Annotated in this window: 102 protein-coding genes and 3 pseudogenes (2 of these 105 only partly in view); 51 read left to right on the top strand and 54 right to left on the bottom strand. The window is 74.4% G+C overall.

The window, feature by feature from the left end:
* On the bottom strand, positions 1–413 hold the 5' portion of the coding sequence (ruvA, locus tag O7606_RS08650; protein ID WP_281598537.1) for a Holliday junction branch migration protein RuvA. It extends 190 nt beyond the left edge of the window; 413 of the gene's 603 nt are visible here — the first part of the coding sequence; its start codon is at positions 411–413; its stop codon lies beyond the left edge, outside the window.
* A complete protein-coding gene (gene ruvC / locus O7606_RS08655; RefSeq protein WP_281598538.1) occupies positions 410–937 on the bottom strand; it encodes a crossover junction endodeoxyribonuclease RuvC in 528 nt (175 codons plus the stop codon). The genes ruvA and ruvC overlap by 4 nt, the downstream gene beginning before the upstream one ends.
* Positions 938–1,188: 251 nt before the next feature.
* Here ruvC and O7606_RS08660 point away from each other — a divergent pair, with 251 nt between their 5' ends.
* Together O7606_RS08660 and O7606_RS08665 are read left to right on the top strand one after the other, a co-directional pair.
* Positions 1,189–1,971, top strand: a complete 783-nt coding sequence (locus O7606_RS08660) for a 3-hydroxybutyrate dehydrogenase (protein ID WP_281598539.1) — start codon at positions 1,189–1,191, stop codon at positions 1,969–1,971.
* 14 nt (positions 1,972–1,985) lie between these two features.
* Positions 1,986–3,905 (top strand): helix-turn-helix domain-containing protein, encoded by a 1,920-nt coding sequence (locus tag O7606_RS08665; protein WP_281598540.1) that lies wholly within the window; start codon positions 1,986–1,988, stop codon positions 3,903–3,905.
* Positions 3,906–3,939: 34 nt separating this feature from the next.
* Here the strand turns inward: O7606_RS08665 and O7606_RS08670 are convergent, their stop codons facing one another.
* The 3 genes from O7606_RS08670 to dnaE form a co-directional block, all read right to left on the bottom strand.
* Complete coding sequence (locus tag O7606_RS08670; protein ID WP_281598541.1) at positions 3,940–4,599, bottom strand: transcriptional regulator; 660 nt, start codon at positions 4,597–4,599, stop codon at positions 3,940–3,942.
* Positions 4,600–4,701: 102 nt separating this feature from the next.
* Positions 4,702–5,739 (bottom strand): aminotransferase class V-fold PLP-dependent enzyme, encoded by a 1,038-nt coding sequence (locus O7606_RS08675; RefSeq protein ID WP_281598542.1) that lies wholly within the window; start codon positions 5,737–5,739, stop codon positions 4,702–4,704.
* Positions 5,740–5,827: 88 nt separating this feature from the next.
* Positions 5,828–9,364: a DNA polymerase III subunit alpha gene (dnaE, locus tag O7606_RS08680; RefSeq protein WP_281598543.1), complete on the bottom strand. Its 3,537-nt coding sequence runs from the start codon at positions 9,362–9,364 to the stop codon at positions 5,828–5,830.
* Between the two features lie 195 nt (positions 9,365–9,559).
* Here dnaE and O7606_RS08685 point away from each other — a divergent pair, with 195 nt between their 5' ends.
* Positions 9,560–10,123, top strand: a complete 564-nt coding sequence (locus O7606_RS08685; RefSeq protein WP_281598544.1) for an RNA polymerase sigma factor — start codon at positions 9,560–9,562, stop codon at positions 10,121–10,123.
* Positions 10,120–10,689: a hypothetical protein gene (locus O7606_RS08690; protein WP_281598545.1), complete on the top strand. Its 570-nt coding sequence runs from the start codon at positions 10,120–10,122 to the stop codon at positions 10,687–10,689. Before O7606_RS08685 ends, O7606_RS08690 begins: the two co-directional genes overlap by 4 nt.
* Before the next feature lie 30 nt (positions 10,690–10,719).
* On the opposite strand, the gene O7606_RS08695 is transcribed toward O7606_RS08690, so the two are convergent.
* Entirely contained in the window at positions 10,720–12,462 is a 1,743-nt protein-coding gene (locus O7606_RS08695) for a serine/threonine-protein kinase (protein ID WP_281598546.1), read from the bottom strand.
* A gap of 287 nt (positions 12,463–12,749) precedes the next feature.
* Here O7606_RS08695 and O7606_RS08700 point away from each other — a divergent pair, with 287 nt between their 5' ends.
* Complete coding sequence (locus tag O7606_RS08700; RefSeq protein ID WP_281598547.1) at positions 12,750–13,373, top strand: hypothetical protein; 624 nt, start codon at positions 12,750–12,752, stop codon at positions 13,371–13,373.
* A 300-nt stretch (positions 13,374–13,673) separates the two neighbouring features.
* Positions 13,674–14,510, top strand: coding sequence for a nitroreductase/quinone reductase family protein (locus O7606_RS08705; protein WP_281598548.1), 837 nt, complete (start codon positions 13,674–13,676; stop codon positions 14,508–14,510).
* A 48-nt stretch (positions 14,511–14,558) separates the two neighbouring features.
* On the opposite strand, the gene O7606_RS08710 is transcribed toward O7606_RS08705, so the two are convergent.
* The 8 genes from O7606_RS08710 to pgsA form a co-directional block, all read right to left on the bottom strand.
* Positions 14,559–15,131, bottom strand: a complete 573-nt coding sequence (locus O7606_RS08710; RefSeq protein WP_281598549.1) for a GNAT family protein — start codon at positions 15,129–15,131, stop codon at positions 14,559–14,561.
* A gap of 62 nt (positions 15,132–15,193) precedes the next feature.
* On the bottom strand, positions 15,194–15,943 hold the full coding sequence (locus O7606_RS08715; RefSeq protein ID WP_281598550.1) for a YebC/PmpR family DNA-binding transcriptional regulator: 750 nt from the start codon (positions 15,941–15,943) through the stop codon (positions 15,194–15,196).
* Positions 15,944–16,104: 161 nt separating this feature from the next.
* Positions 16,105–16,713, bottom strand: coding sequence for a pyridoxal 5'-phosphate synthase glutaminase subunit PdxT (gene pdxT / locus O7606_RS08720; protein WP_281598551.1), 609 nt, complete (start codon positions 16,711–16,713; stop codon positions 16,105–16,107).
* 4 nt (positions 16,714–16,717) lie between these two features.
* Positions 16,718–17,629 carry a pyridoxal 5'-phosphate synthase lyase subunit PdxS gene (pdxS, locus tag O7606_RS08725; RefSeq protein ID WP_281598552.1) on the bottom strand — a complete coding sequence of 304 codons (912 nt, stop codon included), beginning with the start codon at positions 17,627–17,629 and terminating at the stop codon, positions 16,718–16,720.
* A 167-nt stretch (positions 17,630–17,796) separates the two neighbouring features.
* The gene (locus O7606_RS08730) at positions 17,797–18,288 is read right to left on the bottom strand and encodes a hypothetical protein (RefSeq protein WP_281598553.1); all 492 of its coding nucleotides are present in this window, start codon (positions 18,286–18,288) and stop codon (positions 17,797–17,799) included.
* A 31-nt stretch (positions 18,289–18,319) separates the two neighbouring features.
* Entirely contained in the window at positions 18,320–19,480 is a 1,161-nt protein-coding gene (locus O7606_RS08735) for a glycosyltransferase family 4 protein (RefSeq protein ID WP_281598554.1), read from the bottom strand.
* Between the two features lie 107 nt (positions 19,481–19,587).
* Positions 19,588–20,520: a phosphatidylinositol mannoside acyltransferase gene (locus O7606_RS08740; protein WP_281598555.1), complete on the bottom strand. Its 933-nt coding sequence runs from the start codon at positions 20,518–20,520 to the stop codon at positions 19,588–19,590.
* Between the two features lie 73 nt (positions 20,521–20,593).
* Positions 20,594–21,223 (bottom strand): phosphatidylinositol phosphate synthase, encoded by a 630-nt coding sequence (gene pgsA, locus O7606_RS08745; protein WP_281598556.1) that lies wholly within the window; start codon positions 21,221–21,223, stop codon positions 20,594–20,596.
* 246 nt (positions 21,224–21,469) lie between these two features.
* Here pgsA and O7606_RS08750 point away from each other — a divergent pair.
* Positions 21,470–22,732, top strand: a pseudogene (locus O7606_RS08750) (GTP-binding protein); the annotation flags it as partial.
* A 102-nt stretch (positions 22,733–22,834) separates the two neighbouring features.
* Here O7606_RS08750 and O7606_RS08755 read toward each other — a convergent pair.
* Both O7606_RS08755 and O7606_RS08760 read right to left on the bottom strand, forming a co-directional pair.
* Entirely contained in the window at positions 22,835–23,893 is a 1,059-nt protein-coding gene (locus tag O7606_RS08755; RefSeq protein ID WP_281598557.1) for an aldo/keto reductase, read from the bottom strand.
* Positions 23,894–23,987: 94 nt separating this feature from the next.
* Complete coding sequence (locus O7606_RS08760) at positions 23,988–24,503, bottom strand: HIT domain-containing protein (protein WP_281599564.1); 516 nt, start codon at positions 24,501–24,503, stop codon at positions 23,988–23,990.
* 242 nt (positions 24,504–24,745) lie between these two features.
* Here O7606_RS08760 and O7606_RS08765 point away from each other — a divergent pair, with 242 nt between their 5' ends.
* Positions 24,746–25,498, top strand: a complete 753-nt coding sequence (locus O7606_RS08765) for a D-Ala-D-Ala carboxypeptidase family metallohydrolase (protein WP_281598558.1) — start codon at positions 24,746–24,748, stop codon at positions 25,496–25,498.
* 54 nt (positions 25,499–25,552) lie between these two features.
* Here the strand turns inward: O7606_RS08765 and thrS are convergent, their stop codons facing one another.
* On the bottom strand, positions 25,553–27,553 hold the full coding sequence (gene thrS, locus O7606_RS08770; protein ID WP_281598559.1) for a threonine--tRNA ligase: 2,001 nt from the start codon (positions 27,551–27,553) through the stop codon (positions 25,553–25,555).
* Positions 27,554–28,054: 501 nt separating this feature from the next.
* Here thrS and O7606_RS08775 point away from each other — a divergent pair.
* The 4 genes from O7606_RS08775 to O7606_RS08790 all read left to right on the top strand — a co-directional run bounded on the left by O7606_RS08775 (position 28,055) and on the right by O7606_RS08790 (position 32,951).
* Entirely contained in the window at positions 28,055–28,924 is an 870-nt protein-coding gene (locus tag O7606_RS08775) for a DUF1775 domain-containing protein (protein WP_281598560.1), read from the top strand.
* Between the two features lie 327 nt (positions 28,925–29,251).
* Positions 29,252–30,658 carry an RICIN domain-containing protein gene (locus O7606_RS08780; protein ID WP_281598561.1) on the top strand — a complete coding sequence of 469 codons (1,407 nt, stop codon included), beginning with the start codon at positions 29,252–29,254 and terminating at the stop codon, positions 30,656–30,658.
* Between the two features lie 182 nt (positions 30,659–30,840).
* Positions 30,841–31,530 (top strand): response regulator transcription factor, encoded by a 690-nt coding sequence (locus tag O7606_RS08785; protein ID WP_275028450.1) that lies wholly within the window; start codon positions 30,841–30,843, stop codon positions 31,528–31,530.
* 29 nt (positions 31,531–31,559) lie between these two features.
* Positions 31,560–32,951, top strand: coding sequence for a HAMP domain-containing sensor histidine kinase (locus O7606_RS08790; protein WP_281598562.1), 1,392 nt, complete (start codon positions 31,560–31,562; stop codon positions 32,949–32,951).
* A gap of 255 nt (positions 32,952–33,206) precedes the next feature.
* Here O7606_RS08790 and O7606_RS08795 read toward each other — a convergent pair whose 3' ends face one another.
* Both O7606_RS08795 and O7606_RS08800 read right to left on the bottom strand, forming a co-directional pair.
* Entirely contained in the window at positions 33,207–34,232 is a 1,026-nt protein-coding gene (locus O7606_RS08795; RefSeq protein WP_281598563.1) for an adenosine deaminase, read from the bottom strand.
* Positions 34,229–35,023, bottom strand: coding sequence for a trans-aconitate 2-methyltransferase (locus O7606_RS08800; protein ID WP_281598564.1), 795 nt, complete (start codon positions 35,021–35,023; stop codon positions 34,229–34,231). Before O7606_RS08800 ends, O7606_RS08795 begins: the two co-directional genes overlap by 4 nt.
* An 85-nt stretch (positions 35,024–35,108) precedes the next feature.
* Between O7606_RS08800 and O7606_RS08805 the strand changes: the two genes are divergently transcribed.
* Positions 35,109–36,092 (top strand): aldo/keto reductase, encoded by a 984-nt coding sequence (locus tag O7606_RS08805; protein ID WP_281598565.1) that lies wholly within the window; start codon positions 35,109–35,111, stop codon positions 36,090–36,092.
* A gap of 70 nt (positions 36,093–36,162) precedes the next feature.
* Positions 36,163–36,360: a hypothetical protein gene (locus O7606_RS08810; protein ID WP_281598566.1), complete on the top strand. Its 198-nt coding sequence runs from the start codon at positions 36,163–36,165 to the stop codon at positions 36,358–36,360.
* A gap of 206 nt (positions 36,361–36,566) precedes the next feature.
* On the opposite strand, the gene O7606_RS08815 is transcribed toward O7606_RS08810, so the two are convergent.
* From O7606_RS08815 to O7606_RS08845, 7 genes and pseudogenes are all read right to left on the bottom strand, one after another.
* The gene (locus O7606_RS08815) at positions 36,567–36,770 is read right to left on the bottom strand and encodes a cold-shock protein (RefSeq protein ID WP_091424054.1); all 204 of its coding nucleotides are present in this window, start codon (positions 36,768–36,770) and stop codon (positions 36,567–36,569) included.
* A gap of 288 nt (positions 36,771–37,058) precedes the next feature.
* A complete protein-coding gene (locus O7606_RS08820) occupies positions 37,059–37,331 on the bottom strand; it encodes a DUF4235 domain-containing protein (protein ID WP_281598567.1) in 273 nt (90 codons plus the stop codon).
* Positions 37,328–37,702 carry a DUF3618 domain-containing protein gene (locus tag O7606_RS08825; protein ID WP_281598568.1) on the bottom strand — a complete coding sequence of 125 codons (375 nt, stop codon included), beginning with the start codon at positions 37,700–37,702 and terminating at the stop codon, positions 37,328–37,330. The genes O7606_RS08820 and O7606_RS08825 overlap by 4 nt, the downstream gene beginning before the upstream one ends.
* A complete protein-coding gene (locus O7606_RS08830) occupies positions 37,699–38,139 on the bottom strand; it encodes a phage holin family protein (protein ID WP_281598569.1) in 441 nt (146 codons plus the stop codon). Before O7606_RS08830 ends, O7606_RS08825 begins: the two co-directional genes overlap by 4 nt.
* 338 nt (positions 38,140–38,477) lie before the next feature.
* Positions 38,478–39,653: pseudogene (locus tag O7606_RS08835) on the bottom strand (mechanosensitive ion channel domain-containing protein); the annotation flags it as partial.
* Positions 39,654–39,735: 82 nt separating this feature from the next.
* A complete protein-coding gene (locus O7606_RS08840) occupies positions 39,736–40,557 on the bottom strand; it encodes a DUF1206 domain-containing protein (RefSeq protein ID WP_281598570.1) in 822 nt (273 codons plus the stop codon).
* Between the two features lie 94 nt (positions 40,558–40,651).
* Positions 40,652–40,996, bottom strand: a complete 345-nt coding sequence (locus O7606_RS08845; RefSeq protein ID WP_281599566.1) for a hypothetical protein — start codon at positions 40,994–40,996, stop codon at positions 40,652–40,654.
* 173 nt (positions 40,997–41,169) lie between these two features.
* Between O7606_RS08845 and O7606_RS08850 the strand changes: the two genes are divergently transcribed.
* Together O7606_RS08850 and O7606_RS08855 are read left to right on the top strand one after the other, a co-directional pair.
* Positions 41,170–42,378 (top strand): cysteine desulfurase-like protein, encoded by a 1,209-nt coding sequence (locus O7606_RS08850; protein ID WP_281598571.1) that lies wholly within the window; start codon positions 41,170–41,172, stop codon positions 42,376–42,378.
* 15 nt (positions 42,379–42,393) lie between these two features.
* On the top strand, positions 42,394–42,678 hold the full coding sequence (locus tag O7606_RS08855) for a GNAT family N-acetyltransferase (RefSeq protein WP_281598572.1): 285 nt from the start codon (positions 42,394–42,396) through the stop codon (positions 42,676–42,678).
* Positions 42,679–42,738: 60 nt separating this feature from the next.
* Here O7606_RS08855 and O7606_RS08860 read toward each other — a convergent pair whose 3' ends face one another.
* Positions 42,739–43,149 carry a VOC family protein gene (locus O7606_RS08860; protein WP_281598573.1) on the bottom strand — a complete coding sequence of 137 codons (411 nt, stop codon included), beginning with the start codon at positions 43,147–43,149 and terminating at the stop codon, positions 42,739–42,741.
* 468 nt (positions 43,150–43,617) lie between these two features.
* Between O7606_RS08860 and O7606_RS08865 the strand changes: the two genes are divergently transcribed.
* Positions 43,618–45,432, top strand: coding sequence for a hypothetical protein (locus O7606_RS08865; RefSeq protein ID WP_281598574.1), 1,815 nt, complete (start codon positions 43,618–43,620; stop codon positions 45,430–45,432).
* Between the two features lie 64 nt (positions 45,433–45,496).
* Here the strand turns inward: O7606_RS08865 and O7606_RS08870 are convergent, their stop codons facing one another.
* On the bottom strand, positions 45,497–47,014 hold the full coding sequence (locus O7606_RS08870) for a glycoside hydrolase family 3 protein (RefSeq protein ID WP_281598575.1): 1,518 nt from the start codon (positions 47,012–47,014) through the stop codon (positions 45,497–45,499).
* A gap of 165 nt (positions 47,015–47,179) precedes the next feature.
* On the opposite strand from O7606_RS08870, the gene O7606_RS08875 reads away from it, so the two are divergent.
* The 5 genes from O7606_RS08875 (at position 47,180) to O7606_RS08895 (ending at position 51,859) form a co-directional block, all read left to right on the top strand.
* The gene (locus O7606_RS08875) at positions 47,180–47,308 is read left to right on the top strand and encodes a hypothetical protein (RefSeq protein ID WP_281599920.1); all 129 of its coding nucleotides are present in this window, start codon (positions 47,180–47,182) and stop codon (positions 47,306–47,308) included.
* Positions 47,309–47,440: 132 nt separating this feature from the next.
* Positions 47,441–48,391: a TIGR03557 family F420-dependent LLM class oxidoreductase gene (locus tag O7606_RS08880; protein WP_281598576.1), complete on the top strand. Its 951-nt coding sequence runs from the start codon at positions 47,441–47,443 to the stop codon at positions 48,389–48,391.
* 72 nt (positions 48,392–48,463) lie between these two features.
* The gene (locus tag O7606_RS08885) at positions 48,464–50,101 is read left to right on the top strand and encodes a RecQ family ATP-dependent DNA helicase (RefSeq protein ID WP_281598577.1); all 1,638 of its coding nucleotides are present in this window, start codon (positions 48,464–48,466) and stop codon (positions 50,099–50,101) included.
* A gap of 88 nt (positions 50,102–50,189) precedes the next feature.
* On the top strand, positions 50,190–50,693 hold the full coding sequence (locus O7606_RS08890; RefSeq protein WP_281598578.1) for a hypothetical protein: 504 nt from the start codon (positions 50,190–50,192) through the stop codon (positions 50,691–50,693).
* Positions 50,694–50,812: 119 nt separating this feature from the next.
* Complete coding sequence (locus O7606_RS08895) at positions 50,813–51,859, top strand: helix-turn-helix domain-containing protein (RefSeq protein ID WP_281598579.1); 1,047 nt, start codon at positions 50,813–50,815, stop codon at positions 51,857–51,859.
* 183 nt (positions 51,860–52,042) lie between these two features.
* Here the strand turns inward: O7606_RS08895 and O7606_RS08900 are convergent, their stop codons facing one another.
* From O7606_RS08900 to O7606_RS08935, 8 genes are read right to left on the bottom strand one after another with little or no spacing between them, the layout of a single operon-like run.
* On the bottom strand, positions 52,043–53,026 hold the full coding sequence (locus tag O7606_RS08900) for a DNA topoisomerase IB (RefSeq protein WP_281598580.1): 984 nt from the start codon (positions 53,024–53,026) through the stop codon (positions 52,043–52,045).
* Positions 53,010–53,975, bottom strand: a complete 966-nt coding sequence (locus O7606_RS08905) for a glycosyltransferase family 9 protein (protein WP_281598581.1) — start codon at positions 53,973–53,975, stop codon at positions 53,010–53,012. The genes O7606_RS08900 and O7606_RS08905 overlap by 17 nt, the downstream gene beginning before the upstream one ends.
* Complete coding sequence (locus O7606_RS08910; protein ID WP_281598582.1) at positions 53,972–54,673, bottom strand: SDR family oxidoreductase; 702 nt, start codon at positions 54,671–54,673, stop codon at positions 53,972–53,974. The genes O7606_RS08905 and O7606_RS08910 overlap by 4 nt, the downstream gene beginning before the upstream one ends.
* Positions 54,670–56,163, bottom strand: a complete 1,494-nt coding sequence (locus O7606_RS08915; protein ID WP_281598583.1) for a PfkB family carbohydrate kinase — start codon at positions 56,161–56,163, stop codon at positions 54,670–54,672. Before O7606_RS08915 ends, O7606_RS08910 begins: the two co-directional genes overlap by 4 nt.
* Positions 56,160–56,813, bottom strand: a complete 654-nt coding sequence (locus O7606_RS08920; RefSeq protein ID WP_281599567.1) for an SIS domain-containing protein — start codon at positions 56,811–56,813, stop codon at positions 56,160–56,162. Before O7606_RS08920 ends, O7606_RS08915 begins: the two co-directional genes overlap by 4 nt.
* A complete protein-coding gene (locus tag O7606_RS08925; RefSeq protein WP_281598584.1) occupies positions 56,810–58,015 on the bottom strand; it encodes a glycosyltransferase in 1,206 nt (401 codons plus the stop codon). Before O7606_RS08925 ends, O7606_RS08920 begins: the two co-directional genes overlap by 4 nt.
* Positions 58,000–58,974, bottom strand: coding sequence for a glycosyltransferase (locus O7606_RS08930; RefSeq protein ID WP_281598585.1), 975 nt, complete (start codon positions 58,972–58,974; stop codon positions 58,000–58,002). Before O7606_RS08930 ends, O7606_RS08925 begins: the two co-directional genes overlap by 16 nt.
* A complete protein-coding gene (locus tag O7606_RS08935; protein ID WP_281599569.1) occupies positions 58,971–60,569 on the bottom strand; it encodes an HAD-IIIA family hydrolase in 1,599 nt (532 codons plus the stop codon). Before O7606_RS08935 ends, O7606_RS08930 begins: the two co-directional genes overlap by 4 nt.
* A 269-nt stretch (positions 60,570–60,838) precedes the next feature.
* Here O7606_RS08935 and O7606_RS08940 point away from each other — a divergent pair, with 269 nt between their 5' ends.
* From O7606_RS08940 to O7606_RS08950, 3 genes and pseudogenes are all read left to right on the top strand, one after another.
* Positions 60,839–61,264, top strand: a complete 426-nt coding sequence (locus O7606_RS08940; RefSeq protein WP_348651141.1) for an SRPBCC family protein — start codon at positions 60,839–60,841, stop codon at positions 61,262–61,264.
* A complete protein-coding gene (locus O7606_RS08945; protein ID WP_281598587.1) occupies positions 61,264–62,265 on the top strand; it encodes an SDR family oxidoreductase in 1,002 nt (333 codons plus the stop codon). The genes O7606_RS08940 and O7606_RS08945 overlap by 1 nt, the downstream gene beginning before the upstream one ends.
* 187 nt (positions 62,266–62,452) lie before the next feature.
* A pseudogene (locus O7606_RS08950) lies at positions 62,453–63,211 on the top strand (polyprenol monophosphomannose synthase); the annotation flags it as partial.
* Between the two features lie 695 nt (positions 63,212–63,906).
* Here O7606_RS08950 and O7606_RS08955 read toward each other — a convergent pair.
* Entirely contained in the window at positions 63,907–65,547 is a 1,641-nt protein-coding gene (locus tag O7606_RS08955; RefSeq protein WP_281598588.1) for an NAD(P)/FAD-dependent oxidoreductase, read from the bottom strand.
* Between the two features lie 82 nt (positions 65,548–65,629).
* Here O7606_RS08955 and O7606_RS08960 point away from each other — a divergent pair, with 82 nt between their 5' ends.
* Positions 65,630–67,063: an aldehyde dehydrogenase family protein gene (locus tag O7606_RS08960; RefSeq protein ID WP_281599571.1), complete on the top strand. Its 1,434-nt coding sequence runs from the start codon at positions 65,630–65,632 to the stop codon at positions 67,061–67,063.
* A gap of 58 nt (positions 67,064–67,121) precedes the next feature.
* On the opposite strand, the gene O7606_RS08965 is transcribed toward O7606_RS08960, so the two are convergent.
* Positions 67,122–67,523, bottom strand: a complete 402-nt coding sequence (locus O7606_RS08965; RefSeq protein ID WP_281598589.1) for a ChaB family protein — start codon at positions 67,521–67,523, stop codon at positions 67,122–67,124.
* 156 nt (positions 67,524–67,679) lie between these two features.
* On the opposite strand from O7606_RS08965, the gene O7606_RS08970 reads away from it, so the two are divergent.
* From O7606_RS08970 to O7606_RS08985, 4 genes are all read left to right on the top strand, one after another.
* Positions 67,680–68,663 carry a YihY/virulence factor BrkB family protein gene (locus O7606_RS08970; protein WP_281598590.1) on the top strand — a complete coding sequence of 328 codons (984 nt, stop codon included), beginning with the start codon at positions 67,680–67,682 and terminating at the stop codon, positions 68,661–68,663.
* A gap of 113 nt (positions 68,664–68,776) precedes the next feature.
* Positions 68,777–69,193 carry a DUF2795 domain-containing protein gene (locus O7606_RS08975; protein WP_281598591.1) on the top strand — a complete coding sequence of 139 codons (417 nt, stop codon included), beginning with the start codon at positions 68,777–68,779 and terminating at the stop codon, positions 69,191–69,193.
* Positions 69,194–69,266: 73 nt separating this feature from the next.
* Complete coding sequence (locus O7606_RS08980; protein WP_281598592.1) at positions 69,267–69,728, top strand: SRPBCC family protein; 462 nt, start codon at positions 69,267–69,269, stop codon at positions 69,726–69,728.
* 202 nt (positions 69,729–69,930) lie between these two features.
* A complete protein-coding gene (locus O7606_RS08985; RefSeq protein WP_281598593.1) occupies positions 69,931–70,194 on the top strand; it encodes a hypothetical protein in 264 nt (87 codons plus the stop codon).
* Positions 70,195–70,286: 92 nt separating this feature from the next.
* Here the strand turns inward: O7606_RS08985 and O7606_RS08990 are convergent, their stop codons facing one another.
* Positions 70,287–71,339 (bottom strand): MFS transporter, encoded by a 1,053-nt coding sequence (locus tag O7606_RS08990; RefSeq protein ID WP_281598594.1) that lies wholly within the window; start codon positions 71,337–71,339, stop codon positions 70,287–70,289.
* A gap of 290 nt (positions 71,340–71,629) precedes the next feature.
* Between O7606_RS08990 and O7606_RS08995 the strand changes: the two genes are divergently transcribed.
* Complete coding sequence (locus tag O7606_RS08995; RefSeq protein WP_281598595.1) at positions 71,630–71,842, top strand: hypothetical protein; 213 nt, start codon at positions 71,630–71,632, stop codon at positions 71,840–71,842.
* 6 nt (positions 71,843–71,848) lie between these two features.
* On the opposite strand, the gene O7606_RS09000 is transcribed toward O7606_RS08995, so the two are convergent.
* Positions 71,849–72,298, bottom strand: coding sequence for a hypothetical protein (locus O7606_RS09000; RefSeq protein WP_281598596.1), 450 nt, complete (start codon positions 72,296–72,298; stop codon positions 71,849–71,851).
* Between the two features lie 171 nt (positions 72,299–72,469).
* Between O7606_RS09000 and O7606_RS09005 the strand changes: the two genes are divergently transcribed.
* Positions 72,470–72,826, top strand: a complete 357-nt coding sequence (locus tag O7606_RS09005; protein WP_281598597.1) for a DUF6401 family natural product biosynthesis protein — start codon at positions 72,470–72,472, stop codon at positions 72,824–72,826.
* Between the two features lie 64 nt (positions 72,827–72,890).
* Here the strand turns inward: O7606_RS09005 and O7606_RS09010 are convergent, their stop codons facing one another.
* Positions 72,891–73,739 (bottom strand): hypothetical protein, encoded by an 849-nt coding sequence (locus tag O7606_RS09010; RefSeq protein ID WP_281598598.1) that lies wholly within the window; start codon positions 73,737–73,739, stop codon positions 72,891–72,893.
* Between the two features lie 195 nt (positions 73,740–73,934).
* On the opposite strand from O7606_RS09010, the gene O7606_RS09015 reads away from it, so the two are divergent.
* Positions 73,935–76,061 carry a SpoIIE family protein phosphatase gene (locus tag O7606_RS09015; RefSeq protein WP_281598599.1) on the top strand — a complete coding sequence of 709 codons (2,127 nt, stop codon included), beginning with the start codon at positions 73,935–73,937 and terminating at the stop codon, positions 76,059–76,061.
* Positions 76,062–76,218: 157 nt separating this feature from the next.
* Positions 76,219–77,484, top strand: a complete 1,266-nt coding sequence (locus tag O7606_RS09020; protein ID WP_281598600.1) for a cation:proton antiporter — start codon at positions 76,219–76,221, stop codon at positions 77,482–77,484.
* Positions 77,485–77,522: 38 nt separating this feature from the next.
* Here the strand turns inward: O7606_RS09020 and O7606_RS09025 are convergent, their stop codons facing one another.
* Positions 77,523–78,461: an FAD-dependent oxidoreductase gene (locus O7606_RS09025; protein ID WP_281599572.1), complete on the bottom strand. Its 939-nt coding sequence runs from the start codon at positions 78,459–78,461 to the stop codon at positions 77,523–77,525.
* Positions 78,462–78,589: 128 nt separating this feature from the next.
* Here O7606_RS09025 and O7606_RS09030 point away from each other — a divergent pair, with 128 nt between their 5' ends.
* Entirely contained in the window at positions 78,590–78,805 is a 216-nt protein-coding gene (locus O7606_RS09030; RefSeq protein WP_281598601.1) for a DUF3072 domain-containing protein, read from the top strand.
* On the opposite strand, the gene O7606_RS09035 is transcribed toward O7606_RS09030, so the two are convergent.
* The gene (locus O7606_RS09035; protein WP_281598602.1) at positions 78,799–79,308 is read right to left on the bottom strand and encodes a metallophosphoesterase; all 510 of its coding nucleotides are present in this window, start codon (positions 79,306–79,308) and stop codon (positions 78,799–78,801) included. The two genes, O7606_RS09030 and O7606_RS09035, sit on opposite strands and share 7 nt — an antisense overlap.
* A 341-nt stretch (positions 79,309–79,649) precedes the next feature.
* Here O7606_RS09035 and O7606_RS09040 point away from each other — a divergent pair, with 341 nt between their 5' ends.
* Positions 79,650–81,029 carry a glycoside hydrolase family 6 protein gene (locus O7606_RS09040; protein WP_281598603.1) on the top strand — a complete coding sequence of 460 codons (1,380 nt, stop codon included), beginning with the start codon at positions 79,650–79,652 and terminating at the stop codon, positions 81,027–81,029.
* Positions 81,030–81,079: 50 nt separating this feature from the next.
* On the opposite strand, the gene O7606_RS09045 is transcribed toward O7606_RS09040, so the two are convergent.
* Together O7606_RS09045 and O7606_RS09050 are read right to left on the bottom strand one after the other, a co-directional pair.
* Positions 81,080–81,859: a glucose 1-dehydrogenase gene (locus O7606_RS09045; RefSeq protein WP_281598604.1), complete on the bottom strand. Its 780-nt coding sequence runs from the start codon at positions 81,857–81,859 to the stop codon at positions 81,080–81,082.
* Positions 81,856–83,718: a glycoside hydrolase family 15 protein gene (locus O7606_RS09050; RefSeq protein ID WP_281598605.1), complete on the bottom strand. Its 1,863-nt coding sequence runs from the start codon at positions 83,716–83,718 to the stop codon at positions 81,856–81,858. The genes O7606_RS09045 and O7606_RS09050 overlap by 4 nt, the downstream gene beginning before the upstream one ends.
* 108 nt (positions 83,719–83,826) lie before the next feature.
* Here O7606_RS09050 and O7606_RS09055 point away from each other — a divergent pair, with 108 nt between their 5' ends.
* Positions 83,827–84,435 carry a general stress protein gene (locus O7606_RS09055; protein ID WP_281598606.1) on the top strand — a complete coding sequence of 203 codons (609 nt, stop codon included), beginning with the start codon at positions 83,827–83,829 and terminating at the stop codon, positions 84,433–84,435.
* Positions 84,436–84,568: 133 nt separating this feature from the next.
* On the opposite strand, the gene O7606_RS09060 is transcribed toward O7606_RS09055, so the two are convergent.
* A complete protein-coding gene (locus O7606_RS09060) occupies positions 84,569–85,096 on the bottom strand; it encodes a GNAT family N-acetyltransferase (protein ID WP_281598607.1) in 528 nt (175 codons plus the stop codon).
* A 212-nt stretch (positions 85,097–85,308) separates the two neighbouring features.
* On the opposite strand from O7606_RS09060, the gene O7606_RS09065 reads away from it, so the two are divergent.
* The gene (locus tag O7606_RS09065; RefSeq protein ID WP_281598608.1) at positions 85,309–85,989 is read left to right on the top strand and encodes a permease prefix domain 1-containing protein; all 681 of its coding nucleotides are present in this window, start codon (positions 85,309–85,311) and stop codon (positions 85,987–85,989) included.
* A gap of 22 nt (positions 85,990–86,011) precedes the next feature.
* Here the strand turns inward: O7606_RS09065 and O7606_RS09070 are convergent, their stop codons facing one another.
* Positions 86,012–86,350, bottom strand: a complete 339-nt coding sequence (locus O7606_RS09070; RefSeq protein WP_281598609.1) for a PadR family transcriptional regulator — start codon at positions 86,348–86,350, stop codon at positions 86,012–86,014.
* Between the two features lie 225 nt (positions 86,351–86,575).
* Here O7606_RS09070 and O7606_RS09075 point away from each other — a divergent pair, with 225 nt between their 5' ends.
* Positions 86,576–86,899, top strand: coding sequence for a DUF6059 family protein (locus O7606_RS09075; protein WP_281598610.1), 324 nt, complete (start codon positions 86,576–86,578; stop codon positions 86,897–86,899).
* 65 nt (positions 86,900–86,964) lie between these two features.
* Here O7606_RS09075 and O7606_RS09080 read toward each other — a convergent pair whose 3' ends face one another.
* Positions 86,965–88,077, bottom strand: coding sequence for a pyridoxal-phosphate dependent enzyme (locus tag O7606_RS09080; protein ID WP_281598611.1), 1,113 nt, complete (start codon positions 88,075–88,077; stop codon positions 86,965–86,967).
* 112 nt (positions 88,078–88,189) lie between these two features.
* A complete protein-coding gene (locus O7606_RS09085) occupies positions 88,190–88,924 on the bottom strand; it encodes an aspartate/glutamate racemase family protein (RefSeq protein WP_281598612.1) in 735 nt (244 codons plus the stop codon).
* Between the two features lie 154 nt (positions 88,925–89,078).
* Between O7606_RS09085 and O7606_RS09090 the strand changes: the two genes are divergently transcribed.
* The 5 genes from O7606_RS09090 to O7606_RS09110 all read left to right on the top strand — a co-directional run bounded on the left by O7606_RS09090 (position 89,079) and on the right by O7606_RS09110 (position 95,595).
* Positions 89,079–90,659 carry a multicopper oxidase family protein gene (locus O7606_RS09090; protein WP_281598613.1) on the top strand — a complete coding sequence of 527 codons (1,581 nt, stop codon included), beginning with the start codon at positions 89,079–89,081 and terminating at the stop codon, positions 90,657–90,659.
* 197 nt (positions 90,660–90,856) lie between these two features.
* Positions 90,857–91,255 (top strand): SchA/CurD-like domain-containing protein, encoded by a 399-nt coding sequence (locus O7606_RS09095; RefSeq protein WP_281598614.1) that lies wholly within the window; start codon positions 90,857–90,859, stop codon positions 91,253–91,255.
* A 141-nt stretch (positions 91,256–91,396) separates the two neighbouring features.
* The gene (gene asnB / locus O7606_RS09100) at positions 91,397–93,244 is read left to right on the top strand and encodes an asparagine synthase (glutamine-hydrolyzing) (protein ID WP_281598615.1); all 1,848 of its coding nucleotides are present in this window, start codon (positions 91,397–91,399) and stop codon (positions 93,242–93,244) included.
* 94 nt (positions 93,245–93,338) lie between these two features.
* Positions 93,339–94,388, top strand: a complete 1,050-nt coding sequence (locus tag O7606_RS09105; protein ID WP_281598616.1) for a cysteine synthase family protein — start codon at positions 93,339–93,341, stop codon at positions 94,386–94,388.
* Between the two features lie 10 nt (positions 94,389–94,398).
* On the top strand, positions 94,399–95,595 hold the full coding sequence (locus tag O7606_RS09110; protein ID WP_281598617.1) for a Xaa-Pro peptidase family protein: 1,197 nt from the start codon (positions 94,399–94,401) through the stop codon (positions 95,593–95,595).
* 192 nt (positions 95,596–95,787) lie between these two features.
* On the opposite strand, the gene O7606_RS09115 is transcribed toward O7606_RS09110, so the two are convergent.
* A complete protein-coding gene (locus O7606_RS09115; RefSeq protein ID WP_281598618.1) occupies positions 95,788–98,295 on the bottom strand; it encodes a S8 family serine peptidase in 2,508 nt (835 codons plus the stop codon).
* A gap of 131 nt (positions 98,296–98,426) precedes the next feature.
* Between O7606_RS09115 and O7606_RS09120 the strand changes: the two genes are divergently transcribed.
* On the top strand, positions 98,427–100,289 hold the full coding sequence (locus O7606_RS09120) for a sigma-70 family RNA polymerase sigma factor (RefSeq protein ID WP_281598619.1): 1,863 nt from the start codon (positions 98,427–98,429) through the stop codon (positions 100,287–100,289).
* 20 nt (positions 100,290–100,309) lie between these two features.
* Here the strand turns inward: O7606_RS09120 and O7606_RS09125 are convergent, their stop codons facing one another.
* Together O7606_RS09125 and O7606_RS09130 are read right to left on the bottom strand one after the other, a co-directional pair.
* Positions 100,310–102,391 carry a multicopper oxidase family protein gene (locus O7606_RS09125; protein ID WP_281598620.1) on the bottom strand — a complete coding sequence of 694 codons (2,082 nt, stop codon included), beginning with the start codon at positions 102,389–102,391 and terminating at the stop codon, positions 100,310–100,312.
* 30 nt (positions 102,392–102,421) lie between these two features.
* Positions 102,422–104,443 carry an acyltransferase domain-containing protein gene (locus O7606_RS09130; RefSeq protein ID WP_281598621.1) on the bottom strand — a complete coding sequence of 674 codons (2,022 nt, stop codon included), beginning with the start codon at positions 104,441–104,443 and terminating at the stop codon, positions 102,422–102,424.
* Between the two features lie 348 nt (positions 104,444–104,791).
* Here O7606_RS09130 and O7606_RS09135 point away from each other — a divergent pair, with 348 nt between their 5' ends.
* Both O7606_RS09135 and O7606_RS09140 read left to right on the top strand, forming a co-directional pair.
* Positions 104,792–105,259, top strand: coding sequence for a DUF1772 domain-containing protein (locus O7606_RS09135; protein ID WP_281598622.1), 468 nt, complete (start codon positions 104,792–104,794; stop codon positions 105,257–105,259).
* A 70-nt stretch (positions 105,260–105,329) separates the two neighbouring features.
* Positions 105,330–106,265 carry a DUF6410 domain-containing protein gene (locus O7606_RS09140; RefSeq protein ID WP_281598623.1) on the top strand — a complete coding sequence of 312 codons (936 nt, stop codon included), beginning with the start codon at positions 105,330–105,332 and terminating at the stop codon, positions 106,263–106,265.
* A 734-nt stretch (positions 106,266–106,999) separates the two neighbouring features.
* Here the strand turns inward: O7606_RS09140 and O7606_RS09145 are convergent.
* Together O7606_RS09145 and O7606_RS09150 are read right to left on the bottom strand one after the other, a co-directional pair.
* The gene (locus O7606_RS09145; RefSeq protein WP_281598624.1) at positions 107,000–108,529 is read right to left on the bottom strand and encodes an MFS transporter; all 1,530 of its coding nucleotides are present in this window, start codon (positions 108,527–108,529) and stop codon (positions 107,000–107,002) included.
* Positions 108,526–108,993, bottom strand: coding sequence for a DUF1772 domain-containing protein (locus O7606_RS09150; protein ID WP_281598625.1), 468 nt, complete (start codon positions 108,991–108,993; stop codon positions 108,526–108,528). Before O7606_RS09150 ends, O7606_RS09145 begins: the two co-directional genes overlap by 4 nt.
* Before the next feature lie 255 nt (positions 108,994–109,248).
* Here O7606_RS09150 and asnB (O7606_RS09155) point away from each other — a divergent pair, with 255 nt between their 5' ends.
* The 4 genes from asnB (O7606_RS09155) to O7606_RS09170 all read left to right on the top strand — a co-directional run.
* Positions 109,249–111,111: an asparagine synthase (glutamine-hydrolyzing) gene (gene asnB / locus O7606_RS09155; RefSeq protein ID WP_281598626.1), complete on the top strand. Its 1,863-nt coding sequence runs from the start codon at positions 109,249–109,251 to the stop codon at positions 111,109–111,111.
* Positions 111,112–111,213: 102 nt separating this feature from the next.
* Positions 111,214–112,218, top strand: coding sequence for a methyltransferase (locus O7606_RS09160; protein ID WP_281598627.1), 1,005 nt, complete (start codon positions 111,214–111,216; stop codon positions 112,216–112,218).
* A 43-nt stretch (positions 112,219–112,261) separates the two neighbouring features.
* Positions 112,262–113,179, top strand: a complete 918-nt coding sequence (locus O7606_RS09165) for a hypothetical protein (RefSeq protein WP_281598628.1) — start codon at positions 112,262–112,264, stop codon at positions 113,177–113,179.
* 71 nt (positions 113,180–113,250) lie between these two features.
* Positions 113,251–113,673 carry the 5' portion of an SDR family oxidoreductase gene (locus O7606_RS09170; RefSeq protein WP_281598629.1) on the top strand. The gene runs 315 nt beyond the window's last position, so only the first 423 of its 738 coding nucleotides appear in the window; it begins with the start codon at positions 113,251–113,253; the stop codon falls past the right edge of the window.

The raw sequence follows: 113,673 nt of genomic DNA on the forward strand, positions 1-113,673 counted from the left end.
GGCCCGACCGCGACCGGACCGATCCGGTCCCGCAGCTCCAGGACGAGGCGCTCGGCGCCCTTCCTGCCGATGCCCGGCACCCGGGTCAGCGCGGCGGTGTCGGCGTTGGCGATGGCCTTGCGGACCGCGTCCGGGGTGTGCACCGCGAGCACCGCCTGGGCCAGCCGGGGACCGACCCCGCTGGCCGTCTGGAGCAGCTCGAACAGCGCCTTCGCGTCGTCGTCGGCGAACCCGTAGAGGGTGAGCGAGTCCTCCCGGACCACCAGGCTGGTGGCGAGCCGGGCCGGTTGGCCCACCCGCAACTCGGCGAGCGTGCCGGGGGCGCACTGCACCGCCAGGCCCACCCCGCCGACCTCCACCACCGCGTGGTCCGGGCCGGTCGCGGTCACCGTGCCGCGCACACTGGCGATCATCGTGCTCCTCCTCGTCGGACCCGGTCCGCGGCGGCGGCCAGCTTGGACCGGGTGCCACCGCGCCACACGTGACAGATGGCCAGGGCGAGCGCGTCGGCGGCGTCGGCGGGCTTCGGCGGCTCGGCCAGCCGCAGCAGCCGGGTCACCATCGCGGTCATCTGGGCCTTGTCCGCCTGCCCGGACCCGGTGATCGCCGCCTTCACCTCGCTCGGGGTGTACGTCTGCACGGGCAGCCCGGCCCGCGCGCCGGCCAGCACGGCGATCCCGCTGGCCTGGGCGGTGCCCATCACCGTACGCACGTTGTGCTGGCTGAACACCCGCTCCACGGCGACGCTCTCCGGCCGGTGCTCGGCGACCAGCTCGGTCAGCGCCCGGTCCAGCAGCAGCAGCCGGCGGGGCAGCTCGTCGTCGGGGTCGGTGCGGACCACGGTGTACGCGACGAGCGTGCAGGGTCGCCCCGGGACGCCCTCGACCACGCCGACCCCGCACCGGGTCAGGCCCGGGTCGACGCCGAGCACCCGCACGCCGCCTCCTCCCCGAGCCACCGGCCAGTACGTGTGTTCGACACCCTACTTGCCGCCGCCGACCGCCGGCCGGGGGGACACGCCGGCCGCCCCCGCGTTCGCCGCCCCGCTCACGGGACGGCCGGCGCGGGTCGCCGGACGGTCCGGCGCAGGTGACCGGGCCCGGTCACGGACGGTCCACATAGCCGGGGCGAGGAGTGTGTGCGGGGAACCCATGTGCCGTCGGCCACCCACCTCGTAACTTCTGCGCCATGACGGCTGAACCAGTGGCGTTCCCCCACGTCGTACAGGTCGACCTCACCGGTCGTGCCGCGCTGGTCACCGGCGGTGGCGGCGGCATCGGCCGGGCGTGCGCGCGACGGCTGGCCGCGGCCGGCGCGGCGGTGCTGGTGGTGGACCGCAACGTCGAGGCGGCCAAGGCGGTCGCCGCCGAGATCGGCGGTCGGGCCGAGGGGATCGACCTGGCCGACCCGGACGCGGTGGACCGGCTCGACGCCGACGTGGACATCGTGGTCAACAACGCCGGGCTGCAACACGTCGCGCCGGTGCCCGAGTTCCCGGTGGAACGTTTCTCCCACCTGCACCGGGTGATGGTGGAGGCGCCGTTCCGGATCGTGCGCCGCGCGCTGCCGCACATGTACGCGCGCGGCTGGGGACGCGTGGTCAACATCTCGTCGGTGCACGGGCTGCGCGCCTCGGCGTACAAGGCGGCGTACGTGTCGGCCAAGCACGCCCTGGAGGGGTTCTCCAAGGTGGTGGCCCTGGAGGGGGCGGCGCACGGGGTGACCGCCAACTGCGTCAACCCGGCGTACGTGCGTACCGCGCTGGTGGAGGACCAGATCGCCGACCAGGCGGCCCGGCACGGCATCGGCCCCGACGAGGTGGTCGAGAAGATCATGCTGGCCCGGGCCGCGATCAAGCGGCTGATCGAGCCGGAGGAGGTCGCCGAGCTGGTCGCGTACCTCTGCTCCCCGCCCGCGTCGTTCATCACCGGCTCGTCCATCGCCCTCGACGGGGGCTGGACGGCGAACTAGTGTCCACCCGCACAATGTCGGTCATGTCGTCGCCGATCGAGTTCCTGGAGCTGCTCGCCCGGGAGGCCGCGGCCGTCGAGTTCGAGGGGCCGCTGGTGGCCGCGCGCTCCGCCGGCCTGCCGCCCGAGCGCCTCGCCGAGCTGGAGCAGGCCAAGGTGGTGGCGCTGCGGGTGCGGGCGCTGCTGGAGCGCCGCCGTCGCCGCGAGATCGAGCTGTCCGGCCTGTACGACACGGCCAGCGACCTGGCCGGGCTGCGCGACTCCGACGACGTGCTGCGGGCCATCGTGCACCGGGCGCGGACCCTGCTCGGCGCGGACGTGGCGTACATGACGCTCAACGACGACGACCGGGGCGACACGTACATGCGGGTCACCGACGGGTCGGTGTCCGCCCGGTTCCAGCGGTTGCGGCTGCCGCTGGGCGCCGGCCTCGGCGGGCTGGTGGCCCAGTCCGGCACCCCGTACGTGACCGCGAACTACGACGAGGACGAGCGGTTCCACCACACCGGGGAGATCGACGCCGGCGTACGCGAGGAGGGCCTGGTGGCGATCCTCGGCGTGCCGCTGCGGCTCGGGCCCACCTCGATCGGGGTGCTGTACGCGGCGAACCGTTCCGCCCGGCCGTTCGCCCGGGAGGAGGTGGCGCTGCTGGTGTCGCTGGCCGCGCACGCGGCGGTGGCGATCGACACCGCCCGGCTGCTGGCCGAGACCCGGGCCGCGCTGGCCGAGCTGTCCGCCGCGAACACCACCATCCGGGCGCACAGCGCCTCGGTGGAGCGGGCGGCGGCGGCGCACGACCGGATGACCGCGCTGGTGCTGCGCGGCGGCGGGGTGGAGGACGTGGCGGCGGCGGTCACCGACGTGCTCGGCGGCGCGGTGCTGGCGCTGGACGCCGAGGGGCGGCTGCTGGCCCGGGTCGGCGAGATCGACGAGCCGGACCGGGCCGACCTGGTGGAGGCGGTGGCCGCGTCCCGGACGGAGGGACGCAGCGTGCGCCGGGGCCGGCTCTGGTACGCCGCGGTGGTGGCCGGCGCGGAGAATCTCGGCGCGCTGGTGCTGCGGCCGGAGGGTGAGCTGGTCGACGCCGACCAGCGGATCCTGGAGCGGGCCGCGCTGGTGACCGCGTTGCTGCTGCTGTTCCGGCGGACGGTCGCCGAGGCGGAGGGCCGGGTCCGGGGCGAGCTGCTCGACGACCTGATCGCCCGCCCGCTTGCCGACCCGGAGGCGCTGCGCAGCCGGGGCCGCCGCCTCGGGGTGGACCTGGACGCCCCGCACGTGCTGGTGGCGGTGGGCGACGACGCGATCGCGCCGACCGGCTCGGCCCGGCAGCGGGTGGTCTCGTGGGCCACCACGTACGCCTCGACCCGGGGTGGGCTGGCCGCCGCCCGGGACGGCCGGGTGGTGCTGATGCTGCCCGGGGTCGAGGCGGGGGCGGCGGCCCGCGCGGTGGCCCGGGACCTGGCCCGGGTGACCGGCCGGCCGGTCACCGCCGGGGCGAGCGGCCCGGCCGGTGGGCCGGCGGCGCTGGCCGCGACGTTCCGTGAGGCGGACCGCTGCCTCACCGCGCTCGGCGCGCTGGGCCGCACCGGTCAGGGCGCGAGCACCGCCGAGCTGGGTTTCGTCGGGTTGCTGCTCGGCGCGGTGGGCGACCGGGGCGACCGGGACGTCGCCCGGTTCCTCGCCGACACGGTCGGCCCGGTGGTGGACTACGACGCCCGGCGGGGCACCGCGCTGGTGAAGACGCTGGAGGCGTACTTCGGGGTGGGCGGCAGCCTGGCCCGGGCCGCCGAGCAACTGCACGTGCACGTCAACACGGTCACCCAGCGGCTGGAACGGGTGGGGCACCTGCTCGGCGCGGACTGGCAGCGCCCGGAACGGGCGTTGGAGGTGCAGCTCGCGTTGCGCCTGCACCGCCTCCGCGGGCCCGACGCCTGACCAATCCCCCGCCCTCCGGGCGCGGCGCCCGGGCTCAGCCGGCCTGGCAGGCGGCGGTGGCGGCGGAGAGCGAGGTGAGCCGGGCCACCGGGACCGGCAGCTCCTCGATCCATCCGGGGCCGGCCCCGAACACCCGGACGGCGGGGAAGTCCCGACCGAGCCGGACCAGCCGGTACGCCCGGCCGGTGACCGGCGTCTGGGACCACACCACCACGGTGTGCGGGAGGGCCCGGCGCACCGCGTCGGCCAGCGCCGGCCAGGGCAGCGCCGGACCGAGCAGCAGGGCCGGCCGACGACGTTGCCGCAGCGCGGCGGCGAGCGCGTGCAGCCCGAGACAGTGGTGTTCCTGGTCGGCGCCGACGAGCAGCACGCCCCCGCCGGATCGGCCGGGCCGCCGACCGGTCGGGCCGGACGACCCGGGTGCCGCCGTCCGGTCCGGACCGGGCGGCACGTCCCGGTGCAGCACGTCCAACCCGACCCGGATGCCCTCGGAGAGGGCGTGCTCGACGGCGATCTCCGGCGCGGTCTGCCCCGGCTGCGCCCGCAGCAGCGGCACGCAGACCTGCTCCCACACCGCCACCACGTCCGCCGGCCCGGCCAGCTCGGCGACCAGGCCGGCGACCCGGTTGCTGTCCAGCTCCTCGGCGGCGGTGACGAGACGCTTGCGTGCCGTCTCGACCGCCTCGACCGACATCCGCTCTCCCGGCACCCGACGCACCTCCCCGGTAGACAACCACTACCAGGGGCTTCGCCGGAACGGGTCGATTCGGATGCGCGTGGCGGCGTCGGCCCGCGGTCAGCCGGCGAGGGCGTCCAGCGCGAGGTCCACGTCCTCCTCGGTGGAGTAGAGGTGGAAGGAGGCGCGGACCCGGCCGGCGCGGACCGCCGCGCGGACGCCGGCCCGGTCCAGCTTCTCCTGCGCGCCGGGCACGTCCACGGTGACGATCGCGCTGTCCCCGGGCGGCTGCCCCAACCCGGTCAGGAACCGGTTGGCCAGCGCCACGTCGTGCGCCCGGATCGCCGGCGTCCCGATCTCGGCCAGCAATTCCAGGGCGGGCGCCGCGCCGACGTAGCAGAACCAGGCCGGGGAGATGTCGAACCGGCGGGCGTCGGCGGCCAGTCGCAGCGGCGGCCCGTAGTAGGAGGAGTGCGGGTCCTCGGCCGCGTACCAGCCGGCGGCGTCCGGGCGCATCCGGTCCCGCAGCGCCGGGGCCAGGTAGGCGAAGGCCGCGCCGCGGGGCGCGGTCAGCCACTTGTACGCGCCGACCACCACCGCGTCGGCCCGGCTCGCGTCGAACGGCAGCCAGCCGCACGCCTGGGTGGCGTCCACCGACACCAGCGCGTCGTGCGCGCGGGCGGCGGCCACGATGTCGTCGTACGGGGCGACCCGGCCGTCGGCGGACTGCACCAGGCTGAACGCGACCAGGTCGGTGTCGGCGTCGACCGCGTCGACCAGCCGCTCCAGCGGCACCGTGCGGACGGTCACCCCGCGCTGCTCCTGCGCCAGCCAGGGGAACAGGTTGCTGGTGAACTCGACCTCGGGCACCAGCACGGTCGCGCCGGCCGGCAGCGACGCGGCGACCGGGGCCAGCAGTTGCGACACCACGCTGCCGATCGCCACGTCCGCCACCGGCACGCCGAGCAGCCGGGCGAACGCGGTACGGGACCGGTCGGCCGTGTCGCCCCACCGCTCCCAGGCGTTCTCGCCGTCCCGCCACTCGGTCAGCGCGTTCTGGACCGCCGTCAGGGTCGGTTCGGCCGGCAGCCCGAAGCTGGCGGTGTTGAGCCAGCCGGGCTTGGGCTGCCACAGTTTCCGTGCCTCGTCCAGATCCATGCCCTCGACGCTACGCACGCCGGGCCCGGGCGCTCACGGCCAATTCCCGCTCCGTGGCTCCGGGGCTCGGTGCCGCCGGGGCCGGCTCTCAGCTCACGTTCGCCGGGCCGAGCACGCTCTTCAGGTCGCCCATCAGGGCCGTCGTCGGCGCGACCCGGAACAGCCCGAACCGCCACGTCTCGACGGTGCTGCTCTTGAGCAGCTTGACGTGCACCTCGGTGTCGCCGGGGTGCAGCACCAGGGTCTCCTTGAGCCGCTCCGCCAGGGGCGGGGTGAGCCGGTGCACCGGGATGGTCAGGGTCACCGGCTTGCTCGCCGGGTTGCTGCTGACGTCCGGCATCTGCATGTCCATCGCCATGATGCGCGGGGTGTCGTCGCGCCGGTCCACCCGGCCCTTGACCACCACGATCGCGTCCTCGGCGATGTACTGGCCGATCACTTCGTAGGTGTTCGGGAAGAACAGCGTCTCCACCCCGCCGGCCAGGTCCTCCAGGGTGGCCGACGCCCAGGCCCGGCCCTGCTTGGTGACCCGCCGCTGCACCCCGGAGAGGATGCCGGCGAGGGTGACCACGGCGCCGTCGGGCACCGAGCCCTCCTCGGAGAGCGCGGCGATGGTGCAGTCGGCCGCCGCGCCGAGCACGTGCTCCAGCCCGAACAGCGGGTGGTCGGAGACGTACAGGCCGAGCATTTCCCGTTCGAAGGCGAGTTTGTCGCGCTTGTCCCACTCGCTGTCGCCGATGACCGGCATGACGGTGGTGCTGCTGGTGGCGCTGTCGGCGTCGCCGAAGCCGGCGCCGAAGAGGTCGTACTGGCCGACGGCCTCCTTGCGCTTGACGTCGGCGTACGCGTCGATCGCCTCGGCGTGCACGGCGAGCAGCCCCCGGCGCGGGTGGCCCAGCGCGTCGAACGCCCCGGCCTTGATCAGGGATTCGATGGTCTTCTTGTTGCAGACCACCGCGTCGACCTTGGCGAGGAAGTCGTAGAAGTCGGCGTACTCGCCCTTCTCGTCCCGGCACCGCATGATCGAGGCGACCACGTTCGCGCCGACGTTGCGGACCGCGCCGAGACCGAAGCGGATCTCCTTGCCGACCGGGGTGAACGGCCCGGCGGAGGTGTTCACGTCCGGCGGCAGCACCTGGATCCGCATCCGGCGACACTCGGACAGGTAGAGCGCCATCTTGTCCTTGTCGTCGCCGACCGAGGTGAGCAGCGCCGCCATGTACTCGGCCGGGTAGTGCGCCTTCAGGTACGCCGTCCAGTACGAGACCAGACCGTACGCGGCGGAGTGCGCCTTGTTGAACGCGTACCCGGCGAACGGGACCAGCACGTCCCACACCGCCTGGACGGCCTCGTCGGAGTAGCCGTGCGCCCGGCAGCCGTCCCGGAACGGGATGAACTCCTTGTCGAGGATCTCCTTCTTCTTCTTGCCCATCGCCCGGCGCAGCAGGTCGGCCTGGCCGAGGCTGTAGCCGGCGAGGATCTGCGCGGCGCGCTGCACCTGCTCCTGGTAGACGATCAGGCCGTGGGTGGGGGCGAGGATCTCCCGCAGCGGCTCCTCCAGCTCCGGGTGGATCGGGGTGATCTCCTGGAGGCCGTTCTTGCGCAGCGCGTAGTTGGTGTGCGAGTCCACGCCCATCGGGCCGGGCCGGTAGAGCGCCAGCACGGCGGAGATGTCCTCGAAGTTGTCCGGCTTCATCAGCCGCAGCAGCGACCGCATCGGCCCGCCGTCGAGTTGGAACACGCCCAGGGTGTCGCCCCGGGCCAGCAGCTCGTAGGCGGGTTTGTCGTCCAGCTCCAGGGCCAGCAGGTCGAGGTCCTTGCCGTGGTTGAGCTGGATGTTCTTGACCGCGTCGTCGATGATCGTCAGGTTCCGCAGGCCGAGGAAGTCCATCTTCAGCAGCCCGAGCGACTCGCACGTCGGGTAGTCGAACTGGGTGATGATCACCCCGTCGGAGTCCCGGCGCATGAGCGGGATGTGCTCGATGATCGGCTCGGCGGACATGATCACGCCGGCGGCGTGCACGCCGGTCTGCCGGATCAGCCCCTCGATGCCCTTGGCGGTCTCGATGACCTTCTTGACGTCCGGGTCCGACTCGTACAGGCCGCGGATCTCGCCGGCCTCGGCGTACCGGGGGTGCTTAGGGTCGAAGATGCCGGAGAGCGGGATGTCCTTGCCCATCACCGCCGGCGGCATCGCCTTGGTGATCCGGTCACCGACCGCGTAGGGGTAGCCGAGCACCCGGGCCGAGTCCTTGATCGCGGCCTTCGCCTTGATGGTGCCGAAGGTGGCGATCTGCGCGACCTTGTCCTCGCCCCACTTGTCGGTCACGTACTTGATCACCTCGCCGCGCCGACGCTCGTCGAAGTCGATGTCGACGTCCGGCATGGAGACCCGCTCGGGGTTCAGGAACCGCTCGAAGATCAGCCCGTGCGGGATCGGGTCCAGGTCGGTGATGCCCAACGCGTACGCGACGAGCGAGCCGGCCGCCGAGCCCCGGCCCGGACCGACCGCGATGCCCTGGCTCTTCGCCCACTGGATGAAGTCGGCGACCACGAGGAAGTACGACGGGAACCCCATCTGGATGATGACGCCCAGCTCGTACTCGGCCTGCACGACGTGCCCCTCCGGGACGCCGTTCGGGAAGCGGCGGGCCAGCCCCTTGAACGTCTCCTTACGGAACCAGGACTCCTCGGTCTCCCCGTCGGGGATCGGGAACCGGGGCATCAGGTTGTGGAACTCGAACATGCCGGCCGGGTCGACCTTCTCGGCGACCAGCAGGGTGTTACGGCAGCCTTCCAACCAGACGTCGGAGCCGTCGACGGCGCGCATCTCCTCGGCGGACTTGATGAAGTAGCCGCTGCCGCCGAACTTGAACCGGTTCGGGTCGGCGATGTTGCTGCCGGTCTGCACGCAGAGCAGCACGTCGTGCGACTCGGCCTGGGCCTCGTGGGTGTAGTGCGAGTCGTTGGTCACCACCGGCGGGATGTCGAGTTTCCGGCCGATCTCCAGCAGCCCGTCGCGGACCCGCTTCTCGATGTCCAGACCGTGGTCCATCAGCTCCAGGAAGTAGTTCTCCCGACCGAAGATGTCCTGGTACCTCGCCGCCGCCGCCAGCGCCTGCTCCTCCTGACCCAGCCGCAGCCGGGTCTGCACCTCGCCGGACGGGCAGCCGGTGGTCGCCATCAACCCCTCGGCGTGCTCGGCGAGCAGCTCGGCGTCCATCCGGGGCCACTTCACGAAGAACCCCTCGGTGTACGCCTTGGAGGTGAGCGTGAAGAGGTTGTGCAGGCCGGTCCGGTTGCGGGCCCAGATGGTCTTGTGGGTGTAACCGCCGCTGCCGGAGACGTCGTCGCTCTTCTGCTCCGGCCGCCCCCACTTGACCCGCTGCTTGTGGAAGCGTGACTCCGGCGCGACGTACGCCTCGATGCCCAGCACGGGGGTGATCCCGGCGGCCATGGCCTGCTTGTAGAAGTCGTGCGCGCCGTGCATGTTGCCGTGGTCGGTCATCGCCACCGCCGGCATGCCCAGCCGGCTCGCCTCGGCGAAGAGATCCTTGAGCCGGGCCGCGCCGTCGAGCATCGAGTACTCCGTGTGCACGTGCAGATGCACGAACGAGTCGGCCATCGAAGCGCTCCCCCAGGTGGTGAATCTTGCGGCCGGCCCAGCCTAGCCCCGGCCGGGCCCGGCCCCGCCGACCGCCACGCCCCGCCGTCGGCCACGCCGCCGGCCGCCGGCAGTCGGGTGCCGGACGCGGGCCACCGGGCCGGGTCGGGGGCCGCGTAACCTGAGCCGACACCCCCGGCGAACCTGGACGGCCTGATGCCCCTACCCGACGGCACCGAGGACCTGGCCGCGGCGGCGTCGCGGGGCGACCCGGCGGCGTTGGACGCGCTGCTGGCCGCGGTACGCCCCGAGGCGCTGCGGCTCTGCGCCCGGCTGCTGCCGCACCGGGAGGACGCCGAGGAGGCGTGCCAGGACACGCTGCTCGCGGTGGCCCAGGGCATCAGCCGGTTCGAGGGCCGGTCGTCGTTCCACACCTGGCTGCACCGGCTGGCCGCGAACCGGGCCCGCTCGACGTACCGGGGGCTGCGCCGACGGTGGCTGCTGGAGGCCGGCGGCCTGCCGGTGCCGGAGCGGCCCGACCCGCGCCGGACCAGCGTCGTCGCCGGCACCCGGCTCGACCTGCTCGACGCGCTCGACGCGATCCGCCCCGAGCTCGCCGAGGTGGTGGTGCTGCGGGACGTGCTCACCCTCGGCTACCGGGAGATCGCCGACCTGCTCGACCTGCCCGAGGGCACCGTCAAGTCCCGGCTGCACGAGGCGCGGCGGCAGGTGCGCGCCCGCCTCACCGGCCAGCCCCGACCAGACCGGGAGCGCCGGTGACCGGGCGCGGAACGGCCCACCAGCTCGGCCTGACGGGCGCGGTCGTGCTGACCCTGACCATGGTCGGGACGGTGCCGGCCTGCGGCGGTGACGTGCCCGTCGCGCCGTTGCCGGTCCATCCGCCGACGACGGCCGCCACGTCCGGGCCGCCCGTCCGCCCGACGCAGGCCACGCCGTCGGCCACCACCGCGCCGCCCACGGCCCGCCCGTCGGTCGCCGCCCCGCCGACCCGGCCGCCCGCGCCGACCACCCCCGCCGTCCCGCCCGCCCCGACGGCGACCCCGTCCCCGACCGCGCTGCCCGACGCCTGCCTCGGCGCGGTGCGCTACGACCTGGTGCTGGCCGAGACCGAGCTGGCCCTGCTCACCTCGCTCTGCTTCGCCACCGGCGGCGTGCTGCGGATCATCGGCATCGGTCCGGGCGAGGTGACCGTGGAGCCGGCGGAGCTGGTCTCCCACGACTACGAGGCCGGGGTGGTGGACCTGCGGTTCGTCCGGCCCGGGACGGTGGCCGTGCGGATCCCGCAGGGCGGCGTCACGCACACGGTGACGGTGGTCGCGCGCTGACCGTCACGCCGACCACCGGTCGGCCGGCGGTCAGCGTGCCCGTACCCCGGCGAGCAGCCGGTCCACGAAGCCGGGGTCACTGCCCGACGGGGGCGTCACCTGCACGTAGAGCAGACCGGAACGGTCCGGGCCGAGCCCAGCGGCCTCCACGATCACCGGTCGGCCCCGGGCGCACGCGTACCGGGCCACCACCCAGTCCACGCCCGCCTGCCGGGTGCGCCGCACCGGCTCGGCGGCGCAGTCCGCGTGCGGACGTTCCGCGACGAAGCCGTCGGGCGTGGTCCGGGCGGCGATGGCGGCGGAGACGCCCACGAACGCCCCCGGCACCGTCGGGTCCACCGGCCACCGGTCCGGGTCGGGCGACACCACCAGGGCGGGCTCCAGGCCGCCGTCCGGTCCGTACTGGCCGGCCCAGCCGCTGCCGGCGGCCCGCCAGCCGGGCGGCAACGCGACGGTGAGCGGCCCGCTGCTCCCGACCGGGACGTCCGGCCGGAGAGCGGACGCGTCCCCGGTCAGGACGCCGGCCACCGCCAGCACCGCGACCCCGGCTCCGGCGGCCGAGAGCCAGCGCCGCCCACGCCGACGCGGCCCGGCCGACGACGGCCCGCCGGAAGACGCCGACGGCGGGCCGCCGATTTTCCACTCCGGCTCCCACCCGGCGTCGACCCAGCCACCATCGGCCCAGCCACCGTCGGCCAGGCCACCGTCGACCCGGCCGCCGCCACCCGGGCCGCTGGCATCCCGGCCGTCGGCGATCCGGCCGTCGGCGGCGGGGCGGCCCGGGGCGTCTGACCGGCCGGCGGTGGGGGCGGCGTCCCGCAGGGCCGCGCGGAAGGCGGCGGCGTCCGGGTAGCGGTCGGCCGGCCGGTACGCGGTGGCCCGCCGCAGCACCTCCGCCACCGCAGACGGGACACCCTCCCGAAGCCGTGGCGGGCCGTCCCCACCCCGGTCCCACCCACCGACGTCCGTACCGGACCAGTCGCGCCCCCCGTCGACGTCCGGGCCGGACCGACCGCGCTCGCCGACGTCCGTACCGACCCGGCCCGGCTGGTCGGCGTCCGTACCGGACCGACCGGGCTGGTCGGCGTCCGGGTCGGGCCGGACCGGCTGGTCGGCGTCCGAAGGGCCGGCGTCGGTCATCGGGGCACAGGGGGCGCCGAGCAGCCGGAGACCGAGCCGCCCCAGCCCGTACACGTCGGCGCGGGTGTCCACCACCGCCAGCGGATCGTCCTGCTCGGGGGCCATGTAGCCGGGGGTGCCGGCCCGCGCGGTCAGACCGGAGGCGGCGGCGAGGGCCTTGGCCAACCCGAGGTCGGCGACCAGCACCCGCTCGCCGTCCGGGTGGGACCGGAAAAGGACGTTGCCCGGGGTCAGGTCACGGTGCACCACACCGTGCCGGTGCAGCACGGCCACCCCGGCGGCGATCTCGGCCAGCAGGTCCAGGGCGGCCGGCACGGGCAGCGGGCCGGCCGCCAACCGGTCGCGCAGGCTGCCGCCGTCGGCGAGGGACAGCACCACGTACGGCCGGCCGTCGGGCAGCTCACCCACCCCGTGCGCCCGGACCAGCCGGTCGTCGTCGATCCGACGCAGCAACCGGGCCTCGTCCAGGAAACGTTCCCGAACCCGCAGGTCGTGGTGCCAGTTCTCGGCCAGCACCTTGATCGCCACCGGCGCGTCGAGCAGCGGATCGTGCCCCAGCCAGACCGTCGCGAACGACCCCGTGCCGAGCAGCCGCTCGATCCGGTACGGCCCGATCCGCTCCGGGCTGGTCACCGCGCCACCATCCACTCCCCGCCACGTCCGCCCGGCGGTGGCTCGACAGTAGACGGCGCGCCGCTGCCGGCGTCGCCCCGGCCGCCCCGGCGCGGCGCGCCCCGCCACCCCGGCGCGGCGCGCCCCGCCACCCCGGCGCGGCGCGCCCCGGCCGCCCCACGGTCGCCGACGAGCCGGGCGAACGGACCCGCAGACGGGGGCGGAAACGGTCGGAGATCCGACGAACCGGCCCCGCGTCCGGGGAGACGAACAGAGCAAGGACACCCGCACCGCGAGGAGGAACTCCCGTGAACCGTCTCCGCTACCCCGCCGGCCGCGCCCGGTCGGCAACCGCCGTGCTCACCGCGCTGCTGGTCACGGCCGCTCTGACGCCCCTCACCGGGGCGGCCCCGGCGACCGCCGCTGCCCGCCCGACGACCGCCGGGCCGTCGACCGACCGGGCCACCCCACCCCAGGCCCGCCCCGCGGCCACCCGGACGCTGAGCGTGCGGGGCGCCGGACCGTACCGGATCGGTCGGAGCCTCGACGGTCTGACGGCGGCCGGTCTGATCGACTCGGTCGCGCCGGGCTGCGGCGACGTGCTCGTCGCCGGCGCCACCGGGCAGTGGGCCGGCGTGATCCTGCTGACCTTCCGGGCCGGTCGGCTGGTGGCCGTGGGCACCGCCACCCGGCCGCCGTCCTCGCCCGCCGGGGCCGGCGTCGGCATGACCTTCGACGACCTGGAGCGGATCTACGGCCCGCGCGGCGCGTTGGTCCACGACGAGGTGACCGGCCGGTCGGCGTACCTGGTCCGGATCGGCGACCGGGTCGAACTGTTCAGCGACCACCCGATCCGCGACGGCGTCGGATACTTCGAGGCCGGTCTGGGCTCGCACCTCGCCCCCTCGTCGCGGGCCGGACGGGCCTGCTGAGTCCACACCCGACGGTCGGCCCGGCGGCGCCGCCGATGAGCTAGAGTGCTCGACGTGACTGCCGGGTCGGCCGAGAGCCGTTCACGAGTGAGGTTCATCCCGGCCCTGGCGTGACCGCCGGGTCCGCGAGAGGCCCGCCTCTCCCCTTCTCCTTCGCTGCCGCCACCACCGACGGCCCGCCCCGGGCGCCCGCCGCCGGTGGTCGCCACTGGTCGCCGCGCTCGTCGGGACACCGACGCCCCCGGCGACTCCTGCCGCCGTACCAGGGCGGACCCTGACGCGAACGAGAAGGAACAGGACGTGCCGAACCACTTCAACGACGCCATCATCGAGGAGTTCCGAGCCAACGACGGACGGGTCGGTGGCCCGTTCGAGGGCGGCCGGCTGCTGCTGCTCACCACCACCGGCGTCCACACCGGACGCCCGCACACCACCCCGCTGGGCTACCTGCCGGACTCCGACGACCGGCTGCTCGTGGTCGCGTCGGCCGGCGGGGCGGACCGGCACCCGCACTGGTACCGCAACCTGGTGGCGCAGCCCCGGGTCACCGTCGAGGACGGGGTGTTCACGTACCAGGCCGAGGCGACCGTGCTGACCGGGGCCGACCGGGACCGGATCTTCGCCCGGATCGCCGAGGCCCAACCCGGGTACGCCGCCTACCAGGCGAAGACCAGTCGGATCCTGCCGGTTGTCGCGCTGCGGCAGGTCGCGGGCGGCCCACCGAACGCCACGTCGTTCGGAGCGGCGCTGCGCCTGGTGCACAACGCGTTCCGCCGGGAGCTGGCCACCGTACGGCGGGAGATCGCCGAGGCCGGCCCACGGGTCGGCGCGCAGTTGCGGATCAACTGTCTCACCGTGTGCCAGGGGTTGGGCTTCCACCACCGGGCGGAGGACACCGGCATGTTCCCGGCGCTGGCCGCCCGGCCGGAGCTCGCTCCGACCCTGGCCCGGCTGAACGCCGAGCACGAGGCGATCGCGGCCCTGCTCGACACGCTCCAGCGCGCCGTGGCCGACACCGGGACCACCCCGGCCGCCCTGCTCGCCGAGGTGGACCGGCTGATCGCCGAACTGGAAAACCATCTCACGTACGAGGAGGAGCAGCTCATCCCGGCGCTGGACGCCCCGCGCCCCGGCTGACCGGACGGCTCCCGGGCGGACGGGCCACCGTCGCCCGGGAGCACCCGGTCACGACCAGGCCGGCCGGAGCGCCTGCCACTCCCGGTCGAGCATCGCGTAGAGCAGCTCGTCGCACCACTCGCCCTTGACGAACTCGCTCTCGATCAGGTGCGCCTCGCGCCGCATGCCCAGACGTTCCAGCACCCGCGCCGAGGCGGTGTTGCGGGCGTCCAACCGGCCGACGACGCGGTGCAGCCCGAGCACGTCGAAACCGATCTCCAGCATCATCCGGGCCGCCTCGGTGGCGTAGCCGCGCCCGCCGTGGTCCGGGTGGAAGACGTACCCGACCTCGCCCTGGCGGTGCTCGGCGCTGACCCAGAACAGCAGGACGTCCCCGACGACCTGGCCGGTCTCGCGGACCACCACGGCCAGGTCGAGCGCGTCCCCGGTGGCCCGCAGGACCGTCCGCCGCTGCTTGCGGGCCAACGCCTCCCGGCTGGCCCGCTCGTCGTGCGGCTCCCAGTACAGGTAGCGGGCCACGTCGGCGCGGGACTGGTACGCGTGCAGGGCCGCGAGGTCGTCGTCCGTGAACGGCCGCAGGTCGAGCCGCTCGGTACGGATCGGGTAGTCGGGGTTGAGCACCCCGGCAGGGTACGCCCCGCGCCCGGGGACCCGGCCCAGCACCGCCCCCGAGCGGGACCGGATCAGCCGACGGCGGCCATGACCTCGTCGGAGACGTCGAAGTTCGCGAAGACGTTCTGCACGTCGTCGCAGTCCTCCAGGACGTCGATCAGCTTGAAGATCTTGCGCGCGCCCTCCTCGTCCAGCGCCACGTGCACGCTGGGGATCAGGGCGGACTCGGCCGACTCGTACTCGACGCCGGCGTCCTGCAGGGCGGTGCGGACGGCGATCAGGTCGCCCGGCTCGGAGACCACCTCGAACGCCTCACCGAGGTCGTTGACCTCCTCGGCCCCGGCGTCGAGGACCGCCATCATCACGTCGTCCTCGGTGGTCCCGGCCTTGGGGACGATCACCACGCCCTTGCGGGAGAACATGTACGACACCGAGCCGGCGTCGGCGAAGGAGCCGCCGTTGCGGGTCAGCGCGGTGCGGACCTCGGTCGCGGCGCGGTTGCGGTTGTCGGTCAGGCACTCGATGAGCAGCGCGACGCCGTTCGGGCCGTACCCCTCGTACATGATCGTCTGGTAGTCGGCGCCGCCGGCCTCCAGGCCGGAGCCACGCTTGACGGCCCGGTCGATGTTGTCGTTGGGGACGGAGTTCTTCTTCGCCTTCTGGATGGCGTCGTAGAGGGTCGGGTTACCGGCCGGGTCGCCGCCACCGGTGCGGGCCGCCACCTCGACGTTCTTGATCAGCTTGGCGAACATCTTGCCGCGCTTGGCGTCGATCACGGCCTTCTTGTGCTTGGTGGTCGCCCACTTTGAGTGGCCGGACATCTCGTACCTCCGTCTGTTGACCCACGCCTCGCGTCGGCAATCCTACCGAGCCTGCCCAGGTCGGTGTCACACCGCCACCGACGCTGCGGGCCCCCGCCGGGTCAGCGGTGGCGCGGCGTCCCGCCCCCGGGGAGCGCCGCCACGCCACCGCCGGCGACGGGTCAGCCGGTCGCCGAGCGGACCAGGTCGACGAAGTACGCGTGCAGCCGCAGGTCACCGGTCAGCTCCGGGTGGAACGAGGTGGCCAGCAGGTTGCCCTGCCGGACCGCGACGACCCGGCCGGCGCCCGGACCCTCGGTGACCTCGCCCAGCACCGCCACGTCGGGGCCGACCCGCTCGACCCACGGCGCGCGGATGAACACCGCGTGGAACGGCGCGCCGGCGACCCCGGCCAGCGTCACCGGCGCCTCGAAGGAGTCGACCTGCCGACCGAACGCGTTGCGGCGTACCGTCATCTCGATCCCGTCGAAGCCCCGCTGGTCGGGGCGGCCGTCGAGCACCTCCCGGGCCAGCATGATCATGCCGGCGCAGGAGCCGTAGACGGGCATCCCGGCGGCGATCCGCTTGTCGATCGGCTCCCGCACCTCGAAGATGTCCACCAGCTTGCTGATGGTGGTGGACTCGCCGCCGGGGACGACCAGCGCGTCGACCGCGTCCAGCTCCGCCGGCCGACGCACCGCGACGGCCCGCGCGCCGCAGCCGGCGAGGGCGTGCAGGTGCTCCCGCACGTCCCCCTGCAACGCCAGCACGCCGATGGTGGGCGCGGTCATCGCCTCACCAGCCCCGCTCGGCCAGCCGGTGCGGCTGCGGGATCTCGTCGACGTTGATGCCGACCATCGCCTCGCCCAGGCCCCGGGAGACCTTGGCCAGCACGTCCGGGTCGTCGTGGAAGGTGGTGGCCTTGACGATCGCCGCCGCCCGCTGGGCCGGGTTGCCGGACTTGAAGATGCCGGAGCCGACGAAGACGCCCTCCGCGCCGAGCTGCATCATCATCGCGGCGTCGGCCGGGGTGGCGATGCCGCCGGCGGTGAACAGCACCACCGGCAGCCTGCCGTTCTCGGCGACCTCCTTGACCAGCTCGTACGGGGCCTGCAGCTCCTTGGCCGCGACGAACAGCTCGTCGGTGGGCAGCGTCTGGAGCCGGCGGATCTCCTGCCGGATCCTCCGCATGTGGGTGGTGGCGTTGGAGACGTCCCCGGTGCCGGCCTCACCCTTGGAGCGGATCATGGCGGCGCCCTCGGTGATCCGCCGCAGCGCCTCGCCGAGGTTGGTCGCGCCGCAGACGAACGGGACGGTGAACGCCCACTTGTCGATGTGGTTGGCGTAGTCGGCCGGGGTCAGCACCTCGGACTCGTCGACGTAGTCCACGCCGAGCGACTGGAGGATCCGCGCCTCGACGAAGTGCCCGATCCGGGCCTTGGCCATCACCGGGATGGAGACGGCGTTGATGATCCCGTCGATCATGTCGGGGTCGCTCATCCGGGAGACCCCGCCCTGGGCCCGGATGTCGGCCGGCACCCGCTCCAGGGCCATCACCGCGACCGCGCCGGCGTCCTCGGCGATCCTGGCCTGCTCGGCGGTGACCACGTCCATGATCACACCGCCCTTGAGCATCTCGGCCATGCCGCGCTTGACGCGGGCGGTGCCGACGACGGACGTGGTGGGTTGGGTGGTGGTTTCGGACACGGCTGATCGCTCCTCGGCGGGTCGGGGACGCTGCTGGTCAGAAAAATGCTACGTCCGGCTCAACACCCGACCGACAGCCAATCGAGTCCCGGGTGGCCTGCTCTGTGTCCGTCGTCACCACCCGGCCGGCCCCGGGAACTTCCCGCTCCGGTCAGCGTCGCCGCAGGTCAGTCGGGGGGCGGGGGCAGGGTGGGGTCGTCCACGTCGAAGTAGCGCGGGCGCTCGTGCCGGCGACTCATCCGCAACATCCGCACCAGTGGCCGGCGGCGGGCGGTGAGCGCGTCCCGGACCAGGTCGGTGTGCACCTGCCGGGCCAACGCCAGCCGCCGGCTCGCGGCGACCACCGCCTCGCCCGCCGGGTCGGTCGGGTCGATCCGAGCCGCGCGCAACTGCCGGGTCAGGTCGTTCTCCGCGGCCTCCCGCTCCTGCGGGCCCGCGTCCAGGGCGATCCGCGCGGCGGCGTACAGCTCCACGCCGTCCCGCTCCTCGGCCAGGACCGCGGCGGCCGCCGCGCGCCGCAGCAGGTGGGCGTCGAGGGCCCGGGCGGCCGACTCCGCCCGCAGGTGCAGCCGCTCGACCCGGGAGGCCGTCCAGAACAGGTACGCCGACACCAGCGCGACCACCGCGACCGCGACCGTCACCCACCACATGCCCGGCATCGTATGGCCTCCCCCTCCCCCGCCGCGCCGGTCAGCCCAGCCCCGCCCACTCCTGGTCGATGACCCGGCCGTCGGTGGCCTCGATCGCCGCCGCGTACACCTCCAGGACCCGGCGGGCCACCACCGGCCAGTCGTAACCCGCCACCACCTGGTCGCCGCAGGCGGTCAGCGCGGCCCGGCGCGCCGGATCGTCGAGCAGGTCGACCAGGGCGGTCCGCAGCGCCCCGGCGTCGCTCGTGGGGAACAGCCGGCCGGCCCGCCCGCCGTCGAGCACCCGACGGAACGCGTCCAGGTCGCTGGCCACCACGGTGGCGCCGGCGGCCAGCGCCTCGGTGAGGATCATCCCGAACGACTCCCCGCCGGTGTTCGGCGCCACGTAGAGGTGCACGCTGCGCAGCATGCGCGCCTTGTCCTCCTCGGAGACCAGGCCGAGGAAGGTGACCCGGTCCCGCAGGTCGGCCGGGAAACGGCCGTAGAGGTCGTCGGCCTCGCCCGGCCCGGCGACCAGCAGCCGCAGACCGGGACGCTGCCGGGCCAGCTCGACGAAGGCGTCCCGGAGCACCGGGAAGCCCTTGCGCGGCTCGGTGAACCGGCCGAGGAAACCGAGGGCGCCGCCGTCGCCCGGGCCGCACGCGCCCGGCCAGCCCGGCAGCGGCGGCACGCCGGCGAACTTCGCCACGGTCACCCCGTTGGGGATCTCCACCGCGCCGCCGTCCATGTGTTCGACCTGCACCTTGCGGGCCAGCGCGCTGACCGCGATCCGGGCGGTGATGCGTTCCAGCACGATCTGCAGCACGCCCTGGGCGGCGGCGAGCGCCCGGGACCGGGTCATCGCGGTGTGGAAGGTGGCGACCACCGGCCCCCGGGCGGAGAGCACCGCCAGCAGCGACAGGCTCAACGTCAGCGGCTCGTGCACGTGCAGCACGTCGAAGTCGCCCCGGGTGATCCAGCGCCGGACCCGGGCCGTGGAGACCGGCCCGAACGCGATCCGGGCGACCGAGCCGTTGTACGGCAGGGGCACCGCCCGCCCGGCCGGCACCACGTACGGCGGCAGCGGCGAGTCCTCGTCGGCGGGCGCGAGCACGCTCACCTCGTGCCCGAGGCCGATCAGCGCCTCGGCGAGGTCGATCACGTGGTTCTGCACGCCTCCCGGCACGTCGAAGGAGTACGGGCACACGATGCCGATCCGCACAGCGTTGGCCTTTCGTTCACTGCCGCGGGGCTCTGCTCCGCCGCTTGTCGCCTTCCGGCCCGGTCACCGGCCGTCCGTCCCGCCCCCCGCCCGTGCCGGACCGGCCCTCACACCGGCCCGGAGGGGACCGACGGCCGGCGCGTCGCCGGGGCGGCGGCCTGGTCCAGCCACATCCGCTGCAACATGTGCCAGTCTTCCGGATGCCGGGCGATGCCCGCCGCCAGACCGTCGGCAATCCGCTGGGTCAGCAGTCGGGTCCGCTGGTCGAGCGGGCCGCTGGCCGGATCCGGCAGCTCCAGGGGACCTTCGATGGACGCGCACGGGGCGTCCGGTTCGTACCACATGCTGGCGACGTAGAGGGGCGCCCCGGTGCGCAGGGCGAGCAGGGCCGGGCCGGGCGGCATCCGGGTCCGGCCGCCGAAGAAGGTGACCTCCACGCCGCGGGCGGAGAGGTCCCGGTCGGCCAGCAACGGCACCACGTGCCCGGCGCGCACCCGGTCGACCAGGACGTCGAAGGCGGGACGCGGGCCGCCGTGGGTGGGCAGGATCTCCATGCCGAGGCCCTGCCGGAAGGCGAGGAAACGCTCGTAGACCGCCTCGGGCCGGAGGCGCTCGGCGACCGTGGTGATCGGCCAGCCCTGCGCGGCGACCCAGGCCCCGGCGGCGTCCCAGTTGCCGGCGTGCGGCAGGGCCACCACCGCGCCCCGGCCGGTCGCCACGTCGGCGGCGAGCTGGTCCTGCCCATGGGTCAGCCGGAACCCGGCCAGGATCTGCGCGCGGCTGCGCGACGGCAGCCGGAACGCCTCCAGCCAGTAGCGGGCGTACGAGCGCAGGCCCTGGCGCACCAGCTCGTCCAGCTCCGCCTCGGGCAGGTCGGGGCCGACCACCCGACGCAGGTTGCCGGCGAGGCGGGCGGTACCCGCGCCGCGCCGACGGTGGGCCCGGTCGGCGCCGACGCGGAAGGCCGCCGCGGCGACCGGCCCGGGCAACGCCCGGATCAGTCGCCAGCCGGCGACATAGCCGAGTTCGGTGAGGTTCACCCGGTTCGCCCTCCGTTGTCCGACAGGTGGGCCGGCTCGTCGAGGTCTTCCGGCGGCGCGCCGCTCGGCCCGGTCACCCCGACACGCCCGCCCGGGTCTCCTGGGCCTGCCGGTACACGTGCGCCATCCGCTGCCCGACCGTGAAGATCGAGACGGCGGCGAGCAGCCAGAGCGCCACCACCAGGGCCGGCTCCAGCCCGAGCCCGGTGAGCAGACCGCCCACCCCGACGATCAGCAACCGCTCGGTCCGCTCGGCGATACCCACGTTGCAGGTCAGACCGAGCCCCTCGGCGCGGGCCTTCACGTAGGAGACCAGGCCGCCGGTGGCCAGGCAGACCAGCGCCGCCGCCACCCCGACCCGGTCCCCCTCGGTGGCCAGGTAGTAGGCGACCGCGCCGAAGACCGCGCTGTCGGCCACCCGGTCCATGCTGGAGTCGAGGAACGCGCCGAACCGGGTCGACCCGCCGCTCATCCGGGCCATGGTGCCGTCGAGCAGGTCGGTCAACGCGAAGACCGTCACGACGAGGGCGCCGGTGACCAGGTGGCCACGGGCGCCGAAACCGAGGGCGCCGACGAGCACCCCGACGGTGCCCGCGACGGTAACCGCGTTGGGGGTGACGCCGGCACGGAGCAGGGCACGGGCGATCGGCTCCACGACACGGGTCATGCCCGCTCGGGCCGTCACTTGGAAGATCTTCGCCATGGCGGTCCCACGATAACGGTCGGCCGGTACGGGCGGTACGTCCGGTGGCCCGACCCGCCCGCCGGGGTCGCGTCGAATCGGTAACGGCCCCGGAATCGGGGCGGGAACGTGAGCCAGCTCACCCGTCCGCCCGTCCCGTGCCCGGCACGGCGGGGACCACCGGAGGATAGCGGCGCGGACACGCCCGGGCCGTCGTCCCGTCGCGCGGCGGTCGCCACCACACCACCGTCGAGGGAGGTGCGCCCGATGGCGCAGCAGAACGACCACCAGGCCGCCGGCGACCCGCCGGCGGCGACCGGGCCCGGCGGCATCCGCAACGTGGCGCTGGTCGGCCGGTCCGGGGTCGGCAAGACCGCGCTGGTCGAGGCGTTGCTGGCGGCCAGCGGCACGGCCGCCCGGACCGGCACGGCCGGCGACGGCACGGCCGGCGACGGCGCTCTCGGCGATCCCGGCCCCGCCCCGGTGAGCCTGACCTGCGCGTCGCTGTTCCACCGCGGGGTCAAGGTCAACCTCCTCGACACCCCCGGGCACGCCGATCTCGTCGGCGAGCTGCGGGCCGGCCTGCGCGCCGCCGACGCGGCCCTGTTCGTGGTCTCCGCCGTCGACGGGTTGGACGCGGCCACCGCCGCGCTCTGGGAGGAGTGCGCCGCCGTCGACATGCCGAGGGCGGTCGTCGTCTCCCGGCTGGACCACCCCCGGGCCGACTTCGACGAGGCGGTGGCGCTCTGCCAGCGCGTCTTCGGGGACAACGTGCTCCCGCTGCACCTGCCGATGCTCGGCGACGACGGGGTCTCGGTGGCCGGGCTGATGGAACTGATCGGCCGTCGGGTGTTCGACTACTCCGCCGGCTCGCCGGCCACCGTCCGGTCGCCCGACCCGCAGCACCTGCCGGCCATCGGCGAGGCCCGCGACGAGCTGGTCGAGGGGATCCTCGCCGAGAGCGAGGACGAGACCCTGATGGACCGCTACCTCGACGGTACGGAGATCGACCCGGCGACCCTCGTGCAGGAGCTGGAGAAGGCCGTCGCCCGGGGGCACCTCCACCCGGTGACGCCGGTCTGCGCCCCGACCGGGGTCGGGCTCGACGTGCTGCTGGAGGTGCTCACCACCGCGTTCCCGGCGTCGCCGGAGCACGCCCTGCCGGCGGTGACCGGCGTGGACGGCTCGCCCCGGCCGCCGCTGACCGGCGACCCGGACGGTCCGCTGGTCGCCGAGGTGGTCGGGACGACCGTCGACCGGCACGCCGGCCGGGTCCGGCTGGTCCGGGTCTTCTCCGGCACGCTGCGGGCGGGCCAGGCCGTCCAGGCGGACGGCCGCCGCCCGGCCGAGGGCGGGCCCGCCGACGCCCGGATCGGGCACGTCTACGGGCTGCTCGGGACGACCCTGCGGGAGACGCCGTGCTGCGTGGCCGGTGACCTCTGCGGGATCACCGGGCCGGGCGACGCGCGGACCGGCGACACGATCTCCGCCCCCGCCGACCCGCTGCTGCTCGCCCCCTGGGAGCTGCCCTGACCGCTGCCCGTGGTCGGTGTCCGCCGACGCGCGGGCGCGGGAGCTCAAGATCCGCAGGCCGTTCGGCCGCTCCGGGCCGTGACGCCGCCGGGCGGGCGGTCAGGGGCGGGCCGCGGGGAGGGTGGGGGCCGGCCAGTGCGGGCGGTCGGCGTCCCGGAGGGCTGCGGTACGCAGCGCGGCGAGCTGCCGCTCCACCTCGGCGAACTGCTCCGGCGGCAGCGGCCCCCGGCGTAGCGCCGCGGCGTTCTCCTCCACCTGGGCGACGGTGCGGCAGCCGGGGATGGGGATCGTCCGGTCGCTGCGGGCCCAGAGCCAGCCCAGCGCGCCCTGGGCGAGGGTGCGCCCGTCGGCGGTGAGGGCGGCCCGGACCGCGCCGACCCGACGTAGCCACTCGGGGGCGGGACGGCCGCCCCGGAACCAGTCCAGCCAGCCGGACGTCACCCCCCGGACGTCGTCGCGGGGCAGGGTGGAGCCGGCGGTGTACTTGCCGGTCAGCAGCCCCATCCCCAGCGGACCCCGGTCGACGCTGGCCAGGTCGTGCTTGTCGCAGACGGCCAGCATGGTCGGGGCGTCCCGCAGCACCGACAGGTTGTGCTGGACGGCGGTGTGCCCGGGGCCGTGCTGCGCGTAGGCGGCGGCCCGGTCGGGGTGATCGGTGCTCCAGCCGTACGACCGGATCAGGCCCTCGGCGACCAGCTCCTCCAGGGTGCCGAGCAGCGCCTGCGCACGGGGGATCGGCAGGTCGGCGAGGTGGAGCTGGTAGAGGTCGATCCGGTCGGTGCGCAGCCGGCGCAGCGAGTCGACCACCGCCCGCCGCAGGTACGCCGGTGAGGCGTCCTGGCCGGTGGCCTGGCGGGTCGCCTCGTCGAAGGTGTACCCCCACTTGGTGGCGAGCACCGCCTCGTCGCGCCGCCCGGCCAGCGCCCGGCCGAGGATCCGCTCGCTGTGCCCGGCGCCGTAGGTGTCGGCGGTGTCGAAGAGGGTGACGCCGAGATCCAGCGCGCGGCGGACCGCCCGGACGGACTCCTCGTCGTCGACCGGGCCCCAGCCCAGTGGCTGGCTGCCCTCCGCCCACGGGCCGCCGATCGCCCAGCACCCCATGCCGAGGGCGCTGACCTCGATGCCGCTGCGGCCGAGCCGCCGTGTCGTCACTGCCACCGCTCGATCCTGTCATCCGTCGGCGCTTCGCGGGCGGCGCTCGCGTGCGCTCCGCGGGACGGGCGCCGGCGGCAGCGCCCGGCGGGCTACCGGCTCAGGGCGTGGGCCAGGCCTTGGTGAGCAGGTCACGGGTGTCGGTGAGCAACTGCGGCAGGACCTTCGTCCGCCCGATCACCGGCATGAAGTTGGCGTCGCCGCCCCACCGGGGAACCACGTGCTGGTGCAGGTGGGCGGCGATCCCGGCCCCGGCGGCCCCGCCCTGGTTCATGCCGAGGTTGAACCCGTGGGCGTTGCTGACCGCCCGTACCACCCGCATCGCGGTCTGGGTGAAGGCGGCCAGCTCGGTGGTCTCCGGCAGGTCGAGGTCGGTGTAGTCGGCGACGTGCCGGTACGGGCAGACCAGCAGGTGACCGGGGTTGTACGGGTAGAGGTTGAGCACCGCGAAGACGTGCTCGCCGCGGGCCACCACCAGGCTGTCCGCCCCGGGCAGGCCGGGCGCCCGGCAGAACGGGCAGCCGGCCGGCCGTTCGTAGCCGCCCTCGGGGCGGTCCTCGCCGGAGATGTAGGTCATCCGGTGCGGTGTCCAGAGCCGCTCCAGGCTGTCGGCCATGCCGTCGTCCGCGTGCCGCTGCGCCCCTGTCACGCGACCGATCCTACGGTCTCGACCGGATCTCGACCCAGCGTGTGGCGGCCCGGCCCATCCTGCGACCAGTGGGCGGAGGCGACGACGGCGGGCCGGCGGCGACCGTCGGACGTCGGGCGGAACGGATTTAACACGAAGGATATTGACGCATCTAAGGTGATCGATGAAACTCCTTCCCAAAGAACGATGAGTTTCGATGGGAGTGGACCGTGAACCGACGTACCGCCGTGCTCCGCCGTCTCGGCCGGGCACTGACCGCCTGCGCCCTGGCCGCCGTCGCCACCCTGGTCGGGGTGACCGCGACCGGCAGCGCCGCGCACGCCGACGGCTGCTACACCTGGGGCCGCGCCCTCTCCTCCGGGATGACCGGTGAGGACGTCCGCCAGCTCCAGATCCGGATCTCCGGCTACCCCGGCTACGGCGCGGTCATCGCCCTCGACGGGGCGTTCGGCCCGGCCACCCGGTCCGCGCTGATCCGCTTCCAGCAGGCGTACGGGCTCTCCGCCGACGGCATCGCCGGCCCGCAGACGTTCAACCAGCTCTACGCCCTCCAGGACAATGACTGCACCCCGGTCAACTTCAGCTACGCCGAATGGAACCGGTGCAACGGCGACTGGTCCGGCGGGGCGGTCTCGGCGAGCAGCGCCCGGTTCAACGCGCTGGTGTCCATGTGGAAACTCCAGGCGATGCGGCGCGCCATGGGCAGCAAGTCGATCAACATCAGCAGCGGCTTCCGCAGCTACTCCTGCAACAGCGCGGTCGGCGGGGCGTCCAACAGCCGGCACCTCTACGGCGACGGCGTCGACCTGGTCGGCGTGCACTCGTTCTGCGCGTTCGCCCAGCAGGCGCGCAACCACGGCTTCACCAACATCCTCGGCCCCGGCTACCCGGGCCACGACGACCACGTCCACCTGGGCAACACCCCGAGCCGCTCCTGGTCCGCCCCGAGCTGCGGGATCTGACCGCGACCACGACAGCGGGCCCCCGCCGTGACGGGGGCCCGCTATCGTGGTCGGTCAGGCGGCCGACGGGCCGGCGTTGGTCCGGGCGCGGACCACCTCGGTGACGTGGGCGACCGCCTCGGCCAGCGGCACCCCGTTGCGCTGCGACCCGTCCCGGTAGCGGAAGGAGACCGTGCCGGCGGCGACGTCGTCGTCCCCGGCGATCACCATGAACGGAATCTTCTGCTGCTGCGCGGTACGGATCTTCTTCTGCATCCGGTCGTCACCGGCGTCCACCTGGGCGCGGATCCCCTCGGCGCGCAGCGTGCCGACGAAACCGCGCAGGTAGTCGGTGTGGTCCTCGCGGATCGGGATGCCGACCACCTGCACCGGCGACAGCCACGCCGGGAACGCGCCCGCGTAGTGCTCGGTGAGCACGCCGAAGAACCGCTCGATCGAGCCGAACAACGCCCGGTGGATCATCACCGGCCGTTGCCGGGTGCCGTCAGCGGCCTGGTACTCCAGCCCGAACCGCTCCGGCAGGTTGAAGTCGACCTGGATGGTGGACATCTGCCAGGTCCGGCCGATGGCGTCCTTGGCCTGCACGGAGATCTTCGGCCCGTAGAAGGCCGCGCCACCCGGGTCGGGCACCAGGTGCAGCCCGGACTCCCCGGCGGCCGACCGAAGCGCCTCGGTGGCCCGCTCCCAGTTCTCGTCGGTGCCCACCGACTTCTCCGGGTTGCGGGTGGACAGCTCCAGGTAGAAGTCGTCCAGCCCGTAGTCGCGCAGCAGCTCCAGCACGAAGGCGAGCAGCGACTTCAGCTCGCCGGCCATCTGCTCCTCGGTGCAGAAGATGTGCGCGTCGTCCTGGGTCATGCCACGCACCCGGGTCAGCCCGTGCACCACACCGGACTTCTCGTACCGGTAGACCGTGCCGAACTCGAACATCCGCAGCGGCAGCTCCCGGTAGGAGCGGCCACGCGACCGGAAGATCAGATCGTGCATCGGGCAGTTCATCGGCTTGAGGTAGTAGTTCGCGCCCTCGACCTCCATGGGCGGGAACATCCCGTCGGCGTACCAGTCCAGGTGCCCGGACACCTCGTACAGGTGACCCTTGGTGATGTGCGGGGTGTTGACGAACGCGTACCCGGCCTGCTCGTGCTTGATCCGCGAGTAGTTCTCCATCTCCCGGCGGATGATCCCGCCCTTGGGGTGGAAGACCGCCAGACCGGAGCCCAACTCGTCGGGGAAGCTGAACAGGTCCAGGTCGACGCCGAGCTTGCGGTGGTCGCGGCGGGCGGCCTCCTCCAGCAGCTTCAGGTACGCCTTCAGCTCGTCCCGGGTCGGCCACGCGGTGCCGTACACCCGCTGGAGCTGGGGGTTCTTCTCGCTGCCCCGCCAGTACGCGGCGGCCGAGCGCATCAGCTTGAACGCCCCGATCAGCCGGGTGTTCGGCAGGTGCGGGCCCCGGCACAGGTCCGACCAGCAGACGGTGTCCTCGTTCGCGGCCAGGTTGTCGTAGATGGTCAGCTCGCCGCCGCCGACCTCCATCACCTCGGAGGAGTCCAGCCCCTCGCCCTTGACGTCGATCAACTCCAGCTTGTACGGCTCGTCGGCCAGCTCCGCCTTCGCCTGCTCCAGGCTGTCGAAGCGTCGCCGCCGGAACCGCTGCCCCGACTTGACGATCTCCTGCATCCGCTTCTCCAGCCGGGCCAGATCGTCCGGCTGGAACGGCTTGTCCACGTCGAAGTCGTAGTAGAAACCGTTCTCGATCGGCGGGCCGATGCCGAGCTTGGCGTCCGCGAAGACGTCCTGCGCCGCCTGGGCGAGCACGTGCGCGGTCGAGTGCCGCAGCACGTTCAGCCCGTCCGGCGAGTCGAGGCTCACCGGCTCGACCTCGGTGTCCTCGACGGGGGTCCAGTCCAGGTCGCGGAGCTGCCCCTGCGGGTCACGGACCACCACGATCGCCTTCGGCCCGTTCGCGGGCAGCCCGGCCGCCGCCACCGCGTCGGCCGCCGTCGTCCCGGCGGCGACGACGACGGGGTCGGCCACTGCGGGGGTACGGGGTGCGGACACGATGACTCCTCCAGAAACTCACGGTGACGGCCGAGGTACGGCCCCTCCGATGCTATCGGTCTGCGCAACGAGGAAAGGGAGGGCACCCTTGGGCCCGGTCGACGTTCCGCCCCGGTCGCCCTTCGGCCGCGTCGAACCCCTTCGCCGTGTGGAACCTGCGGCCGCCGTTCAACCTGGGGCCGCCGTTCAACCTTCGGCCGCGTTGAACCTTCGGCCGCGTTGACCCGAACTACTCCGTGCGGGCGACGGGCCAAAGCCGCCGTCCCACGGACGCGAGAGGGGACGTGAATGCCCGTCAGGGACGACCTGCGACCGTCGGCGACCGGCGGCGACCCGGCCACCGGGGACGACGGACGACGGTCCGGCAGCGTCGCCGGGGAGTCGGGACCGGGGCGGTCGCCGCGCACGCGGTGGTGGACGACCGGACGACGGCGACGCCGGTGCGCGACGGGACGACCCGGCCCGCGCCGCCGGGCGGTGGCGGCGAGGTGGGCGGGGCTGGTGACCGCGGGACTGGTCGGCGCGCTCTGGTTGCCGGGAGTCGCCGCGGCCGAGGTACGGACCGTGCCCACCGAGGCACGGCAGGGCGACGCGGTCAGGTTGGAGTTCGTGGTGACCGGGGAGCGCCCCGGCGTGCCCACCCGCGAGGTCGAGATCCGGTTGCCGACGGACGTGCCCATCGCCGAGGTGCACCCGATGTCCGTGCCCGACTGGGCGCCCCGGATCAGCTACCGCACGCTGGACCGCCCGGTCGCCGGCGCGCACGGCGTCCGGGTCGGCACGGTCACCTCGGCGGTCACCTGGACCCGGGCGGCGGGCGGCAGCGCCGGGCCGGTCCGGCTGGCGTTGTCCATGGGGCCGCTGCCGGCCGCCGACCGGCTCGTCTTCGAGGTGCGCCAGACCTACGCCGACGGCACGGTGGCCCGCTGGGGCGGCTCGGCCGACGGCGCGCCGACCGGGCCCGCCCCCACCCTGGCGCTGCGTCCCGCCGCCGACGCCGGCCGGTCACCGGGCGCCGCCGGAACAGCCGGCGGTCACGGATCGGCCGGCCGTCACGGAACAGCCGGAACGGCCGGACCCGTCGGCGCGGCCGGGCCCGGCGGAACGGCCGGCACGCCGACGGGACGGGACGAAGCCACGACGGCGACGCCGGCCGGGACCGGCTCGAACGGGCTGCTCGCCGCCGGGCTGCTGGCCGGAGTGGGCTTCGGCGTGCTGGGTGGCTGGCTGGGCGCCCGCTGGCGTCGCCTGCTGCCGGAAGGACCGGCCGACCCCGACCCGACGGTCACCACGTCCGTTCCGGCCCCGACAGTCCCGGCGACCGCCCCTGACCCGACAGTCACCGCGACCGGGCCGGTCGGGCTCATGTGAACGTGCCCGCCCGGCCGTCTCCGGTCGTCGGGCCGCCGTCACCAGCCGAGAGGGATCGACTCATGTCATTTGACGTATGACGTTTGTGAGCGTTAACCTCGCCTCGCGGGCGCGGTTTCCGGGAGCCAGACGACGCGCCGCAGTCTGTGCGAGCCGACCCTGATCCGCCTGGGCACGCGGAGGGGGCGTTCACGCGCGCCCCCGACCCGGGGCCGCGGCCGACAGACACCTCCCGTGCTGACGCCACCACCGGCCGCCGGCACACCCACGGCCGGGCCGCGCGCCTCGTCACCGACCGCGCGTGACCCCCCATCGAAGGAGCGGATCATGAATGCCATCGGTGCGGCTCGTCCCGCCTCACCAGCACGACGCCGCTGGCGGGCGGGGGTGGCCGCCGGGGCGGCGGCGCTCGTCACGGCCGGCACGCTCGTCGCGGTGGCCGCGGCGCCCGCCGCGGCGGCGACGGTGGACACCAACGCCTGGTACGTCCTGGTCAACCGCAACAGCGGCAAGGCCCTCGACGTCTACGGCCAGTCGACCAGCGACGGCGGCCGGATCAGCCAGTGGACCCGCAACAACGGGGCCAACCAGCAGTGGCAGTTCGTGGACTCCGGCGGCGGCTACTACCGGGTCAAGTCCCGGCACTCCGGCAAGGTCCTCGACGTGTTCAACGCGTCGACCGCCGACGGGACCGCGATCATCCAGTGGGCCGACCACAACGGCGCCAACCAGCAGTTCCGGCTGGCCGACTCCGACGGCGGGCACGTCCGCCTGGTCAACCGCAACAGCAACAAGGTGGTGGAGGTGCAGGGCGCCTCCACCGCGGACGGCGGCAACGTCGTGCAGTACTCCGACGCCAACGGCGCGAACCAGCAGTGGCAGCTCGTCCGGGTCAACGGCGGCACCCCGCCGCCCACCACTGCGCCGCCGACCACCCCGCCGCCGGGGTCGGGGACCGCCGGCTGCGGCAAGGTCCCCACGCTGTCCAACGGCACCCACACGGTCACCAGCAACGGCAAGACCCGCAGCTTCAACCTGCGGATCCCGGCCAACTACAGCAACGCCACCCCGTACCGGCTGATGTTCGCGTTCCACTGGCTGGGCGGCTCCGCCAACGACGTCTCCTCCGGTGGGGCCGACGGCGCGGCCTGGTCCTACTACGGGATGCAGGAGCAGTCGAACAACACCGCGATCCTGGTCGCGCCGCAGGGCCTCAACGCCGGCTGGGGCAACTCCGGCGGCGAGGACGTCACCTTCGTCGACGCGATGCTCAGCCGGATCGAGAACGACCTCTGCGTGAACCCGGCGCAGCGCTTCGCCCTCGGCTTCAGCTACGGCGGCTCCATGAGCTACGCACTGGCCTGCGCCCGTCCCACGGTCTTCCGGGGCGTCGCCGTCTACGGCGCGCCCGGGGCGATCAGCGGGTGCAGCGGCGGCACCCAGCCGGTCGCGTACTTCGGCATCCACGGCATCTCGGACAACATCTCCACCGGTCGGTCGCTGCGGGACCGGTTCGTCGCCAACAACGGCTGCACCCCGCAGAGCCCCCGCGAGCCGGCCGCCGGCAGCCGGACCCACATCACCACCGCCTACTCTGGCTGCCGGGCCGGCTACCCGGTGCAGTGGGCCGCCTTCGACGGCGGTCACACCCCCGGCCACGTGGACGGCGGCGGGGACAGCGGCGCCCGCACCTGGACCAAGGGCGAGGTGTGGCGGTTCTTCGCGCAGTTCTGAGCCACCCGGCCCGGTGACCCCGGCCCGGTGACCTGAGGCTCGTCGACGGCGGGCCTCCGGCCGGCGCAGGTTTCCCACCTCGCGTCGGCCGGAGGCCCGCCGTGCCGCGGACGACGACCCGGCGGAGCCGCCGGGGCGAGGACGACGCGCGACCCGCTTGCCAGGGGCAGTACGGTCTCAGGGTGGCCACCGTGCTCCTGGTCGAAGACGACCACGTCGTCCGCGGCGCGATGCTGCGCTCCCTGACCGACCGGGGGCACGCCGTGCACGCGGTCGGCACGGCCCTGGAGGCGTTGCGGCGGGTCGCCGCGGAGACCCCCGACCTGGTCGTGCTCGACCTCGGCCTGCCCGACCTGGACGGCTCGGACGCGCTGCGCATGCTGCGCGGCATCACCGACGTCCCGATCATCATCGCCACCGCCCGCGACGACGAGCAGTCCGTGGTCAAGCTGCTACGGGCCGGCGCGGACGACTACATGGTCAAGCCGTTCACCGGCGCGCACCTCGACGCGCGGATCACCACGGTGCTGCGCCGCGCCGGCCGGGCCAGCCGCAGCGTCCAGCCGGTCGTGCACACCGTGGGCGGACTGCGGGTGGACGTGGGTGAGCGCAGCGCCCACCTCGACGGCGAGCCGCTGGCGTTGACCCGCAAGGAGTTCGACCTGCTGGCCTATCTGGCGGCCCGGCCCGGGCGGGTAGTGTCCCGGCGGGAGCTCCTGGAGGAAGTATGGCGTCAGCCGTCGGTCGGCGAGGATCAGACCATCGACGTGCACCTGTACTGGCTACGCCGCAAAATGGGCGAGTCCGCGGCGAAGCCGCGCTACCTGCGCACCGTGCGGGGGGTGGGGTTCCGGCTGGTGGCCCCGGACTGAGGGCGCGGCTGGCGCTGCTGGTCGCCGGCATGACCGCCCTGGTGGCGGCGGCGTTCCTGGTGCCCCTCGGGTCGACCCTGAACGACCAGGCCCGGGACGAGGCGCTGGCCGACGCGGCCCGGCGGGCCGCCCTGGTCACCGGCACCCTCGCGGTGAGCACCGACGTGGCGGTGGTCGGCCGGGCGGTGGAGGCCACCGGCGGCGACCCGGCGACCCGTCCGGTCGTACACGGGCTCGGGGGTGATCCGGGCGGGCGGGCCGCGCAGGCGGACGTGGCCCGGGCCGGCGCCGAACGCCGGTCGCTGGTGGTCGAGGTGCCCGACGGGCTGGCCCGGCTCGACCCGGTGGTCCTGGGTGACCAGGTCGCGGTGGTCGAGGTGTTCGTGCCGACGGCCGGCACCGGCGGTGGCCCGCGTACCTGGCTGCTGCTCGGCGGGGTGGCCGTGGCGCTGGTGGCCGCCTCGGTGATCGTGGTCGACCGGGTCGCGGCCCGCGCGGCCGACGCGGCCCGCGGGCTGGTCCGGGCGGCGCTCGCGGTCGGCGACGGCGACCTGGAGGTACGCGTCGAGCCCACCGGCCCACGGGAGCTGGCCGAGGTCGGGTACGCCTTCAACCGGATGGCGGACCGGCTGGTCGTCTCCCGTACCGACGAACGGGAGCTGGTCGCCGACCTGTCGCACCGGTTGCGCACCCCGCTGACCGTGCTGCGGCTGGACGCCGAGTCCCTGGACTCCGACGACACCAGCGTCGGCTCGTTCAGCGAGGACGAGCTGGACCGGCGCCGGAGCATCCGGCGGATCAGGCAGGCCATCGCCACCCTGGAGGGCGAGGTCGACGTGCTGATCAAGACCACCCGCAAGGCGGTCGCCCAGGACACCGGCCCGGCGATGTGCGACGTGAGCGAGGTGGTGCGGGACCGGATGGTGTTCTGGGCGGCGCTCGCCGGCGACCAGCACCGGCCGCACCGGGTGCTCGGGGCGCACGTACGGATTCCGGTGCCGGTCCCCCGGGCCGAGTTGGCGGCGGCGCTGGACGCGGTGATCGGCAACGTGTTCCGCTACACCCCGCAGGGCACCGCGTTCGAGGTGGCGGTCTCCCGGCGCGACGGGTACGTGGCGGTCCGGATCGACGACGCCGGGCCGGGCATCGCCAACCCGGACCGGGCGTTGCGTCGGGGCGCCAGCGACCAGGGCTCCACCGGCCTCGGGCTGGACATCGCCCGCCGGGTCGCGCTCCAGGCCAACGGCTCGGTGAGCATCGACCGGGCCGGGCTGGGCGGGGCCAGCGTGGTGATGCTGCTGGCCGACCCGGAGGCGACACCCCGCCAGGTCAACCGGTTCGGGCTGGTCGGCCGGCTGGCCCGGGAACGGGACGCCGGGAGCCGTCGCCCGTGGTACCGCCCCCGCCCGGAGGGGGACTGAACCCCGTTCGCTTTCCGGCGGCGCAGGTCTTTCTTAGATCCACCTTAACGATCTACGCGGGACGCCGCCGCGCTGGCAGGATCAGAGACGCGAACCCATCATGTTCCACCGGCCCACGCCCCGGGACCCTTCCCACGGCCGGTGGAGCCGTACGCGCGGCGGGGGTCCGGTCCCCCCACACCTGCCCCCCGTCGCGCGTCTCTCTTCCCCTCCGCGTCCCGCCGACCGGCGAGCCCACGGCCGCGGCGGTCAGGCTCAGCGCGTCGCGGCGGTCAGGTAGGCGTCGATCTCGGCCACGAGTCGCCGCTTCTCCGGCTCGGCCAGGAAGGCGGCGCGCACTCCCGCCCGGGCCAGGTCGGCGACCCCGGCCGCGTCCAGGTCGAGCAGGCCGGCGGCGACGGCGTACTCGCCGTCCAGCGTGGTGCCGAACATCGGCGGGTCGTCGGAGTTGATGGTGACCGGCACCCCCGCGTCGACGAACTGCCGCAGCGGGTGCTCCGCGAGGCTGGTCACCGCCCGGGTCCGCAGGTTGGAGGTGGGGCAGACCTCCAGCGGGATGCGCCGCTCGGCGAGATGGGCGAGCAGCTCCGGGTCCTGCGCGGCGGAGGTGCCGTGCCCGATCCGTTCGGCGCCCAGGTCACGCAGCGCGTCCCAGATGGTCTGCGGGCCGGTGGTCTCGCCGGCGTGCGGCACGGAGCGCAGCCCGGCCGCCCGGGCCCGGTCGAAGTACGGCTTGAACTGCGGCCGGGGCACCCCGATCTCGGGGCCACCGAGACCGAAGCTGACCAGCCCGTCCGGCCGTTCCCCCAGGGCGATCCGCAGGGTCTCCTCGGCGGCGGGCAGCCCGGCCTCCCCGGGGATGTCGAAGCACCAGGCCAGCTCGACGCCGAAGTCCGCCCGGGCCCGCTTGCGGGCGTCCTCGATCGCCTCGCAGAACGCCGGGGCCGGGATGCCCCGCCGCACGTGCGAGTACGGGGTGATGGTCAGCTCGGCGTACCGGACCTGCTGGCGGGCGAGCTCCCGGGCCACCTCGTGGGTGAGGAGCCAGACGTCGGTGTCGTCCCGGATCAGGTCCACGACGCTGAGGTAGACCTCGATGAAGTGGGCGAAGTCGCGGAACTCGAAGTACGCCGCGAGCGCCGCCGGGTCGGTCGGCACCGGGCTGCGGCCCTCGTGCCGGGCGGCCAGCTCGGCGACGATCCGGGGGGAGGCGGAGCCCACGTGGTGCACGTGCAGCTCCACCTTGGGCAGACCGGCGATGAAGGCGGACAGGTCGGTCACTGGTTCTCCTCTGCGCGGGCGGCGGTGCGGGCGACGAAGAAGACGCGCCGGAACGGGAAGCTCACCCGGGCCCGCCGGACCGGGTACGCCTCGGCGAGCCGGTCGCCCAGGGCGGCCCGGAACACCGCCCAGGTCGGGTCGTCGAGCACCGCCCGGATCGGGCGCAACGCCGTGCCCTCCAGCCAGGTGAGCACGGGGTGGTCGGCGTCGGCCGGCGCCGGCAGCAGGTGCACGTAGACAGTCTCCCAGGCGTCCACCGCGCAGCCGGCGTCGGCCAGCAGCTCGGCGTAACCGGCCGCGTCCCGTACCGGGGCCTGCCGCAGCAGCGGCAGCAGCTCGGCCCGCCACGGTCCCGCGCCGGCGACCTCCCGCAGCGCCCGGTGGGAGGGCGCGGTGAAGTTCCCGGGCACCTGGACGGCCAGCCAGGCGCCGGCCGGCAGCTCCCGCGCCCATCGGGTGAGCAGCCGCTCGTGGCCGGGCGCCCACTGGAGCACGGCGCTGGTGACGACGACGTCGACGTCCGGCCCGGGTCGCCAGTCGTGCAGGTCGCCGACGGTGAAGGTGACGGGCGCGGCAAGCGTCGCGGCCCGGGCGACCATCTCGGGGGACGAGTCGAGGCCGGTGATCCGGCTGTCGGGCCAGCGCAGCGCGAGGCCGGCGGTCAGGTGACCGGGCCCGCAGCCCAGGTCGACCACGGTCCGTGGGGCCCGGGCCGGCACCCGGGCCACCAGGTCGTGGAACGGTCGGGACCGCTCGTCGGAGTAGCGCAGGTAACTGGCCGGGTCCCACATGGACGCACCCCCGAAACGTACGTACGGTTTGCGGGAATCTACACCCACCGAGCGGCCCGCCGGCCGGGTCACTAGGCTGGGCCGGATGGAACAGCGCATCTTCGGCCGGATCGGCCGCCGGGTCGGCGTGGTCGGTCTCGGCACCTGGCAGCTCGGCGCGGACTGGGGTCGGGTCGACGAGTCCGACGCCCTCGCCGTGCTGGCCGCCGCCGTCGACTCCGGGGTCACCTTCCTGGACACCGCCGACGTCTACGGCGACGGCCGCAGCGAGCAGCTCATCGGGCGGTTCCTGAAGTCCCGGCCCGACGCCGGGCTGACGGTCGCCACCAAGATGGGTCGGCGGGTGCCGCAGACCCCCGAGGCGTACACGGCGGAGAACTTCCGCGCCTGGACCGACCGGTCCCGCGCCAACCTCGGCGTGGACACCCTCGACCTGGTGCAGTTGCACTGCCCGCCGACGCCGGTCTTCCACGCCGACGCGGTCTACGACGCTCTCGACGGGCTGGTCGACGCCGGCCGGGTCGCCGCCTACGGGGTGAGCGTCGAGACCTGTGACCAGGCGCTGGCCGCGATCGCCCGGCCCGGGGTGGCCAGCGTCCAGATCATCCTCAACGCGCTGCGACTCAAGCCTCTCGACCGGGTGCTCCCCGCCGCCGCCGAGGCCGGTGTCGGGATCATCGCCCGGGTGCCGTTGGCCAGCGGCCTGCTCTCCGGCCGGTACGACGAGTCGACCGTCTTCGCCCCCGACGACCACCGCGCCTACAACCGGCACGGCGAGGCGTTCGACGTCGGCGAGACGTTCTCCGGGGTCGACTTCGACCTCGGGCTGGCCGCGGTCCGCCGGCTCGCGCCGCTGGTCGGCCCGGACCGCGCCATGGCCCAGTTCGCGCTGCGCTGGGTGATCGACCAGCCGGGCGTGACCGTGGTCATCCCCGGCGCCCGTGACGTCACGCAGGCCACCGGCAACGCCACCGCGGCCGGTCAGCCGCCGCTGGACGACGCCGCGCTGACCGGGGTCCGGACGGTCTACGACGAGCTGGTCCGCCCCCGGGTGCACGACCGGTGGTGAGCCGGTCCGCCCCGGCGACGGACGGGACGCGGCCCGGCGCGGCCGTCGTCCGCTGGAAGGGAGAGACCCCGTGAAGGGATGGCTGCCACTCACCCTCGGCCTGCTGGCCGTGGTGGTCGGCGCGGTCTGGACGGTGCAGGGGCTGGGGTACGTCACCGGCAGCGTGATGACCGACCAACGGATCTGGGCGGTGCTCGGTCCGCTGCTCGTGCTGGCCGGCGTCGGGGCGTTCTGGCTCGGGATGCGGGCCCGCCGCCCGGGCCGCTGACCGCGCGACGGCGAACGGGTCGGCCGCAGGCCACGCGGGTCGGGCTCCGCGTCCGCCCGTACGCGGCCGCCCTTCCCACCGGACGGGCTCCCGGGTGTCCCCTGGGGACGCGAAAAGCCCCGCGTCCCGAGGGACACGGGGCTTGACGTCGAAGGACCCGGCAGCCCGGGTCGGCCGACTGGCCGGCGTGCGCCGACCGGTGCTGCTCAGATGGGTCGGACCTGCTCCGCCTGCGGGCCCTTCTGGCCCTGAGCGATCTCGAACTCCACCCGCTGGTTCTCCTCCAGCGTGCGGTAGCCGCTGGACTGGATCGCCGAGAAGTGGACGAACACGTCAGCACCCCCGCCGTCGACGGTGATGAAGCCGAAGCCCTTGTCTGCGTTGAACCACTTCACGGTTCCCTGCGCCATGTGTATCTCCTTCTAAAACTGGCGGCCGAGCACGCCGTGCGGCCGGTTGGCCGTTTTCGAGCAGCGGCGCCTGAGGCGGCCCCCTGGAAGGAGACTTCTCTCAACCCACGCCGTCTCTCAACAGCGGGGAACAGCAAACCACGTACGCAAAAACTCTGCACAGCCTACCCGACGAAATTCTCCTACATGTGACCTGAGGTACGCCGAAAACCGGGCGGGCGGACGTGGCGTGACCCCCGTCCGGCCATGGACGGGGGTCACGCTGTGATCATGGAGAGTTACCGCTGGTCAGTCCGGCCAGTGGCCGGTCAGCCGACGCACCCCCACCGCGCCGCCCCGGTCGACCGCCGCCCGGACCAGCGAGAAGATCGCGCCCTGCAGGGCCGCCGCGGCCAGCACCTCGCCCCAGCCACGGTCCTCGTCCGTCGCGTTCGGCGCTTCCCCGTCCCCCGCGGTCATCTTCCAGACCTGCCGGAACACCGCCCCGGCGACCGCGCCGGCGGCCAACCCGAGCAGCACCCCGACGGGCTTGTACGCGGCCTTGTTGATACCCCTGCTCACCTGCGCCTCCCCCGGACGATCAGCAACACCACCACGGTCGCCAGCGCGCCGGCCGCGACCACCGCCCACGGCACCGGATCCCGCCGGACCGCCGCCCGGGTCTCGTTCGCGTGCACCCGCGCCGCCCCGGCCTGGTACACCGCCTGGCCCCGGACCCGCGCCACGGTCTGCGCGGTCTGCTCCCGGACCCGCTCCCGGGCCTGCCCGGCCTGCTCGCGGACCCGCTCCCGGGCCTGCTCGGCGGAGTCCCGCAACCGGGCCTTCACGTCGGCCTTGGCGGCCAACGCCTCCATCGTCTCGCCCAACTCCATCCGGGTACGGCGGATCTCCTCCCGGAGGGCCTCCGCGTCACCGGTCCCGTTGCTCGTCATGCCCGCCCCCTGTCCCTGACCGCGGCGGTCACGGTGTCGACGTCCGCCCGGACGCTGCGCACGGCCGCCTCGGGCATCGGTGGGACCGCCTGGCTGACCTGCTTCTTGCCGACCAGCGCGAGGACCCCGGCGACCGCGAAGAGCGCCACGGCCACGATCAGGGCGGCCAGCCACGCCGGCATCACCAGCGCCAGCAGCAGCACCACGGCGGTCAGCAGCGCGCCGAGCCCGTAGAGGGCGAGCACCCCACCACCACCGAAGAGACCGACCCCGATGCCGGCGTGCTTGCCCTTCTCGGTCAGCTCCGCACGGGCCAGCGCCAGCTCGTCCCGGACGAGGCGGGACACCTGCTCGGTCGCGCGCTGCACCAGCTCGGCGGTGGACGGCTCGTTGCGGGCCCGGGACGTACTGGGACTGGGGTTCGCGACGTCAGCCATGCTGTCCTCCTTTCTTCATCACCGCGCTGTATGCCCTGAGTCGTGGAAACTCAATCCTGCGCGGAGCGACCAGTCGAACCGGCCCACGCCGTGCGGCGTCCCCACAAACCACCCGTTCAAACCCAACGTCGCCCCACCCCCGCAGGACACGTGGGACGCCGGAGTCAGCGACGACCGTCGGCGCGCGACGGCGCCGCGTCGCCGCGGGCCGGAACGGGGACGGGCGGACCTGCCTCATCGGCCGGGTCGGCGCGGCCTGCCGCCGGGGCCGACGGGACCGGCTTCCGGCCGCCGGCGTCCGGTGCCGGCGCGCCCGGCTCCCGGCCGGTGGCGTCCGACTCGTCCGGCCCGACGAAGGCCTCGCTGCGGGCGTCGCCGTCGTCGCTGCCGCCGAAGAGGCGGGCGTCGTCGGGCAGGGCCCCGTCGGCCGCCCGGCGGGCCGGACGGCGGGGCTGGACCCACTGCCAGGGCAGGTTGCTGCTGGCGTCGCCCAGCTCCGTACGGACCCGGGGCATGGCCGTCGGCCGCTGTTCGCGGACCCAGCCGACCAGGTGCTCCCGGACCAGGCAGCGCAGGTCCCACAGGTTTCCCGCGTTGGCCGCGCTGACCAGGGCCCGGATCCGGACGTTCCCGCCGGTCGCGTCGGTCACCTGGAGCACGCAGACCCGTCCGTCCCACAGCTCCGTGCCCTCGACCAGCCGGCGCAGCTCCTCCCGCATGGCCTGGACCGGCACCGCCCAGTCCACGTCGAACTCGGCGGTGCCGAGCACCGCCGCCTGGGTCCGGGTCCAGTTCTGGAACGGCGTGCTGGTGAAGTACGAGGTCGGCAGGATCAGCCGACGATCGTCCCAGATCTGGACCACCACGTAGCTGAGGGTCAGCTCCTCGATCCGGCCCCACTCCCCCTCCACGACCACCACGTCGTCGAGGCGCACCGCGTCGCTGAACGCGAGCTGGAGGCCGGCGAAGACGTTGCCGAGCAGGCTCTGCGCGGCCAGGGCGGCGACCACGCCGACCACGCCGGCGCTGGTCAGCACGCCGGCGCCGATGCCCCGCACGCTGGGGAAGGTCATCAGCATCACGCCGAGGGCGAGTACCACGATCACCGCGATGGTGAGCCGGCGCAGCATCACCACCTGGGTGCGTACCCGTCGGGCGTGCCGGTTGTCCGGCACGTCCACCCGGAACCGGGCCAGGGCGACGTCCTCGCTGACCACCAGCAGCGCGGCCACCATCCAGGCGGCGCTGGCGACCACGCAGAGGACCAGCAGGTGGAGCACCACCTGCCGCCACTGCTCGCCCACCGCGTAGCCGGTGCTGAACCGGATGCCGAACTGGACGGCGAGCACGGTCGCCGCGACCTGGAACGGCCGGTGCGCGTGCTCGGTCAGCTCGCACATCAGCAACGAGCGGCGACCGAGCCGACGGGTGGACCGGTGGATCACCTCGACCAGCAACAGGGCGATCACCGCCGCGCCGAGCGCGGCGGCGATCGTCCAGAGGTAGCTCTGCACTGCTTCTTCTCCCCCTCACCGGGCAACGGACCATCTGTCACAAAGGCCCAATAGTGCCCGGCGACCGGCCAACCGACCAGGGTCAGACCTTGCGGTAGCGGGACTGGAGGAAGCAGTACAGGCCGAAGGCGGCGAAGCCGAGCGCCATCAGCGCCAGCAGGTACGGCCCGTACGGCTGGTCACGCAGGGTACGCAGGGCGGCGTCCAGACCGCGCGCCTTCTCCGGGTCGTAGTTGACCGCGGCGACGATGATCAGCAGGCCCGCGATGGCGTACACCGAGCCCTTGGCGGCGTAGCCGGCGACGCCGAGCCGACGGGTCAGCTTGCGGGTCCTCGCGTCCATCTCGTTGGTCTTGAGGTGCTTCTCGAAGCGCTTGATCACCCCGTAGACCACCAGCCCGACGCCGATGGCGGCGAGCCCGAGGCCGGCCAGCCCGACCAGCCAGCGACCGCCGGTGGAGGTCATCAACTCACCGGTGAGCGCCTCCTGCTGGTTGGCGCTGTTGGAGCCGGCGTCGGAGAAGACCTTCCAGGCCGTCCAGGCGAAGTAAAGGTAGACGACGGCACGGCCGGCGGAGGCGACCCGCTCCATGACCCGTTCCTTGCCGCGCTCGGCCTGGTGCCCGACGGCGGCCTCCAGGGCCTGCCAGATCGCCATGGCGAGCAGACCGACGGCGGTGGCCACCAGGACGAACCTACCCATCGGCTGGTCGGCCAGGGTACGCATGGCGCCGGCCTGGTCACCCTCCGTCGAGGAGCCGCCGAAGGCGATCTGCAGGGCCAGCCAGGCGAAGAGCAGGTGGACGATGCCGTAACCGATGAAGCCGATCCGGGCGAGCTTCTCCAGCCATTTGCTGTTGGCGGTGCGCGACGCGGTGGCCTGGGCGCTGTGGGTGAGAGACATGCCGGCACATTCACCGATCGGCTTGCTTCTCAAACGTCGGTCCACCGGCCACCGCACGTCGGACGAGCTGCCCGGATGCGCCGGGCCGGTGGGGTCAGCCGCCCGCGTTGCGCGCCACCCGGACCTTGATCTCGTTGTCGGTGACGCTGTCCAACGTGACCGCGAACCCGCCGACCTCGGCGGCCTGCTGGCCGGTGGTGAGGGTGAGCTGCTCGCCGGCCACCTCGATGGTGGCCTGGTCACCCTGGGCGCCGATCAGCCTGGCCTCGACGCCGAGGATGTTGGCGCTGGCCTCCACGCCCCGGTCGAAGGTGACCGTGCAGGCGTCCAGGCCGCAGTCGGTGGAGGCGCCCTCCGAGCTGCACCCGGCGAGCACGGCCACGCCGAGGGCGAGGGCGGCGAGCAGGCCCGCGGCGCGACGGGCAGGGGCGGGGGGCAGGCCGGCGGCGCGACGGGCAGGGGCGGGGGCGGTGGCGCGTCGGTTCGTCACGGGTCCAAGGGTACGAGACGCGGGCGACCCGGACACGGGACGATCATGCCCCGAGCGACGGTCCGTCGGAACGGAGACCTGCGCCACGGCGCTGCCGGGGGTGACCGCGCTAGGGTCCGGGCATGCCGTTCGACATCACCCGGATCCGGGCCGGCTACCCGGCGCTCGCCGAGGGTCACCTGCACTTCGACGGTGCCGCCGGCACCCAGACCGCCGCCACGGTGGTCGACGCCGTCGCCGACGCGATGCGGGCCGGCATCGGCAACCGCAGTCCGGCGTCCGGTCCCGGCCGGCGCTCCCTGGAGATCGTCGCCGCAGCCCGTTCGGCGGTGGCCGACCTGCTGGGCGTCGAGCCCGCCGGGGTGGTGCTCGGGCCGAGCGCCACCGCGCTGACGTACACCCTGGCCCGGACGCTGGGCGCGGCCTGGCGGCCCGGCGACGAGGTGGTGGTGTCCCGGTTGGACCACGACGCGAACGTCCGGCCGTGGGTGCAGGCGGCCGAACGGGCCGGCGCCACCGTGCGCTGGGCCGAGTTCGACCCGGCGACCGGGGAGCTGCCCGTCGGGCAGTACGCCGACCTGCTGACCGAGCGGACCCGGCTGGTCGCGGTGACCGCCGCCAGCAACGCCGTCGGCACCGAGCCGGACGTGCCCGCGATCGTCAAGCTGGCGCACGGGGTCGGGGCGCTGGTCTGCGTGGACGGGGTGCACGCCGTCCCGCACGGGCCGACCGACGTGCCGGCGCTCGGCGCGGACTTCTTCGTCACCAGCGCCTACAAGTGGTCGGGCCCGCACCTGGCGGCGCTGGTCGCCGCCCCGCAGCGCTGGGCCGGGCTGCGTCCGGACAAGCTGCGGCCGGCGGCCGACACGGTGCCGGAACGGTTCGAGCACGGCACGCCGAGCTTCCCGCTGCTGGCCGGGGTGACCGCCGCCGTGGACCACCTGGCCGGCCTGGACCCGGACGCCCGGGGCGACCGGCGGCAGCGGTTGCGGGCCGGGCTGACCGCCGCGCGGGCGCACGAGGAGAAGGTCTTCGACCGACTGCTCGGCGGGCTGGCCACGCTGCCCGGGGTGACCGTGCTGCCGGCGCCGGCCCGGCGCAGCCCGACGGTGTCGTTCCGGCTGGACGGGCTCGACCCGGCGGAGGTCGCCACGGCGCTCGGCGCGGCCGGGATCTGCCTGTCCCACGGCGACTACTACGCCTACGAGTACTTCACCGCCGTCGGGCTGCGTGCGCGCGGCGGCGCCGTCCGGGCGAGCGTCTACCACTACAACACCGACGACGAGGTGGACCGGTTGCTTGCCGAACTGGGCCGGCTGGCCCGGCGGTGAGCGGAGAATGAGCCGGTGAGCTACCTGATCGACGACAACCCCGCCCGGCGTCGCTTCGAGATCCTGGTCGACGACGCGCTGGCCGGGTTCACCGCGTACCGGCAGCAGGGGCCGGACGTGCTGGTCTTCACGCACACCGAGGTCGACCCGGGGTTCCAGGGTCGCGGGGTCGGCGGGGCGCTGATCCGCGGCGTCCTGGACGAGGTGCGCCGGCGCGGGGCCCGGGTGGTGCCGCAGTGCCCGTTCATGGCCGCGTTCGTCGACCAGCACCCCGAGTACGCCGACCTGGTCGCCGCCTGACCGCCGGGACCCCGGCCCGGCCCCGGGGCGGGGCGGCCCGCCTTCCCGCCCCGTCGTCGGTCAGCTCGGCTGGGTGACGTTGACCATCCACGGGACGCCGAACCGGTCCACGCACGCGCCGTACAGGTCGCCCCACATCTGCTTCTCGAACGGCATGACGACGGCGCCACCGGCGGACAGCTCCGCCCAGACCTCTTCGAGCCCTTCGCCCTCACCGCCGCTGAGGCTGCAGGTGATGGTGTCGCCCGGCCGGTACGACATGCCCGGCGCGGTGTCGGAGGCCATCAGGACGTAGCCCCGGTCGGTGGTGAGCATCGCGTGCATGACCTTCTCCGCCAGGTCGGGCTCGGTGGTGCCGTACTCGCCGAACGTGCTGATCTGGAGCTGGCCGCCGAACACGGACCGGTAGAACTCCATGGCCTCGCGGGCGTTGCCGTCGAACGTGAGGTACGGGTTGAGTCGGGAGGTCATCGCCGGGCTCCTTCGCCGAGTGGTCGCGTCCTCCCGGACGTTAGACCCACCCCCTGACATCGCAGGGGCGTTTCCCGCCGCCGAACGGGTCGCCGTCCCGGTCCGGCCGTCAGGGCGGGCGCGACGGCGGGCCCGTCCCGCGCTTCGATGGCCGGGACGAATCAGGCGTCACCCGCCGGAAACAATTACCGGGGCAGGGCTGCCGCCGGTTTAGGACGGCGGCTGACAGAAACAGTTTCCGCCGGTACGCTGTGGGTGCCGGAAATCGGTTCAGCCATCCACTGGAATCGTCCTGTCGGATTTCTGTCACCTATGCGGTCTGACAACGCGGCAGACCTTTGCCACAAACCCCGACGCAGCGGTTTCGCCATTACTCACGGTGCCGCTCCAAGTGGTCTGGGTAATCGTCGACGCATTGTCTGTGAACGTATCACCTTGATTGAAGGGACATTGATGCATCGGCCCAGAATGTCCAGATGGCGGCTCTTCTCTGCCGTCGCCCTCGGCGTCCTGCCGGTTCTTGCCGCCCTGCCGTCCCCGGCCACGGCGGGGCTCCTGCCCGGTCCGACGACCTTCAAGCACGAGTTGCTCGCGAAGGCCGTGCCGGACGAGTGTTTCGCCGGCGTCGGGCAGCCCTACCCGGCCGGCCCTCCCTGTGAGCAGGGGCAGGCCAAGGTCAACCAGGCCTACGTGTGGTCGCTGGCCAAGGCGGAGAACCGTCTGTGGTTCGGCACCGGGGCGAACGTGAACTGCATTGTCACCGGCTCGACGCTCTCCCGGCCCGTGCCCCGCCAGAACGACGACTACGTGTGCGAGTTCGCGGACAGTCAGATCGTCAAACAAAATCCGACCATGCCCACCAATGTGGGTGATCACCGGCAACCCCGGGTGTACCTCTACGACCTGGCCTCCGGGGTGCAGACCGAAAAGACGAGCGTCATAACGAGCGCTTCCGCCGACGACGCCTCCCGCCTGAAGAGGACGCTGGGGCTGCGGGCCGGCGGCACACACCAGGGCGTCGTCCTGCTCGCCGGACCGGCGCTCGGGCAGACGGTTAACATGTTCGCGTTCGACACCGTCACCGGTGATTACCTCGGCTCGGCGAACTTCGCCAAGTACGGCAACATCCGCCATTTCCTGGTGGCGGACGACGCCCTCTACGCGGGCGTGGGGGTCGGCGCGAACGGCCGCGACGGCGGCTACATGCTGCGGTGGGCCGGGGACCGCACGGACCCGTTCAAGTTCATCGAGGTCGGCCAACTGCCGGCCCAGGTCGCCGACCTGACGGTGCACGACGGGCGGATCTTCGTCAGCACCTGGTCGGCCGTCGGCGCCGGGTCGCTCGCCGCCGGATCGTCGGGCCGCGCCGGCGTCCGCTCGCTGCTCGGCCGGATCGGCGTCCTGCCGGCCGCCGAGGTCAACCCGGCCATCGCGGGCGTCTGGATGAGCCCACGGCTGAGCGACGGCGACCCCGGCCTGACGCCCGCCGACCTCGGGTCGTGGCAGCAGGTCTGGAGCGCCCAGACCTACGAGCCGGACCCGATCATCGCCAGCTCGTACGGCCTCGGCGCGCTCTACTCCTTCGAGGGCTACCTCTACTGGGGGACAATGCACGTCCCGATGAAGTCGACGAGCATGGTGGCCGAGGCGTACCCGCCGGCCGACGAGGTCACGGCGCGGGCCACGCTGGAGAACTCCCAGCGCGCGGTGAGCATCTTCCGGGGCAAGCGGTTCGGCACCGCCCTGGAGAACATCGAGCTGCTGTACGGGGAGGCGAGGCTGCCGGCGTACGACGCGGCGGCGAACGACGGCGCGGGCGCCTGGAAGTGGACCTCCACCGGGTACCGCCCCCGCTACGGGCACATCGGGTTCGGCAACATCTACACCAACTACACCTGGACCATGGAGGTGTCCGGCGGGCGGCTGTTCGTCGGCACGATGGACTGGAGCTACCTGGCGAAGGACCTGCTGCCCCAGGCCGCGCAGGCGATGGGCTTCGCCAACGCGGCCCGGGGGCTGAGCGACGACCTGGACCCGATCACCATCGACCCGGCGCTGTACGGCGGTGACCTGTACATGTTCGAGTCGAGCCTGCGCCCGGCCACCGCGGTCGACACGAAGGGGATGGGCAACTATCTCAACTACGGTTTCCGCACCATGGTGTCGGACGGCTCGACCCTGTACCTCGGGATGGCCAACCCGATGAACCTGCGCACCGACCCGAACGACGGCGTGCCGGAGGGCGGCTGGGAGCTGATCAGGCTGACGCCCACCAGGCGGTGAGCGTTCCCGTGGGGCTGCCGCCGGGCAGCCCCACGGGGCCCCGCTGCCGCCGCTGCGGGGCGGCTCAACAACGCACCCGGGCGTCGTGCACGCCGATCGACGTGCCGGTGAGGAGCTCGGCGGCGGCCCGCGCGCCGGCCATGCTCGCGCCGTGGGTGGCCACGTGCACCCGGCCGGTGACCAGCACGGGCAGGCCCAGCTCCACCACCACCGCGTCCGGGCGGGCGGCCAGCGCCCGCGCCACCGCCGTCCGCATCCACCGGTGGCGGTGCAGGTCCCGGACCACCAGCACGAGCCGGCGGTCGGCCGCCCCGGCGACCGGGTCGGCGGGCAGGTCCGTCTCGGCGTACCGGACGGTGGTGGTGCCGGGGAGCAGGTCGGCCAGCGGCTCGCCGAGCCCCCAGGGGGTCTCCGCGCCGATGGCGATGTTGCGCGGCGGGGCGAACTCGACCACGTGGACCGGGCCGGTCAGCGGCAGCGGCGACGCGTCGGCGTCCGCGGCGGTGACCCGCAGGGCCCGCCGGGCGGCGGTCAGCCCGACCCCGTTGCCGCCGGTGTGCCGGGGGCGGCCCGCCCGGGCGGTGACCGTCCAGGCGGCGAGCTGACCGACCCGCTTGGCGGCCTCGGCGAGGCGTTCCTCGGGCAGCTCGCCGGCGACCACCGCGGCCACGATGGCGTCCCGCAGCCGGCGGGTGGTCGCCTCGTCGGCGTGCTCCCCGCCGACGCAGATGGCGTCCGCCCCGGCGGCCAGCGCGCGCACCGCCGCGCCGGTCAGGCCGTACGGGCCGGCGACCGCGCGCATCTCCACCGCGTCGGTGACCACCACCCCCTGGAATCCCAGCTCACCCCGGAGCAGGTCGGTCAGCACCGCCCGGCTCAGGGTGGCCGGCAGCGCCGGGTCGAGGGCGGGGACCAGCAGGTGCCCGGTCATCACCGCCTGCGCCCCGGCGGCGATGGCCGCCCGGAACGGCACCAGCTCGCCCGCGTCCAGCCGGGCCCGGTCGGCGGTGATCCGGGGCAGGTCGTGGTGCGAGTCGACCCGGGTGTCGCCGTGGCCGGGGAAGTGTTTCGCGCAGGCGGCCACCCCGCCGGCCTGTAGCCCGCGCACCCAGGCGGCGGTGTGCCGGGCGACCAGCCCGGGGTCCGCGCCGAACGACCGTACGCCGATCACCGGGTTGTCGGGGTTGGAGTTGACGTCGGCGTCCGGAGCGTAGTCGAGGGTGACGCCGACGGCCGCCAGCTCCGCGCCCAGGTCGCGGGCGACCTCCTCGGTGAGGTACGGGTCGTCGACCGCGCCGAGGGCCAGGTTGCCGGGGCGGGAGCTGCCGGGACCGGACTCGATCCGGGTGACGTCGCCGCCCTCCTCGTCGATGGCGACGACGATGTCGGGACGCTCGGCGCGCAGCGCGGCGGTGAGCGCGGTCACCTGGCCGGGGTCGACGACGTTGCGGGCGAACAGCACGACGCCGCCCAGCCCTTCGCCGAGCCACCGGCAGACCCACTCGGGCGGGGTGGTGCCGACGAAACCGGGTTGCAGGACGGCGGCGGCCAGACCGGTCAGATTCCCCATCGGTGCGCTCATGCCTGCCCGTACTCCTCGGTGTCCCGGCGACGGACTCCCCTGCCGTCTGCGGTGCCGACCAATGGTCACATCGTCCCGGGTAATAGTCAATAAACCTTTCTATTACTGAGAGTGGCGGAACGGTCGACCGTGGCGGCGGCGCGAACGGCGTGCGACAGTGCCAGGGTGCATGCCTGGACCCTCCTGCTCGCCGCTGACGAGGTCAGTTGGCACGAGATCCCCGCCGTCCGCGTCATCGGTCTCGTCGTCGGCGCGGTGTTCCTGGTCGCCGCCATCCGCGCCATGTTCCGCTGACCCCGCCCGACTCCGACCACCCCGTCGGCCCGCGGGCCGCGACGGGATCGGTGTGCGGCGGCGTCCGCGGGGTACCGCGGAGGGATCCGGTCGCAGACGGTCGGCCGGTGACGCGCCGCGAGGAGGAGAGACGTGAAGATCGGTTACTTCCTGTCCAGTGAGGAGTTCACCCCGGCCGAGCTGGTGGCGCAGGCCCGTGGCGCGGAACAGGCCGGGTTCGAGGCGCTGTGGATCTCCGACCACTACCACCCGTGGGTGGACGCCCAGGGGCAGAGCCCGTTCGTCTGGTCGGTGATCGGCGCGCTGAGCCAGGTCTGCCAACTGCCGGTGACCACCGCCGTCACCTGCCCCACCGTCCGGATCCACCCGGCGGTGCTCGCCCAGGCGGTGGCGACCAGCGCGGTGCTGCACTCCGGCCGGTTCGTGCTCGGCGTCGGCTCCGGGGAGGCCCTCAACGAGCACATCTTCGGCGACGCCTGGCCGGGCGCGGACGTCCGGCTGGAGATGCTGGAGGAGGCCGTCGACGTGATGCGGAAGCTCTGGGCGGGTGGTTTCGTCAACCACCGGGGCCGGCACTACACGGTGGAGCAGGCCCGGATCTACACGCTGCCGCAGACGCCGCCGGCGGTCTACGTCTCCGGGTTCGGCCCGAAGGCCGTCGACCTGGCCGCCCGGATCGGCGACGGGTACGTCAACATCTCGCCCGACGCGGACCTGGTGCGCCGGTTCCGCGACGGCGGGGGCGGCGACAAGCCGTGCCAGGCCGGCTTCAAGGCCGCGTACGCCGACACTGAGGAGGAGGCCGCGCGGATCGCGTACGAGCGGTGGCCGAACGCCGGGGTGCCGGGCGAGCTGTCCCAGGTGCTCCCCTCACCACGACACTTCGAGCAGGCCGCCCAGCTCGTCGCGCCGGAGACGGTACGGCAGGCGTTCGTCTGCGGCCGGGACGCCGACGCGCACCTGGCGAAGATCGAGGAGTACGCCAGGGCCGGCTTCGACGAGGTGTACGTGGCCAACACCGGCCCGCACTGGCAGGGGCTGTTCGACCTGTACCAGCGCGAGGTCCTGCCCCGGCTGCGCTGACGCCCCGCGCCGACGCGACCGCCGCCGACGTCCGGTTTGGGGCGCGGACCGGCCGGGTAACCACGGCCACCGATGACACGATCCTCGGACACCACGATCCTGCGGCGCGCGGCGCGCGACCTCTTCGGCTGGGACGAGCTGCGGCCCAACCAGCTCGCCGCGATGCGGGCGGTGATGAAGCGACGCGACGCGCTGGTGGTCCTGCCCACCGGCGCGGGCAAGTCCGCCATCTACCAGATCCCGGCGAGCCTCATCCCGGGTTGCACCGTGGTGATCTCCCCGCTGCTCGCCCTCCAGCACGACCAGATCGAGTCCCTGCACGAGCGGCGACGCCCGGAGCTGCGCGCGGTGCGGATCAGCTCCGACGAGAGCCCCGCCCAGCAGGCCGAGGCACTGGCGGAGGTGCGGGCCGGTCGGGCGGAGTTCCTCTTCATCACCCCGGAGCAGTTGACCAACCCGGACCGGCTGGCCGAGGTCCGCGCGCTGGAGCCGGCCCTGGTGGCGATCGACGAGGCGCACTGCATCTCCGCCTGGGGGCACGACTTCCGCCCCGACTACCTGGCCCTGGGCCACCTGATCGAGGGCATCGGCCGTCCCCCGGTGGTGGCGTTGACCGCGACCGCGTCGCCGCCGGTGCGGGACGACATCGTCGCCCGGCTGCGGCTGCGTGACCCGGAGCTGGTGCTCTCCGGGCTGGACCGGCCCAACCTGTTCCTCGAGGTCGCGCACTGCCCCACCGAGGACTACCGCTGGCGGCGGCTGGTCGGGCTGCTGCGGGACGAGACCCGGCCGGGCATCATCTACGTGCCCACCCGCCGGTCGGCGGAGGAGCTGGCCGAGCGGCTCACCGGGGCGGGTTTCCCGGCGCAGTTCTACCACGGTGGCATGCCCTCCGGCGCCCGGGGCGAGCTGCACCGGGCGTTCCTCGCCGACCAGGTGCCGATCATGGTGGCGACCTCGGCGTTCGGGATGGGCATCGACAAGCCCAACATCGCCTGGGTGGCGCACATGGCCCTGCCGGACTCGCCGGACAGCTACTTCCAGGAGATCGGCCGCGCCGGCCGCGACGGCGAGCCGGCCCGGGTGCTGCTGCTCTGGCGGGCCGAGGACGTCGGCCTGCAACGCTACTTCAGCGGCGGCCTCCCCGACGAGCGGCAGTTGCACGAGCTGGCCGCGCTGCTGCGCGCCAAACCGGCCAGCCGGCGGCAGCTCCGGGAGCTGACCGGGCTGGGGCCGCGCAAACTCGGCCAGTACCTCGCCCTGCTGGAACAGGTGGGCGCCGCCGAGCCCCGGGGCCGCCAGCGGATCGGCGTCCCCCGGTACGCTCCGCAGCCGCGCGACGCCGCCCGGGCGGCCCACACCGAGGCGGAACGGCAGCAGACGGTGACCCGGTCCCGTACCGACATGATGCGTGCCTTCGCCGAGACCACCGGCTGCCGGGGGCAGGCGCTGCTGGCGTACTTCGGGGAGCAGATGACCGAGGTCTGCGGGCACTGCGACAACTGCCACGCCGGCACCAGCGTCACCGCCGACCCGACCGACGGCGACGCGCCCTTCCCGGTGCACAGCCAGGTCCAGCATCCCGAGTGGGGAGCCGGCATGGTGCTGGGCTACGAGGAGGACCGGATGACGGTTCTGTTCGACGACGTCGGGTACAAGACGTTGTCCGTGCCGGTGGTGAGTGGACAGGCGTTGCTGACGCTGGTCTAGCCTGAACCCCGGCCGGTCCGCCCGACGGCGCGCCGGACAACGGCGCGGCGTCGTCGTACCTGTTGGACCACACGAGAGGGGCGTTGTCGTGATCGAGCAGCCGGCGTACACCGGGTTCGGGTTCTCCGACGAGGAGTGGGGGCTGCTGGTCGGCCTGCCCCAGTCGGTCCTGACCGCGGCGAGCGCGGCCGAGTCCGACGGCGCCCGACGCACCCGGGCGGAGAACGCGGCCGGGCTGGAGACCATCGCGGCCGGCCGGGAGTCGGCCAGCCCGCTGGTCGCCGCCGTGGCCGGGGAGATCGTCTCCCGGGTGGGCGACCCGGAGGCCGGCGAGGAGCTGCCGGTGATCGCCCCGGCGGATCCGCAGGCCCTCATCGACGACGTCCTCGCCCGGGCCGGGCAGGCCGCCGCGCTGCTCGCCGGCCGGGTGGACGAGGGGCAGGCCGGGGCGTACCGGCACTGGCTGGTGGAGATCGCCGACCAGGTGGTGGGGGCGGCCTCGACCGGCGGCATCCTCGGCATCGGCGGGGACGTGGTCAGCGACTCCGAGCGCCGGTTCCGGGACCGCCTCTCCCAGGTGCTCGACGACTGACCCGCCGGGTGGGCCCGGCCGGCCGGCCTCGGCGTCGCGCGCACCGCGTCACGTCCGGGGTGTCGGTGCCGTCGTCGACAATGGGACGAGTCGAGGGCGATCAGGAAGCGGGTGGTGACATGCTGCCGACCGAGAGCGTGGACACCGGGCACCTGCCGCCCGCCGACCGGTTCCCGTTCTGGCTCGACATCACCGCCCGGGCCACCGCGCCGGTGGCGATGAGCAGCGAGCACGCCGCCGACTTCCAGGCCTTCGCCCGCTTCGTCGACCTGGCCGGGCTGCGGCTGACCTACTTCCGCTACCAGTCGCTGACCGGCCGGCGCACCTCCCGGATGATCCGGCGGGACGATCCGGACGTCTTCCAGCTCGCCCTGCCGCTGTCCGGGACGAGCTGGATCAGCGCGCTGCGCCGGGACACCTCGTTGCGCAACGCCAACTTCACGCTGCTCGACTACCGGCGTCCGCACCAGTTGATGCACACCGGGCCGGACGACGGCCGGACACCGGCGGCCTCGCTGACCGTCGTGCTGCCCCGGGAGCTGCTGCCGATCCCGTCGAACAAGCTGGACAGACTCACCGCGTCGCAGCTCCCGGGCGCGGAGGGGATGGGCGCGCTGCTCGCCCAGCACATGCGGCACATCACCACGTATCCGGAGCAGTACGACGCGTCCGAGGCGCCCCGGCTGAGCCGGATCACCCTCGACCTGGTCTCGTCCCTGCTGGCCCGGCACCTCGACACCGAGGCCGCCCTGCCGGTCGACGTGCGGCAGCAGACGCTGCTCGTGCAGGTGCGGGCCTTCGTCGAGCGGCACCTCGGGGACGCCTCGTTGACCCCGCAGACGGTCGCCGACGCCCACCACATCTCGCTGCGCTCGCTGCACCGACTGTTCGCCGGCGAGGAGGAGACCGTCGCCCGGATGATCAGACGCCACCGGCTGGAACGCTGCCGCCGGGACCTGGCCGACCCGCGGCTGCGCGACCGGGCCGTGCAGGCGATCGGCTGGCGCTGGGGCTTCACCGACAAGACGCACTTCAGCCGGGCCTTCCGGGCCGCGTACGGAATGAGCCCGCAGTCGTACCGCCGGGCGGAGGAGTTGGCACGCAACGTCAACCCGGTGGCACCGACGGGCAACGACCCGCCGGCATACTGGCCTCTGACCGGCTGACCAGCCGGGCGACGACCGGTGGCGGGGAGGGGCTCCGCGGGCAACGGGGGTTGCGGCAGCGTCACGCGGGCGCGTGACGTGCGCCCAAGCCGTGGCGCGTGCTCCGCCGTCCGGTCCGGCCCGCGACGCCGGGCCGAACCCCGGCCCCGCCCCCGTCCGTCCGGACGCCGGTGGCGGGGCCGGTCAGGCGTCCGTCAGCAGGTCCAGCACCGCCCGCTCGGCTTCCGACCGGGTCGTGTCCGGGCCCACCGCCACGCGTACCCCGTCGTGGTAGAGGTCCACCACCCGGGGGTCCACGTAGGACGTCCGGGCCACCGTGGGGGTGTTGCCGAGCAGCTCGGCGACCTCCCGCATGACCGCCGCGACCGCCCTGCGCCGCGCGGTGACGCCACGCTGCTCCCCCGCGGCGGCCAGCTCGACGGCGGCCAGCACCGTGGCGTGCCAGGTACGGAAGTCCTTGGCGGTCATCTCCCCGCCGCTGGCCTCCCGCAGGTAGTCGTTGACCTCGTCGCTGCGCACCTCCCGCCAGGCCCGCCCGTCCCAGTAGCCGAAGAGGCGGTCCGCGGCGCGCCGCCGCTGGCGCAGGTTGCGCAGCACCTGGCACAGCTCCGGGTCCTCGATCCGGCGGACCTGCTCGACGCCGCCCTTGGCCGGAAACTCCAGCACCACGCATCCGCCCCGCGCGCGGGCGTGCTCGGGGCGCAGGGTGGCCACCCCGAAGGTCGGGTCGTCGCCGGCCGCGTACTGGTCGCTGCCGACCCGGAACATGCCCATGTCCAGCAGCCGGGCGACGGTGGCGAGCACCCGCTCCCGGCACAGCCCCCGGTCGGTCAGGTCCCGCTCCACCCGGTCACGCAGCGTGGGCAGGCGGCGGGCCACCTCCAGCATGTGGTCGAACTTCGCCTCGTCCCGCTTCTCCCGCCACACCGGGTGGTAGAGGTACTGCTTGCGGCCGGCCGCGTCGACGCCGGTCGCCTGGATGTGCCCGTTCGGGTACGGCGAGATCCACACGTCCCGCCAGGCCGGCGGGATCACCAGCTCCCGCAGCCGGGTCACCTGGTCCGGGTCGCGTACCGTCGCGCCGGAGGGGTCGAGGAACTCCCAGCCCCGCCCCCGTCGGCGACGCCCGTACCCGGGCCGGCCCGGGTCGCTACGCCGTAACCGCACCGCTGCTCCGCACCGCCCGTTCCGCCTCCTCCACCGCCGCCAGCACCCGGTCGACGGGGAGCGCCGCCATGCTCGGATGCGCTCCCACCCCGTCCCAGGCGGGGTGACCCGGCCCGGCGTCGGTGGCCGGGCCGGCCCACAGCGCCCGATGCCGGGGGCGGTCGGCGGGCGGCCCCCAGCGGGCCGGCGGCACCGGCCCGAACAGCACCACCGACGGGGTGCCGTAGCCGGTGGCCAGGTGGGCGACGCCGGTGTCCCCGCTGATCACCAGCCGGGCGTGCGCGACCAGCGCGGCCAGCTCGGCCAGCCCGGTCCGGCCGGCGAGCACCGCCGCCGGCGGCAGACCGGCCCGGCGGGCCACCTGCTCGGCGACCGCCCGCTCCACCGGCGAGCCGGTCACCACCATCCGGTGTCCCCGCCGGGCCAGACGGCCGGCGACGGCCGCGAACCGGCTCGGCGACCAGCGCTTCGCCGGGACCTTCGTGCCGGGATGCACGACGGTGACGCCGACCGGGATCCGTTGCGGCGCGGGTCGGGCCAGGGCCAGGTCGCCCGGGTCGGCCGGCAGGTCGTGCCAGCTCAGCAACCGGCACCAGCGGCGCACCTCGTGCTCGCGGTCGTCCCACTCCGGGCCGTCCCGGTGCCCGGCGGCGGGGCAGCGGAAGGCGAGCAACCGGCCCGGGGCGGTGGCGGCCAGCAGGTGGTGCGAGCGCGGACCGCGACCGTGCAGGTTGACCGCCAGCTCCGGGGGCCGGCCCACGTCGAGGGCGGTCAGGCCGTCGGTGGGCAGCACCCGGTCGATCCCGCCGACCAGCTCCGCCAGCGGGGTCAGCCAGCCGGGCGCGGCCAGCGCCAGCTCCCGGTCCGGGTACGCGGCGCGCAGCGCGCGCAGCGCGGGCACGGCGGTGGCGAGGTCGCCCACGCCGAGCGCGCGCAGCACCAGGATCACGGGTACGAGGTCTCCTGCTCGGCGCAGACGACCAGCTCGCGTACCGCGCATCCGGCCGGCTGGCCGAGCGCGAACAGCACGGCGGCGGCCACGTCGGCGGGCTCGTTGAGGGCGGCGTCCGGTCCCGGCCGGTAACGCGTGTCGCGGTCGTCGAAGAAGGCGGTGCGCATGCCGCCCGGGATGAGCAGGGTCACCCCCACCGCGCCGGCCAGCTCCGCCGCGAGGGCCCGGGTGAACCCCACCACGCCGAACTTCGCCGCACAGTACGCGGTGGCGTCGCCGACCGCCTTGACGCCCAGCGTGGACGCGACGGTGACCACCGTGCCCCGGGCGGCGACCAGGAACGGCAGGGCGGCCCGGATCACCGCGGCGGTGGCCAGCAGGTCGACGGTGACGACCCGCTCCCAGGTCTCGCCGGGCACGTCGGCGAGCCGGCCGGGCACGTCCACGCCGGCGGCGGTGACCACCGCGTCCAGCCCGCCGGACCGCTCGGCCAGCTCCCGGGTGGCCGCCTCGGCGGCCCGGGTGTCGGCCAGGTCGCACTCGATCCAGGGCACGCCGTCGCCGGGCGCCTGCCGGTCGAGCACCACCGGCCGGCCCCCGGCCCGCGCCACCGCGGCGACCACCGCCGCGCCGAGACCGCTGGCGCCGCCGGTGACCAGGACCGTCGACCCCTCGGTGAGGGAACCGCTGCTCATCGTGCTCCTTCCCGGCGCCGGCCGGTCGGGCCGACGCCCCCGGTCGGCACGGCGGACGCCCGGTCGCGGCCCCGGTCGCCGTCGGCGCCGGCCACGGCGATCAGGTCGGTGGTGGAACGGCCGGCCAGGTACGGCACGACCACGGTGTGCCCGCCCCAGCGGCGCAGGATCTCGGCCTCCGGCAGCACCGGAGGGTCGCCGGCGCCGGTGGCGTAGTCGCCGCCCTTGACCCAGACGTCCGGCCGGAGCCAGGACAGCGCGGCGTGCGGGGTCGGCTCGTCGAAGACCAGCACCGCGTCGACACAGCCGAGCGCGGCGAGGACCCGGCTGCGGTCGCCCTGCGGCACGACCGGCCGGCGCGGCCCCTTGAGCCCGGCGACGCTGGCGTCGGAGTTGACGCAGACCACCAGGCAGTCACCCAACCGTCGGGCGGCCTGGAGGGTGGCGACGTGTCCGGCGTGCAGCAGGTCGAAGCAGCCACCGGTGGCCACGACGGTGCCACCGGCCGCCCGGACCGCGCCGACGAGGGCGCCGACGGCCGCCGCGCCGATCCGGTCCCCGTCGCCGGTGAAGGCGGTCGGGGCCGGCGGCTCCGGTCGGGCCGGCAGCACCCCGGCCACGCCCCCGGCCGCCACGTACGCCGAGGCCTCCGCCACCGCCTCCTGCACCGCCTCGGACACCAGCGCGCCCCGGGCCAGGGCGGTCACGGCGGTCGCGGCGAACCGGTCCCCGGCCCCGCAGGTGTCCCCCTCCGCGCTGGTGGGGGCCGGCACCACCAGCGGGGTCGAGCCGGCGTGGCAGAGCAGCGCGCCGTCGCCGCCCAGCGTCACCGCCACCGCGCCCACCTGCCACCGGTGGCGGAGCCCCTGCGCGCCGCGCGCGGCAGTGGCCAGCCGGGACGGCCCCGGCGGGACCTCCGCCAACTCGCGGGCCTCCGTCTCGTTCGGGGTGACCAGGCGCGCGCCGGGCACGGCGGCCGGGCCACGCGGATGCGGATCCCAGACCACCGGGGCGGCCGTGGCCGCCAGGGCGGCGCGCAGCGCCGGCTGCCGGGCCACCCCCCGGCCGTAGTCGCTGACCAGCACCGCGGACGCCTGCCCGAACAGCCGCAGCACCGCCTCGCCCGGCTCGCCCGGCGCCCCGGCCACCCCACCCCGGTCGTGCCGGAGCAGCACCCGGCCCCGGGCGTGCAACCGGATCTTCTCCGGGGTCGCGCCGGCCAGCGGCAGGGCGTGCACCTGCACCCCGGCGGCGGTCAGCAGACTGCTGATCCGGGCGCCGGCCGCGTCGTCGGCCAGCGCGGTCACCAGGGCCACCTCGACCCCCTGGGCGGCGACGAACAGCGCGGCGAGGCCCGCGCCGCCGGGCCGGTCGACGTGCGCGGTCTCGTCCAGCACGGGCACCGGGGAGTCCGGGCAGAGCCGGTTCACCACCCCCTCGACGTCCCGGTCGAGCAGGACGTCGCCGACCACCACCACCGGTCCGCTCATGCCGCCTCCCGTTCCGCGCCGTCGAGCACCACCTCCACGCCGACCGGGGTCTCCCGGCCGGCCGGGTCGGCCGCCGGCGTCGACAGCGCCCGGTCGACGTGCTCGCAGAGCACGTGCACCGACACCAGGTGCAGCTCCTGGACGATCTGGCCGTCCGGGGCGGCGACGGCCAGCACGTCGTGGCAGGCGTCGGCGAGCGGGTTGGGGGTCGGGCCGGTCATCGCCCAGCAGCGCAGCCCGGCGGCCCGGCCGGCGACGGCGGCGGCCAGCAGGTTGCCGCTGGTCCCGCTGGTGGACAGCAGCAGCAGGATGTCCCCGGGACGGCCGTGGGCGCGTACCTGCCGGGCGAAGACCTCGTCGTAGCCGTAGTCGTTGCCGATCGCGGTGAGCGCGCTGGTCTCGGCGTGCAACGCCAACGCGGACAGCGGCTGCCGGTCGTGCCGCAGCTTCCCGACCAGCTCGGCGGTCAGGTGCTGGGCCTCGGCGGCGCTGCCGCCATTGCCGGCGACCAGCAGCCGGCCGCCGCCGGCCAGCGTGGCCGCCAACTCCTCGCCCCACCCGGCCAGCCGGGTCGCCGCCCGCCGGTACGCCGGCAGCGCCACCGCCAGGTCGGCCAGGTGCGCCTCCAACACCGTGGGGGCCGTCATCAGGCGACCACCCGGGTCGGTCGGCGCACCGCCGCGTACACCTCGACGAGCTGGGTGGCGGTCCGGGCCCAGGAGTAGCGGTCCCGGGCCCGCTCCACCGCGGCGGTGGCGTACGCGAAGCGGCGGTCGGAGTCGGCGAGCAGCCCCCGCAGCGCCGCGCCGAGCGCGGCCGGGTCCCGGGGCGGCACCAGGTCCCCGGTGAGCCCGTCGACCACGGTGTCCACGATCCCGCCGACCGCGGCGCCCACCACGGGCACCCCGCAGGCCATCCCCTCCAGCGGGGTCAGCCCGAACGGCTCGTACCAGGGGGCGGCCACCAGCACGTCGGCGGAGCGGTACCAGCGGGCCATCTCCTCCCGGGGCGCCGCCCCGACCAGCCGTACCCGGTCGGCGACGCCGCAGGAGGCGGCGATCGCGCGCAACCGGCGGGCGTGCGGGTCGTCGTCGACCGCGCCGGCCGGCGGCCCGCCCACCACCACGCACTCGGCGTCCGGCACCGCCGGCAACGCCCGGATCACGTCCTGGAAGCCCTTACGTTCGACCAGCCGGCCCACGGTCAGCACCCGCGGCCGGGCGGGATCACGGTCGGCGACCGGCCCCACCGGGGAGAACGTCTCCAGGTTGACCCCGGACGGGACGACCGTCATCCGGGACCGGGGCACCCCCATGGCGACCAGTTCCCGTACCTCGTCGCGGCTCTGCACGACCACCCGGTCCACGGCCACCCCGAGGGCGCGCTCGTAGTCGACCCGGCCGGCCGGGCTGGTGTCGGCCGCCCCCTGGTGGCGTCGTTTCACGGTGCCCAGCGCGTGGTACGTGAGCACCACCGGCACGCCGGCCCGCCGGCCGGCGCCCAACGCGGCCAGCCCGCTCATCCAGAAGTGCGCGTGCGCCACCTCCGGCGTCCAGTCCGCGCCCCACCGCCGGACCAGCCAGTCGCTGAACGCCGGCATGTACGGCAGCAGGGTGTCCTTGCCGACCGGCTCGGCCGGGCCGGCGGGCACGTGCACCACCTCGTACCCCTCGGCGGCGCGGACGCTGACCGGCAGCGCGACGGAGTCCCGGCGGGTGTAGACGCGGACCTCGTGGCCGGCGGCGGCGAGCGCGGCGGCCAGCTCCGCGACGTGGGTGTTCTGCCCACCGGCGTCCTCGCCGCCGAGGACGGCGAGCGGGCTGGCGTGCTCCGAGATCAGCGCGACGCGCATGCTTCCTCCTCCAGCAGCCGGTCCCAGTCGCCGAGGAATCGGTCCAGCCCGTACCGGGCCCCGGCCGCCGCGCGGGCCTGCGCGCCCGTCCGGGCGGCGGCGTCCGGCTCGGCCAGGAACCGGCGGGCCCCGGCCAGCAGGGTGTCGATCCGGGTGGAGAGCACGCCCGCGTCGGGTGGCACCGCCAGCACCGCCTCGGTGCTGGCCAGCACGACCACCGGCATGCCCATGGTCATCGCCTCGACCAGGCTCAACCCGAGCGAGGTCCACCGGCACAGGTGCAGGTACGCCCGCCGCCGGCCCAGCTCGGCGTGCATCCGTTCCTGCGGCACGTCGTCGTGGCTGGTCAGCCGGTCGGGGGGCAGGCCCAGCCGGTCGGCCAGCCCGGCCACCCCCATGCCGAAGACGTCCAGCGGGGCGAGCTCGGCGAACCGGGGCAGCAGGTCGGTGCCGGTGACCCGCCACCGGCGCACCGGCTCGTTGACCACCACCGCCAGCCGGTCCAGTTCCCCGGTGTACGTCGCCCGGGGCGGCACGACACCGTGCTCCACCACCGTGGCGCGGGTGTCGCCGGTGTCCCAGAACAGCGCGTTGAAGTGGGTGACGTGCGCGATCAGCAGGTCGTCCCGGTCGGCCATCGGGTGCCGGGAGTTCGGCACGTCCCCCTTCGGGGTGTTGTGCTCCACGTACACCACCGGCACGTCCCGGCCCGGCCGGCGGCCCAGCCACCGCTCGGCCAACTCCCACTCCTGCGGCCGTTGCAGGATCAGCACGTCCACGTCGGCGCGCCGCAGCTCGTCCGGCGTCACCTCCACCACGCTGTCCGGCCACCGATAGGTGCGCGCCCGACCGAGCCCGTACGGGCCCCGGTCCGGCGTCACCGGCACCAGGTATCGGTGCTTGCCGTGCACGAACGCCGTGGTCCACGAGCCGTGCACGTGCCAGAGCAGGACGTTCACCGGCCACCCCCCGCCACCGGACGCCCACCGGGCCGACGGCCGGTGGGTCGGACGCCGAGCAGGCGCACCGCCCCGACCACCTCGGCGGGGTCGACGTCGGAGAGGCAGGGGTGCCCCGGCACCGGGCAGCGGGCCGCGGCCCGGGTGTCCCGGCAGGCCGCGCCCGCGTCGCCGAGCCGCACGACCGGCACCCGGTACGGCCCCCACTGACCGAACGGCACCGTGGGCGCGAACAGGCTCACCACCGGCACGCCCAGCGCGGCGGCCAGGTGGGCGGGGCCGGTGTTGCCGACCACCACCGCCCCGGCGGCGGCGAGCACCGCGGCCAGGTCGGCGAGGCCGGTCCGGCCGCCCAGGTCGACCCCGCCGGCGGCGGCCACCCGGGCGGTCAGGTCGCGTTCGTCCGGCCCGCCGGTGACCACCACCCGGTGGCCGGCGGCGGCGAGCGCCGTCACGATCCCGGCGGCCAGGTCGGGCGGGCAGGCCCGGGCGGGCGCCGAGGACCCCGGATGCACCACCAGGTAGCCGGGCGGCGGCAGCGGCGGGGCCGGCCGGACGTCCGGGCGCAGCCGCAGCGCCGGATCGTCCCCGGTGGGCAGCCCGAAGCCGGCGGCGGCGGCGAGGGAGAGGGCCCGTTCCGGCTCCGGCACCCCCGGCGGCACCCGGTGCCGTACGTCCAGCAGGGCCCCGGGGTAGTCGTCGCTGATCGCGCTGATCCGCCGGACGCCCGCCATCCGCAGCAGCACCGCCAGCGGCAACGCCGACTGGTGGTACGAGGTGAACACGACCGCCTCGTCCGCGCCGACCCCGCTCAGCCGGGTCAGCAGCGCGGCCATCCCGACCCGGTCGACCGGGCCGGGCTCCGGGTCGATCCACGGCAGCGGCCACTCGACGATCTCGTCCACCCCGGGCAGCAACGTGGCGGCGTCCCGCCCCCGGGGCCCGCACAGCAGCACCACCCGGCGCGCGCCGGCCGCCACCGCCCGGATCGCCGGCCCGGTGACCAGCACGTCGCCCGCCGAGTCGGCCCGTACCACCAGCACGGTCCCGGCCCGACGGGCGGCCCGGGGCGCGACGGACGACTGCCGGCGCAGGATCTCCGCCGCCGCGCCCGGCAGATCGCGGGCCACGGTCGGCGCGGCGACGACCTCCTCGGCCCGGGTCACCGGGGTCGGCACCAGGATTCCGGTCGCCCCGGCGGCCAACGCGGCGGTCACGTCCCGACCGATGTCACCGACCACCACGCAGCGCCGGGGCGCGGTGCCGAGGTCCGCGGCGGCCCGCCGGACCAGCCCGGGCGCCGGCTTACGGCAGGAGCAGCCGTCGCCGTCGTCGTGCGGGCACACCTGCCAGGTGTCGAACGGGCCGAGCAGCTCCTCGATCCGGTCGTGCACCCGGCGCATGTCGGCGGCGGTGAACAGGCCACGCGCCAGGCCCGACTGGTTGGTGACGACGCCCAGGCGCAGCCCGGCGGCCCGCAGCCGGTCCACCGCCTCCCGCGCGCCCGGCATCGGCCGTACCTTGTCCGGGTCGCCGTTGTAGGGCACGTCCTCGATCAGGGTGCCGTCCCGGTCGAACAGCACCGCGTCGTACAGCGTCGCGCCCGGTCGTGCCGTGCCCCCGCCGGCCGGGGCGTGCTCGGCGACCGCCGGGGCAGCTTCCGGGCGCGTCCCGGCTGACCCGCGCTGATCCCGCTGATGGCCCCCTCGCACGGCGGGCGGGTTCCCGACGGTCGGGGGAGTAAACGTACGTCCCGGTGGGCGGTCCGACCGGATGTCGGATCGCCGGACGGGCGACGCGGGGCGGGCGGGGTGTCGGGGACCGGGGTCGGGGGTATGGGGGGCCAGTGGCAATTGTGGAGAGAGTGATCGCAGCGCCCCCGCAGCAGGTCTTCGACGTGCTCGCCGACGGGTGGACGTACAGCGACTGGGTCGTCGGCACGGTGCACATGCGGGACGTGGACGACGACTGGCCGGCCGTCGGCAGCAAGCTGCACCACCGGGCGGGGCCGTGGCCGTTCTCGCTCAGCGACACCTCCACGGTGCTGGTCTGCGAGCCGCCCCGCAAGCTGGTCATCCGGGCCGGGCTCTGGCCGGCCGGCGAGGCGCTCGTGGTGTTCATCCTCGAACCGGTCGGCGACGACGCCACCCGGGTCCGGATCGGCGAGGACTTCGCCGCCGGTCCGCTGCGCTGGGTCCGCAACAAGCTCAACGACCTGGTGCTCAAGCAGCGGAACAAGGAGACACTGAGCCGGCTCGCCGACATCGCCACCCGCCAGAAGGGGTCCTGATGACGCAGACCGTGGTGATCACCGGCGCCAGCGCCGGGGTAGGACGGGCCGTCGCCCGGCACTACGCCGGCCGGGGCGCCCGGTTGGCGCTGCTCGCCCGGGGCGCGGCCGGCCTGGCCGCCGCCGAGCGGGACTGCCGGGAGCTGGGCGCGACGCAGGTGCGCACGTACCAGGTCGACGTCGCCGACGCGGAGGCGGTGCAGCGGGCCGCCGACGACGTGGCCCGTCTCTGGGGCGGGCCGGACGTCTGGATCAACAACGCGATGGTGTCGGTGTTCGCGCCGGCCTGGGAGGTCGCGGCGGCCGAGTTCCGCCGGGTCACCGAGGTCAACTACCTGGGTACGGTGCACGGCACGCTCGCCGCGCTGCGCCACATGCGCCCGCGGGACCGGGGCACGATCGTGCAGGTGGGCTCGGCGCTGGCCTACCGGGGCATCCCGTTGCAGTCGGCGTACTGCGCCAGCAAGCACGCCGTCCAGGGGTTCAACGACTCCCTCCGGGCGGAGCTGCTGCGCGACTGCCCGGGGGTGCGGCTCTCCATGGTGCAGCTCCCGGCGATCAACACCCCGCAGTTCTCCTGGGTGCGGACCAGGCTGCCCCGGCACCCGCAGCCGGTGCCGCCGATCTTCGCCCCGGAGGTGGCCGCCCGGGCGATCGCCTGGGCCGCCGACCGGGGGCCACGGGAGCTGAACGTGGGCGGCCCCACCTGGCGGGCCCGGCTCGGCAACGTCCTCTTCCCCGGCCTGCTCGACCGCACGTTGGCCCGCGGCGGCTACGACAGCCAGCAGACCGGGACCCCGGTCGACCCGGCGACCTGGCGGGACAACCTCGACCGGCCGGGTGACCAGGACCGGGACCGGGGCGCCGAGGGCGTCTTCACCGAGCGGGCGCGGGACAGCTCGGCGGCCCTCTGGGTGGGCACCCACAAACCGGTGGTCGCCGCCGCCGCGGTGGGGGCGCTCGCGCTCGCGCTGGGCGGCCTCACCCGTCGCCCCCGCTGACCTGTCCGCCCGCGCGCTCCCGGTCGGGACCTCCCCGGGCCGGGCCGCGTGGCCGTCCGACAGACGACGCGCCCGCCACCAGGCCGGCATGTCACGTACGAGCCGCCCCCGGGGAGCCCTTCGAGGGCGACCGGGTCGGATGGCTACCCTTTCAGGGACACTTGCCGGCAGACTGAGGATGCTCGTCATGATCGAACCCGTACAGTTACCCTCGCCGTGGCGGGACGCGCGCCTGACGGTCGTGGTGCCCACCTACAACGAGGCGGGGAACATCCCGGTGCTGGTCGAGCGGCTGCTCGGCCTCCCCCTGCCCGGGCTGCGGGTGCTGATCGCGGACGACAACTCCCCCGACGGCACCGGCGAGGTCGCCGACAAGCTCGCCGTCGAGCACCCGGACCGCGTCCAGGTCGTGCACCGCCCCGGCAAGGAAGGGCTCGGCCGGGCCTACGTGGACGGCATCAGCCGGGCGCTGGACGGCGGCGCGGAGTACGTCGCCCAGATGGACGCCGACCTGTCGCATCCGCCGGAGGCGCTGCCCGGGATGCTCGGCGCGCTGCTCTCCACCGGGGCCGGCGTGGTGATCGGTTCCCGTTACGTGCCCGGTGGCGAGCTGGACGAGGCGTGGCCGCTGTACCGGCGGGCGCTCAGCGGGTGGGCCAACCTCTACGTGCACACGCTGCTGCGGGTGCGGATCCGCGACCTGACCGCCGGCTTCAAGATCTGGCGGGCGGACGCGCTGCGCGACATCGGGCTGGAGCGGGTCCAGTCCAACGGCTACAGCTTCCAGGTGGAGATGCACTACCTGGCCACCAAGCTGGGGCACACCATCCTGGAGGTGCCGATCCGCTTCGAGGAGCGGCGGGACGGCGTGTCGAAGATGACCACCGCCACCAAGATCGAGAGCGCGCTGATGCCGTTCAAGCTGCGCACCCGACACCGCGACATCGGCGTGGAGCCGGTCAACCCGACCCGGACGCCGCCGACCCCGGCCGCCGAGCCGGCCGGCGACACCGGCCCGACCCCGGTGACCGCGCCCGCAGGCCCCGTGGCCACGCCCGCGGACGCGGTGGCCACGCCCGCGGCCGTCGTGCCGCCTACGCCGACGAGCGGGTCGGCAGCCGAGCCGGCGGACGAGCTTCCGGCGGCGGCCGAGCCGGCGGACGAGCTTCCGGCGGCGGCCGAGCCGGCGCACCTGCCGGCGGACGGGCCTGCCTCGACGGGCGGGCCGGTGGGCGGCGGGCCGACGCAGGTGGGGACGGCGCTCGCGGCCGCGGAGGCCGCCCCGACGTCGACGGACACGCCGGCGGTGACCCAGCCCGCGCCGACCAAGACGGTGACGGCGACGGTGGAATCCGGGCCGACGGAGCAGCCGGCGGTGAGCGCCGCCTCGACCGCGACGCGACGCGCGCCGGCGAAGCGGGCCCGGAAGAAGGCCACCGGCGCACGGCAGTCGGCAGCCGGGGACCCGCCGACGAGCGTCGACGGCTGACCCGCGGCCGGCGGCGGCTCCCCGACGCCCGGCCCACCCCCGGCGGTACGGGGCCCTGGTGCTGGCCGCCGCGCGCCGCCCGCCCGCCCACGGACGCCCGACCGGACCGGTGAGCGAGCGTCAGGTGGGCCGGTCGTCGGGTCGGCCCACCGTCAGCGGTACACGGCGTGGTGCGCCGCGTCGAGGGCGCGCCGGTACAGGCCACCGGTGAGGGCGCGGTTGCGGGCCAGGGCGGCCCTGGCCGCGTTCGACCCGGGGGCCCCGTGCACGCCGCCTCCGGGGTGCGCCGACGCGCTGGCCAGGTAGAGCCGGTCGATCGGGGTGTCCGGACGCCCCAGTCCGGGCACCGGGCGCAGGAACAGTTGCTGGTAGGCGGCGGCCGTGCCGCCACCCACCGCGCCGCCCACCAGACTCGGGTTGCGTTCCTCCAGGTCCGCCGGGCCGGCCACGAACCGGCCCCGGACCCGGGCGCGGAAGCCGGGCGCCTGGCGCTCCACCACGTCCTCCATCCGCTCCACGTGCCGGGCCACGTCCTCGGCCCGCCAGTCCCGCCGGAACGGCAGATGGGTGTACGCCCACAGCGACTCGGTGCCCGCCGGGGAGCGGCTCGGGTCGGCGGTGGACATCTGTCCCAGCAGCAGGAACGGGTCCTTCGGGACCTCCCCGCAGGCCAGGGCCGCCGCGTACCGGGTCAGCCCGTCGAGGTCGGTGGCGAGGTGCACGGTGCCCGCCCCGGCGACGTCCGGATTGGCCCAGGGCACCGGGCCGTCCACCGCCCAGTCGACCTTCACCGTCGAGCCGTCCCACCGGAAGTGGGTCAGGTCCTCCACCAGCCGGGGCGGCAGCCAGGACGCGCCGACCAGGTCGAGGTAGAGCGCGGGCGCGGGGACGTCGGCGAGCACCGCCCGCCGGGCCCGCCAGGCACGGCCGCCCACCGCCCGGACGCCCATCGCGCGTCCCCTGGCCACCAGCACCCGGTCGACGTGGACGCCGTAGCTGATCCGGCCGCCCCGGGACAGCAGCCGGGCCACCAGGGCGTCGGTGATCCGTTGCGCCCCGCCGGCCGGCACCGGCCAGCCGACCTGCTGACCGAGCATGGCCAGCAACCAGCCGTACACGCCGGAGCCGGCGTCGTCCGTGGAGAGGTCGGTGTGCAGGGCGCAACCGGCCAGCAGCGCCGGACCGCCCGCCCCGGCGAACAGCTCCCCGCCGAGTTGACGGACCGGCAGCACCAGCCGCCGGGCCAGCCGCAGCGCGTCCGCCGTACCCAGCCGGGCCAGCAGGTCCAGGCCGTCGCGGACCGGCGGGAACGGGGTGAACAGCGCGTTCACCAGAGGCCGGGACATGGTCTGCCACTCCCGGTACGACGTCAGCCACCGTTTCCCGTCGCCGGGCGCGAACGCGTCGAGCGAGGCGGCGGTGCGGTCCGGATCCCGGTTGAGCACCGCCGCCCGACCGTCCGGGAACAGGTGGGCCAGCACGTCGGGCGCGTGCCGCCAGGCCAGTCCGTGCTGGTCGAGGGCGAGCCGCCGCAGCACCGGTGAGGCGTACCCGAGGGGGTAGAACGAGCTGTAGAGGTCGCTGAGATAGCCGGGCGCGGCGACCTCGGCGGAGCGGACCGCCCCGCCGGCCGCGTCGGTCGCCTCCAGCACCACGACGTCCCAGCCGGCGTCGACGAGCAGGTTCGCCGCGACCAGACCGTTGTGCCCCGCGCCGACCACCACGGCGTCCGCGCTTCCCGCGCTCGGCGCGCTCGACGGGGCGGGAACGGCGGCGGAGGGGGTCGGCGACATGCGGGACATCATCGGACCGGCCTACCCCCGGGGCAACCGGGCGAAACGCGTTTGTCCCGCCGGGACCGGGGCATCCAGCGCCATGTACCGGGTCGAGCAGCTGGTCGGCGGGGTGTGGGGCGCGGGTGGCGAGGGGGGCGAGTTCGTCGTACGCGACCCGGCGGACGGCACCCCGGTCAGCACCGTGCCGATCGCGACGGTGGCCGAGGTCGCCAAGGCGGTGGGCGCGGCCCGGGGCGCGGCGCCCGGCTGGGCGGCGACCGACCCGACGGAGCGGGCCGCCGCGTTGCGCCGCGCGGCGGACGCGGTCGAGGCCGTCGCCGAGGACCTGGCGCTGGCGACGACGGCGGAGATGGGCAAGCCGCTGCCGGACGCCCGGGGCGGGGTGGCGGCCGGGGTCGGCACCCTACGGCAGTACGCCGAGCTGGGGCCGGTGCGGGGCGGTCGGACGCTGCACGGCGGACGGGACGCGGTCGACTTCATGACGCCGGAGCCGCGCGGGGTGGCGGCGGTGCTCACCCCGTGGAACGACCCGGTGGCGGTGGCCTGCGGGTTGCTCGGGGCGGCCCTGGTCACCGGCAACGTGGTGGTGTTCAAACCGAGCGAGCGCGCCCCGGCGACCGGCTGGCTGCTGGCGAGGGCGCTCGACGGCGAGCTGCCCGCCGGGGTGCTGTCGCTGCTCACCGGGGGCGCGGAGGTCGGCGCGGCGCTGGCCGGGCAGGAGGTGGACGTGGTGGCGCACGTCGGGTCCACCGCCACCGGCCGGTCGATCGCCGCCGCGTGCGCCCGGACCGGCGCGAAGGCCCTGCTGGAGAACGGTGGCAGTGATCCGCTGATCGTCGACTCGGACGTCGACCCGGGTTGGGCGGCCGGGCAGGCGGCGATGGGCGCGTTCGCCAACGCCGGGCAGCTCTGCGTGGCGGTGGAGCGGATCTACGTGCACCGGGACGTGGTCGACGGGTTCGTGCCGGCGTTGGTCGAGCTGACCCGGGCGATGCGGGTCGGGCCGGGCGGGGACGCGGAGACCGAGATCGGCCCGCTGGTGGACCGGCGGCACCGGGAGCACGTGCACGGGCAGGTGACGGCGGCGGTGGCCGAGGGGGCGCGGGCGCTGGCCGGCGGCGTCCTACCGGACGGCCCGGGGGCGTTCTACCCCCCGACGGTGGTGGTCGACTGCGCCGACGGGATGGCCCTGGTACGCGAGGAGACGTTCGGGCCGGTCGCCCCGGTGCTGGTGGTGGAGTCGTTCGACGAGGCGCTGGCGCGGGCCGGGCGTTCGCCGTACGGGCTGGCCGCCACGGTGCTCACCGGGTCGATGAGCCACGCCCAGCGGGCCTGGCGGGAGCTGCCGGTGGGCACGGTCAAGGTGAACGCGGTGTTCGGCGGCGCGCCCGGCGGGGCCGCGCAGCCGCGCCGGGGCAGCGGCCAGGGCTTCGGGTACGGCCCGGAGCTGCTCGACGAGTTCACCACCACGAAGGCGGTGCATCTGGCGGCGCCCGGCGGCGGTCACTGGTGACCGCCGCCGGCGACGCGGGCCGGCCCCGTCGACGCCCCGACCGGCCGGCTTCCGAGGGTCAGTCGCCCCGGGCCTTGCGGGTGCTGCGGTCGTTCGCCTTCTGGATGGCCTCGACCAGCTCCGGCTTGGTCATCCGGGAGCGTCCCCGGACGTCCAGCTTCCGGGCCACCCGCATCAGGTGTTCCTTGGTGGCGTTGGCGTCCACGCCACCGGCGGTCGGGGCGCGCCGCCCCGGGCCGCCACCGGCGGCCTGCCGGTCGCTGGGGCCCTTGCGTCCCTTGGGCTCCCAGTGGTCGCCGACCTTCTCGAACTCGTGCTTGAGGGCGGCGAAGGCGGTGCGGTGGGCACGTTCGCCCTCGCCGTAGGTCTCCACCGCGGAGTCGTGCGTCTTCGCCCAGGTGCGCTGCGCCTTGTCCGGTGAGCGCCGCACGGTGCTGGGCAGTACCTCACGCCCTGGCATCTCGTCCTCCTCCACCTCGACTGCTACCGGCTGTCACCGTTCCCCGTCCCGGCGGCGGCAAACGACGCGCGCGGGTTTGTCGATTTTTCGCAGCGGGTACCGCGGGGACCCGGCCGCGGGTCCACGGCCACGGGCAGCGGCGACGCGGGAGCGGTGATGGCAGCGACGACGACGGGGCCGGTGGCGGTCGACGGGCCGGACGGGGCGCGGGTGCCGCGCGGCCTGCGCCAGTTGAGCTGGCCCACCTGGCGTGGGGTGCTGGTCCGCAGCGGGCAGAACTTCCTCAAGGACAACTGCGCGGACTGGGCCGCGGCGCTGACCTACTACGGCGTCCTGGCGCTCTTCCCCTCGATCGTCGTGGTGGTGGCCCTGGTGGGGCTGGTCTCCGACGGGGAACGGACCGTGGACACCCTGATCGGCCTGGCCCGGGACGTCGGGGCGGGCTCGGTGGTGGCCAACGACGGCGTGGTGGGCGCGGTCGAGGGGGTGGTGGACCAGCGCGGCGGGGTGCGGGCGCTGCTCAGCTTCGGTCTGCTCGGCGCGCTCTGGTCGGCCTCGGGCTTCATCGGCGCGTTCACCCGCGCCTCCAACGCGATCTACGGGGTCGAGGAGGGTCGGCCGTTCTACCGCCTGCGCCCGTTGCAGATCGGCCTGGCGGCGTTGTCGTTGGTGCTGCTGGCGGTGGTGGCGACGGGGCTCATCGTCAGCGGCCCGGTGACCGACGCGGTCGGTGACCTGCTCGGCCTGGGTGACGCGCCCCGCACCGCGTGGAGCCTGGCGAAGTGGCCGGTGCTCACCCTGATCCTGATGTCGCTGCTCTCGCTGCTGTTCTGGATCGCCCCGAACGTGCGCCAGCCCCGGTTCCGGTGGCTCACCGTCGGCGGCGCGGTGGCCCTGCTCGCCTGGGGGCTGGTCTCCTTCGGCTTCGGCCTCTACGTGTCCAACGTCGGGTCGTACGACGTCACGTACGGCAGTCTGGGCGCGATCATCGCCTTCCTGGTGTGGCTCTACCTCTCCAACTGCGCGCTGATGTTCGGGGTGCAGATCAACGCCGAGGTGCAGCGGGGCCGAGTGCTCCAGGCCGGCGTCACCGACGCCGAGGAGCCGGTGCTCACCCCGAAGCGTCCGGCCGAGCCGTGACCTGCCCCTGCCTGCGGGCGGGCGCGGCGGGCGCGGACATCGGCGACGGCGCGGGGCGACCGGCGACGGCGCGCGCCGGTTTACCGCCGGCTCGTCCGGGTAGCGCATAGGACATGGACCGAGGAAGCAGCAAGCACGGACCCCGGCTCGACGAGCAGATGAGCCAGGAGGTCAGCGGCCTGGTGCAGGGACCGGGAGTCGGCGGTTCCCGGGTCGACGAGTTCCGTGAGGCCGAGCCCGCCGGTGAGGACCAGCCGGGCTCGACCACCGCGCCGGCAGGCGAGCTGCGTACCGGCTCGCCGCAGGGCATGAGCTCCACGGACGTGGAGCGGCGCAGTCGACTCGGTCGGTTCATCGGCCTGTCGGCGTTGCCCGGCGACCGGGACGTCCTGCTGGACAGCGCCCGGCAGAACGAGGCGCCCGACGACATCATCGCCGACCTGGAGAGCCTGCCGGCCGGCACCCGGTACCGGACGGTCTCCGAGGTCTGGGCGGCCCTGGGCCACCGCAACGAGACCCAACGCTGGTGAGGCGGTTCTCCCCCGAACCACCGACACCACCGACACCGCCGGCGAAGACGACAGCGACGAGGAGGACCTTGAGATGGGTGGCGTGACCGAGCACGTGGACGTGGACGTCCCGATCCGGACCGCGTACGACCAGTGGACGCAGTTCGAGGAGTTTCCCCAGTTCATGGAGGGCGTGGAGGAGGTCCGACAGGTCTCCGACACGATGACCCACTGGAAGGTGGAGATCGCGGGCGTGAAGCGCGAGTTCGACGCGCAGATCACCGAGCAGCTCCCCGACGAGCGGGTGGCCTGGAACTCCACCGGCGGCACGAAGCACGGCGGGGTGGTGACCTTCCACCGCCTCGACGAGGAGCACACCCGCATCACGCTCCAGTTGGAGTTCGAGCCGCAGGGCGTGGTCGAGCAGGCCGGCGACAAGCTGGGCATCGTCGACCGCCGGGCCAAGGGCGACCTGGAACGGTTCAAGTCGTTCATCGAGCGGCGCGGCCAGGAGAGCGGCGCCTGGCGGGGCCAGGTCGACCGGCCCCAGCCCTGATCACCGCGCTTTTCCGACGGCCGCCGGTTCTCCGGCGGCCGTCGTCGTCTCCCCGGCCGCCGTCGCGCCCCCGTCGTCGTCTCCCCGGCCGCCGTCGTGCCCCCGTCGTCGTCGCGCCCCGGCCGCCGGCCGCAGGGTTCCGGGCGCGCCGGGCCGGTCGCCGGCCGGTTTGCCGGCGGCCGGCCCGGGTACCGGCGGAGTCATGACCGACAATGATCCCACCGTGTGGCGTGACGAGGAGCGGCTGCCGCTCAGCGAACTGGACAGGGCCGTGGCGACCTCCCCGGGCGACGGCCAGGTCGACGACGTGACCGGTAACGACGCCGGGTACGAGTCCGCGTTCGGGCACGGCCCGGTGCCGGCGGACGGGCACGTAGCCGCCGAGGCCGACCAGGAACGGGAGGCGACCGACGCGGAACGGGCGTACCGGCCCTCCCCCACCGGCCGGACGGGCCCGGACGTCTGAGTTTCCCCGCACGAACACCGGACGGACGGCCCGGACACCTGAGCCCCGGACGGCCTGGTCACAGGGCCGTCCGGACGGCGGGCTGCCGCCGGTCAGGCCGGGCGGACGGGCCGGCGGGTGGCGGCGGCGTGCAGGGCGAGCAGCCCCAGCGTGAGCGCCACCAGCGCCGGCCCGAGCGCCTCCACCGAGGTCCGGGCGATCAGCACCCCGATGACGGTCGGCCCGATCGCGCCGCCCAGCCCGGCCAGCCCGATCTGCATCCCGATGGCCCGGTCGGCGTGCCGGGCGCCGACCCGGTCGGCGGTGGTGAGGGTCAGCAGCGGGAAGACCGGCGCGGCGGCGAAGCCGACCACCGCCAGGCCGGTCACCGCGAGCCAGGCCGGGCCGGGCAACGCGATCAGGACGGCGCCGACCACCAGCCCGACGAGACTGCCCCGCAGCACCAGGGCGCTGCCGAGCCGCTCGGCGACCATCCCCTGGACGACCCGGCCCAGGAACAGGCTGGTCCAGTACCCGGACACGCAGATCCCGGCCACCGCGGCGGTCAGCCCGCGCCCTTCGGTGAGCAGCAGGAACGCCCACAGCCCCGCGCCGAACTCGACGCCGACGTAGAGCAGGAACGCGAGCGCGCCGAGCCAGACCGCCGGCAGCCGCAGCGTCTCCGCGACCGGCACCGCCGCCGGGGGGACCTGGCCGGAGGCCGGGGCGGTCGACGGGCCCGCCGCGCCCCGGTCCCGCCAGGCGCGGACGGTCGACGCGAAGGCCACGGCCAGAGCGAGCTGGCCGGCGGCGACCAGCCCGTACCCCCAACGCCAGGAGAGGCCCGCGCCGAGCGCCGCCGTCATGATCAGCGGACCGACCGCCACCCCGAGCCCGAAGAAGGCGTGCATCCAGTTCATGTGCCGGGGTCCGAACGCTCCGGCGGCGTACGCGTTGAGTCCGGAATCGATCGCGCCGGAGCCGAGGCCGAGCGCCAACGCGCACCCGGCCACCGGAAGCAGGCCCGGGGCGAACGCCCACCCGGTGAGCGACACGCTGGCCAGGACCGTGCTCAACGCGAGCAGCCGGCCCACGCCGAGCCGGGCGATGCTGAACCCGGCGATCACGCTGGAGGTCAGGTAGCCGACGGTCGAGGCGGCGAGCACCAGCCCGACCGACCCCGAAGTCGGAGCGCATGGCGGGCCACCCGACCCCGAGCAGCCCGTCGGGCAGCCCGAGGCTGACGAAGGCGAGGTAGGCGAGGAGCAGCAGGGAGGGCCGGGGGGTGGTGGACACGACGGGCCATCCTGCCCCGCTCCGGCGTTCCCTGGCCAGTGGGTCGGGCCACAGCGGCGCCGCCGGGTCGCCGGTGGCGGGCGGGGGCCCAGGGCCGGTCACCCAAGGATCAACCGAACGGCCGAAGGGCAATCCGGGCATCGCGCGCAAGACTATCGGGATGCATCAGGGCAATGGCTTCCTCACCGTTCGTCAACGCCGCCTGGCATGGCTCGGCTTTCTGCTCGCCGCCCTCCAGGCGCCCGTCTCCGCCTGGCTGGTCCCCGACGGCTCGTGGCTGTTCAGCCTGGTCGTCGCGGTGATGGTGGCGACGGTGATCATCGCCGACGACGCCGGCCGACGGCAGACCGCCGACGCCCGCGCCGGAGACTGACCCGGGTCAGCCGGCGGCCGGGCGCGCCTCGTGTCCGGGCCGACCCCGGGTTCGCCGCTGCTCCTTCATCTCGGCCTCGTAGAGGTGCCGTGACCCGCCGACCAGCTCCGTGCGGGCCGCCCGGTCCATCTCCCGGAACAGCGCGTAGTACCCGTCGTCGAAGTCCTCGACGATCTGGAAGGTCCACCGGCCGGCGATGACGTTGCGGCCGAGCAGCTCCTCGCTGATCCGGTCGGCGATCCCGGCGTGCCCGGCCGCGCGGAGCTGCGCGACCGCGTCGTCGAGCATCAGGTCGGCGTGCCCGATCAACTGGTGCAGTGAGTAGAGATGCCCGCGGGCCCGTTCCACGGTCTCCAGCGCCTCGCTGAGCTTGCCGACCGCGGCGACGGTCTCGTCGCTGACCCCGGGCGGCCGCTGGTGTCGCTCGTCCGGGCCGTCCGTCTGGTGCCGTGCCATCCGTGCCTCCGTGCCGTTCGGGGTCGCTCACCCCCCGCTGGTACCCCGGTGGCGGCGACTCACTCGCCGGCGCCCGGACGGCGGTGCGGGGCGGCTCGTACCACCGGCCGAGGCGGCACCCGCCGACCGGACGAGGGCGGCCGGCGTCCCGGCCGATTACCCTCGGTCTCCATGTATGCGCAGTTCGGCGGGGCGCCCGCCGGCACGGCCGTGGGCGCGGCGCAGGCGACGATCGCCGCGTTGACCGTGTCGATCGGCACCGCCGGGCTGGCCGCCGCCGCCCGCCGGCCGGGTCTGCTCGCCCAGGTCGACCAGCACGCCGCGGCGGTCCGGGACAGCCTCGACGGCGACCGGCGCCCACTCACCCTGGCCGCCCTGGCCGGGTACGCCGAGGGCGTCCGCGCGGCGGCCCTCGAACACGGCTGGTCCCCTCCGACCGGGCCGGTCGACTGGTCCGCGCCGGACTGGCCGCTGACCCGCCTGCTCGCGGTCTGCGCCCTGGCCCGACCGACCTGCGCGCCCGCCTGAACCCGACCGACGCGGGTGGGGAGGACGCCCGCACCGGGCATCCTCCCCACCGCAACCGTCGCGGTCACTCGGCCCGACGGAACTGCTGGGTCTCCTCCCCGGGGGCGCCGGAGCGGTAGCCGGCAGCCGTCCCGCTCGGCGTCGGCGCCTGCCGCGCGCCACCCCGGTCGGCCATCTGCCGCTCCATGTCGCTGCGGCCGGCGGACTGCGCCTGCCGCTGCGCCTGGACCGCCCGGGACTCCTCGGCGGCCCGGTCCAGCCAGCGGTCCCAGCGGGCCTGCATCGGCTTCACCAGGCCACCGCCGACCCCGATGATCAGGATGCCGGCCACCGTGGCGAGCACCGCGATCAGCACCGGCGTGGTCACCGTGGTCGCGATGCCGACCTGGTTCAGCGCGGCGATCACGCCGAGCGCGATGATGAAGATCGCCGTCAGGTCGGCCAGGACCTTGCCGTACGAGAGCCCGCCCAGCGCGCCGCTGACGAGATCACGGACGGCGTTGGCGATGGCGGCGGCCACCACCACGATGACGATCGCGATGAACGCCCGGGGCAGCCAGCTCACCACGCCCGAGATCAGGTTGCTGATCGCGTTCGGTCCCCACACGCCGAAGGCGAACTGCAGGGTGAACAGCAGCACGGCGTAGTACGCCAACCGCGCCAGGATGTCGCTCGCGTCGTACCGGGTGCGTTCCAGCGCCCGGCGGATCCCACCCCGTTCGACCGCCCGGTCGAAGCCCACCCGTTCCAGTGCCGCGTCCACGATCTTGAGCACGAAGCGGGCGATGATCCAGCCCACCACGAGGATCGCGATGAAGGCGATGGCCCTCGGCACGAAGAGCAGCACCGACCTCCACATGTCGGTCAAGGCCGTGCCGATGTCGACCTGCCTGACCGCGAGGGTTTTCCGCATGTCGTCCCTCCTGTCGCCTGGTCTGCGCCGCCCGCATACCCCTCCTTCTTCCCGGCAACCCGCAGCGGAGCTGCCCATTTACCGGACAGTCGGGCCCTGGTGGGGACGTTCGGCACCTCCGTCGACGGTCGTCGGGACGCGCCGGCTCCGGCGCGGCCGGAACGCCTCCCGGCGCTGCCGGCTAGGCTGCGTCACATGCCAGGCACGGTCGGACACGTCCCCGCGTCACCCGCGCCGGTCCCGGGGGCCCCGGCCACCGGCACGGCGGCGCTCGTCCTCGGTCACCCGTGGGCCGGCACCTCGCTGGGGGCGATCGAAGGGTGGGATCCGGCGGTACGGGCCGTCGTCGACCTGGTCCTCGGCGCTGCGGTGCCGATGTCGTTGACCCTGGGCGCGGAGTTCCTGCTCGTCTACAACGACGGCTACGCCGAGCTGGTCGGGGCGGCGCACCCGGCGATCGGGCAGCCGGCGGCCGAGGTCTTCGCCGACGTCTGGCCCCTGCCCGGCGTCGGTGACCTCATCGAACGCACCTTCCACGAGGGCCGGTCCGCGCTGGCGAAGGAGTTGATCCTGCCGGTCACCCGGTACGGCTCCGGCGCGGTCGAGCAGGGCGTCTTCACCCGCGGCTGCTCGCCGGTGCGGGACAGCGCCGGGGCGGTGGTCGGGGTGCTGACCGTGGTGGCCGAGACCACCCAGGGCACCGAGCAGTTGCAGAGCCTCAGCGAGCTGGCCGCCGCCCTGTCCGGCACCCTCACCCTCGACGACGTGGCCCGGGTGGCGCTGCGCTACGCCCTGGACGCCTTCGACGCCGACCGGGTGGCCTTCGCGGTGGACGACGGTGGCGGCTGGCGGATCGTCCGCCGGGTCCGGGGCGAGCTGCTCGACGAGGCCGACGAACGGTTGCCGCCGTTGTGGCGACGCTCGCCGGACGACCGGCCCACGCCGCTGGTGACGGCCGCGCGCAGCGGGGCGCCGATCTTCACCGGCGACGGTCGGCCGTTGGCCGACGTCGCGGTCGACCGGCACGACCAGAAGATCCGGGCGCTGGCCAACCTGCCGTTACGGTCCGCCGTGCTGCGGGGCGGGATCAGCGTCGGGTACCAGCGGCCCCATCCCTGGTCGGCCGGCGAGCGGGCGTTGCTGGCCGCCGCCGCCGAGCTGGTCGGGCAGGCCGCCGAGCGGGCCCGCCGGTTCGAGAACCAGCACGGCACGGCGCAGTTGCTGCAACGCAGCATGCTGCCCGAGCACCTGCCGGACCTGCCCCGGTTGCGGATCGCCGCCCGGTACGACCCCGGCGTCGACGGCAACGCCGCCGGAGGGGACTTCTACGACGCGTTCCTGCTGCCCGACGGCCGGTTGGGCGTGGTGCTCGGCGACGTGGCCGGTCACGACGTGCAGGCCGCCGCGCGGATGGGTCAGGTGCGCGCGGCGCTGCGCGCGCTGGCGTTGACCGACCCGCGTCCGGACGCCGTCCTGGCCGGGCTGGACCGGCTGGTCGCCAGCCTGGGCGCCGAGGGTGGCACCCACGAGCTCTTCGTGACTGTGGTCTTCGGCGTGATCGACGCGGAGCGGGAGCTGCTCACGCTCGCCAGCGCCGGGCATCCGGCCCCGCTGCTGCGGCGTTGCGCCGACCCCGACGACCGGCCCGCCGCCGCTTACCTGGACGTGGTCAGCGGCGCGCCGCTGGGACTGGGGTGCCTGCCGGGCACCACCACGGTCCCGTTCACTCCCGGCGACACGCTGCTGCTCTTCAGTGACGGGGTGGTGGAACGCCGCTGGCAGAGCCTCTCCGTGGGGTTGGCCGGGCTGGCCGAGGCGGTCGCCACGGCCGGCAGCGGCGACCCCCGGGCGCTGTGCGCCGTCGCCACCGCGGCGGTGCCCGGCGCGACCGACGACGACGTGGCCGTCCTCGCCGTGGAGCACGCGCTGATGCCGAGCCGGTCGGCCGGCATGGAGGTGCCGGCCGAGCCTACCGCGCCGAGCCGGGTCCGGCGCTGGATGACCGCCCAGTTGTCCGCCTGGCAGGTGCCCGAGTCGATCGTCGGCGCGGCGGTGCTGTGCACCAGCGAGTTGACCACCAACGCCCTGCTGCACGCCGGGACGGCCGCCCGGGTGGAGATCGACCTCAGCGCGGAACGGTTGCTGGTGTCGGTCGCCGACTCCGGCACCCGGGGCGCGGTGACGAAGACGCAGACCGACACGCTGAGCAGCCGGGGGCGTGGCCTGGGGTTGATCGAGCAGCTCAGCGACGCCTGGGGCACCGACCCGACGGTACGTGGCTCCACCGTCTGGTTCGAGATCCTGATCCCGCCCGGCAGGTGAGCAGCGTCCCGCTCGTGTCCCGCTGCCGCGGCGGCCCGGGTCGATCCGGACCGACCTGAACGCGAAGGAATATCTACCTCCTCCGCTGGGCACAGTTGCTCCTCGCCTGCCCGGGCGTCCCGGGCGGCGCGAGGGGTGGATCGTGGAGCTTGAACCGGTGGACGTCGCACTCGCGGTGCTCGGCGTCGGCTCGCTGTTGGCCGGGATCCTCCCCCGGATGCTGGAACGCCGTCCGCTGTCGATGCCGATCGCCTTCCTGGGCCTCGGCATGCTGATCTTCCTGCTGCCCACCGGGCTGCCGGTGCCGGACCCGCTGACGCACGCCGACGTCGCGACCCATCTCACCGAGATCGGGGTGATCGTCGCGCTGATGGGCGCCGGGCTCAAGATCGACCGACCGTTGAGCTGGCGTCGGTGGTCGTCCACCTGGCGGCTGCTCGCCATCGCGATGCCGCTGTGCATCGCGGCCGTCGCCCTGCTCGGCTGGTGGTGGGCCGGCCTCGCGCCGGCCGCCGCGCTGCTGCTCGCCGCCGCGCTGGCGCCGACCGATCCGGTGCTCGCCGCGGACGTGCAGGTCGGCGAGCCGACCGACGTGGAGGACTCCGAGGACGAGGTCCGCTTCGCCCTGACCTCGGAGGCCGGCCTGAACGACGGGCTGGCCTTCCCCTTCGTGTACGCGGCCATCGCCGTCGCCTCGGCCGGTCTCGCGCCGCACGCGTGGCTGGCCGACTGGCTCACGGTCGACGTGCTGTGGAAGATCGCCGCCGGGGTGGCCGGCGGGTGGCTCGTCGGCTGGCTGCTCGGCAAGCTCTTCTTCCGCGCCCCGAGCGAGATCCGGTTGGCCCGGCACTCCGAGGGCTTCCTCGCGCTGGCCGCGACCTTCCTGGCGTACGGGCTGGTCGAGCTGATCAGCGGGTACGGCTTCCTGGCCGTCTTCGTCGCCGCCCGGGCGATCCGCGCGGCGGAACGGACCCACGAGTTCCACGCGGTGCTGCACGACTTCGCCGAGCAGGTCGAGCGGCTGCTCACCGTGCTGCTGCTCCTGCTGTTCGGCGGGGCGGTGGTGAGCGGCCTGCTGGGCGCGCTGACCTGGCCGGCGGCCCTGGTCGGGCTCGCGCTGATCTTCGTGATCCGGCCGCTCGCCGGCTGGTTGGCCCTGCGCGGCGCGCCCGGCAGGCCGGCCGAGCACTGGGTGATCGCGTCCTTCGGCATCCGCGGCGTCGGCTCGTTCTACTACCTGGCCTACGCCACCACCAAAGCGGAGTTCCCGGGGGCGGACCTGCTCTGGGCGACGGTCGGGCTGGTGGTGATCGTGTCGGTGGTGGTGCACGGCGTCGCGGCCACGCCGGTCATGCAGCTCCTCGACCGCGAGGGGGAACGCACCTCCGCCGACGGCAGGCAGGAGACCCTGTCGAACGCCTGACCGGCGCGTCCCGCCGGCGCCAGGGCGCGGCAGGCGGCTCAGCCGGTCAGCTTCTCGACCAGGGCCCGGCCCAGCGCCCGACCGGAACGCCAGGCGGTCTGCGCCCGGGGGACGCCGAAGGCGTCGCCGGCCAGTCCGATCCCGTCGGCGTCCAGGTGGCACGCCCCGGCCCGCCCCGGCGTCGGCTTCGCGTACGTCCAGCGGTGCACGTGCACGAACTCGGCCGGCTCGGGCAGGGCCAGCAGGTCCCGGACGGCCTCCGCCACGGCGGGCCCGGCCGCGTCGGGTCGGCGCAGGTGCCGGCCGGCGAACTCGGGCGTGGTGTGCGCGACCAGGACGGGGGCGGCGTCGCCCCGCCGGTCGCCGTCGTCGCAGACCAGGCTCAGCACGGGGTGGCCGTTGACGAACGCCCCGGCGAAGTCGGCCCAGCGGCGGCGCGGGAAACGCAGCACGGTGGCCAGCGTCGACGTCCACTGCTGCGCCCGCGCCGCGCGACGGGCCCCGACCAGCGCCGGGGCGAGCAGCGGCGTCGCCTGCGGGCCGGGCACGGCGAGCGCCACCGCGTCGCACGGCGTGCCGTCGACGACCGGGCCGGGCTCCACCGCGAGCACCAACCGGTCGACCAGCACGGGGAGGTCCGTCGCCAGGTCGGTCACCAGGGACCGCAGTCCGTGGGGCGCCGCCCAGCGCATCGGGCCGGAGGTGACGCTGCGGCCGTCCGGCCCGTACGCGACGAAGGTGTCGGTCCACGGGCGGGCCAGGCCGGCCCGCCGCCAGCGTTCGACGATCCGGGCGAAGTCCGGGTCGTCGACGGTGAAGTAGGCCGCGCCGAGGTCGGCGGGACGGCCGTCGAAGCGTTTGCTGGCCAGGCGGCCCCCGGCCACCCGGGCCCGTTCGCGCACCTCCACCGGGACGCCCGCGTCCACCAGCTCACGGGCGCACGCCACCCCGGCGATGCCGGCCCCCACCACGATCACCCGTGCTCGCTCCCCGTTCACCGCATGATCGTATGCGGCCGGACGGTCGGGCCGGATCGGCGCGCCGGGGTGGCATGAACCACCGCCCGGAGGGTATTGGCACGCCTGTTCGAGGAAAGGTGGAGATCATGACGGACCGCGACAGCGCGCAGGCCAACCCCCAGGCGGCGATCAAGGACCCCGACGAGTGGGTCACCGGCGACGAGCCGCCCACGGCGGCGCAGGAGTCGTACCTGGCGACGCTCTCCCGGGAGGCCGGTGAGCCGGTGCCGGAAGGGCTGACCAAGGCGGAGACGGCGAAACGGATCGACGAGTTGCAGGGGGAGACCGGTCGGGGTCAGTGACCGCCGCGGCGGGGCAGGCGGTGCAGCTCGACCCGGTCGAGCCGCCCCGCCGCCACCCGGGCGGTCAGGTACGTCGCGTGGGGCTGTGCCCGCCGGTCGGTCGGCGAGCCGGGGTTGAGCAGCCGCAGTCCGTTCGACGCGACGGTGTCCCACGGGATGTGGGAGTGGCCGAACACGAGCACGTCGCAGTCGGGGAACCGGGCCGCGCAGCGCGCCTCCCGGCCGGCGCGGGGCCCGGTCTCGTGCACGACGGCGACCCGGATCCCGGCCAGCTCGACCCGGGCCACCTCGGGCAGTCGGGCGCGCAGCTCCGGACCGTCGTTGTTGCCGTACACGCCGACCAGCCGGCGGGCCCGACGGTCCAGCGCGTCGAGCAGCGCGACGTCGACCCAGTCGCCGGCGTGCAGCACCACGTCGGCGGCGTCGACCGCCGCCCAGAGCGGTTCGGGCAGCTCCCGCGCCCGCTTCGGCAGATGGGTGTCCGCCGTGATCACCAGCCGCATCGCGTCCCGTCCGGGTTCGTCGGGAGGGTTTTCCCACCGTCGCTCCGTGTATAGCAGGGGGCCTGCCTGGTGTCCCGCGCCGGCGCGGGACGGGTCCTGTTCCGGGCCGTGACGGGGCGCGTGCCTGGCTGCGGCGGGCCGCGCTACGGGCCACGGGGCGGGGTGGCCCGGTTTCGGTCCGGCGACGCGGCGGCGACGGGAAAGTTGCCGATCAGCGCGTGCACGGGCCCGACCAGACGCGTCGGTGTGAAGAAGGGGCTTCCCTCCGGCCCGTTCCGACCCGTACGGTGGAGATCGGCGTGGGAGCGCTTCCAGGGGCATATCTCGATAAGGAGAGGGAATTGAGGACCAGATCACGACTCGTCGCGGCGGGCGCCGCCACGGCCGCGTTCGCCGCCGCGGCGACGGTCGGGGTGGGCGCGCTCCGGCCCCCGGCGGCAGCCGCGGCCGATTCGGCGTTCTACGTCGACCCGCAGACCAGCGCGGCCCGTTGGGTGGCCGCCAACCCGGGTGACTCGCGCGCCGCGGTGATCCGCGACCGGATCGCCAGCGTGCCGCAGGCCCGGTGGTACACCACCACCAACACCTCCACCGTACGTTCCGAGGTGGACTCCTTCGTGGGGGCCGCCGCCGCGGCCGGCAAGATCCCGATCCTGGTGGTGTACAACATCCCCAACCGGGACTGCAGCGGCGCCAGCGGTGGTGGCGCGCCCAGCCACACCGCCTACCGGCAGTGGGTGGACCAGGTCGCCGCCGGCCTGGGTGGCCGACCGGCCACCATCGTCCTCGAGCCGGACGTGCTGCCCCTGATGACGAGCTGCCAGAACGCCACCCAGCAGGCCGAGACGCGGGCCTCGATGGCGTACGCCGGCAAGAAGCTCAAGTCGGGCTCGTCCCAGGCGAAGGTCTACTTCGACGCCGGCCACTCGGCCTGGCTCACGCCCGCCGAGGCCGCCAACCGGCTCAACGGCGCGGACATCTCCAACAGCGCGGACGGCATCTCGCTGAACGTCTCGAACTACCGCACCACCTCCGAGGCCGTCTCGTACGCCAAGCAGGTGATCGCCGCGACCGGGAACTCCCGGCTCAAGGCGGTCATCGACACCAGCCGCAACGGCAACGGGCCGGCCGGCTCGGAGTGGTGCGACCCGCCGGGCCGGGCCATCGGCACGCCGAGCACCACGAACACCGGCGACTCCGCGATCGACGCGTTCCTCTGGGTGAAGCTGCCGGGCGAGGCCGACGGCTGCATCGCCGCCGCCGGGCAGTTCGTCCCGCAGCGGGCGTACGAGCTGGCAATGGCGGCCGGTCCCACGACCGCGCCGCCGACCACCCCGCCGCCCACCACGGCGCCGCCGACCACTCCCCCGCCGACCACTCCCCCGCCGACCACGCCGCCGCCGAACGGCGGGTCCTGCGTGGTCAGCTACACGCCGAACGCCTGGACCGGCGGGTTCACCGTCGAGATCCGGGTGACCAACCGGTCGTCGGCGGTCAACGGGTGGACCATCGCCTTCACCGCCGGGTCCGGCGTCCGGCTGACCAGCGGCTGGAACGGCGAGTGGAGCCAGTCCGGGCAGCAGCTCACCGTCCGTAACGCCGCCTGGAACGGCTCGCTGGCCAACGGCGCCACGGTCAGCGTCGGCTTCCAGGGCACCTTCACCGGCAGCAGCCTGCCGCCGTTCACCGGCTTCACCCTCAACGGGCAGTCCTGCTCCTGAGGCACGCGGGGGTCCCCGGCCGGCTCGTCCGGCCGGGGGCCCCCGTCCCGTCAGGCGCCCTGGCCCTGGTTCTGCATCAGCCCGCCGTCCATGAAGTACGTGCTCCCGGTGACGTAGTCGGCGTCGTCGCTGGCCAGGAAGACCGCCAGCCGGCCGATCTCCTGCGGTTGGGCGGCCCGCTTGAACGGGATGCTCTGCACCTGCTCCTCCAGGTACCGCGGGTCGTCGATGGCCCGCTGGTTGAACGGGGTGAGCACCATGCCCGGCCCGATGTTGTTGACGTTGATCCCCATCGGGGCGACCTCCAGGGCGAGGCTCTTGGCGAACTCCAGCATCGCGCCCTTGCTGGCGTCGTAGTCGGCGCCACCGGCCCGGGCCACCTCCTGGTGGATCGAGGTGATGTTGATGATCTTGCCGTGTCCGCCCTGGTCCCGGCGGTGCCGCACGAACCGGCGCGAACAGAAGAACGCCCCGTAGACGTTGGTCCGGATGGCCCGGTCCCAGGTCTCGGTGTCCAGGTCGGCCACCGGGATGCCGGCGGCGTCCACCCCCGCGTCGTTCATCAGCACGTCCAGCGCGCCGAACTCGGCGAGCGCCTCGTCGAACATCGACTCCACCTGACGTTCGTCGGTGATGTCGCCCTGCACCACCACGGCCCGCCGGCCGGCCGCCTCGACCTGCTCCCGGGTGTGGTTCGCCCCGTCGTGGTCGTCAAGGTAGTGCACCACCACGTCGGCGCCCTCCCGCCCGAACTCGATCGCCGTCGCCTGCCCGATCCCCGAGTCCGAGCCGGTGATCAGGGCCGTCCTGCCGGCCAGTCGTCCGGTCATGATCCTGCTCCCTTCGTCGACCCCGCGCCGGGCGGCACGGGTTCCGGGTTCCGGTCCAGGGTGTCGGGGCGCCGGGTCGCCCGGGCCCGGTCGGCGGCGTCGGTCAGCCGTCCGGCCGCGTTGATCAGCCCGATGTGGGAGAACGCCTGCGGGAAGTTGCCGAGCTGCTCACCGGTCACCGGGTCGAGCTGCTCGGCGAAGAGGCCGAGGTCGTTGACCCGCTCGGCGAGCCGGTCGAAGAGCCGTTCGGCCCGCTCCAGCTCGCCGGCCAGGGCCAGGCAGCCGACCAGCCAGAACGAGCAGATGACGAAGCCCGCCGGGTCGCCGTCCCAGCGCCGCAGCAACCCGTCGTGCGCCAACCGCCGCTCGACGACCTCCATGGTGGAACGCATCCGGGGGTCGTCGGCCGGCAAGAAGCCGACCAGCGGCATGATCAGCACCGAGGCGTCCAGCTCGGCGGAGTCGAAGGCCCCGGTGTACGCGCCGAGCCGGCTGTTCCAGCCCCGGGTCAGCACCGCCGCGCGCACCTCGTCGCGGGCCGCCGCCCAGCGGGCCACCTCCGCCCGGTCACCGAGCCGCGGACCGAAACGCACCGCCCGGTCCAGGGCGGTCCAGCACTGCACCTTGGACGACACGTAGTGCCGCTCGGCGTCCCGGGCCTCCCACATGCCGGCGTCCGGGCGTCGCCAGTCGACGGCAGCCTGGTGGGCCAGCGCCCGCAGCAGGGTACGCACCTCGGTGGACATCGGGTCCAGGTAGTGCCGCATCAGCCAGGCCGCGTCGAGCACCTCGCCGAGCACGTCGGACTGGCGTTGCCGCCAGGCGTCGTTGCCGACGGACACCGGCCGGCTGTCGGCGTACCCGCGCAGGTGGTCGAGGCGGTGCTCGGTGAGGTCACGTTCGCCCTCGACGCCGTACATGATCGGGGCGGGCGTGCCGTCGATCCGCCCCATCGCCCGGGCCACCCAGGCGAACTGGCGGTTCGCCTCGTCCGGGCAGGCCGCCCGCCACAGCGCCTGCAACGTCAGGCTGAAGTCCCGTACCCAGACGTAACGGTAGTCGTAGTTGCGGTCGCCGCCGAGCTCCTCCGGCAGCGACGTGGTGGCCGCCGCGACGACCGCCCCGCTGGGCTGGTACGTCATCCCCTGCACCACCATCGCGCTGCGACGCACCGCCTCCCGGTGGTGGCCCCGGTAGTCGTGCAGGTCCGCCCAGGAGCGCCAGCCGGCCGTCGTCTCGGCCAGCGCCTCCACGGCGTCCGGCACCGTCGGCGGGCCACCGTCGTAGGTGGGCGAGAAGGCCAGGGTGAACGCGTACGTCTCCCCCGCCCGGACGTCGAACCGGGCGGTCGCCTCCCCGGCGTCGAGCCGCAGCGGCACCGCGCTGCGCAGCAGCAGACTGGTCGCGCCGGCGGTCGCCGACACCAGACCGTCGCGTTCGGTCAGGAACGCGGTCACCCGCCCGTACTCGAAGCGGGGCCGGTAGCGCAGTCGCATCGGGACGACGCCGTCGAGGCCGCGCACGACGCGGACCAGCATCCGGGGCGAGCGACGGCCGATGTCGTGCCCCCGCGCGCCGGGCTCCAGCGCCAACGCGTCGGTGACCGCGACCGCGCCGCGGCCGGTGGTGAAGACGGTACGCAGCACGAGCGCGTCGTCCAGGTAGGCGCGGTCGCAGTCGTACCGGTCGTCCGGCCGGATCGACCAGTGCCCCGCGTCGTCGTCGAGCAGCCGCCCGAACACCGACGGCCCGTCGAACCGGGCCGGACACCACCAGTCCACGGTGCCGTGCCGGTCGACCAGCGCCGCGGTACGCCCGTCGGCCAGGAAGCCGTGCTCGCTGATCAGTGCGCTCGCCACGTCGCTGCCTACCCGACCACCCGGCCGCCATGCCTGCCGGCCCGGGACCGGGCCACGTTACCGCCACCCGCCGGTGGGAACGCGGGGTCGGACCGAAGGAGGCAACCAATGACCAGACCCTCGACCCCGACCGCCTGGCAGCCCGGGATGCCGGGCGCCGGCCCGATGCCGTCCGGTCCCGCCGGTCGTCCGACGCCGTTCGGCGACGGTCACGCACCGCTGCCGTTCGGTGACGGCCACGGAGCGCAGGGCGGCCGACCCACCGTCACCATCGGGTCGTATCCGGACTATCCGTCCGCGCAGCGGGTGGTGGACCACCTGGCGGACAACCGTTTCCCGGTGGAACACACCGCCATCGTCGGCACCAACCTCACCCTGGTGGAGACCGTGCTCGGCCGGCTCACCACCGGGCGTTCGGCACTGGCCGGGGCAGGCGCGGGCGCCTGGTTCGGGCTGTTCATCGGGCTGCTGTTCGGCCTCTTCACCGTCGGCAACTGGCTGGCGGTCATCCTGGTCGGCCTGGTCGTCGGGGCGATCTGGGGGGCCGTCTTCGGGGCGGTCGCGCACGCCATGACCGGCGGCCGGCGGGACTTCACCTCGGCCAGCTCGCTGCGGGCCGGGCAGTACGCGGTCACCGTCGACGCCCAGGTCGCCGACCGGGCGCAGGAGGTGCTGGCCCGGATGCACCTGACCCCGACCGGCCACACCGGACGGTGAGCCGACGCCGGCCCCGGGGGCTGGCGGACCCGCCCCGTCGGCCCGGGTCGGCGGACCCGCCCCGCCGGCCCGGGGTCGGCGGGCCACGCCCGTCGGCCCCGGTCGGGCCCGCACCGGACGCCGGGGCGGCGGGTCAGCCGTCGGTGGCCAGGCGGGCGTGCAGGTGCTCGTCGTAGCGGCGGCCGTCACCATATCGGTAGGACTCCCGCAGCGTCCCCTCCCAGGCGTAGCCGGCCCGTTCGGCCACCCGGCACGAGGCGGGGTTCGCCACGGCGTGGCAGAGCTCGATGCGGTGCAGGCCCAGCGTGTCGAACGCCCAGCCGGTCACCAGCCGGACCGCGGCGGAGGCGACGCCCCGGCCCCGTGCCCCGGGCGTCGTCCAGTACCCGATCGACGCCTCGTCGCCGTGGATGCGGTGCAACGAGACCGACCCGGTCAACGCGCCGGTCACCGGGTCGGTGACGGCGAACGAGGCGTGGTCACCGGCCGACCAGTCGGCCCGGAGCCGGACCCAGGTCCGCGCGGCGGCCAGGTCCGGCATCGTCGACGGATTCCACTGGGCCGTCTGCGGATCGCGCAGGGCGGCCAGCACGGCCGGCGCGTCCTCCGGCCGCCAGGGCCGTAACGCCAGCTCCGGGCCGCTCAACTCGACATGCTCCACGAGGCGCGAGTCTGCCACGGCCGCCGGTCGGCACGCGCTCGATTTCCACTCGCGTCACCGCCTGCGCCGGCACCCCCCGCCATGGCCGCGCAGCGGCGGAAACCAGGCCCGACCTGGCCCTGCCGGGGTGTCCCGGAGGGGAAGTCAGGGATCATCTCGGGGCGTTCCCTGAGGAGAACGCGGGGCCCGCCTTGCCTATACTCGACCATGCGATGGTCCCGGCGAGGGAGCTGCTCCGGATGAACATGATCGAGGCATACGTCGCCGAGCTGGGCGGTGCCCTTCGCGGCCCCCGGGCGTCCAAGGCCGATCTGCTCGCCGAGGCGCGCGACGGCCTCATCGACGCCGCGGACGCGTACGAGGACGCCGGTCTCGACCGGCCCGACGCCGAGCGCCGCGCGGTCGCCGAGTTCGGCGCGGTCCCCGACATCGTCCCCGACTACCAGACCGAGCTGGGGCTGGCCCAGGGTCGCCGCACCGCGTTGCTGATCTTCTTCGTGCTCGCCGCCCAGCCGGTGCTGTGGCGGGCGACCCGGCGCCTGGCCGGCGGCGCGGGCTTCGACAGCCCCGGCTACCTGCTGGTCGAGGACGTGGTGAGCTGGATGGGCGCGGCCACGGTGTGCGCCGCCATCCTCGTCGTCGCGGCGGCCGGGTACGGCGTGCGCTATCTGGGCGCCCGCCGACGGCTGGCCCGGGTCACCGGGGTCTTCGCGCTCACCGTGTGCGTGGTGTTCTCCGTGCTGGGGGTGCTGCTCACCGCGCTCACCCCGAACGCGCTGATGAGCGTCGCCGGGCTGCCGAGCGCGCTGGTGTTCCTGGGCATCCCGCTCGCCGGCATCGGGGTCTCCGGCCGGAACTGCCTGACCGCCTCCGGGCAGCCGGCCGCCTCCTGACGGCAGCGGCGACGGGCGCGCCTCAGGCGAGGCCGGGCACCGTGCCGGGGCGGAGCACACCCTCCACCACGGCGGCGAAATCCCGCCACTCGGAGCGTTCGTCGGCCAGCGCCCGACGCCCCGACGCGGTGAGCTGGTAGGTGCGGCGCTTACGGCCACCGACGGTGCTCCACTCGCTCTGCACGTAGCCGGCGCGCTCCAGCCGGCGCAGCGCCGGGTAGAGGGTGCCGGTGGGCAGGTCGAGAGCCCCGCCGCTGCGGGCCTGGAGCGCCTCCATGATCGCGTAGCCGTGCAGCGACTCCCGCTCCAGCACGGAGAGAATCAGGGCGTCGAGGTGCCCCCGCAACGCGTTTGGCCTCATGTAGCCAATCTACACGAACCCGCTTCGGTAGCCTAGCTACAGGTAGTTGCCCTATCAGCGGTGATCAGGGCAGATCCCCGTGCCCGGGGTCGGGGCGGCGCACCATCGTCGCTCGACCGCCGGTCGAGCCGTCCCGATCATGCTGGCCCGACCGGCGTACGGCGGCCCGAGTGGGGATCCCCCGCCGGGCGTCGCCGGAACGGACGTGCGGACGAGGGCGGCGGGATGTACGTGTACCGGTTCCTGAGCAGTTGCGGACGGCTGGCCGTCGACACGGCCCGGGAGGTCTGGGTGGGGTTGACGTCGTTCGGGGCGGCGTTGATCGGCCTGCCGCTGCCGTCCCCGACCCGGACGGGATCCGCGCCAGCGCCCCGGGCGGGGGCCGCGCCCCGGCCTCAGGCGGGGCCCGGCACGCCACCGGCCCAGGCGGGGCCCGCGCGGTCGGCCCAGGCGGAGCCCGGCACGCCGTCGGCCGGGCATCCGGAACGGCTGATCCCGCACGTGCCGCTCAGCCCCGCGGAACGCGAGCTCTGGTCCCAGCTCCGCTGACCCGGCCGAGCCGCCGGGCCGGGCGCGGTCACATCCCCTTGAGGCCGTGGGCGGTGGCCGAGCGGTCACATCCCCTTGAGGCCGTGGGCGGTGGCCAGCACGACGACGTCGGCGTCGGGGTTGATCCGGCCGGCGGCCAGCGCCCGGGAGACCGCGACCAGCCCGGCCGCGCTGCTCGGCTCCAGGGGGAAGCCGGTCCGCCAGAGCCGCCGCGTCTCGGCACGGACCGACTCGTCGTCCACCGGCTCGGCGTGCCCCCGGGACCGGCGTACCGCCTCCACCGACTGGGCGGCCAACAGGTTGCCGCCCAGCGACGGCATCACCCGGGTGTCGCCGGGGAAGGTCGCCCACTGGTCCGCCCCGGCCAGCACCGCCGCCACCCGGGGAAACGGCTCCACCAGGCAGAGGCGGGGCACCGCGTCGGCGCCGAGCAGCTCCCGGAACCCCAGGTGGACGCCCCAGGCCAGGTCGCCCCGGGAGGCCGGCACGACGACCCACTCCGGGGCGGACCCGCCCCGGTCGGCGAGGATCTCCTCGGCGACGAGCTTGTACCCCTCGATGCCGAACGGGCTGCTGCCGACCGGCGGCACGACGAAGTTGGTGACCGGGAGCATCAGTGTGGAGTCGCGGTACCTGGCGGTGTGCTCCCAGCGCTGCTCGCTGCGCGGGAAGGAGACCACGTCGGCGCCGAGGTCCCGCATCAGCTCCACCACCCGGGCGGGGGTGTCGTCGGTGACCGCGACCTCGCAGCGCAGCCCGGCCCGGCCGCAGTACGCGGCCAGCGACACCCCGGCGTTGCCGGAGGAGGCGGCGACGACGCCCTCGTAGCCGGCGTGCGCCGCCCGGGTGACCACCGCCGCGCTGAACCGGTCCTTGTGCGAGCCGGTCGGGTTGGCCCCCTCCCACTTCAACGCCACGTCGATGCCGGGGACCACCCCGGCGAGGTCGGTGAGCAGCGGCGTACCGCCCTCGCCGAGGGTCACCGGCCGCAGGTAGGGCTGCTCGACCCGGCCGGCGGGCCGGTCGGCCCCGTCGGGCCGGTAGACGCATTCGAGGTTCGCCGGGGCGCCCTCGGCCAGGCAGGCCGGGCAGCCGGTGGTGTGGTCGGCGATCTCGTAGCGCCGGTCGCAGCGTAGGCAGGCCAGGCCCGTGAGCCGCGGATTCTGGACGATGGTCATGTCTCCTCCAGGCCTGGTGGACGCGGCGCAGCCGGAAAGCCCCGGTACGGTGACCGGCCGGGGGCGTCAAGTCTAGGCCCGCCCCGGTGGTGACTCACCGGCGCAGGGCCGCTCACCGGCGCAGGGCGGCGTACCCGTCGGGCGGAAAGGCGTCCGGCCCGCGACCGGCCAGGCGCAGCCCGTCCCAGACGGTCGCCTCGTTGCTGGCGACGACCGGCACGCCGAGTCGTTCCCGCAGGATGCCGGCCGCCTCCAGGCCCCGGAACGCGGTGCAGCTGACGAAGACGCCCTCGGCGCGGCCGAGGTCGCCGACGGCGTCGGCGATCGCCTGCGGCGGGACCGAGGCGGTGTCCAGCGGGTCCGGCAGGGCCGGGCCGGACGTGCCGGTGACCTCGATGTCGTGCGCGCCGAGGAACGCCACCACCAGTTCGTCCAGCCAGGGCTCGTACGGGGTGACCAGCAGCACCCGGGTCAGGCCGAGCGAGCGCAGCGCCGCCACCACGGCGGTGGACGTGGTGGAGGCCGGCACCCCGGCGACCTCGGTGATCCGTTCGGTGATCGCGGTGTCGTAGCCGGGCCCGTGGTAGAGGCTGCCGCTGGTGCAGGCGAACACGATGGAGTCGACGGCGGCGTGGGCGAGCAGCCGGGTCGCCCCGGGCGCCGCGTCGGCCAGCGCGGCGAGCTGTTCCGGGGTGTCCCGGGTGATGGGTATCCGCGCGACGTGGGCGCTGACCGGGTCGGGCAGGCTCAGCCGCAGGTCCCGCTCGACGACGGTGTTCACGCTGGGCACCAGCAGGCCGAGCCGGTGGGTCCAGTCCGGGCGTCGGGTGGTGGCGGGCTGCGTCATGTCCGCGACGGTAACGAGGACGACTCGAAGACCGGACGAGCGCCGTCCGACGGTTCGGCATCCACCGTTCGGGTTAGGTAGGCTTGCTACGTGTAGCGTTGTCGCATGCGACCGGTCGACCACCCCTCCGGTCTCCCCGCGTGAGGAGCCTGTCATGCCCCTGAGCCGTCGACGTCTGATCCAACTCGGCGGCGTGGCCGCCGCCGTGCCGCTGGTCGGGTGCGACCGGATCGGCGACCAGGTCGGTGAGAGCCTCGGCACCCGCTCCGGCTCCAGCACCGGGTCCAGGATGTCCAGTCAACTCGACCTGCCGGAGCCCTTCCAGGTCCCCCTCCCCCGGCCCAGGGTGCTCGAACCCACCAACTCGGACGGCACCACCGACTTCTACGAGGTCACCCAGCGGGCCGCGAAGGTCGAGATCGTCCCCGGCCACCAGACCGAGATCTGGGGGTACGACGGCACGTTCCCCGGCCCGACCATCGAGTCACGCGCCGGCCGGCGCACCGTCGTACGACACCGCAACGAGCTGCCCGTGCCGGTGGTGGTGCACCTGCACGGCGGCAAGAACCCGGCCGAGCACGACGGCTACCCGATCGACTACCTGCTGCCCACCGGCGGTTTCGCGCACGGCGACGGCATGCCCGGTCACACCATGGCCGGCGGCAACACCAGCCAGGGCACCAAGGACTACGTCTACCCGCTCGACCAGCCGGCCGCCACGCTCTGGTACCACGACCACCGGATGGACTTCACCGGCCCGCAGGTCTACCGGGGGCTGGCCGGCTTCCACCTCGTCCGCGACGACGAGGAGGACGCCCTGCCGTTGCCGAAGGGCGAGAAGGAGGTGCCGCTGTTCATCTGCGACCGGGCCTTCGCCGAGGACGGCTCGTTCCGCTACCCGGCGGTCGACCACTCCCTGCACGACCCGGGGGTGACCGGGCAGTTCTCCAACGGCGTGCTCGGTGACGTGATCCTGGTCAACGGCGCGCCCTGGCCGACCCTGGACGTGGCCAACACCCGCTACCGGTTCCGGGTCCTCAACGGCTCCAACGCCCGCCGGTACGCGCTCAGCCTCGACCCGAAGCCGGGCGAGGGCCGCTCGTTCGTCCAGATCGGCAGTGACGCCGGGCTGCTCGGCGCGCCGATCGGGCACGACCGCATCGAGATCGCCCCGGCCGAGCGGTACGACCTGGTCGTCGACTTCTCGCAGTTCAAGGTCGGCACCCGGGTCACCCTGCGCAACGAGTTCGACAACGGCCGGCTCGGCAGCGTCATGCAGTTCCACGTCGCCCGCAAGGCCACCGAGGACAGCACGGTGCCCGGCCGGCTTGCCGACTTCGAGCAGTTGGACCGTTCGATGGCCGTGCGGACCCGGCAGTTCCTGTTCGGTCAGGGCGTCTCCGGCGGCCGGCAGATCTGGGCGGTCAACGGCAAACCGTTCGAGCCGGACCGGATCGACGCCCAGCCGAAGCTCGGCTCGGTGGAGATCTGGAAGCTGGTCACCGACGTCCACCACCCGGTCCACCTGCACCTGGCCCACTTCCAGGTGCTCAGCCGGATGACCCAGGCCCCGCTGGCCCGGGACGCCGGCTGGAAGGACACCGTCGACATCCTGCCCGGCCAGATCGTCGAGGTGCTGGCCAAGTTCACCGGCCACCGGGGCAAGTACGTCTTCCACTGCCACAACCTCGAACACGAGGACATGGTCATGATGAGCAACCTCGAAGTGGTCTGACTCCCCCGTTCGGACCCCGTACGACCGGCGCGTGCCCGACCAAGGCACGCGCCGGTCGGCGTTCGCGGACCGGCCCGGCCGACTTGAGCCCTTTCCAATCCGCCTTCGAGCCGGCGGTGGAAACGTGCGCAGCGGCGGAGCCGGCGACCGTAGGCCCGCCCGCCCCGTCCGTTCACCACGCGAAAGGATCCGCGAGCATGCCGTACGCCGCGATCAGCTACGACGTCATCCCGGGACACGAGGACGAGATCGCCGAGATCTTCTCGAACTTCCGGCGGGTCAGCACCCCGATCATGAAGAACGAGCAGGGCGAGGAGGTCGGCCGGCTGCTGGGCAGCGCCGTCTTCATCAAGGACGAGATCGTCGTGCGGGTCATCCACTACGAGGGTGACCTGGCCGCCGTCGGCCGGCACATGGGCCAGCAGTCCGGCGTGCACGACCTGGAGGGCCGCCTCGCCCCGTACCTGAAGACCAAGCGGGACACCACCAGCCCGGAGAAGTTCGCCCAGCACTTCCGCGCCTCGCACATGCGCTGCATCGCCCAGCTCACCAAGGAGAACTACCCCGGCCCGCTGCCGGCCGGCGTCGAGGCCTGAGCACCACCCGGCGCAACCGGTCGCCGGCGGCGACGTCGCCGGCGACCGTTCTCTCCCCCCCTCGACTCTCTCCCCCCTCGACCGACGCGGATCCCCCCGCCCGGAGCGGGCCCGCTCGGCCAACGCGGAAAGGTAGCCCTGATGTCTGGCGTATTTGGCTGGATCGACTTCACCCGGGACCTGGTCCTGGACCGACCGGTCGTCACGATGCTGACGGCCACGCTGGCCCAGCGGGGCCCGGACGGCGAGGCGGTGTGGGTGTCGCCGCGCGCCGCCCTGGGCTACCGCACGCTCGACGTGGACCGCACGGTCGGACGGCAGCCGTTCGTGACCGACGTCGACGGGCAACCGGTCGCGGTCGCGGTGACCGGCAACCCGCTCGGCCTGGAGGACCTGCGGGGACGGCTGCGCTCGGCCGGACGCGGCTTCGCCCCGGAGACCCCGGCGGTGGAGCTGATCTCGGCGGCGTACCTGCAGTGGGGGGTGGAGTTCGTCCCCTGGCTGGCCGGGCCGTTCGCGATCGTCGTCTGGGACGCCCGCAGCGAGGAGCTGGTGCTCGCCCGCGACCAGCTCGGCGGCCAGCCGCTCTACTACACGCACACCTCCACCGGGCTGATCTTCGCGACCGAGCGCAAGGCCCTGCTGGCGCACCCCGAGGTCGAGGCGGTCGTGGACGTCACCGGGCTGCGGGAGGCCATCTCGCACGCCCTGCCGCCGGGCCCGCTGTTCAAGGGCCTGGAGTCGGTCAAGGCCGCCGAGATCGCCCGGTTCGGCCGGGGCGGCTGGCGGAAGCAGACGTACTGGAAGCTCACCACCCGCCCGCACGAGGAGGACCTGGCCGGCACCACCGCCACCGTCCGACGGATGCTGGAGGACAGCATCCGGGAGACCCTGCCGGCCGACACGTCCCGGCTCGTCGCGACGCTCTCCGGCGGCATCGACTCGTCCTCGGTGGCGGCGCTGGCCGCCGCCGAGCTGCGCCGCCGGGGCGACGACAAGCTGCGCACGTACACGGTGGACTTCAAGTCCACCGACTTCGAGGCCGACGTCATGCGGGACACCCGCGACTCGCCGTACGCCCAGGACGCCGCCGACACGATCGGCTCGGCGCACCACCTGGTCGAGCTGGAGCCCACCGACATCCTGCACCCGATCGTCCGGCAGGGCATGCTGCGCGCCAAGGACGCCCCGGCGCGGATCTACGACATGGAGACCTCGCAGTACCTGTTCATCCAGCACGCCGCCGCGCAGGGCGGCAAGGTCGTGCTCACCGGCGGCGCCGGCGACCAGCTCTTCCAGGGGGCACGCTGGTCCACCGACCCGGGTCTGGTCAAGGCCGACATCTTCCCGTGGATCGCGCTGGCCCAGCGGTTCGGCGCGACCAACGGCTTCGGCACCGCCCTGTTCAACGCCGACACCCTCGCCGCGCTGGACCTGCCGAACTACTACCGGGACGAGTACGCGCGCGCCAAGAGCGAGATCGAGTACCTGCCCGGCGAGGACGAGTGGCAGCGGGACATGCGCCGGGTGTCGTACCTGGTCCTGACCCGGGGGCCGCTCGACGCGTCGGTGTTCGCCGCGGCCGGGTTGCAGACCCGCGCGCCGATCAACTACTACAAGCTCGTCGAGTACGCGTACAACATCCCGGCGGCCTTCCAGCACCACTCGGGCATCGAGAAGAGCCTGCTCCGGGCGGCCGTGGCCGACCTGCTGCCGGAGTCGGTGCTCACCCGGCGGCAGAGCGCCACCCCGGTCAGCAACCATCCCCGCTACCTGCAACGGCTGACCGAGGAGTTCCGGGCCGTCCTGGCCGACCCGAACGCCCCGGTCCGGACGCTGATCGACGTGCGGGCCGCGACGGAGCTCGTCGACGCGCTCTCCGGCGACACGCCCCGGATGGCCAAGGACCGGCTCGCCCGCGCCGCCGTCGAACTGGCCCTCCAGCTCAACCTCTGGCTGCACCACTACCGGGTACGGCTGGCGCTGTAACGCCGCCACCCGCAGCGGCAGCCGCGTCCACCGTCCCCCGACCGACCGACACCAATCCGCTCGCCTCGGCGACTTCACGGCGTAGGGGTACGACATGATCAATGACAGTGTGCTGGACACAATCGGCCGTACCCCGGTGGTCCGGCTCAACCGACTCCGGGTGGACAACGGCTCGGAGATCCTGCTCAAGCTGGAGTCCCGCAACCCGGCCGGCAGCGTCAAGGACCGCACCGCGCTGTCCATGGTGCTGGAGGCCGAACGGGACGGGCGGCTCAAGCCGGGCGGCACCATCATCGAGTCCTCGTCCGGCAACACCGGCAAGGGGCTCGCCCTGATCGGGGCCGCCCGCGGTTACCGGGTCATCCTGGTCACCGACCCGAAGGCCCCGGCGTCCATGGTGGACTACGTGTCCGCCTTCGGCGCCGAGCTGGAGATCGTCCGGGAGCCGGACGAGACCGGCTACCAGCGGCCCCGGCTCAACCGGGTGCACGAGCTGCTGGCCGCCACCCCTGGCGCGTTCTGGCCCAACCAGTACGACAACCCGGCCAACCCGAAGATCCACGCCGAGCAGACCGCGTACGAGATCCTCGACGACGTGGGCCGGTTCGACGTGCTGGTCGCGGCGGTCGGCACCGGGGGGCACATCAGCGGCCTCGCCGAGACGCTCAAGAGGAAGCTTCCCGACGTGGTGACCGTGGGCGTGGACGCGAAGGGGTCGCGGGCGTTCGGTTTCCCGTACGAGACGTGGCTGATGCGCGGTCTCGGCATCGCCTGGAAGCCGGACAACCTGACCACCGAGCTGGTCGACCGGGTGCACCTGGTGGCCGACCACGAGGGCATCGCCACCAGCCGGCTGCTGGCCCGCCGGGAGGGGCTGCTGGTCGGCGAGTCGGCCGGCGCGGCGGTCTTCGGGGCGCTGCACCACGCCCACCAGAACCCGGGCGCGCGGATCGTCGCGGTGGCCCCGGACGACGGCGGCAACTACCTCGGCGAGTCGTACGACGACGAGTGGCTGCGGGCGCACGGTCTCGGTGACCAGGTGACCGCGCTGTCCAGCGCCGAGCTGCTGGTCACGGCGGCCAAGGACCCGGCCTGGCCGGCGATGACCCTGGACCAGGTGTCCCGCCTGGTCACGAGCGCCTGAGGAGGGGCCGGTGTTCGCCAACCTCGACCGGCTCGCCCGGTTCATGGACGAGCAGGGCCTCGACGGTCTGGTCGCCACCACCATCGAGAACGTCCACTACCTGACCGGTGTCGCCGCGGTCGGGCTGGAGATCTTCCCGCACACCGGGCAGGCTTACGCGGTCGTCACCCGGGACGCCCTCGACCGGCCGCGGTTCGTGGCGTCCCGGTGCGACATCGACCAGGCCCTGGACGCGGCCGTCGGGATCACCGACGCGGTCGGCTACGGCGTCTTCTACCGGGAGCTGCCCGACGGCGTCGAGCTGACCGACCGGGAACGGGCGCTCGTCGCCACCTCGGTCGACGCCCCGACCGTGCCGACCCCGCTGGACGCCCTGGTCGAGACGCTGCGCCGGGCCGGTCTGGCCGGGGCCCGGATCGGCCTGGACGAGGACGGCGTCGCCCACGGCTACCCGGACGCGCTGCGGGAGAGGCTGCCCCGGCTCGACGTGCGGTTCGTGTCCACCTCGCTGCGCTGGGCCCGCAAGGTCAAGACCGCGCGGGAGGTACGCAGCATCACCGCCGCCGCGGCCGTGGCCGAGGTGGGCATCACGGCGGTGAACGCGCTGGCCCGGCCCGGGGTGACCGAGCTGGAGCTGGTCCGCGAGTTCGAACGGGCGGTGGCCGGCGCGGGCGGACGGGCGAAGTTCAGCCACATCAAGATCGGCCGGGGCGGGGTGGCCGGGCAGACCCGCCCGAGTGACGTCGCGTTGCGCCGCGGCGACGCGATCTGGTTCGACGTCGGCTGCGTGGTCGACGGCTACTGGGCCGACATCGCCCGGGTGTCCTGCCTGGGCGAGCCGTCGGAGAAGCTGGTCCGGTACTACGCGGCGATGAAGGCCGGCTGCGACCGGGCGTTCGCCGACGCCAAGCCGGGGATGACCGGTGGGGAGCTGTTCGACCTCACCGTCGCGGCGGTGCGCCAGGCGGGGGTGCCGCACTACCGGCGCAACCACGTCGGCCACGGCATCGGCGTCGAGCTGTACGACCGGGTCAACGTCACCCCCGGCAACGACGACGAGCTCGAGGAGGGCGTCGTGGTCAACATCGAGACGCCGTACTACGAGTTCGGTCTCGGCGCCGTCCAGGTCGAGGACCCGTTCCTGGTGACCGCCACCGGCAACCAGCTGCTGACCACCCTCGACCGGGACCTGATCGTCCTGGACTGAGGGGGTGGGACGCGGGGCGGGAGCCCTTCCTGACGTACGACGGAAGGGCTCCCGCCCCGCCCGCGTCCCAGGGGATGCGACCATCGGCAGCGACGTGGTCCCGCGCCGACACAACGGCGCGGGACCACGGGACGGCGGTCCGGTCAGGTCACCCGGTCCCCGGCCGCCCACCGGGGCGGGACGGTCGTCCGGTCAGGGCGTGAGTTGCTCGATCTCGACCAGCGTGGAGTCCACGCCGACCAGCCCGGTCGAGTCGAACACCTCCAGCCACACCGACCAGGTGGTGACGGTGGTCGCGCTGGCCAGCGGGGCCAGCTCGCCGGTGAGGTTCGCGCAGCTCTTCGGGAGCACGATGTCGTCGATCGGGCCACCGGTGGGCACCGCGCTGCCCTGGCAGAGCACCTTCTTGACCCCGCCGTCGCCGTACGCGGTCCACCGGTAGCGGGTGCCGGCCACCGCGCCGTCCTCGGCGTCGGCGCCGGTCCCGGTGAACGCGACCGGCAGCGGCGCGGCGTGGACCGTCGACAGCTTCACCGTCGACGCCGGCTTGGTGATCGTGGCGGTCGGCCGGGTCTGCCCGGCCGGCGCCGCGGTGACCAGGAAGGCGCGCTGCACGACCGCTCCGCCCGCCGTGAACGTCACCGTGTACGGGCCCGGGACGACCGTGCCCGCCGGCAGGACGGCCTGGTGGCCGCTCTTCTGGAAGACCACCTCGTTGCCCCGCCGGACCGTCCAGGACGTCTGCGCGTCCGGCACCGGCCCGGACGTGTCGGGGTCGGCGGAGATGCCGACCAGACTGACCGGCTGCCCCGCGACGAGGCTGAGCCCGGCCGGCGGCGAGATGATGGCGGCGGTCGCCGGGCTGTCCACCACCGTGACGGTGACCGTCGCCGAGGCGGTCTGCCCGAGGCTGTCGGTGGCCTTGGCGGTGATGACGTGGGTGCCGGCCGACAGCGACGGCACGAACGTCATCGACCCGGTGCCCAGCGGTCCGTCGAGGTTGCTGGTCCAGGTCAGCGGCAGGTCCTTGCCGCCGAAGTCGATGGCGGTGCCCCACAGGTCCACCGACTGGCCCACGGTGAACTGTTGTTTGGTGTGCGGCATGCTGATGCTCACCGAGGGCTTCACGCCCAGCGCCTTGGCGACCGCGGCCAGGGCGTTGATCCGGCGCTGGCTGCCGGTCACATGCCAGCCCAGCTCGCCGACGTGCGCGGTCTCGTTGAGGATGTCGCGGACCTGGGCGGAGGTCAGGTCCGGGTTGGCGGCCATCACCAGGGCGGCGACCCCGCCCACGAACGGCGCGGCGAAACTGGTGCCGCACCGCGCCTCCGCCTCGTTGACGCCCGGCTGGGCCGGGTCGCGGAGAAGCTGGACGCACATCGGGCCGTAGATCTCCACCGAGGTGGTCACGTCACTGGTGCCGTAGTTCGACTTGTCCGCCACCGTCGCGTCCCACGTGTTCACACCGCCCACGCACATCACGTGGACGCTCTCGCAGGGCACGTAGAGCGTGTCGCCGTCGATGTTCCTGCCGTTGTTGCCGGACGACGACACGATCAGCGCCCCGGTGTCCCGGACGTGCTTCATCCGCCGGTCGGTCCAGGTGCGGGCATGGGCCTTGCCGAGGGTCACGTCCCGGCCGAAGCTGAGGTTCACCACGTCCGGGCGGGTCGCCTCGGCGGCCTTCTCCAGCCGGCGCAGCTTCGTCCAGTAGTCGTTGCCGTTGCGGACCGCCACCAGCTCGTCGACCACCGGCCCGGCCGGACCGGCGGCGCCGTAGCCGTTGTCGACCTGACCCATCCCGGCGAGCGCCACGTCGGTGGCGTGCCACGGGCAGGGCGTGTCGTTGGTGCAGTTGCTGGGGTTGGGTTTGCCCCACTCGGCCGTGTACAGCGTCACCTTGGCGGGGAGGTCCGGGTTGGTCTGGAACCCACCGTCCAGCACCAGGTACTTCACCTGCCGGGTCAGCTTGCCCTTGGCCTGGAGCAGTTGCCAGGCCTTGGCCACGCCGGTGTCCATCGGGTTGCCCGACCCCATGTACGACCAGTCGAAGACGTTCTTCTTGATGTTGGGTGCCTCGAAGACCTTGCCGTCGGCGATGCCGGCCGGCTCCACCAGCCAGTCGAGGACCAACTCGGTCCCGGCCCGCCACTCGGCGGCGGCCAACGCGAGCAGCCGCAGCGCGCGCTCGTCGCCGACCCGGTACCGGCCGGACTGGTCCGGCTCGGCGGCCCGCAGGTCGGCGACCAGGTTCGCCGGGTCGGCGCGGTCGACGTCCACCCGGACCAGGTGGTCCTGCCCCTGCCCGTCGGCCGGGAACGAGTCGAGCAGCTGGCCGCCCCAGCGGGTCAGAAAGGCGTCCAGCCCGGCCTGGTCGGCGGTGCGCACCAGCACCTCGTCGAGCACCAGGCCGGCGGGTGACCCGTCCGGCCCGGCCAGCACGCCGACCTCCCGGTTCGTGCCGAGCCGGCCCACCGGGTCGAGCGGCAGCCGGGGTACCGGCAGCCCCGGGTCGATCTCGAAGGCCAGCGGCTCCTCGTTCGTGCTGCCGGGCGCCTCGGTCCGGCTGGCGGGCGCCGTCGGGACGGCGTCCGCCGCGCCGGGCGCGACGAGTCCGCCGACCAGCGCCGCCACGACGGCGGTGGTCAGGGTCCGGCGTCCGGCGGTGAACAGTCGGCGGGCGGAACGGGTGGGTGTCACGGTGTCTCCTCGGGTGTCCGTGGTGGACTGACACCGGTGTGAGCGCCGACGGGTCGGGATGCCAACAGATTTCCCCAGAAGTTTCTCGCTCCGCTTTTACTGGACTGGTCGACGAGCGGTGGGAGTCACGGATGGACACGGCGGCGCAGGACGACCGGGCCCTCGTCGAAGCCGTACGCCGGGGCGAGCGGGCCGGCCTGGAAGGCATGTACCGGCGGTACGCCGACCGGCTCTACACGTACGCCCGGGTGGTGACGCGCGAGCCGGAGGCCGCCGCGGACGCCGTCCACGACGCGTTTCTCGCCGCCGGTCAACGCATCGACCAGCTCCGCGACCCGGACCGGCTGCGGCCCTGGCTCTACGCGATCGTGCGCAACGAATGCCTGCGGCAGCTACGGGAACGGTCCCGCTCCACGCCACTGGACGAGGCGGCCGAGCCGGTGGCCGACGCCGCCGACCCGGGCGCGGACGTCAACGCCCAGCAGGTACGCGAACTCGTCCACGCGGCGGCGGACGCCCTCAACCCGGGCGACCGCGAGGTGGTCCACCTGGCGATCCGCCACGACCTGTCCTCCGCCGACATCGGCGCGGCCCTCGGGGTCCCCGCCAACCACGCCCACGCCCGCCTGTCCCGGGCCCGGGCGCAGCTCGAACGGGCGCTCGGCGCGCTGCTCGTCGCCCGTGGCGGCAGCCGGGACTGCCCCGAGCTGGCCAACCTGATCGACGGCTGGGCGGGCCGGCTCACCCCGACCCTGCGCAAGCGGGTCGCCCGGCACGTCGACGACTGCGCGGTGTGCGGGCTGCTGCGCCGGGAGCAGCTCAACCCGGCGGCGCTGCTGTCCGCGTACACCGCGCCGGGGTTCCTCGTGGTCGCCGGGTCGGTGTGGTCGAGGCTGGCCGACGCCGACCCGACCGGGCGCGTGGTGGCCGGCGCCGCCGACGGCCCGGCCGGTGGCCCGACCGACGTTACGGACGGCAGCGCCGACGGCGGGGCGACCGACGTCGCCGAGGGCGCTGCGGACGTCCGTCCCGACGCGCCGGGCGGGTCGCCCCCGGGCGGGACGGCCACGCCGCCGGCGTCGGACGGACAGGTCCACGCGGACCTCGACCCGTCGGGCCCGGTCGACGGCGTCGGCGCGCCGACCGGGACCACGAACGGCGTGGCCGTTTCCGCGCGGACCGGCGAGCCGGACGGGCAGCACGCCCCGGAGCCGGGTGACGGGCCGACCCCGGCGGTCGTGGCGGTGAGCGACGTGCCACGGCCACGAGCTGCGGATTCCGCCGCCCCCGGGACGTCGGCGGCGGCCCGGGACCGGCGACGACGACGGCGGCTGGCGGTGACCGCCGGGCTGCTGGCGCTCCTCGCGGTGGCCGGCGCGTGGGGACTCGCCGGTCGCCCGGCCGGGCAGGTGGCCGCGACGTCCGGGGCGGCGGCCGACCGGGCGAGTGGCCCGACGACGGCCGCAGCGGCCCCGGCGGCGACCGCTCCCGTGGTCACCGCCACCGCCAGCGACGCCGCCCCGGCCAGTGGGACCGTTCCGGCCAGCGGGACCGCTGACCGGGCGACGCCGGCGGCCGGGGCGACGGGGCCCACCCCGTCGGTCGCGCCGGGGACCCGACCGGGCCCCGGGCCGGGCGGGACGGCCGGGCCCACCGGCGCGCCGACCACGGCCCCGCCGACCAGCACGCCACCGCCGGCCCGGGCGTTCACCGTCACGGCGAGCGGGCACGTCCGCTGCGGCCAGGACACCTACAGTCTGGTCGTCCGGGCCGCCGGTGGCGCTGCGGTGGCCCGGGCGGAGATTCGCTGGACGCCCACCGGCGACGCCCCGTCCACCCGGGCCATGCCGGTGGACGGGGCGTCCGCGCAGGTGACGGTGGGACAGCTACGGGCGTCCGCGCTGACCTGGTCGGTACGGATGACCGCCACCGACGGGCGCGCCGCGCAGAGCCCCACCTACCAGGTCACCGACCCGTGCCTGCGGCCCGGCTGACATTCCGGCGACCCGGCGGGTCACTCCAGTTCGTTGGGGGTGTCGTGGCCGACCTCGTACGGGGTGGTGACGCCCTCGTAGACGACGTGCGACATCATGCCGGCGGCCGCGTGGTCGAGGTTGTGGCAGTGGTCCATCCACAGGCCCGGGTTGTCGGCCTTGAAGGCCACCTCCCAGATCTCGCCCACCTCGACGTTGACGGTGTCCAGCCAGAGTGGGCTGCCGGTGGCCGGTCTGCCGTTGCGGCTGAGCACCAGCACGTGATGGCCGTGCAGGTGCATCGGGTGGTCGAAGTGGCTGCGGTTGGCGAACCGCACCTTCACCAGGTCACCCTCGCGGACGACGAGCGACGGGGCGTCCGGGAACGCCTTGCCGTTGCTGGCCCAGACCACCGTGAACCTCCCGTCGTAGAACCACAGCTCGTTGTCGAAGACCAGCGAGTGCGTCCTGGTGAAGGTGCTGTCCGGGCCGAACGGGGTGGGCGCCGGTGAGCCGTACGTGGTCGGGTCGAAGGCGTCCTGCGGCTTGTCCGGCGCGATGTCGCCGGTGCCGTCGGCGCTGAGCAGCAGGCCGCCCTCGACGACCCGCAGCTCGCTGCCGTAGCGGCGCAGCTCGGTGAGGCGGACCGGCCGCGCCGGCATGGTGAACTCGACGTCGTACCGGCCGCCGCCGCCGATGACGAGCTGCTCGCCGCTGACGTCGGTCGGCGCGTTGACCGGGTTGCCGTCGATCGCCACCACCTTGAACGGGGTGCCGGTCAGCGAGTACCGGTGGGTCGCCCCGTCGGTGTTGACCAGCCGCAGCCGGACCGGGACGCCGGGGGCCGTCCGACGCCGTTCGAGCCGGTCGATCGTGCCGAACAGGGCCGGCGGCTCCAGGGGCAGCGCGCCGTCGTACCAGGTGTGGGCGGCGACGACGACGTCCTGCGTGCCGGGGGCCAGGTCGGTCTGCTCCGGTTCGATGATCAGCGGCCCGAACAGGCCCTTCTTCACCTGGATCGAGGACTGCTGGTGGGAGTGGTACCAGTGGGTGCCGACCTCGTCGGGGCGGAACCGGTAGACGTGCGTGCCGCCCGGACGGATCGCGTCCTGGGTGACCCCGGCGACGCCGTCCTCGGCGTTGGGCACGTCCACGCCGTGCCAGTGCACCGACACGTTGGTGTCCGGCACCTTGTTGACCACGGTGACCTCGATCAGCTCACCGCGCTTGACCCGCAGCTCCGGGCCGGGGCTCTGGCCGTTGAACAGCCACGCGTCGACCTCCCGGCCGGAGGCCAGCCGCAGCTTCTTCGCCTCGGCGACCAGGGTGTACCGGCGGTCGGGGGTCTCGGCGCGCGGGCCGGTCAGGTCGGCCACGCTCACCGCAAGGCCGGCGTGCGCGCCGTGCGGGCCGGCCGCCGAGTACGCCGCGCCGTGCGCGTGATCGGCCATGTTGATGCGGCCGGGCAGCGTGGTCGTGCCGGCCGCCCAGCTCAGGCCACCGACCAGGAGCAGCACGAACGCGGTGGCGACGGCGACCGCGCGCAGCGCCCGCACCGGTAGCGACCGGCGGACCGGCCCGCCGTTCGACGCCACCCGGAACCGGTACGCGTGCCACAGCCAGAGCAGCGCCACCACGGTCAGGTAGCCGGTGTGGACGGTGAGGATCGGGACGAGCTGCGGCGGTCCCATGGTGACCAGGATGGCGGTGACGAAGCCGAGCAGCGCGCCGAGCGCGGTGGCCTGGACCGGTACCACCGCCTGCGGGGCGAACGTGGCCAGCCGGGTCCCGGCCGACGGTTCCCGCCGGTGGGCCCGCCAGCGTGGCACGGACAGCAGCAGCACCGCGACAGCCGGCAGCACCACCAGGGGCAGCGCCACCGCGACCCGGTCGGCGACGAACAGGTAGCCGAAGCCGCCCATCAGCACGGTGGTGGTGATCCGGCCGGCGACCAGCAGCATCCCGATGGCGACCAGCGTCAACAGGAAGGTGGCGCGACGGCGGCCCCGCCGGTCGGAACGGTGACGCGGTCGGCGCGCCACCAGGACCGCCGTCGTGCCCCACAGCAGGGTGAGGAACAACGCGGCCTCGATGTCGTAGTTGAGATAGCTTTCGAACAGCACGAAGAGCCTCCGGGATCGGGCGGTCGGTCGTCAGGCGCGGCGGGCGGCGAGGCCGTCCACCGCGTCCCAGCGCAGGTCGTGGCCCTCGGTCCAGAGCCGCGCCGCCACGGTCAGCGCCGCCCGGCGGTCCGCTGCCGGGGCGCCGGGCGCGGCGGGCAGCAGCCCCAGCACGTCGCTGGCCTTCGACCGCACCGCCCGGTGCTGGCGGGCCACGTTGGTCAGCCCCTGACCGGCGCCGGCCTCCACGAGCAGCAGCTCGCCGGTGCCGAGCAGCGCGTCCAGCGCCGGCCAGAACAGCACCGGGTCGGCGATCTGGGTGGTCCAGAACGCCGGGTCGCCGGCCGTCGCGTCGTCCAGCTTCCGGCCGGTGTACGCGGAGTAGACGGTGTCCACCGGCGGGCCGGGCCGGGCCGCCTCGACGGCCGGCCGGGTGGCCAGGGACGCCTCGTGCACGGCCGGACTGTGGAACGCCTGACGGGCCCTGGCGAGCCGGCAGACGTACCCCTGTTCGCGCAGTTTCTCCCGGACCACGGCGAGGGCCTCGTCCGGGCCGGCCAGCATGGTCTGCCGGGGCGCGTTCACGGCGGCGACGGCGACCTGCCCGGTCGGGTCCAGGCTCAGGTACGGCTGGAGCTCGTCGGCGGTGGCGGCGACGGCGAGCATGCCGCCCGGCGGGGTCCGCAGCACCTCGGTCACCCGGGCCCGCATCAGCGCGACGGCGGCGGGCAGGCTGAACGCGCCGCCGAGGGTGGCGGCGACCATCTCCCCGGCGCTGTGCCCGAGCAGGGCCACCGGCCGTACCCCCCAGGCGCGGACCATCGCGCCGAGCGCGTAGCCGACGGCGAACAGCAGCGGCTGGGCGCGGGAGCCGTCGTCGAAGGGGACGTCCGGGTCGGCGGAGAGCCACTCGGCGCGCAGCCGGTCGCCGCCGTCGCCCCACAGCGCGAAGAACGTGTCCATGGCGGCGGTGAAGACCGGGTCGTGCTCGTACAGTCCGGCGCCCATCCGGGGGTACTGCGCGCCCTGCCCGGGGAAGAGCAACGCCACCGGCCGCCCCTGCGGCGTGACCGGCCGACGTCGGTCCAGCGCGTCGGCCGCCTCGGCGGCGGTGGCCGCGACGACCGCGCCGCGTACCCCGACCGGGGAGGTGGCCCGGGACGCCGCGTGCCGGGCCAGGCTCTCGACCCGCCGCCGGTCGTCGCCGAACAGGTCACCGTCGAAGCGGGCCAGTCGGCCCATCGCCCGGCACAGCCGCTCCTCGGCGGCCCCGTCCCGCGCCGACCAGCGCACCAGCAGCGGGTCGCCGGCCGGGCGGGTCGGCCCCGCAGGCGGCAGGAGCAGCACCGCGTGTCCCCGACGCACGGTGTCCGGCAGCGCGACAGCGGTGGGCGCGCGGTGGTCGGCGACCTGGTTCGGGGCGGCGCATCCGGCGGCGAGCATCCGCCGCAGGTCGCCGGGGCGCAGCACGCCGCACCGGGACCTGTCGACAGCGGTGAGGTCGTCGGTCGCCCGGACGACGGCCAGCGGCGGGGTGTCCGGATGCCACGCTTCGGCGCTGCGGCGCAACGCCACGACCAGCCAGCGGCCCGGCTCGTCGTCGAGCTCGGTGGCGAGCAGGGCGAGGTCGGCCTCCGCGTCGGCCAGCAACGTGACCGCGTGACGCAGCGCCGCGCAGAGCCGGGGTACGACGACCACGGCGTCTACTCCCGGCGGCGGCGCTGCCCGCCACGGTGACGGCGACGGCGCTGCCCGCCACGGTGACGGCGACGGGTGGGGCGCCGCCGGGGCGCCGGCCAGCACGAGCACGGTACGCCGGCCACGCCGTACGGCCGGGCCGAGCTGCCCGAGCACGGCCGCGACGGCCGCACCGAGCCGGTCGGGCACGGCGGTCGGGGTGTCGGCGTGTCCGAGATGTTTGGCGGATCCGGTGTGGTTGACGAGTCCGACGTGGTCGACGTTCCCCATGTCGTTGGTGGGCTCGGTGCCCTCGGTCGGTCCCGGTGCCACCGGGCCGGCAGCCCAGCACACGATCGCGGCGTCAGTCGCTGCCATCACCGGTCACCTCTTCTCCGCTGGTGGCCCGACCGCCGACGACGGCGCAGGACCGTCCGGGCAGGTCGCGCCGGTGTCGTTCGAGACCGGACCGACGCTGGCAGCCGAGGCTCGAAGACGGTTCGAAGGCACCTGGAATCCGGGGGCGCCTGGAATCCGGGGGCCTCCGAAAGCCGGAACGGACGGCGCGGCCGGCGGGGCGGGGCGAGCGGCCGGCGGGGCAGGCGGACGGTGGGGACGTACCGCGACGGCTCCAGCGATCCTCGCGGCGGCGTCGAGAGGCCGCCCCGAGGATGGCCCGGTGTCGGATCGGCCGGCGGCGGTCGAGCGAACCGGTGGAGGAATGCGATGAGCTGGACCCAGTTCCTGGTCCCCGTCACGCTGGTGGGTACTGGAATGGCTGCCGGTGGGCTGATGATCACCGTCCTCGGCGGGGTGCCGCTGCTGCTCCGGCTGCCGACCGACCAGTACGTGCCGATCCACCAGTTCCTGGTGACCCGCTTCGATCCGTTCATGCCGATCTGCATGATCACGTCACTGGTGGTGGACCTGCTGCTCACCGTGCTGGTGGACGAGCCGCTTTCCCGGATCGGCTTCGGGGTGGCCGCAGTGCTACTGCTCGGCGCGATGGTCATCTCGCTGACCAGGAACGTCCCGATCAACCGCTGGCTCAGGACCCTCGACCCGCAGCGGTTGCCGGACAACTTCGACGAGATCAACCCGCGGGTCCGCTGGGGCAACTGGAACTCGGTGCGCACGGTCCTCGTCGTCACCGCCCTGGCCACCAGCGCGATCGCCGTCGGCCCGCTGCTCTGACCCTGCCCGCGCCGGCCCCCGCCCGTGTCGTCCGCCGTCCGTCCCCCGTTCGTCCCGTGAAAGGCTAACAATGACCCGTGACGTCCGCGCCACCGCCACCGCGGTGGGCCCGGCCGGGGCGACGACCCCGGACTTCGTGATCGGCCGCGACGTCGGCGTCGTCGCCCGCTGGTTCCGGATCGCCTACGGCCTGATCGCGGCAGCCAGCCTCTGGTACCGCGTCGGCGACGCCCTCGACGCCTCCGGCCTGGCCATGATGGCCGTCTGGTTCGTGGCGGTGGCCGCCGCCTACACCGCGCTGGTCTGGTTCTTCGGCCGGGTCGAACGCTTCCGGGGCATCAGCCCCTGGATCCCGTCCGCCCTGCTCCAGCTCCCGATGATGCTCTACCCGATGGGGCTGGGCTCGGCCCCGCTGCACCAGGCGCTGGCCGTCTACACCACCACCGGCGTCCTGCTCTGCGGGATGATGCGCTACGGCGGGCTGGAGGTCGCCGCCCTGCCGATGCTGCTGCTGCGCCGCCGGTCCCGCCTCTACAGTCCGTTCAACACCATCGATATCGTCGAGCAGGCGTTCCGCCGGTCGCCGTCGCGGGGCGTCATGTGGGCGACCGCGCTCGCGTTGACCGTCTTCGTCGTCGTCGAGTACTGGTGGGTGGGGCTGACCCTCAGCGTCCCGCCGGCACGGAACCTGCTCGGCGAGGGCATCCGGCTGCCCGGCTTCTGGGCCCTGCTGCTGGTGGCGCCGGCGGTCTGGTTCGCCGTACTCGCCGCGCGGGACCGGGACCGGTGGCGTGACACGCCGCCGGGGCGACGCTGGCCGTGGCTGGCCGCGGCGACCCTGTTGCTGCTCGTCCCGCTGCTCGGCGCCCGGCAGGTGCCGGACGCGCTCTGGGCGATCATCATGTTCGTCGGCCTGATCGTCGGCCTGGTCACCCTGGTCCGTCTGCCGTTCCGGCGCGCCGCCGCCCGACCCCGCCCCGACCTGGACGTCGCCCCGTCCCACTGACCCGCTGCCCCCTGCCCCCCGCTTCCCCTTACCCCGATCCCCGCGCCCCGGCCGGCGCGCCCCGGCCGGCGCCCACGATCGTCTCCGTTTCCTGGAGAACGGTCGTTCCCCGACGAACAATCCACCGTTATCACCGAAACGAAACACCGACCGCCGCGCCGCCGACACCACTCGGGCGCGGCGGTCGCCGTGATGTGGGCCGGCACGCCCGTCGAACTCGAACGTGCGGCGCCCCCGCGCGGCGAGGTCGACTCCCCGCCCATCTCCTTCCCCACCCACCGGGCCACCACATCGGACTCGACGCTTTGCTCTGCCGCTACCGACGCGCCGGGCCACGGCAGGTGTGGGGCGCGTCGGCGGGTGCAGAGCAAAGCGTCTGAGCTGATGGGTGGGCAGGGCGGGGGATGACGATCTCGCGTGGGGCGGCATGGGGAGCAACGCCGCCCGTCAGGAGACAGTGAGGGCAGAGCCCAGCACGGCGAGGCCGGTGCGGGCAGCCCCTGAAGGGGGTGGGGGCGTCCCGTACGGACCTGCCCGGAAGCAGCGGTTGAGGGGCGCCGGAGGCGGACACCCGAGACCCCGACGACCGAACGCCGAGGCGGCCCGACGACCGAACGCCCGGACAGCCGGGTGGCCGACGAGACGGGTCGGCAGGGCAGGGCGGGACAGCACCCGCCGCGGCCGGCGGACTCGCCGGCCGCGGCGGGTGGCGGGTGTGTCGGGCGGGCGGCGGGTCAGCCGGACGCGCCGTCGACCCGGCGTGGCAGGACGAACACCAACGCCACCACCAGCAGACAGAGCAGCACCTGCACGCCGAGCGTCCAGCTCATCGCGTCGACGAAGCGGCCCCGGCTGGCGGCGTCCTGGTCGGCGAGGAGCCCGAAGAACACCGTCCCGGTCACCGCGACGCCGAGCACCCCGCCGGTCTGCTTGCCGGTGGAGAAGATGCCGGCCGCCGAACCCGCGTCGACGTGCGGGATGCCGGCCAGCGTGACGTTCAGGATCGGCGCGCTGACCAGCCCCATCCCGATACCGACGACGAGGAGGCTCAACACGATCGGCAGTGAGCCGAGCCGGTCGCCCCGGGCGACCACGAGCGCGGTCAGGCCGGCCATGCCGAGGGTCATCAGGATCGCCCCGGCCACCAGGGCGGCACGTCCGGCGCTGCGGGCCAACGGGATCGCGACCATCGAGGCGAGGGCGGTGCCGATCGCCCACGGCGCGACCGTCCAGCCGGTGCGTTCGGCGGTGAAGTCGAGGCCGCTCTGCAGGAACACCACGAAGGTCAGGAAGAAGCCGGACATCAGCGCGGCGACGATGACGTTCGCCAGCACCCCGGCGGTGAACGTCCGCTGCCCGAACAGCCGCAACGCCACCAGTGGCGCCTCGCCGGCCCGCTCCTTGGCCCGTTCGAACCGGACCAGCAGCGCGAACGCGGGCCCGGCCGCGGCGAGGCACGCCCACGACCACCACGGCCAGCCGAGTTCCCGGCCGTACATGAGGGGGTGCAGGAGCAGCAGCAGCGCGGCGGCGGCGAGGAACACCCCGCCCAGGTCGAAGCCACGGCCCCGGTCGTCGCGGGACTCGGGCAGCCAGGCGACCGCGCCGAGGAAGGCGACCACACCGATCGGCAGGTTGATCAGGAAGATGGTCCGCCAGCCCCAACCGAACAGGTCGGCGCTCATCAGCACCCCGCCCAGCATCGGCCCGGAGACGGTCGCCACTCCGATGACCAGGCCGTAGACGGCGAGCAGTGGGGCGCGGCGGCGGGCCGGCACCAGCACCTGGAACGTGGCGAGCACCTGTGGCGCCATGACCGCGGCGGCGACGCCCTGCGCCACCCGGGCGGCGACCAGTGTTCCCACGTCGGCGGCGACGCCGGCGAGCAGGGACGCGACGGTGAAGCCGGCGACCCCGAGCAGGAACGCCCGTCGTCGGCCGAAGGCGTCACCGATCCGGCCGCCGGTGACCAGCAGCAGGGCGAACGGCAGCGTGTAGCCGGCGAGGACCCACTGGATGGCGGCGTAGCTCGCGCCGAGGCCGTCCTGGATCGACGGCACCGCCATGTTGACGCCGGTGGTGTCGAAGCTGGTCATGAAGGTGGCCAGCAGCACCACGGTCAACGCGGGACCGAGCCGCCGCGCCGCCGGGACGGCGACAGCCGACGGGGTGTCGGGACCGGGCCCGGAGGTGGACGCGGCGACCGCTGCCGGCCAGGGCGGGGAGGCCGGGGCGGACGCGGGGCCGGACGAGGTGGCGGTCACCGGCACACCACCACGGCCGCGGCGGTGGTGACCAGGGCGGCCATCGCCAACACCGTACGGAGCCGGTGCAGCCGTCGCCACTGTGGCCGGGGATCGTCCCAGTCGACCGGGACGGCGTCCGGGTCGACCCCGTGCAGCCGCTTGTTGATCGGCACGTTGCCGAGGTGGGACACCCCCTGCACGGCCAACGCCAGCGCCGAGGCCAGGACGAACAGGGATCGGGACAGCGCGCCGTCGGTCAGGAAGATCAGGGCGACGTCGGCGAACATGGTCGCGTTGACGATCAGCGGCATGGCCGGGTGGTAGCCCTGCCCGAGCTGGCGGTGCAGGGTGATGTACGTGCCCGCCGGCAACGTGTAGAGGGTGGGCAGGACGCTCACCGCCACGGCGAAGAACACCCCGGCGACGATTCCGGTTCCGCCGACCGCGATCACGCTGAGGCCCTGGGCAATTGTCTCTCTCATCGACTCGCCATCTCCGTCGCGTCCGGGAACGACTGCGCAACGGATGCTCACCGGGTCCCCTCAAGTCGCCGTGGAGGAAAGCTCGACCAGTGGCGGCGGCGCGACGGCGTGCGCGAGCTTCGACCGAGCCCCGAGGCAGACCCGAGACGGGCCGCTGAGCATCGACCACGAGCAGGCGACCGGGCGGCGTGACGCAGCGCCCCGGTCCGGGGCCGCGCCGCACGCCCTTCGATCGTGAATGTGAGGAGACGAGCCATGTCGGGTATCGCTGGCTGGGTCGACTACGAGCGGGACCTGTCCCGCGCGCGGGCGACCGTACGGGCCATGAGCGCCACGATGGCCAACCGGGGACCGGACGCCGAGGGGGTGTGGACGTCCCCGCGCGCCGCCCTCGGTCACCGCCGGCTCGCCCTGGTCGAGCCCGACGGCCGGCCGCAGCCGTACGTCGTCGAGGCCGACGGTCGGACCCTCGCGGTGGTCACCTGCGACGGGGACGTGTACAACGCGCCGGCCCTGCGCGCCGAGCTGGAGTCGTACGGGCACCGGTTCCGGACCCGGGGCGACGCCGAGCTGGTCGGGTACGCGTACCTGCAGTGGGGCGCCGGGCTGGCCGACAAGCTGGAGGGCGGGTACGCGGTCGCGGTGTGGGACGTGCGCCGCGAGGAGCTGCTGCTGCTGCGGGACCGGCTGGGCAACAAGCCGATGTTCTACCACCCGACCCCGCACGGCGTGGTCTTCGCCTCGGAGCGCAAGGCGATCCTGGACCACCCGTTGGTGGAGGCGGCGGTGGACCTGGACGGCCTGCGGGAGATCCTGTCCTACGCGGGCACCCCCGGCCACGGCGTCTTCAAGGGGATGCGCCAGGTGCGCGCCGGGCACGTCGTGCGGGTCACCCGGTCCGGGCACCGGGAGGAGCGGTACTGGGCGCTGGAGGCGCAGGAACACACCGACGACCTGGACACCACCGTCCGGACCGTCCGGGAGCTGCTGGAGCAGGCGGTCGGCGGGCAGCTCACCGCGGACGTGCCGGTGGGCATGATGCTCTCCGGCGGGCTGGACTCCTCCGGGGTGACCGCGCTGGCCGCGCGGGCGCTGAAGGATCACGGCGAGGGGCCGCTGCACACGTTCACCGTGTCGTTCGGCTCGGCCGAGGAGTTCACCCCGGACGAGGTGTGGGGCAGCTCGGACGCGCCGTACGTGAAGGAGCTGGTGGACGCCGTCGGCGCCGAGCACACCGACATCGTGCTGGACACCGCCGACCTGCTGGACCCGGTGGTGGCGGCGAACGCCCTGCGGGCCAAGGACGTGCCGAGCCCGCTGGGCAACATGAACACCTCGCTGTACGTGCTGTGCCGGGCGGTGCAGGAGCACACCCCCCTCGCCCTGCTCGGCGACGCCGCCGACGGGGTCTTCGGCGGCACCATGTGGATGTCGATGCCGCCGCTGATCGAGGCGCAGACGTTCCCGTGGATCGCCATGGCCCACTGGGGTGGCGGCAAGCACGGCATGGGCACCGACCTGGTCGACGCCGGCCTGCTGGAGCGGCTGGACATGCGCGGCTACACCGGCGGCCGGTACCGGGAGGCGATGGACCGGGTGCCGCTGCTGCCGGGCGAGACCGGCCAGGAGAAGCGCATGCGGGAGATGTGGTACCTGAACGTCACCAACTGGTTGGAGACGCTGATCCCGCACTCGGAGTCGATCGCCGGGTCGGTCGGTCTGGCGTTGCGCCTGCCGTACTGCGACCACCGGCTGGTGCAGTACGTCTACTCCGCGCCGTGGGCGCAGAAGAGCTTCGACGGGCGGGAGAAGAGCCTGCTGCGGGCCGCCGTCAAGGATCTGCTGCCGCCGTCGATCGTGGACCGGAAGAAGTCGCCGTACCCGGTGACCCAGGACGCCGCGTACGCGAAGGCGCTCTGCGACCAGCTCCTGGCGCTGACCGGCGACCGGGACGCGCCGATCGCCGGCCTGGTCGACGTGACCGCCGCGAAGGCGTTCGCCGCGGACCCGGACGCCCTGGTCTCCGGGCCGCGCGCCTGGGTGGCCCGCACCCACGTGGAGATGCTCTTCCAGCTCAACGCGTGGCTCGACCTGTACCGGGTGCGGGTCGACCTCTGACGTCCTCCCAGCCGGCTTCGACCCCGCGTCGAGCACCGGCTGCCAGCGTTTCCGCTACGCCCACCCACGGCCCTGCGCACCTCTCCCTAAGGAGCCTCAGTAATGGGAACCAAGACCTCTGACCTGTCGATCCTCGACCTCGCGGCGGGCTACTGGTCGGCCAAGACCTTCCTCAGCGCGGTCGAGCTGGGGCTGTTCGGCGTGCTGGCCGACGGCGGCCGGACCGAGCCGGAGATCCGGGAGGCGCTGGGCCTGCACCCCCGGGCCACCCCGGACTTCCTGGACTCGCTCGTCGCGCTGCGGGTCCTCGACCGGGACGCCGAGGGTCGGTACGCGATCAGCCCGGCCGCCGCCAACCAGCTCGACCCGAAGCACCCGTCGTACCAGGGCGGCTTCCTGAAGATGCACGCCTGGCAGTACGGCGTCTGGGGCAAGCTGACCGACCTGCTGCGCACCGGTGACATGCAGGCGCACACCGACCGGGACTTCAACAAGTTCTACTCCCGGCCGGAGTCGGTGCGGAACTTCATGTCGGCGATGGACGGCGCGAACTCGGCGGTCGGTCCGGCGCTGGCGGAGAAGGTCGACTGGACCGACGTGACGTCGTTCGTGGACGTCGGCGGGGCGCGCGGCAACATCGCCGCGGTGATCGCCAAGGCGCACCCGCACCTGAAGGCCGGCACCTTCGACCTGCCCCCGGTGCAGCCGTTCTTCGACGAGCACATGGACCGGCTGGGCATGACCGACCGGGTCGACTTCCACCCCGGTGACTTCTTCGCCGACGAGCTGCCCGGCGCCGACGTGCTGATCTTCGGTCACGTGCTGCACGACTGGGACGACGCGCAGCGGATCGCCCTGCTGCGCAGGGCGTACCAGGCGCTGCCGGTCGGCGGGCGGGTCCTGGTGTACGACGCCCTGATCGACGACGACCGCCGCGAGCCGGCGAACCTGCTGCTCAGCCTGAACATGCAGCTCGTCACGCCCGGCGGTGGCGAGTACACCGGCGCGGCCTGCCAGGGGTGGATGCGCGAGGCGGGCTTCACCGAGACCTCGGTCCTGCCGCTGACCGACGCCGACTCGGCCGTGATCGGGCGCAAGACCGCCTGACCGACCGGCCGGGACCATCCGATCCCTTCGTGAGGAGCACATTGTGAGTGCCAACACCGACACCGGGCGGGCCGTCTCCCGTCGCCGGCTGCTGCTCGGCTCGGCTGCCGGGGCCGCCCTGGCCGGACTGTCCGTGGCCGCGCCGGCCCGGGCCGCCGTCTCGTCGACCGGCCGTCCCGCTCCGGTCGACGTCGTCGTCCACCCGGACAGTTTCACCGCGCCGAGCCAGCTCCGGGGCGGCGCGGTGACGTTCCGGGTCAGCACCCCCGAGCCGGGCGGCCGGTCGCTGCTGCTGATCAAGCTGAAGAGCGGGGTGTCGGTCGACCGGTACCTGACCGCGTTGGCCGCCACCAGCGCGTACGACCCGGCGCAGCGGGCCGCGGCCGAGCGGGAGCTGATGGCGTGCGCCGACAACCTGGGCGGCGCGGTGGTCACGCCGGACTCCCGGGTGTCGTTCACCCAGTTCCTGCTGCCCGGCACGTACCACCTGGTGAACTTCGACTACACCAGCGCGACCGCGGTGCCGCAGGTGAAGCCGCTGACGGTGACCGGGCTGGGCGTGCCGCGCCTGCCGGACGTCGACGACTACGTGCTGCACCGGGAACGCAACGGCGTCGCCTCGTTCCTGCTGCCCACCCGGAAGCTGGCGGCGACCGGGGAGCACCTGGTGGTCAACAGCACCCGGCACAACAACGAGGCGGTGCTGTCCCGGCTCGCCCCGGGGGCGACGCCGCAGGACGTGGCGGAGTACTTCGAGGCGATCGGGAACGGCCAGTGGCCGAGCGAGTCCCCGGTGACCACCATGCCGGTCGGGCTCGCCCCGCTCTCCGGCGGCAAGCAGGCCATCGTCCGCACCGAGCTGCCCGCCGGCAGTTACCTCCTCTACTCGTACGCGACCAGCCCGGTGACCGGGCAGCCGGCCGCGGTCGAGGGGCTGTACCGCCTGATCACGCTCGTCTGACCTTCCCCTGACCCATCGAGCGCGCGGCGTCGCCGGCTCTCCGGCGGCGCCGCCCGACATCCGGAGGAATCGTGGATCTTCAACTGGCCGGCACGCGTGCCCTGGTCACCGGGGGCACCCGGGGGATCGGGCGGGCGATCGTCACCGCCCTGGCCGGGGCCGGCGCCTCGGTCGTGACCTGTTACCGACACGACCACGAGGCGGCGGAGAGCCTCCAGCGGGACCTGAAGGCGACCGACGGCGACCACCACGTGGTCCAGGCCGACCTGCGCGACCCGGCGGACGTGACGCGTTTCGTCGAGGTGGCCCGCGCCGAGCTGGGCGGGCTGGACGTCGTGGTCAACAGCGCCGGGGTGGACAGCCACGCCCCGGCCGCCGAGGTGGGCCTGGCCGAGTGGCGGCGGGTGCTGGACACCAACCTGACCGCCTTCCACCTGGTCACCCACGCCGCGTTGCCGCTGCTCGGGGCGGGCGCGTCGATCGTCGCGGTGGGG

The sequence above is a fragment of the Micromonospora sp. WMMD882 genome (assembly GCF_027497255.1).
GTDB lineage: Bacteria > Actinomycetota > Actinomycetes > Mycobacteriales > Micromonosporaceae > Micromonospora.

What these genes read in the sequence shown, in the direction of transcription:
- O7606_RS08670 (WP_281598541.1), bottom strand. Translation starts at nt 4,599, where the DNA reads ATGTCGGTCGAGGCGGTCGAGACGGCACGCAAGCGTCTCGTCACCGCC.
- O7606_RS09015 (WP_281598599.1), top strand. Translation starts at nt 73,935, where the DNA reads ATGCCAGGCACGGTCGGACACGTCCCCGCGTCACCCGCGCCGGTCCCG.
- O7606_RS08995 (WP_281598595.1), top strand. Translation starts at nt 71,630, where the DNA reads ATGCATCAGGGCAATGGCTTCCTCACCGTTCGTCAACGCCGCCTGGCA.
- O7606_RS08715 (WP_281598550.1), bottom strand. Translation starts at nt 15,943, where the DNA reads ATGTCCGGCCACTCAAAGTGGGCGACCACCAAGCACAAGAAGGCCGTG.
- O7606_RS08970 (WP_281598590.1), top strand. Translation starts at nt 67,680, where the DNA reads ATGGCAGCGACGACGACGGGGCCGGTGGCGGTCGACGGGCCGGACGGG.
- O7606_RS09160 (WP_281598627.1), top strand. Translation starts at nt 111,214, where the DNA reads ATGGGAACCAAGACCTCTGACCTGTCGATCCTCGACCTCGCGGCGGGC.
- O7606_RS08975 (WP_281598591.1), top strand. Translation starts at nt 68,777, where the DNA reads ATGGACCGAGGAAGCAGCAAGCACGGACCCCGGCTCGACGAGCAGATG.
- O7606_RS09045 (WP_281598604.1), bottom strand. Translation starts at nt 81,859, where the DNA reads ATGACCGGACGACTGGCCGGCAGGACGGCCCTGATCACCGGCTCGGAC.
- O7606_RS08660 (WP_281598539.1), top strand. Translation starts at nt 1,189, where the DNA reads ATGACGGCTGAACCAGTGGCGTTCCCCCACGTCGTACAGGTCGACCTC.
- O7606_RS09135 (WP_281598622.1), top strand. Translation starts at nt 104,792, where the DNA reads ATGAGCTGGACCCAGTTCCTGGTCCCCGTCACGCTGGTGGGTACTGGA.
- O7606_RS09140 (WP_281598623.1), top strand. Translation starts at nt 105,330, where the DNA reads ATGACCCGTGACGTCCGCGCCACCGCCACCGCGGTGGGCCCGGCCGGG.
- O7606_RS09105 (WP_281598616.1), top strand. Translation starts at nt 93,339, where the DNA reads ATGATCAATGACAGTGTGCTGGACACAATCGGCCGTACCCCGGTGGTC.
- O7606_RS08870 (WP_281598575.1), bottom strand. Translation starts at nt 47,014, where the DNA reads ATGAGCGCACCGATGGGGAATCTGACCGGTCTGGCCGCCGCCGTCCTG.
- O7606_RS08960 (WP_281599571.1), top strand. Translation starts at nt 65,630, where the DNA reads ATGTACCGGGTCGAGCAGCTGGTCGGCGGGGTGTGGGGCGCGGGTGGC.
- O7606_RS08885 (WP_281598577.1), top strand. Translation starts at nt 48,464, where the DNA reads ATGACACGATCCTCGGACACCACGATCCTGCGGCGCGCGGCGCGCGAC.
- O7606_RS08780 (WP_281598561.1), top strand. Translation starts at nt 29,252, where the DNA reads ATGAATGCCATCGGTGCGGCTCGTCCCGCCTCACCAGCACGACGCCGC.
- O7606_RS08800 (WP_281598564.1), bottom strand. Translation starts at nt 35,023, where the DNA reads ATGTGGGACCCGGCCAGTTACCTGCGCTACTCCGACGAGCGGTCCCGA.
- O7606_RS09085 (WP_281598612.1), bottom strand. Translation starts at nt 88,924, where the DNA reads ATGACGCAGCCCGCCACCACCCGACGCCCGGACTGGACCCACCGGCTC.
- O7606_RS08915 (WP_281598583.1), bottom strand. Translation starts at nt 56,163, where the DNA reads ATGAGCGGACCGGTGGTGGTGGTCGGCGACGTCCTGCTCGACCGGGAC.
- O7606_RS08730 (WP_281598553.1), bottom strand. Translation starts at nt 18,288, where the DNA reads ATGCCGGGCATGTGGTGGGTGACGGTCGCGGTCGCGGTGGTCGCGCTG.
- O7606_RS09035 (WP_281598602.1), bottom strand. Translation starts at nt 79,308, where the DNA reads ATGCGGCTGGTGATCACGGCGGACACCCATCTGCCGAAGCGGGCGCGG.
- O7606_RS08980 (WP_281598592.1), top strand. Translation starts at nt 69,267, where the DNA reads ATGGGTGGCGTGACCGAGCACGTGGACGTGGACGTCCCGATCCGGACC.
- O7606_RS08985 (WP_281598593.1), top strand. Translation starts at nt 69,931, where the DNA reads ATGACCGACAATGATCCCACCGTGTGGCGTGACGAGGAGCGGCTGCCG.
- O7606_RS08685 (WP_281598544.1), top strand. Translation starts at nt 9,560, where the DNA reads ATGCCCCTACCCGACGGCACCGAGGACCTGGCCGCGGCGGCGTCGCGG.
- O7606_RS08825 (WP_281598568.1), bottom strand. Translation starts at nt 37,702, where the DNA reads ATGACGAGCAACGGGACCGGTGACGCGGAGGCCCTCCGGGAGGAGATC.
- O7606_RS08840 (WP_281598570.1), bottom strand. Translation starts at nt 40,557, where the DNA reads ATGTCTCTCACCCACAGCGCCCAGGCCACCGCGTCGCGCACCGCCAAC.
- O7606_RS09130 (WP_281598621.1), bottom strand. Translation starts at nt 104,443, where the DNA reads ATGGCAGCGACTGACGCCGCGATCGTGTGCTGGGCTGCCGGCCCGGTG.
- O7606_RS08955 (WP_281598588.1), bottom strand. Translation starts at nt 65,547, where the DNA reads ATGTCGCCGACCCCCTCCGCCGCCGTTCCCGCCCCGTCGAGCGCGCCG.
- pdxT (WP_281598551.1), bottom strand. Translation starts at nt 16,713, where the DNA reads ATGACCGCGCCCACCATCGGCGTGCTGGCGTTGCAGGGGGACGTGCGG.
- O7606_RS08790 (WP_281598562.1), top strand. Translation starts at nt 31,560, where the DNA reads ATGACCGCCCTGGTGGCGGCGGCGTTCCTGGTGCCCCTCGGGTCGACC.
- asnB (WP_281598615.1), top strand. Translation starts at nt 91,397, where the DNA reads ATGTCTGGCGTATTTGGCTGGATCGACTTCACCCGGGACCTGGTCCTG.
- O7606_RS09095 (WP_281598614.1), top strand. Translation starts at nt 90,857, where the DNA reads ATGCCGTACGCCGCGATCAGCTACGACGTCATCCCGGGACACGAGGAC.
- O7606_RS08895 (WP_281598579.1), top strand. Translation starts at nt 50,813, where the DNA reads ATGCTGCCGACCGAGAGCGTGGACACCGGGCACCTGCCGCCCGCCGAC.
- O7606_RS08850 (WP_281598571.1), top strand. Translation starts at nt 41,170, where the DNA reads ATGCCGTTCGACATCACCCGGATCCGGGCCGGCTACCCGGCGCTCGCC.
- dnaE (WP_281598543.1), bottom strand. Translation starts at nt 9,364, where the DNA reads ATGGCCGACTCGTTCGTGCATCTGCACGTGCACACGGAGTACTCGATG.
- O7606_RS08665 (WP_281598540.1), top strand. Translation starts at nt 1,986, where the DNA reads ATGTCGGTCATGTCGTCGCCGATCGAGTTCCTGGAGCTGCTCGCCCGG.
- O7606_RS08945 (WP_281598587.1), top strand. Translation starts at nt 61,264, where the DNA reads ATGACGCAGACCGTGGTGATCACCGGCGCCAGCGCCGGGGTAGGACGG.
- asnB (WP_281598626.1), top strand. Translation starts at nt 109,249, where the DNA reads ATGTCGGGTATCGCTGGCTGGGTCGACTACGAGCGGGACCTGTCCCGC.
- O7606_RS09150 (WP_281598625.1), bottom strand. Translation starts at nt 108,993, where the DNA reads ATGAGAGAGACAATTGCCCAGGGCCTCAGCGTGATCGCGGTCGGCGGA.
- O7606_RS09030 (WP_281598601.1), top strand. Translation starts at nt 78,590, where the DNA reads ATGACGGACCGCGACAGCGCGCAGGCCAACCCCCAGGCGGCGATCAAG.
- O7606_RS08925 (WP_281598584.1), bottom strand. Translation starts at nt 58,015, where the DNA reads ATGCGCGTCGCGCTGATCTCGGAGCACGCCAGCCCGCTCGCCGTCCTC.
- O7606_RS08805 (WP_281598565.1), top strand. Translation starts at nt 35,109, where the DNA reads ATGGAACAGCGCATCTTCGGCCGGATCGGCCGCCGGGTCGGCGTGGTC.
- O7606_RS09055 (WP_281598606.1), top strand. Translation starts at nt 83,827, where the DNA reads ATGACCAGACCCTCGACCCCGACCGCCTGGCAGCCCGGGATGCCGGGC.
- O7606_RS09010 (WP_281598598.1), bottom strand. Translation starts at nt 73,739, where the DNA reads ATGCGGAAAACCCTCGCGGTCAGGCAGGTCGACATCGGCACGGCCTTG.
- pgsA (WP_281598556.1), bottom strand. Translation starts at nt 21,223, where the DNA reads ATGGCGAAGATCTTCCAAGTGACGGCCCGAGCGGGCATGACCCGTGTC.
- O7606_RS08860 (WP_281598573.1), bottom strand. Translation starts at nt 43,149, where the DNA reads ATGACCTCCCGACTCAACCCGTACCTCACGTTCGACGGCAACGCCCGC.
- O7606_RS09065 (WP_281598608.1), top strand. Translation starts at nt 85,309, where the DNA reads ATGGTCCCGGCGAGGGAGCTGCTCCGGATGAACATGATCGAGGCATAC.
- O7606_RS08865 (WP_281598574.1), top strand. Translation starts at nt 43,618, where the DNA reads ATGTCCAGATGGCGGCTCTTCTCTGCCGTCGCCCTCGGCGTCCTGCCG.
- O7606_RS08675 (WP_281598542.1), bottom strand. Translation starts at nt 5,739, where the DNA reads ATGGATCTGGACGAGGCACGGAAACTGTGGCAGCCCAAGCCCGGCTGG.
- O7606_RS08965 (WP_281598589.1), bottom strand. Translation starts at nt 67,523, where the DNA reads ATGCCAGGGCGTGAGGTACTGCCCAGCACCGTGCGGCGCTCACCGGAC.
- O7606_RS08830 (WP_281598569.1), bottom strand. Translation starts at nt 38,139, where the DNA reads ATGGCTGACGTCGCGAACCCCAGTCCCAGTACGTCCCGGGCCCGCAAC.
- O7606_RS09000 (WP_281598596.1), bottom strand. Translation starts at nt 72,298, where the DNA reads ATGGCACGGCACCAGACGGACGGCCCGGACGAGCGACACCAGCGGCCG.
- O7606_RS08815 (WP_091424054.1), bottom strand. Translation starts at nt 36,770, where the DNA reads ATGGCGCAGGGAACCGTGAAGTGGTTCAACGCAGACAAGGGCTTCGGC.
- O7606_RS09120 (WP_281598619.1), top strand. Translation starts at nt 98,427, where the DNA reads ATGGACACGGCGGCGCAGGACGACCGGGCCCTCGTCGAAGCCGTACGC.
- O7606_RS09005 (WP_281598597.1), top strand. Translation starts at nt 72,470, where the DNA reads ATGTATGCGCAGTTCGGCGGGGCGCCCGCCGGCACGGCCGTGGGCGCG.
- O7606_RS09070 (WP_281598609.1), bottom strand. Translation starts at nt 86,350, where the DNA reads ATGAGGCCAAACGCGTTGCGGGGGCACCTCGACGCCCTGATTCTCTCC.
- O7606_RS09090 (WP_281598613.1), top strand. Translation starts at nt 89,079, where the DNA reads ATGCCCCTGAGCCGTCGACGTCTGATCCAACTCGGCGGCGTGGCCGCC.
- O7606_RS08910 (WP_281598582.1), bottom strand. Translation starts at nt 54,673, where the DNA reads ATGAGCAGCGGTTCCCTCACCGAGGGGTCGACGGTCCTGGTCACCGGC.
- O7606_RS08760 (WP_281599564.1), bottom strand. Translation starts at nt 24,503, where the DNA reads ATGGCCGACAGCCTGGAGCGGCTCTGGACACCGCACCGGATGACCTAC.
- O7606_RS09075 (WP_281598610.1), top strand. Translation starts at nt 86,576, where the DNA reads ATGTACGTGTACCGGTTCCTGAGCAGTTGCGGACGGCTGGCCGTCGAC.
- O7606_RS09080 (WP_281598611.1), bottom strand. Translation starts at nt 88,077, where the DNA reads ATGACCATCGTCCAGAATCCGCGGCTCACGGGCCTGGCCTGCCTACGC.